The organism is Mesorhizobium sp. B3-1-7 (assembly GCF_006439385.1).
In the GTDB taxonomy this organism is placed as follows: domain Bacteria; phylum Pseudomonadota; class Alphaproteobacteria; order Rhizobiales; family Rhizobiaceae; genus Mesorhizobium.
In genome coordinates, this window is record NZ_VFTL01000001.1 from 287,873 (window position 1) to 386,573 (window position 98,701).

The 98,701-nt window shown below is 63.9% G+C and carries 96 protein-coding genes, 1 other RNA gene and 3 pseudogenes (1 of these 100 only partly in view); 34 read left to right on the forward strand and 66 right to left on the reverse strand.

What is annotated here, in order from left to right:
• The 4 genes from FJ417_RS01300 to FJ417_RS01315 all read right to left on the reverse strand — a co-directional run.
• Positions 1-373 carry the beginning of a ligase-associated DNA damage response DEXH box helicase gene (locus FJ417_RS01300; RefSeq protein ID WP_140782263.1) on the reverse strand. It extends 2,159 nt beyond the left edge of the window, so only the first 373 of its 2,532 coding nucleotides appear in the window; the start codon lies at positions 371-373; the stop codon falls past the left edge of the window.
• A gap of 221 nt (positions 374-594) precedes the next feature.
• A complete protein-coding gene (locus tag FJ417_RS01305; protein WP_140782195.1) occupies positions 595-1,455 on the reverse strand; it encodes an NlpC/P60 family protein in 861 nt (286 codons plus the stop codon).
• A 29-nt stretch (positions 1,456-1,484) separates the two neighbouring features.
• Complete coding sequence (locus FJ417_RS01310; protein WP_140782196.1) at positions 1,485-1,835, reverse strand: MarR family winged helix-turn-helix transcriptional regulator; 351 nt, start codon at positions 1,833-1,835, stop codon at positions 1,485-1,487.
• 127 nt (positions 1,836-1,962) lie between these two features.
• A complete protein-coding gene (locus FJ417_RS01315) occupies positions 1,963-3,321 on the reverse strand; it encodes a leucyl aminopeptidase family protein (protein WP_140782197.1) in 1,359 nt (452 codons plus the stop codon).
• A 124-nt stretch (positions 3,322-3,445) separates the two neighbouring features.
• Here FJ417_RS01315 and FJ417_RS01320 point away from each other — a divergent pair, with 124 nt between their 5' ends.
• On the forward strand, positions 3,446-4,273 hold the full coding sequence (locus FJ417_RS01320) for a tetratricopeptide repeat protein (protein ID WP_140645300.1): 828 nt from the start codon (positions 3,446-3,448) through the stop codon (positions 4,271-4,273).
• An 88-nt stretch (positions 4,274-4,361) separates the two neighbouring features.
• Here FJ417_RS01320 and FJ417_RS01325 read toward each other — a convergent pair whose 3' ends face one another.
• From FJ417_RS01325 to FJ417_RS01365, 9 genes are all read right to left on the reverse strand, one after another.
• Positions 4,362-5,378 carry a type II secretion system F family protein gene (locus tag FJ417_RS01325; protein WP_140645301.1) on the reverse strand — a complete coding sequence of 339 codons (1,017 nt, stop codon included), beginning with the start codon at positions 5,376-5,378 and terminating at the stop codon, positions 4,362-4,364.
• Between the two features lie 13 nt (positions 5,379-5,391).
• Positions 5,392-6,405, reverse strand: a complete 1,014-nt coding sequence (locus FJ417_RS01330) for a type II secretion system F family protein (RefSeq protein ID WP_140782198.1) — start codon at positions 6,403-6,405, stop codon at positions 5,392-5,394.
• A gap of 131 nt (positions 6,406-6,536) precedes the next feature.
• A complete protein-coding gene (locus tag FJ417_RS01335; protein WP_140656283.1) occupies positions 6,537-8,036 on the reverse strand; it encodes a CpaF family protein in 1,500 nt (499 codons plus the stop codon).
• 30 nt (positions 8,037-8,066) lie between these two features.
• Positions 8,067-9,350, reverse strand: a complete 1,284-nt coding sequence (locus tag FJ417_RS01340) for a CpaE family protein (protein WP_181175225.1) — start codon at positions 9,348-9,350, stop codon at positions 8,067-8,069.
• A 45-nt stretch (positions 9,351-9,395) separates the two neighbouring features.
• Positions 9,396-10,133 carry a CpaD family pilus assembly protein gene (locus FJ417_RS01345; RefSeq protein WP_140645305.1) on the reverse strand — a complete coding sequence of 246 codons (738 nt, stop codon included), beginning with the start codon at positions 10,131-10,133 and terminating at the stop codon, positions 9,396-9,398.
• Between the two features lie 14 nt (positions 10,134-10,147).
• Entirely contained in the window at positions 10,148-11,674 is a 1,527-nt protein-coding gene (locus FJ417_RS01350; RefSeq protein WP_140645306.1) for a type II and III secretion system protein family protein, read from the reverse strand.
• Complete coding sequence (gene cpaB / locus FJ417_RS01355) at positions 11,671-12,483, reverse strand: Flp pilus assembly protein CpaB (protein ID WP_140645307.1); 813 nt, start codon at positions 12,481-12,483, stop codon at positions 11,671-11,673. Before cpaB ends, FJ417_RS01350 begins: the two co-directional genes overlap by 4 nt.
• A 197-nt stretch (positions 12,484-12,680) precedes the next feature.
• Complete coding sequence (locus FJ417_RS01360; RefSeq protein ID WP_140656281.1) at positions 12,681-13,199, reverse strand: prepilin peptidase; 519 nt, start codon at positions 13,197-13,199, stop codon at positions 12,681-12,683.
• 195 nt (positions 13,200-13,394) lie between these two features.
• A complete protein-coding gene (locus tag FJ417_RS01365; RefSeq protein WP_140645309.1) occupies positions 13,395-13,589 on the reverse strand; it encodes a Flp family type IVb pilin in 195 nt (64 codons plus the stop codon).
• Positions 13,590-13,937: 348 nt separating this feature from the next.
• On the opposite strand from FJ417_RS01365, the gene FJ417_RS01370 reads away from it, so the two are divergent.
• The 3 genes from FJ417_RS01370 to FJ417_RS01380 all read left to right on the forward strand — a co-directional run bounded on the left by FJ417_RS01370 (position 13,938) and on the right by FJ417_RS01380 (position 15,762).
• A complete protein-coding gene (locus FJ417_RS01370) occupies positions 13,938-14,360 on the forward strand; it encodes a pilus assembly protein N-terminal domain-containing protein (protein ID WP_140656278.1) in 423 nt (140 codons plus the stop codon).
• 171 nt (positions 14,361-14,531) lie between these two features.
• Positions 14,532-15,113, forward strand: a complete 582-nt coding sequence (locus tag FJ417_RS01375) for a TadE/TadG family type IV pilus assembly protein (RefSeq protein ID WP_246687376.1) — start codon at positions 14,532-14,534, stop codon at positions 15,111-15,113.
• Positions 15,114-15,189: 76 nt separating this feature from the next.
• The gene (locus FJ417_RS01380; RefSeq protein WP_246687373.1) at positions 15,190-15,762 is read left to right on the forward strand and encodes a TadE/TadG family type IV pilus assembly protein; all 573 of its coding nucleotides are present in this window, start codon (positions 15,190-15,192) and stop codon (positions 15,760-15,762) included.
• Between the two features lie 4 nt (positions 15,763-15,766).
• Here the strand turns inward: FJ417_RS01380 and FJ417_RS01385 are convergent, their stop codons facing one another.
• Entirely contained in the window at positions 15,767-16,663 is an 897-nt protein-coding gene (locus FJ417_RS01385; RefSeq protein WP_246687374.1) for a PhnD/SsuA/transferrin family substrate-binding protein, read from the reverse strand.
• 174 nt (positions 16,664-16,837) lie between these two features.
• Between FJ417_RS01385 and FJ417_RS01390 the strand changes: the two genes are divergently transcribed.
• The 11 genes from FJ417_RS01390 to FJ417_RS01440 all read left to right on the forward strand — a co-directional run bounded on the left by FJ417_RS01390 (position 16,838) and on the right by FJ417_RS01440 (position 28,135).
• Positions 16,838-18,076, forward strand: coding sequence for a phosphopentomutase (locus tag FJ417_RS01390; RefSeq protein WP_140782202.1), 1,239 nt, complete (start codon positions 16,838-16,840; stop codon positions 18,074-18,076).
• The gene (mutM, locus tag FJ417_RS01395) at positions 18,069-18,959 is read left to right on the forward strand and encodes a bifunctional DNA-formamidopyrimidine glycosylase/DNA-(apurinic or apyrimidinic site) lyase (RefSeq protein ID WP_140782203.1); all 891 of its coding nucleotides are present in this window, start codon (positions 18,069-18,071) and stop codon (positions 18,957-18,959) included. Before FJ417_RS01390 ends, mutM begins: the two co-directional genes overlap by 8 nt.
• A 47-nt stretch (positions 18,960-19,006) precedes the next feature.
• Entirely contained in the window at positions 19,007-19,780 is a 774-nt protein-coding gene (locus FJ417_RS01400; RefSeq protein WP_140782204.1) for an enoyl-CoA hydratase, read from the forward strand.
• Between the two features lie 196 nt (positions 19,781-19,976).
• On the forward strand, positions 19,977-20,243 hold the full coding sequence (rpsT, locus tag FJ417_RS01405; protein ID WP_140645317.1) for a 30S ribosomal protein S20: 267 nt from the start codon (positions 19,977-19,979) through the stop codon (positions 20,241-20,243).
• 840 nt (positions 20,244-21,083) lie between these two features.
• Entirely contained in the window at positions 21,084-22,631 is a 1,548-nt protein-coding gene (dnaA, locus tag FJ417_RS01410) for a chromosomal replication initiator protein DnaA (RefSeq protein ID WP_140782205.1), read from the forward strand.
• Between the two features lie 201 nt (positions 22,632-22,832).
• Positions 22,833-23,951 carry a DNA polymerase III subunit beta gene (gene dnaN, locus FJ417_RS01415; protein WP_140645319.1) on the forward strand — a complete coding sequence of 373 codons (1,119 nt, stop codon included), beginning with the start codon at positions 22,833-22,835 and terminating at the stop codon, positions 23,949-23,951.
• Between the two features lie 25 nt (positions 23,952-23,976).
• The gene (gene recF / locus FJ417_RS01420) at positions 23,977-25,137 is read left to right on the forward strand and encodes a DNA replication/repair protein RecF (RefSeq protein WP_140782206.1); all 1,161 of its coding nucleotides are present in this window, start codon (positions 23,977-23,979) and stop codon (positions 25,135-25,137) included.
• A gap of 94 nt (positions 25,138-25,231) precedes the next feature.
• A complete protein-coding gene (locus FJ417_RS01425) occupies positions 25,232-25,987 on the forward strand; it encodes a molybdopterin-synthase adenylyltransferase MoeB (protein ID WP_140782264.1) in 756 nt (251 codons plus the stop codon).
• Between the two features lie 2 nt (positions 25,988-25,989).
• On the forward strand, positions 25,990-26,478 hold the full coding sequence (locus tag FJ417_RS01430) for a GNAT family N-acetyltransferase (protein WP_140656258.1): 489 nt from the start codon (positions 25,990-25,992) through the stop codon (positions 26,476-26,478).
• Positions 26,475-27,728: an aconitase X catalytic domain-containing protein gene (locus FJ417_RS01435; RefSeq protein WP_140782207.1), complete on the forward strand. Its 1,254-nt coding sequence runs from the start codon at positions 26,475-26,477 to the stop codon at positions 27,726-27,728. The genes FJ417_RS01430 and FJ417_RS01435 overlap by 4 nt, the downstream gene beginning before the upstream one ends.
• Positions 27,725-28,135, forward strand: a complete 411-nt coding sequence (locus FJ417_RS01440; protein WP_140782208.1) for a DUF126 domain-containing protein — start codon at positions 27,725-27,727, stop codon at positions 28,133-28,135. Before FJ417_RS01435 ends, FJ417_RS01440 begins: the two co-directional genes overlap by 4 nt.
• Before the next feature lie 6 nt (positions 28,136-28,141).
• On the opposite strand, the gene FJ417_RS01445 is transcribed toward FJ417_RS01440, so the two are convergent.
• Positions 28,142-29,143, reverse strand: a complete 1,002-nt coding sequence (locus FJ417_RS01445) for a D-glycerate dehydrogenase (RefSeq protein WP_140645325.1) — start codon at positions 29,141-29,143, stop codon at positions 28,142-28,144.
• Positions 29,144-29,312: 169 nt separating this feature from the next.
• On the opposite strand from FJ417_RS01445, the gene FJ417_RS01450 reads away from it, so the two are divergent.
• The gene (locus tag FJ417_RS01450; RefSeq protein WP_140645326.1) at positions 29,313-29,870 is read left to right on the forward strand and encodes an SH3 domain-containing protein; all 558 of its coding nucleotides are present in this window, start codon (positions 29,313-29,315) and stop codon (positions 29,868-29,870) included.
• A 141-nt stretch (positions 29,871-30,011) separates the two neighbouring features.
• Here FJ417_RS01450 and FJ417_RS01455 read toward each other — a convergent pair whose 3' ends face one another.
• Positions 30,012-30,392, reverse strand: coding sequence for a DUF4260 domain-containing protein (locus FJ417_RS01455; RefSeq protein ID WP_140782265.1), 381 nt, complete (start codon positions 30,390-30,392; stop codon positions 30,012-30,014).
• A gap of 10 nt (positions 30,393-30,402) precedes the next feature.
• Positions 30,403-30,834: an iron response transcriptional regulator IrrA gene (gene irrA, locus FJ417_RS01460; RefSeq protein ID WP_140645394.1), complete on the reverse strand. Its 432-nt coding sequence runs from the start codon at positions 30,832-30,834 to the stop codon at positions 30,403-30,405.
• Positions 30,835-31,080: 246 nt separating this feature from the next.
• Here irrA and fabA point away from each other — a divergent pair, with 246 nt between their 5' ends.
• The 4 genes from fabA to FJ417_RS01480 all read left to right on the forward strand — a co-directional run bounded on the left by fabA (position 31,081) and on the right by FJ417_RS01480 (position 35,432).
• Positions 31,081-31,596, forward strand: coding sequence for a 3-hydroxyacyl-[acyl-carrier-protein] dehydratase FabA (gene fabA / locus FJ417_RS01465; RefSeq protein WP_095765952.1), 516 nt, complete (start codon positions 31,081-31,083; stop codon positions 31,594-31,596).
• Between the two features lie 115 nt (positions 31,597-31,711).
• Complete coding sequence (fabB, locus tag FJ417_RS01470) at positions 31,712-32,932, forward strand: beta-ketoacyl-ACP synthase I (protein ID WP_140656249.1); 1,221 nt, start codon at positions 31,712-31,714, stop codon at positions 32,930-32,932.
• A gap of 31 nt (positions 32,933-32,963) precedes the next feature.
• Complete coding sequence (gene fabI, locus FJ417_RS01475; RefSeq protein WP_095765954.1) at positions 32,964-33,776, forward strand: enoyl-ACP reductase FabI; 813 nt, start codon at positions 32,964-32,966, stop codon at positions 33,774-33,776.
• Positions 33,777-33,878: 102 nt separating this feature from the next.
• Positions 33,879-35,432 carry a bifunctional diguanylate cyclase/phosphodiesterase gene (locus FJ417_RS01480; protein WP_140782209.1) on the forward strand — a complete coding sequence of 518 codons (1,554 nt, stop codon included), beginning with the start codon at positions 33,879-33,881 and terminating at the stop codon, positions 35,430-35,432.
• A 67-nt stretch (positions 35,433-35,499) separates the two neighbouring features.
• On the opposite strand, the gene FJ417_RS01485 is transcribed toward FJ417_RS01480, so the two are convergent.
• The 32 genes and pseudogenes from FJ417_RS01485 to FJ417_RS01645 form a co-directional block, all read right to left on the reverse strand.
• Complete coding sequence (locus FJ417_RS01485) at positions 35,500-36,510, reverse strand: class I SAM-dependent methyltransferase (RefSeq protein WP_140782210.1); 1,011 nt, start codon at positions 36,508-36,510, stop codon at positions 35,500-35,502.
• Between the two features lie 137 nt (positions 36,511-36,647).
• On the reverse strand, positions 36,648-38,798 hold the full coding sequence (gene pnp / locus FJ417_RS01490; RefSeq protein WP_140645332.1) for a polyribonucleotide nucleotidyltransferase: 2,151 nt from the start codon (positions 38,796-38,798) through the stop codon (positions 36,648-36,650).
• A 379-nt stretch (positions 38,799-39,177) separates the two neighbouring features.
• Positions 39,178-39,552: a 30S ribosomal protein S15 gene (gene rpsO, locus FJ417_RS01495; protein ID WP_281405916.1), complete on the reverse strand. Its 375-nt coding sequence runs from the start codon at positions 39,550-39,552 to the stop codon at positions 39,178-39,180.
• 84 nt (positions 39,553-39,636) lie between these two features.
• Positions 39,637-40,731, reverse strand: a complete 1,095-nt coding sequence (corA, locus tag FJ417_RS01500; RefSeq protein WP_140782211.1) for a magnesium/cobalt transporter CorA — start codon at positions 40,729-40,731, stop codon at positions 39,637-39,639.
• Between the two features lie 212 nt (positions 40,732-40,943).
• Positions 40,944-41,903: a tRNA pseudouridine(55) synthase TruB gene (gene truB, locus FJ417_RS01505; protein WP_140656235.1), complete on the reverse strand. Its 960-nt coding sequence runs from the start codon at positions 41,901-41,903 to the stop codon at positions 40,944-40,946.
• Positions 41,904-42,320, reverse strand: coding sequence for a 30S ribosome-binding factor RbfA (gene rbfA / locus FJ417_RS01510; RefSeq protein ID WP_140782212.1), 417 nt, complete (start codon positions 42,318-42,320; stop codon positions 41,904-41,906).
• Positions 42,321-42,443: 123 nt separating this feature from the next.
• Positions 42,444-45,023, reverse strand: a complete 2,580-nt coding sequence (gene infB, locus FJ417_RS01515; protein ID WP_140782213.1) for a translation initiation factor IF-2 — start codon at positions 45,021-45,023, stop codon at positions 42,444-42,446.
• Entirely contained in the window at positions 45,020-45,670 is a 651-nt protein-coding gene (locus FJ417_RS01520) for an RNA-binding protein (protein WP_140702755.1), read from the reverse strand. Before FJ417_RS01520 ends, infB begins: the two co-directional genes overlap by 4 nt.
• Before the next feature lie 38 nt (positions 45,671-45,708).
• On the reverse strand, positions 45,709-47,304 hold the full coding sequence (gene nusA / locus FJ417_RS01525; RefSeq protein ID WP_140645339.1) for a transcription termination factor NusA: 1,596 nt from the start codon (positions 47,302-47,304) through the stop codon (positions 45,709-45,711).
• Positions 47,305-47,350: 46 nt separating this feature from the next.
• Positions 47,351-47,983 carry a ribosome maturation factor RimP gene (rimP, locus tag FJ417_RS01530; protein ID WP_140782214.1) on the reverse strand — a complete coding sequence of 211 codons (633 nt, stop codon included), beginning with the start codon at positions 47,981-47,983 and terminating at the stop codon, positions 47,351-47,353.
• 155 nt (positions 47,984-48,138) lie between these two features.
• Positions 48,139-48,426, reverse strand: a complete 288-nt coding sequence (locus FJ417_RS01535) for a type II toxin-antitoxin system RelE/ParE family toxin (protein ID WP_140782215.1) — start codon at positions 48,424-48,426, stop codon at positions 48,139-48,141.
• Positions 48,423-48,665 (reverse strand): CopG family ribbon-helix-helix protein, encoded by a 243-nt coding sequence (locus FJ417_RS01540; RefSeq protein ID WP_181183129.1) that lies wholly within the window; start codon positions 48,663-48,665, stop codon positions 48,423-48,425. The genes FJ417_RS01535 and FJ417_RS01540 overlap by 4 nt, the downstream gene beginning before the upstream one ends.
• Before the next feature lie 369 nt (positions 48,666-49,034).
• Entirely contained in the window at positions 49,035-49,559 is a 525-nt protein-coding gene (locus FJ417_RS01545) for a GNAT family N-acetyltransferase (RefSeq protein ID WP_140782217.1), read from the reverse strand.
• Positions 49,560-49,562: 3 nt separating this feature from the next.
• Positions 49,563-49,864, reverse strand: a pseudogene (locus FJ417_RS33010) (DUF1778 domain-containing protein).
• A 60-nt stretch (positions 49,865-49,924) separates the two neighbouring features.
• Positions 49,925-50,635 (reverse strand): tRNA (guanine(46)-N(7))-methyltransferase TrmB, encoded by a 711-nt coding sequence (locus FJ417_RS01560; RefSeq protein ID WP_140782220.1) that lies wholly within the window; start codon positions 50,633-50,635, stop codon positions 49,925-49,927.
• Positions 50,632-51,897 (reverse strand): methionine adenosyltransferase, encoded by a 1,266-nt coding sequence (gene metK, locus FJ417_RS01565; RefSeq protein WP_140645344.1) that lies wholly within the window; start codon positions 51,895-51,897, stop codon positions 50,632-50,634. The genes FJ417_RS01560 and metK overlap by 4 nt, the downstream gene beginning before the upstream one ends.
• Before the next feature lie 164 nt (positions 51,898-52,061).
• A complete protein-coding gene (locus FJ417_RS01570; protein WP_140645345.1) occupies positions 52,062-52,484 on the reverse strand; it encodes a helix-turn-helix transcriptional regulator in 423 nt (140 codons plus the stop codon).
• Between the two features lie 140 nt (positions 52,485-52,624).
• Positions 52,625-54,214, reverse strand: coding sequence for an apolipoprotein N-acyltransferase (lnt, locus tag FJ417_RS01575; protein ID WP_140782221.1), 1,590 nt, complete (start codon positions 54,212-54,214; stop codon positions 52,625-52,627).
• 176 nt (positions 54,215-54,390) lie between these two features.
• On the reverse strand, positions 54,391-54,861 hold the full coding sequence (locus tag FJ417_RS01580) for a VOC family protein (RefSeq protein ID WP_140782222.1): 471 nt from the start codon (positions 54,859-54,861) through the stop codon (positions 54,391-54,393).
• Between the two features lie 12 nt (positions 54,862-54,873).
• The gene (locus tag FJ417_RS01585) at positions 54,874-55,950 is read right to left on the reverse strand and encodes a hemolysin family protein (RefSeq protein WP_140656203.1); all 1,077 of its coding nucleotides are present in this window, start codon (positions 55,948-55,950) and stop codon (positions 54,874-54,876) included.
• 27 nt (positions 55,951-55,977) lie between these two features.
• Positions 55,978-56,475 carry an rRNA maturation RNase YbeY gene (gene ybeY, locus FJ417_RS01590; protein ID WP_140782223.1) on the reverse strand — a complete coding sequence of 166 codons (498 nt, stop codon included), beginning with the start codon at positions 56,473-56,475 and terminating at the stop codon, positions 55,978-55,980.
• 11 nt (positions 56,476-56,486) lie between these two features.
• Complete coding sequence (locus tag FJ417_RS01595; RefSeq protein ID WP_226892268.1) at positions 56,487-57,479, reverse strand: PhoH family protein; 993 nt, start codon at positions 57,477-57,479, stop codon at positions 56,487-56,489.
• 53 nt (positions 57,480-57,532) lie between these two features.
• Positions 57,533-58,972, reverse strand: a complete 1,440-nt coding sequence (gene miaB, locus FJ417_RS01600; protein WP_140782224.1) for a tRNA (N6-isopentenyl adenosine(37)-C2)-methylthiotransferase MiaB — start codon at positions 58,970-58,972, stop codon at positions 57,533-57,535.
• Positions 58,973-59,079: 107 nt separating this feature from the next.
• Positions 59,080-59,880, reverse strand: a complete 801-nt coding sequence (locus FJ417_RS01605) for a lysophospholipid acyltransferase family protein (protein WP_140782225.1) — start codon at positions 59,878-59,880, stop codon at positions 59,080-59,082.
• 27 nt (positions 59,881-59,907) lie between these two features.
• Positions 59,908-60,402, reverse strand: coding sequence for an N-acetyltransferase (locus FJ417_RS01610; protein WP_140645353.1), 495 nt, complete (start codon positions 60,400-60,402; stop codon positions 59,908-59,910).
• Entirely contained in the window at positions 60,402-61,091 is a 690-nt protein-coding gene (tsaB, locus tag FJ417_RS01615) for a tRNA (adenosine(37)-N6)-threonylcarbamoyltransferase complex dimerization subunit type 1 TsaB (protein WP_140782226.1), read from the reverse strand. Before tsaB ends, FJ417_RS01610 begins: the two co-directional genes overlap by 1 nt.
• A 136-nt stretch (positions 61,092-61,227) precedes the next feature.
• Complete coding sequence (locus FJ417_RS01620; RefSeq protein ID WP_140782227.1) at positions 61,228-62,343, reverse strand: DUF1513 domain-containing protein; 1,116 nt, start codon at positions 62,341-62,343, stop codon at positions 61,228-61,230.
• 3 nt (positions 62,344-62,346) lie between these two features.
• Entirely contained in the window at positions 62,347-63,423 is a 1,077-nt protein-coding gene (locus FJ417_RS01625) for an imelysin family protein (RefSeq protein WP_140782228.1), read from the reverse strand.
• The gene (locus FJ417_RS01630; RefSeq protein ID WP_140782229.1) at positions 63,423-65,021 is read right to left on the reverse strand and encodes a di-heme oxidoredictase family protein; all 1,599 of its coding nucleotides are present in this window, start codon (positions 65,019-65,021) and stop codon (positions 63,423-63,425) included. The genes FJ417_RS01625 and FJ417_RS01630 overlap by 1 nt, the downstream gene beginning before the upstream one ends.
• A gap of 12 nt (positions 65,022-65,033) precedes the next feature.
• A complete protein-coding gene (gene bfr, locus FJ417_RS01635; protein ID WP_140645358.1) occupies positions 65,034-65,519 on the reverse strand; it encodes a bacterioferritin in 486 nt (161 codons plus the stop codon).
• A complete protein-coding gene (locus FJ417_RS01640; protein ID WP_140645359.1) occupies positions 65,485-65,796 on the reverse strand; it encodes a (2Fe-2S)-binding protein in 312 nt (103 codons plus the stop codon). The genes bfr and FJ417_RS01640 overlap by 35 nt, the downstream gene beginning before the upstream one ends.
• A gap of 173 nt (positions 65,797-65,969) precedes the next feature.
• On the reverse strand, positions 65,970-67,259 hold the full coding sequence (locus tag FJ417_RS01645) for an imelysin family protein (RefSeq protein WP_140782230.1): 1,290 nt from the start codon (positions 67,257-67,259) through the stop codon (positions 65,970-65,972).
• Between the two features lie 420 nt (positions 67,260-67,679).
• Here FJ417_RS01645 and FJ417_RS01650 point away from each other — a divergent pair, with 420 nt between their 5' ends.
• The 3 genes from FJ417_RS01650 to FJ417_RS01660 all read left to right on the forward strand — a co-directional run bounded on the left by FJ417_RS01650 (position 67,680) and on the right by FJ417_RS01660 (position 69,630).
• The gene (locus FJ417_RS01650) at positions 67,680-68,933 is read left to right on the forward strand and encodes an FAD-dependent oxidoreductase (RefSeq protein WP_140782231.1); all 1,254 of its coding nucleotides are present in this window, start codon (positions 67,680-67,682) and stop codon (positions 68,931-68,933) included.
• A 128-nt stretch (positions 68,934-69,061) separates the two neighbouring features.
• A complete protein-coding gene (locus tag FJ417_RS01655) occupies positions 69,062-69,319 on the forward strand; it encodes a type II toxin-antitoxin system ParD family antitoxin (RefSeq protein WP_140645362.1) in 258 nt (85 codons plus the stop codon).
• Positions 69,319-69,630, forward strand: coding sequence for a type II toxin-antitoxin system RelE/ParE family toxin (locus FJ417_RS01660; protein ID WP_140645363.1), 312 nt, complete (start codon positions 69,319-69,321; stop codon positions 69,628-69,630). Before FJ417_RS01655 ends, FJ417_RS01660 begins: the two co-directional genes overlap by 1 nt.
• A gap of 23 nt (positions 69,631-69,653) precedes the next feature.
• On the opposite strand, the gene FJ417_RS01665 is transcribed toward FJ417_RS01660, so the two are convergent.
• From FJ417_RS01665 to ffs, 12 genes are all read right to left on the reverse strand, one after another.
• On the reverse strand, positions 69,654-70,931 hold the full coding sequence (locus FJ417_RS01665; RefSeq protein ID WP_140782232.1) for a 4-aminobutyrate--2-oxoglutarate transaminase: 1,278 nt from the start codon (positions 70,929-70,931) through the stop codon (positions 69,654-69,656).
• 174 nt (positions 70,932-71,105) lie between these two features.
• A complete protein-coding gene (locus FJ417_RS01670; RefSeq protein ID WP_140782233.1) occupies positions 71,106-71,852 on the reverse strand; it encodes an ABC transporter ATP-binding protein in 747 nt (248 codons plus the stop codon).
• On the reverse strand, positions 71,849-72,688 hold the full coding sequence (locus FJ417_RS01675) for an ABC transporter ATP-binding protein (RefSeq protein ID WP_140656164.1): 840 nt from the start codon (positions 72,686-72,688) through the stop codon (positions 71,849-71,851). Before FJ417_RS01675 ends, FJ417_RS01670 begins: the two co-directional genes overlap by 4 nt.
• Positions 72,685-73,605 (reverse strand): nickel transporter permease, encoded by a 921-nt coding sequence (nikC, locus tag FJ417_RS01680; protein ID WP_140656161.1) that lies wholly within the window; start codon positions 73,603-73,605, stop codon positions 72,685-72,687. The genes FJ417_RS01675 and nikC overlap by 4 nt, the downstream gene beginning before the upstream one ends.
• Positions 73,602-74,663 carry an ABC transporter permease gene (locus tag FJ417_RS01685; protein WP_140782234.1) on the reverse strand — a complete coding sequence of 354 codons (1,062 nt, stop codon included), beginning with the start codon at positions 74,661-74,663 and terminating at the stop codon, positions 73,602-73,604. The genes nikC and FJ417_RS01685 overlap by 4 nt, the downstream gene beginning before the upstream one ends.
• A gap of 18 nt (positions 74,664-74,681) precedes the next feature.
• Positions 74,682-76,316: an ABC transporter substrate-binding protein gene (locus tag FJ417_RS01690; protein WP_181181632.1), complete on the reverse strand. Its 1,635-nt coding sequence runs from the start codon at positions 76,314-76,316 to the stop codon at positions 74,682-74,684.
• 272 nt (positions 76,317-76,588) lie between these two features.
• Positions 76,589-77,866 carry a lytic murein transglycosylase gene (locus FJ417_RS01695; RefSeq protein WP_140782235.1) on the reverse strand — a complete coding sequence of 426 codons (1,278 nt, stop codon included), beginning with the start codon at positions 77,864-77,866 and terminating at the stop codon, positions 76,589-76,591.
• A gap of 190 nt (positions 77,867-78,056) precedes the next feature.
• On the reverse strand, positions 78,057-78,662 hold the full coding sequence (gene recR, locus FJ417_RS01705) for a recombination mediator RecR (protein WP_040985994.1): 606 nt from the start codon (positions 78,660-78,662) through the stop codon (positions 78,057-78,059).
• Between the two features lie 90 nt (positions 78,663-78,752).
• Entirely contained in the window at positions 78,753-79,739 is a 987-nt protein-coding gene (locus FJ417_RS01710) for a cell wall hydrolase (RefSeq protein WP_140782236.1), read from the reverse strand.
• Positions 79,740-79,956: 217 nt separating this feature from the next.
• Complete coding sequence (locus FJ417_RS01715; RefSeq protein ID WP_140702714.1) at positions 79,957-80,280, reverse strand: YbaB/EbfC family nucleoid-associated protein; 324 nt, start codon at positions 80,278-80,280, stop codon at positions 79,957-79,959.
• Between the two features lie 22 nt (positions 80,281-80,302).
• Positions 80,303-82,117 carry a DNA polymerase III subunit gamma/tau gene (locus FJ417_RS01720; RefSeq protein WP_140782237.1) on the reverse strand — a complete coding sequence of 605 codons (1,815 nt, stop codon included), beginning with the start codon at positions 82,115-82,117 and terminating at the stop codon, positions 80,303-80,305.
• 105 nt (positions 82,118-82,222) lie between these two features.
• Positions 82,223-82,319, reverse strand: an RNA gene (gene ffs, locus FJ417_RS01725) — signal recognition particle sRNA small type.
• 188 nt (positions 82,320-82,507) lie between these two features.
• Between ffs and FJ417_RS01730 the strand changes: the two genes are divergently transcribed.
• The 3 genes from FJ417_RS01730 to FJ417_RS01740 are packed head-to-tail and all read left to right on the forward strand — an operon-like array spanning position 82,508 to position 84,234.
• Complete coding sequence (locus FJ417_RS01730) at positions 82,508-82,927, forward strand: HIT family protein (RefSeq protein ID WP_140782238.1); 420 nt, start codon at positions 82,508-82,510, stop codon at positions 82,925-82,927.
• A 52-nt stretch (positions 82,928-82,979) separates the two neighbouring features.
• The gene (gene nudC / locus FJ417_RS01735; RefSeq protein ID WP_140782239.1) at positions 82,980-83,921 is read left to right on the forward strand and encodes an NAD(+) diphosphatase; all 942 of its coding nucleotides are present in this window, start codon (positions 82,980-82,982) and stop codon (positions 83,919-83,921) included.
• A gap of 10 nt (positions 83,922-83,931) precedes the next feature.
• Positions 83,932-84,234, forward strand: coding sequence for a Dabb family protein (locus tag FJ417_RS01740; RefSeq protein WP_140645377.1), 303 nt, complete (start codon positions 83,932-83,934; stop codon positions 84,232-84,234).
• 276 nt (positions 84,235-84,510) lie between these two features.
• On the opposite strand, the gene FJ417_RS01745 is transcribed toward FJ417_RS01740, so the two are convergent.
• On the reverse strand, positions 84,511-85,374 hold the full coding sequence (locus tag FJ417_RS01745; RefSeq protein ID WP_140782240.1) for a prephenate dehydratase: 864 nt from the start codon (positions 85,372-85,374) through the stop codon (positions 84,511-84,513).
• Positions 85,375-85,384: 10 nt separating this feature from the next.
• The gene (locus FJ417_RS01750) at positions 85,385-86,113 is read right to left on the reverse strand and encodes a 3-deoxy-manno-octulosonate cytidylyltransferase (RefSeq protein ID WP_140782241.1); all 729 of its coding nucleotides are present in this window, start codon (positions 86,111-86,113) and stop codon (positions 85,385-85,387) included.
• Between the two features lie 192 nt (positions 86,114-86,305).
• Between FJ417_RS01750 and FJ417_RS01755 the strand changes: the two genes are divergently transcribed.
• The 7 genes and pseudogenes from FJ417_RS01755 to FJ417_RS01785 all read left to right on the forward strand — a co-directional run bounded on the left by FJ417_RS01755 (position 86,306) and on the right by FJ417_RS01785 (position 95,782).
• Positions 86,306-86,995 (forward strand): cytochrome c family protein, encoded by a 690-nt coding sequence (locus FJ417_RS01755; protein ID WP_140782242.1) that lies wholly within the window; start codon positions 86,306-86,308, stop codon positions 86,993-86,995.
• A 157-nt stretch (positions 86,996-87,152) separates the two neighbouring features.
• Entirely contained in the window at positions 87,153-89,033 is a 1,881-nt protein-coding gene (locus FJ417_RS01760; protein ID WP_140782243.1) for an extracellular solute-binding protein, read from the forward strand.
• Positions 89,033-90,910, forward strand: a complete 1,878-nt coding sequence (locus FJ417_RS01765) for an extracellular solute-binding protein (protein WP_140782244.1) — start codon at positions 89,033-89,035, stop codon at positions 90,908-90,910. Before FJ417_RS01760 ends, FJ417_RS01765 begins: the two co-directional genes overlap by 1 nt.
• 30 nt (positions 90,911-90,940) lie before the next feature.
• Positions 90,941-92,035: a microcin C ABC transporter permease YejB gene (locus FJ417_RS01770; RefSeq protein ID WP_140782245.1), complete on the forward strand. Its 1,095-nt coding sequence runs from the start codon at positions 90,941-90,943 to the stop codon at positions 92,033-92,035.
• Entirely contained in the window at positions 92,035-93,174 is a 1,140-nt protein-coding gene (locus tag FJ417_RS01775; RefSeq protein ID WP_140702696.1) for an ABC transporter permease, read from the forward strand. The genes FJ417_RS01770 and FJ417_RS01775 overlap by 1 nt, the downstream gene beginning before the upstream one ends.
• Entirely contained in the window at positions 93,171-94,799 is a 1,629-nt protein-coding gene (locus FJ417_RS01780; RefSeq protein ID WP_140782246.1) for an ABC transporter ATP-binding protein, read from the forward strand. The genes FJ417_RS01775 and FJ417_RS01780 overlap by 4 nt, the downstream gene beginning before the upstream one ends.
• Before the next feature lie 40 nt (positions 94,800-94,839).
• A pseudogene (locus FJ417_RS01785) lies at positions 94,840-95,782 on the forward strand (glyoxylate/hydroxypyruvate reductase A).
• A gap of 46 nt (positions 95,783-95,828) precedes the next feature.
• Here FJ417_RS01785 and FJ417_RS33435 read toward each other — a convergent pair.
• From FJ417_RS33435 to FJ417_RS01800, 3 genes and pseudogenes are all read right to left on the reverse strand, one after another.
• Positions 95,829-95,930, reverse strand: a pseudogene (locus FJ417_RS33435) (AAA family ATPase); the annotation flags it as partial.
• Positions 95,931-95,990: 60 nt separating this feature from the next.
• Positions 95,991-96,365: a hypothetical protein gene (locus FJ417_RS01795; RefSeq protein ID WP_140782247.1), complete on the reverse strand. Its 375-nt coding sequence runs from the start codon at positions 96,363-96,365 to the stop codon at positions 95,991-95,993.
• A gap of 73 nt (positions 96,366-96,438) precedes the next feature.
• The gene (locus tag FJ417_RS01800) at positions 96,439-97,383 is read right to left on the reverse strand and encodes a methyltransferase domain-containing protein (protein ID WP_140782248.1); all 945 of its coding nucleotides are present in this window, start codon (positions 97,381-97,383) and stop codon (positions 96,439-96,441) included.
• 229 nt (positions 97,384-97,612) lie between these two features.
• Between FJ417_RS01800 and FJ417_RS01805 the strand changes: the two genes are divergently transcribed.
• A complete protein-coding gene (locus tag FJ417_RS01805) occupies positions 97,613-98,623 on the forward strand; it encodes a ligase-associated DNA damage response exonuclease (protein ID WP_140782266.1) in 1,011 nt (336 codons plus the stop codon).
• Positions 98,624-98,701: the final 78 nt, after the last annotated feature.

Consider the following 98,701-nt stretch of genomic DNA (forward strand, 5'->3'; position numbering starts at 1 on the left):
GCGTGTCGCCGGTGCGCGTTTCGATGGTGACGGGCAGTCCGATCTCCGCGACCGGCTTGCCGAGATTGCGCTCGATGTCGATGGCCAAAGCCTTGAGCGGCGAGATGTAGAGCGTGTGGATGCCGCGATGCGCCTGGCCTGGTTTTCGCTTGGGACGGTTGGCGAGCTCGGTCAGCGACGGCAGGAAGCCGGCCAATGTCTTGCCGGCGCCGGTCGGTGCGATCAGCAGCACCGATTGGCCGCTTTGAGCCTTCGCCAGCAACTCGAGCTGATGGACGCGCGGCGACCAGCCCTTTTCGCCGAACCATCTGACGAATGGCTCAGGCAGCAGGACAGCGGCATTCTGCTCGGCAAGGCGCGGCTGCTCGGTCACGCGCAAGAGGTAGCGCGGCGGCGCGCAATCGCCAAGGAAAATCGGAACAAAAAGGGATCATGGTTCCTCGCCCCGTTTACGGGGAGAGGATGCCGGCAGGCAGGTGAGGGGCTGCACCAATGTTCAGAGGTTAGCTTGGTCAGCGCGAGCAATCGCAGGTTCGCGCTGCCCCTCATCCGCCCTTAGGGCACCTTCTCCCCGTGAACGGGGAGAAGGAAAGATCAGGGCCTGCGAAACCCCGTCGGGCCGCCATAGAGATAGCCGATGCGATCGACCGCCTCTTTCAGCCCCTCGCGCGAGACCAGCATGGTGTGGCCATTAGCGTGGATCATGTCGCGAGCGTCGGTCATGATCGCGACGTGGCCTTTCCAGAAGACGAGGTCGCCTCGTCGAAGTCCGGCAAAGTCCGGACCCGGCTCGAACGGCGTGCCGATGCTCGCCGCCTGCATGTCGGAATCGCGCAGCACATTCTCGCCGGCCACGCGCATTGCCAACTGCACAAGCCCGGAACAGTCGATGCCGAAGCCGGAGACGCCACCCCAGAGATAGGGGGTCCCCAGGAAGGTTTCTGCGACGGTGACGTAGTCCTCGGCCCGCTCGGCGATCGGCCGCAGATGCCCGGCGATGATCGCCTGGCCGGAGGGCAGCAACGCATAATGCGTGCCGCGCGTTTCGGCCGAACCGGTCACGGCCACGGTCGAGCCCATCGACAGCTGTCCACTGATCGGAAAGCGCAGATCCGGTCCCGGATAGAGGAAGGTGCGCGGCACGCAGACGATGTGGGTGGGCGCATGGTCGCGCGCGCCAATCAGATTATCGGCCACATAGCCGACATAGCCGTCGCGTTCGGCCTGCACCCAAGCCCAGCCTTCGGCATCCTCGAACACCAGCACGTCGTCGCCGAACAGCGCCTGTGTGTTCACGCCCGCATCCGGGCGCGGCGCCTTGCGCAGATCGGCGACCGACACCGTGACCCGCGCCGGGCGGCCGGTGACGAAGCGGTCGGCGGCGACCTCCCCCTTCAGCCTCGCATCGGCAAGGTCGGAGCGGAAGGCATGAAGGCGGGCATCCCTGGCGGTCAAATCGATAAATCCAGTGGTCGGCAGTGAGGTCAGATGGGCAGTTCGTGCGCCCTGGCGACGATACCATCGCCGAAGCGCTCGACAAAGAGCGCGCCTTCCACCGTGCGCCGGATCAGCACGTTGCGCTTGTCAAGCTCATCGCGATGGCGCGAAACCAGCTTCAGCGCTCCCATCGTATCCAGCGCGCGGGTGATGACCGGCTTGGTGACGTTGAGTTTGGCGGCCAGCCCGCGCACCGTATGGGGCGGCGGATCGAGGTAGATGGTGAACAGTATCGCCGTCTGGCGCATGGTGAGATCCGGCGCGCCGTCGCGCACCTGGGCCAGCATCACCTGCTGCCACAGTCGCAAGGCCTGGCTCGGGCGCATCGAGATCGACATAGCCCAAGCATGCCGGCAAATTGTTTCGGTTCCGTTTCAGTGACGATTTGTTTTTGTTTGGCCATGATCTTATCCGAAAACCGGTCGCTATTTTTTGCCGCGCTGACCTCCGGTTCGGGATCATGGTCTAGCCAAAGCGATTGGCGATGACGCGCTCAAGAGCGCGAATGCCTTGCGCCTCGCCGCCGGTCAGGCCGTAGGGGCGGTCGGCCGGGTTCCAGGCGAAGATGTCGAAATGCGCCCAGCTGTGGGTCTTCTCGACGAAGCGCTTGAGAAAAAGGGCCGCGGTGATCGATCCGGCAAAACCGTCCGTCGTCACATTGTTGATATCGGCGATCCTCGAGGAAAGCTTTGCATCATAGGGGCGCCACAAAGGCATGCGCCACAGCGGATCCTCGACCGCGACCGATGCCTGGGCCAGATCGGCGGCAAGCGTCTCGTCAGCGGTGTAGAAAGGCGGCAAATCGGGCCCCAGCGCGACGCGGGCGGCACCGGTCAGCGTCGCCATGTCGATCAGCAAAGCGGGCTGTTCCTCATCGGCCAGCGCCAGCGCGTCGGCCAGGATCAGCCTGCCTTCGGCGTCCGTGTTGCCGATCTCGACCGTGATGCCCTTGCGGCTGCGCAACACGTCGCCGGGCCGGAAGGCATTGCCGGCGATCGAATTCTCGACGGCGGGGATCAGCACGCGCAGCCGGACATTGAGTTTCGCCGCCATGATCATGGAGGCGAGGCCCAGCACGTTGGCGGCGCCGCCCATGTCCTTCTTCATCAGAAGCATGCCCGACGACGGCTTGATGTCGAGGCCGCCGGTATCGAAGCAGACGCCCTTGCCGACCAGCGTCACCTTCGGCGCATCGCCCGGCCCCCAGCTCATGTCGATCAGCCGCGGCGCGCCGGTCGAGGCACGGCCCACGGCGTGGATCATCGGGAAGTTCCGCGCCAGGAGATCGTCGCCATGGATCACGGCGATATCGGCGCCATGGGCGGCCGCCAGCTTCCGGGCGGCTTCTTCCAGCTCGACCGGACCGAGGTCGCTGGTCGGCGTGTTGACGAGGTCGCGCGCCAGGAACACGCTGTCGGCGACGCGGCGGACATGCGCGGCGTCGACGCCCTCGGGAAGCGCAAAGCGCAGAGCCTTGCCGGGCTTCTTGCCGTAACGTGTAAAGACATAGCCGCCCAGGACAAGCGCGAGCGCCGCGAGTTCTGGCTGCGCCGGACCCGACGCGAAATGCCAGTCGCCTTCCGGCAGCGTCCTTGCGAGTGCGCCGAGGGCAAGGGCGCTGTCGCCGATACCGAACAGCGCGCCGGCAAGGCCGCCGCCCTCGCCCGGCAGGACCAGCGTGCGCCCTGCCTCGCCGGAAAAACCGTTGGCCCTCGCCCAGGCGATAGCGGGCGGCGGCAACGCCGCGGCTTCAAGGGCGTCCTTTGCCACCAGATAGACAGGCAAGGCGGCTTCCGGCTTCTGCTCGACGAGTTCGACAGGCATGCAATGATCTCCGGCCGAACTGCTGAGTCGGCGCTTCTTAACGGTCCGTTAGGGTTAACAGAATATTTCTGCGGGAGGGAAGACGGCCAGCCAATGGCCGCACAGGAATGGAGACCGGGCGCCGATGCCTACCAAAGCGTTGAACCTTACAGCCAAGCGTCTGATCACCACGGCTTTCATGGCGGCGCTTGCGGCCAGCGTGGCCGGTTGCGGCAGCACCGGCAAATTCACCACGGGTTCCATCTCCCGCTCCGACAGCAGGCCGCTGGAAACGATGTCGTCCAGCGAATTGCGTACCGCCACGTCCAGGCTCGGCCAATCCTACGCCCGCAGTCCGAACGACAAGCGCATCGCGATGAACTTCGCGGCGGCGCTGCAGATGGACGGCGACGCCGACCAGTCGCTGGCGGTGATGCGCAAGCTGGCGATCGCCTATCCCAAGGATCGCGAAGTTCTTGCGGCCTATGGCAAAGCGCTTGCCGCCAACGGCCAGTTCGAGCCGGCCCTCGATGCCGTGCGGCGCGCGCAGACGCCCGAATATCCGGACTGGAAGCTGGTCTCGGCGGAAGCCGCCATTCTCGACCAGATGGGACAGAAAGACGAAGCGCGGCAGGACTATCGCAAGGCGCTGGAACTGAAGCCGAACGAGCCCTCGGTGCTGTCCAATCTCGGCATGTCCTATGTGCTCGAAGGCGACCTGCGCACGGCGGAAACCTATATGCGCTCGGCCGCGCAGCAGCCTGGTGCCGACAGCAGGGTGCGGCAGAACCTCGCGCTGGTCGTCGGACTGCAGGGCCGCTTCGACGAGGCCGAGAAGATCGCCTCGCAGGAACTGTCGCCCGAACAGGCGCAGGCCAACGTCGCCTATCTGCGCCAGATGCTCGCCCAGCAGAATGCCTGGAGCCAGCTGAAGGATCAGGACAAGGACAAGGCGAAAGTCGCCACGAACTGACGGACGCTGCCAAGCGCCGACTGCTTCGACAATGAAAAAAGCCGCGCGGGGGTCCGCGCGGCTTTTTTCATTGATGCGAACGGCCCGCCTACTGGCTGGAGGAGCTGTGCTGGTCGCCGAAGATGCCGCGCTGGCTGACCTGGATGCCGGCCGGACCCAGGATGATGGCGAACAGAACCGGCAGGAAGAACAGGATCATCGGCACGGTGAGCTTTGGCGGAAGTGCGGCGGCCTTCTTCTCGGCGGCGTTCATGCGCATGTCGCGGCTTTCCGAGGCGAGCACGCGCAGCGCGTGCGCCACCGGCGTGCCGTAGCGTTCGGCCTGGACCAGGGCCTGCGACACCGACTTCACCGATTCCAGGCCGGTGCGGCTTGCCAGGTTCTCATAGGCGATCTTGCGATCCTGCAGATAGGACAGCTCTGCATTGGTGAGCACGAATTCCTCGGCGAGCGCCACCGACTGCGTGCCGATTTCGTCGGCAACCCTGCGCAAGGCCGCTTCCACCGACATGCCGGATTCCACGCAGATCAGCATCAGGTCGAGCGCGTCCGGCCAGGCCAGCTGGATCGACTGCTTGCGCTTGGTCGCGCGGTTGTTGACGTAGAGGATCGGCGTGTAGAAGCCGCCATAGGCGACAACGACACAGACGAACAGCTTGATGAAAGCCGGTTGCTGCGGCAGGCCGCCGAGCACGAACAGATAGATGGCCGCCAAGGCAAAACCGACGAATGGCAGGACCAGGCGAAAGAAGAGAAAACGCGTCAGCGGGTTCTGGCCGCGGAAGCCCGCGACCTTGAGCTTCTGGATCGTGCTTTCATCGGCAAGCGCGCGCCTCAGATCCAGGCGGTCGACGATGTTGCGCATCCCGATGGACTGTTCCTCGCGCAGGCCCTTGCGGCGGCGGTCGGCCTCGTTGGCCAGTCGCGTACGCTGCTCGGCGCGCAATTTGTCGCGTTCGAGCGCCACGCTCTTCATGCGCGACTTGAGCGACGTGCCGCCGAACGCCGGCATGAGCGTGAAGACGGTCGCGAACACGGCAATGCCGACCAGCATCGCGATCAGGAAGGAAGGGTCTGTGAGTGTTTTGACGACCTGCTCTGTCACTGGATCCGCGCCCCTAGACTTCGAAGTTCATCATCTTGCGCATCACCAGGATGCCGATCGACATCCACACACCCGAGCAGCCGAGGATCAGGTTGCCGACGTTGGTGGTGAACAGCGGCATGATGTAGTTCGGGCTCGACAGATAGACGAGGAAGGCGACGACGAAGGGCAAGGCGCCGATGATGACGGCCGATGCCTTGGCTTCCATCGACAGCGCCTGGACCTTGGCCTTCATCTTCTTGCGGTCGCGCAGGACGCGCGAAAGGTTGCCCAGCGCCTCGGACAGATTGCCGCCGGCCTGTGACTGAATCTGGATGACGATGCCGAAGAAGCCGGCCTCGCTGCACGGCATCGTCTCCGTCATGCGCATGGCGGCGTCGGGCACCGACATGCCCATCTGCTGGGAATCGACGATGCGGCGGAATTCGGACCGGACCGGTTCGGGCGATTCGTTGGCGATCAGGCGGATCGCATCGTTGAGCGGCAGGCCGGACTTGACCGCGCGCACGATGATGTCGAGCGCGTTCGGAAATTCTTCCAGGAAGGCCTTGACGCGACGTGTGCGGCGAAACGACACGAACCAGCGCGGCAGGCCGAGGCCGCCCACCAGCAGGGCACCGGGCAGAGCCCATAGAGGCGCGCCGAGGAAAAAGAGAACGGTCGTCAGGATGATCCCGCAGACAGCGGAATAGATATAGAAACGCTCGATCGGAACCTGCATGCCGGCTTGGCGGATCTGAGTCTTCAGCGGCGGTTTCTTGACGTTGCGATCGTTGGTCTTCTGTTTCTCGTCGAGCTGCTTCAGCGAGTCCTGGACGTTTTTTCGCCGCTTGACCGCTTCCGCTGCGCGGTCGCGCGTCGCTTTCACCACCGACCGGTCGGTTTCGGCTGTCTTGACGGTCTGAAGCCGCTTGCCGGCCTGCTTCTCGTTGTCGATGCGCGTGAACAGAAAAGCATAGGCCACCGCACCGGCGCTGAAGCCGGCAAGCACGATGAAAGCCAGTACGGTGGTGTCAATTCCGAACATCGACCTGGATCCCCAGGGCATTTCGCCGTTCCAATGAAACGGCGAACCGACCTATGTCTTCGTTTAGACGCAATTCCGGGCGGAAAACCGCTTCACACTTTTCCTGGAATTGCTTCAGACCTCCAGCTGCATCAGTCAGCGCGTTTCTCCATCGCCTCGAGCGCGTTGGCGAGGCGCTGTTCCTCGCCATAATAGCGGGCGCGGTCCCAGAAATGCGGACGGCCGATGCCTGTCGACACGTGCTCGCCGACCAGCCGGCCGCCGGCGTCTTCACCCTTGATGTTGTAGAGCACAAGATCCTGGGTGATGATGACGTCGCCTTCCATGCCGACCACCTCGGTGATGTGGGTGATGCGGCGCGAGCCGTCGCGCAGGCGGGCCGCCTGGATGATCACGTCGATCGAGCCGACGATGATCTCGCGCACCGTGCGCTGCGGCAGTGAATAACCGCCCATGGCGATCATCGATTCCATACGGTTGAGGCATTCGCGCGGGCTGTTCGAGTGGATCGTTCCCATCGAGCCGTCGTGACCGGTGTTCATCGCCTGCAGCAGGTCGAACACTTCCGGTCCGCGCACCTCGCCGACGATGATCCGCTCCGGCCGCATGCGCAGGCAGTTCTTGACCAGATCGCGCATGGTCACCTCGCCCTCGCCCTCGAGATTGGGCGGCCGGGTTTCGAGACGGACCACATGCGGCTGCTGCAGCTGCAGTTCCGCCGAATCCTCGCAGGTGATGACGCGCTCCTCGCGGTCGATATAGTTGGTCAGGCAGTTGAGCAGCGTCGTCTTGCCGGAGCCTGTGCCGCCCGAGATGACGATGTTGCAGCGGACACGCCCGATAATCTTGAGAACCTCCGCGCCTTGCGGCGAGATGGCGCCGAACTTGACCAACTGGTCCAGCGTCAGCTTGTCCTTCTTGAATTTGCGGATGGTGAGCGCAGTGCCGTCGATCGAGAGCGGCGGCGCGATGACGTTGACACGCGAGCCGTCGGGAAGGCGCGCGTCGCAGATCGGGCTCGATTCATCGACGCGGCGGCCGACCTGGCTGACGATGCGCTGGCAGATGTTGAGCAGCTGCTGGTTGTCGCGGAAGCGGACGCCGGTCTGCTCGACCCTGCCGTTGACTTCGATGTAGACGTTCTTGGAGCCGTTGACCATGATGTCGGCGATGTCGTCGCGGGCAAGCAGCGGCTCCAGCGGTCCATAGCCCAGAACGTCGTTGCAGATGTCCTCGAGCAGCTCTTCCTGCTCGGAAATCGACATTGCGAAGTTCTTGATCGCGATGATGTCGTTGACGATGTCGCGGATTTCCTCGCGTGCGCTCTCGGGATCGAGCTTGGCGAGCTGCGACAGGTCGATCGTGTCGATGAGCGCGGAGAAAACCTGGCTCTTGGTGTCGTAATAGGTTTCCGAGCGCTCGCGCTGGACCTTTCTTGGCGGCTCCGGCGCCATAGGCGGCGGCTCGACAGGACGGCGCGCCGGCGGGGCGACGGGCGGGCTGGAGGTCGGCGCAGCCGGCCGCTCGGCCGTCATCGTCCCCGTCGAAGCGGGCGCGGCGGGAGCAGCTGCCGGCGGACGGAATTCGGGCGTTGCCCGGCTGCCGTCGTCTTTGCCTCTTTTACCAAACATGATCGACTACCCGATGCCGCTCAATCAGCGTCACTTCTTGTTGCGCGAGAGCTTGCCGAGGATCGAGCCCAGGCCTGCCTTCTTCTTTGCCTTGATTTCGCTGCGTCCGGTCAGCACATGCGCTATTTCATTGATGGTGGTGACGACCGGGCTCTTTGCGTCCATCTCGCTCAGCATACGGCCGTTGTTGGCGGCATTGCCGAATAGCAGCGGTTCGAAGTTGATCACGGCCATCGGCGTGATGCCGAGCGGTTCGGCGAAATCGGACGCCGCGATCTCGGGCCGTTTCGGTACCCCCGCCTGGTTGATGATCAGCTTCGGCGGCGGATCGTTCGGACGCAACCGCTTCAGCATGTCAACCATGTTCTTGGTGTTGCGAAGATTTGCGAGCTCGGGCGTGGCCGTGATGACGATCTCGTCCGCCTTGATCAGCGTGCTCTTCGTCCACCCGCTCCAGACGTGAGGGACATCGAGGACCAGCAGGGGCGCGCTGCGCTGCGCTGTCTCTATGATCTGCGAGAAGGCCTCGGAGTCGAAATCATAGACGCGCTCGAGCGTGGAGGGGGCCGCGAGCAGCGACAGATGCTCGGCGCATTGCGCAAGCAGACGGTCGAGATAGACCTCGTCGACCCGCTCGGGCGAAAACACCGCCTCGGCGATGCCTTGCGCCGGATCCTGGTCGAAATTGATGTTGGCGGTGCCGAAGGCGAGATCGAGATCGGCGATGACGACTTCGGACTTGAACAGCGAAGACATAGCCCAGGCGACATTGTGAGCGATGGTCGACGAGCCGACGCCGCCCTTGGCGCCGATGAACGCGATCGACCGGCCGATCGGCTCCGATTCCGGATCGACGAAGATCGACGACACGACGCTGACGATGTCGGTCATCGAGACCGGCGCGATGACATATTCGGAAATGCCGGACCGGATAAGCTCGCGATAGAGCCCGACATCATTGTAGTGGCCGATGACCACGACCTTGGAGGACGGATCGCAATATTCCGCGAGCTGGCCGAGTTGTTCGAGCAACTGCTGCGGTTCGCTGCGCGATTCCAGCAGGATGAGGTTCGGTGTCGGCGCGGACTGGTAGAACTCGATCGCGGTCGGGATGCCGCCCATATGGACCTTGAGATGGGCCTTGGCCATCCGGCGATCCTCGCCGGCGCGCTCGACGGGATTGGCGACCCCCTCGGTCTCGCAGAAGGCCTGGATCGAAATGCGCGGCACGGGACGCAGCGCCTGCATGGCGGCGATGTCCTGCTGCGAAAGGTCGCCGGTTTCCGCGGGCGTGTCGTAGGCAAGATTGCTCATCGTCATGCTCTTTCCGTGACTGCTCTCTTCGTCGTCCGGCGCGGCTCAGTAGGTTACTTCCGAATTGCTGAGGAATTCGTTCGAAATGCCTCTCGAGCGATAAAGGTCGATTACTGCGCCCCGGTTCTCGGCATCGATATCGGACTGCTTGCGCGGCCCGAGCAGATCGTTGGGATTAGCCACCTGGGCGGCGATGTTGTTCTGGTACGAGCAGCCGAAGTCGGCATAGTGCTTGTTCTCCGACGTCTCGGTCAGGTCGTCGGGCCAACGGCCGCATTTGTCGGTCTGGGCCCGCACCGCGACAAAGGCGACGCGCACTGGCGCCGACGCCTCGGGCACAGCCGACTGATAGGACGTCATGACGATACGATTGCGCTTGACGCCCGCCGCCATGGCGACCCGTGCGAAGTCGCGTCCCGCCACCAATGCCGCCACCTCGTTGGCCGAGCCTCGCGGGATTGCGATGGTCAGCGACGGGGCGGCTCCCTTGTCGTAGCCGTCGAGAAAACCGAGCAGCGTGTCGCGCTGCGCGCCGGTCATGCCGCGATCGCCGGCGCCGACCGGCAGGTCGATCTTCTGGTTCTTCTCGGCGATGACGATCGGATGGGTCGTGCGGTAATCGTCCGGTATCGACCCGACCGTAACGCTGTCGCGGTGCCAGTTGGCGCAGCCTGTGAGCGACGCTGCAAGCATGACCGCCAGTGCCGGGACCACCTGCCGACGGATCCTTGCGATACCGGATGCTGTCCGGACCGTCATGACCTTCGATGCTGACTTGGACATATCCGCATTCCCACTCATTTGTAGATGAAGCCCACGACACCGTGATAGCGGCCGGCTGGCCGGTCGGTCTGCATGGTGCCGTAGACGCGGTTGACGCGGCCGAGGAACATGGCGGCGCCATCGCTTGCCGCGTTGAAGTTGTCGTCCGGCTTGGCCAGGTCGTTGCGCGCCACCGGCCGCGTCAGATAGGGCGTGATGATGATGACGAGCTCGCTTTCGTTGCGCACGAAATCGCGGCTGCGAAACAGCGTGCCGAGGACGGGGATCTTTGCCAGGCCAGGCAAGCCGTTGACGGCCTGCCTGACGTCGTCGCGAACCAAGCCGGCGATCATCATGGACCCGCCCGAGGGCAGCTCGACTGTCGTATCCGCCAGGCGCTTTCGCAGCGACAGGACGTTCGTGCCGGGACTCGTCACGCCAGACGAGAGCGACACGGATCCTTCGGTCGTCGGCTCGGAAACCGCGGTTCTGACCTTCAGGCTGATGCGGCCGGGAGACAGCACCACCGGCTGGAATTCCAGCCCGATACCGTACTCGATCTTATCGATCGAATAGTTCCTCAAACCAGTCTGATTGTCGGAGGACACGTTGGCGGAAACACCCGACACCATATTGTATTCGCCGCCCACCTTGAAGGTGGCCTTTTCGCCGGACACAGCCGTCAAGGTCGGTTCAGCCAGTGTCTTCATGACCCCCGACTGTTCCATGGCGTTGATGTAGGCCATCAGTGACGAGTTGCCGATGCTTAGGCCCGAATTCGACAGTTGCTTGCCCAAGCCCATGAAATTGTCGCTGATCGCGCCGTAGCTGATGCCGTTGCTGCCTCCGTTGCCCACCATATTGACGCCGAGCTGCTTCATCACCGAGCGGCTGACCTCGGCGACGGTCACCTTGAGCGTTACCTGATCGTCGCCGATGATCTGCAGGAGGTTGACGATCTTGGAGGTCCGGCGCTCCTGGTCGGGATTGTTGATGTCGACGCCGCCATTGACGGAGCCGCCGGCGGCAGTCTGCGAATATTGACCCGTCGTCGCTTCACCGCCGGACACGAAAATGGTTGCGAGGTCGACGGCGCGCTTGGCATCGAGCGGCGTGTCGACCATGCCAGTCAGGACGACGTTGTCGTTGAGAAGCTCGACCTTGATCTGCGAGGACGGGAGGAAGCGCTTGAGATAGTCTTCCAGCCCCGCGACGTCGCGCTCGACGGCCAGATCCAGGCTGACGATCTGCTCGCCATTGGGGCCGAAAACAAAGATGTTGGTTTCACCGACCGCCTTGCCGAACAGGTAGATGCGCCGCGCCGTGCGGGTCACGGCATCGGCAACCGCCGGATTGGCGACGAGGATATCATAGGCGTCGCTCGGCAGGTCGATGACCACGGATTTGTTGAGGCCGAGCTTGACGCGCTGCGTGGCGACGGAAGCCGAGACGCCGGCGCCCGCGGCTTTGGCTTCGACCAGTCCCGGGGCGCCGGTGCCGAGCAGGAGAAAACCGATCGCCGCGGCGGCCAGGAAGGGCAGCAGTTTACCGTTTGGCCTCATTTCCTTGCTCCCACCTCGGAAACCTCGCCGGACTTGATCAGCCGCACGGTTCCGCGTCGGCCGTTGCCACTGACCAGATAGTCGGCTTCGTCCGTATTCTTTTCATGGATGTCGGTGATCGGGCGCAGCGCCAGCGTCAGGCGGTCCGCCATCTGCTGCGCCACGGTGATGATCTCGGCCTGCTGCGGCGTCAGCTCCAGCGTCGCGGTCTGGCCGACCCTGGTCTTCTTGCCTTCCTCGTCTTCTTGGATGGTCTGGTCGATGGCCAGCACGCGGATGTTCTTGAGGATCGTCTCGGTGTTGAAGCCGCTGCCGCCGTTGCCGGTGTCGGCGCGGCGGGTCATGATGACGTCGACGAAGTCGTTGGGCAGGATGAAGCCGCCGGCGGACGTGTCGGCCGATATCGCGGTCGCGACAGCGCGCGTGCCGGAAGGCAGGATCGACGACATGAAGCTCTGTCCCTCGCCGACCAGCTTGGAGCGCCGCAACGGCTCGCCGGTATACATGGCTACGCGGGCGACCGAGCCCTTGAGCTTTTCGACCGCGTCAGGCTCGGCGGCGCGCGTGATGAAGTTGGCGTTGACGCCATCGGCCGGCCATTCTTCCCAGCTGATGTTGGTGCCGAGCTGGCTGCCCATCGACACGTCACCGGAAAGCACCAGCACATCCTGCAATGCGATCGCCGGCTGCTTGGGCGCATCGACAACGACCTGGGGCGGCGGCGCCACGACCATGTTCTTCGCCACATAGCCCGCGCCACCCGCCGCGACCGCAGCCACGCCCAGAATAATCAATCGGGATGCTGGCATTCGTCCGAAACCCTTCGCCTCAAGGCAAACCACCTCGCCAGGCCGGACTTTGCAGCCGCAATCGTCAAAACAAGGTTAATGTAATGCTTACGATCGTGATTAATTTAAGGTTTACTCAAATTCGACTGAACGGCCTGTCCTTAACGAATAAAGGCGGCAGTGCCGCCTTCAAGGAGCGATGCCAAGGGGCGCGGGACTCAAGTCGTGAGCCTGTCCAGCGCCCAGACCATCAGCGATGAATCCGGAAAGGTGATCAGTCCGCCGAGTCCGAGCGCGATGCCATATGGGACGCCGACGCTCTCATCGGCGAAATAGCGCAAGAAGCGGCTGTGGCCGGTATACGCCGCCAGCGGCGATTTCCTGTAAACCAAGATGGCAACGGTCAGCAGGCCGCCGATGAAAGCCGACGTCACCAGATATCCGACAAGATTGATGTCGAGGCCCATCCAGACGGCCGTCGCGGCCAGAAGCTTGGCATCGCCGCCGCCCATGCCGCCGAGCGCAAAGAGGCCAAATGTCACCGCGAGCACCAGGGCGCCCGCCGCGAAATGCCAAGCGTAGCTTGTCCAATCCATGCCGGTGAGAGGAGCGACCAGCGCGAAAGTCGCCAGCAAAATAACGGGTACACGGTTGGCGATCGTCATCGAAAGCGTGTCCGATATGGCTGCATACAACATGCAGAAGGGGAAGACGACGAAGATGGCAGCTTCGATCATGGACGCGAGGCCTGCGGTGAAAATCTTGCCGCCAGTCTAGGCGGGTTCGATTAATGATTGATGTGGGTTGGACGTTCAAATCGCCGGTGACGGCGGGCCGGAAAGCTTCTCGCATTTTTCCCGGGATCGCTCTAACGCAGAAGGGCCGCCGGAGGGCGGCCCTTCATTTGTCGAAAGGCGACGCTGCCTAGCCTATTACGGCGTAGCCGGGGCAGCCGCGCCAGCACCGTTGAGGGTGGCGGCGATGTTGGCGAACTTGGCGTTCAGCGCGCCGCCGAGCTGGGTAGCGCCAACCATGATGGCGAGCGCGATGAGAGCGGCGATCAGACCGTATTCGATGGCGGTCGCGCCGGATTCGTCCTTCACGAAACGTGCAATGAGGTTAGACATTCGAGAGCTCCTACTCCACGTGTTACAGCACTTCCGTCAACTTTTCTCTTGCGGTTGATCGGATGCTGCAAATCTATGGAGAAGCCGTTTCGATCGGCTTAATAAACAGCCTTACCGATTCCTTTCCGGTGGCGAACGCGCTGTGTGGTTAACCGTGGCCTAAACATCGCCAGCCAGCTCGGCCTCCCGGAAACCGGCGCTTGTGCAATATTCCTAAAACAGTAAGCACCACCGACGCATGACGCGCCACGCGAGCCGATCCTTAATCACAGCCGGGCCCGGCTTAACCGTTGGTTCACCAATCTCGTTCATGTTCCGTTGAAGAATCTGCCCGCCGGGAGCGCTTCAATGACGTTGTCGAGATCGCTGTTTCCAGTCGCCGCGCTGCTGGCAACTGCCGCCTTGGTCATGCCGGCCAGGGCCGGGGCGGGTATAGAAGTCACCATGAACCAGGCCAAGATCGTCAAATTGTCACGCGCGGCCGACACCGTCGTCATCGGCAATCCGGCGATCGCCGACGCCGCCGTGCAGGACGCCTCGACCATCGTCCTCACCGGCAAGGGCTTCGGTGTCACCAATATGGTCGTGCTCGATTCGGACGGCAGCCCGATCATCGATGAACAGGTGACCGTCGTGCGACAAGCCGCCTCCTCGGTGCGCATCTACAGACGCGCCGAAGTCCAGACCATGTCCTGCACGCCCTATTGCGAGAGCGCGTTCAAGAGCGAGGCCGAGAAGGCTTCCGAAGCCGAAATGAGCGCCGGTCACTGAGCCCTGGGAGCGCGAACCCACGGGCATTAAAGACAGCTTAAAGCTTGCCCGACGAATTTAACGATCATCCAAACCGGAACTCAATGGGTTTTCGCTAACCTTGCCGCCGGTACCGCAAAGGCGATCGGCAGGAACTTTGATATGAGCAAGGATGCCTCATCCGGCAACGGCATGGACAGCAAGGCGCGCGCCAAAGCCCACCCCGGCTTCTTCAGCGACAGGCGCGGCAGCACGGCGATGGAATTCGCGATGCTTGCCATCCCGTTCGCGCTTCTCGTCTTCGCCATCCTCGAGAGCTGCATCTCGTTCGCCGGCCAGGAGGTGATGGCCAACGTCACCGACGATGTCGCCCGCCAGTTGCGCACCGGGCAGCTTCAGCAGAACAACATCACCGAAGCCTCGATCAAGCAACTGATCTGCAATCGCCTGCAGATCATGGTTTCCAACAACTGCACCGATACCGGGCCAAATGCTCCACTGCTGGTCGATCTGCGCGAATATTCGAGCTTCGCGGACGCCGCGACGGCGGGTTTCAAGATCGTGAGCGGCGATATCGTGCTGACGCAGGGCGCGAACACGATGTCTCCTACAGTCTCGCCCGGACTGGCGGAATCCATCAACATGCTGCGGGTGTTCTACAAATGGCCGGTGATGACCGATTTCCTGGCCAAGTCGATGGCAAATCTGAAGGACAGCAAAACGCTGCATTTCGCGTCCGTGACCTGGCAGAACGAACCGTTCGACGACAATTGAGACTGCTCGACGGCTAAGCCGCGGCGTGGAGGACGATATGCATAGTGCGGGGGCACTCCGGGGGATTTTGGCGAGGATGGAGCGGTTTTGCCGCGATCGCCGCGGCGTCGCGGCGATCGAGTTCGCGTTCATCGTGCCGGTGCTCCTCATCATGTATTTCATCACGATGGAGGCTTCGCAGGCCATCGAGACCAGCAAGAAGGTCAGCCGCATCGGCAGCATGGTCGCGGACCTCGTCACCCAGCAGCAGACCGTCGTGAAGGCGAATCTCGATGCAATGATGAAGATCGGCACATCGACGCTGCAGCCTTACAACCGTTCATTGCCGACGATCATCATCACAGGCATACAGATCACGGACGAAGCATCACCGAGGGTGCAGGTTGCATGGTCGCGCAAGGTGGTGGGCACCACCTACAGCGCCGATGCGGCCGTCAACGCGACCACCACGGTGCCGGCGACGCTGATAATCCGCAACACCTTCCTGGTCCGCGTGGAGAGCGACCTCGGCTACAAGCCGATCATCACCTGGTCCGCCAGCAATTCGCAGACGCCCGGGCTGACCTCCGCCTTCAACAACATATCGATGAGCGAAACCTATTATCTAAGGCCGCGCCGGAGTCCGACGATTCCCTGCAGCGACTGCTGACACGCTATTCCTGCCCTGCCGTTTCCTGCCGCACGATCGCCACGGCCATCGCATAGTCCTTCCGCGCGGCCGGCCTGAAGCCCCCGGAATGCGCGCCCTCCAGCAGATCGTACACATCGGGCGTCTGGGACCTGAGATTGGTCAGGAAGACCGTCAGTCGCCGCTTTGCCTCCGGATCGAGATCGCTGCGGACGGCGTGCGGGCCATAGCGCAACAGGCCCGAGGTCCACAACACCCGAAGCGACGTCTCGGGGATGCCGGCAGCCTCCAGCCGCGCGACGGTGCCCTCGGAACGGGCGGACCGGCCATCGGCATCGGCCGGTTCCCAGCCGAACAGCGCGTCCGCTTCGCCGCCGCTCAGCATCGTTTCGGCCGCGGTGGCCGAAGCCGCGCGCGCCAGGAAGGGCGAATCCCGCGCGATCTTGACGCCTTCGGCCGACAGCGCCGCCATCGGCAGCAGCGCGCCGCCGACATTCTCGACCGGCGCAATCGCGATCCGGTGCGAAGCGATCGCCGCAAGGTCCGGAAGCCTGCCGTCGCGCGTCACCAGGACGGAACGGATGCCGACGGCGCCGTCGGCATCGACCGGCGCCACCAGCGGTTCGACGCAGCCGCAGCGCTCCGAGGCCGTGGCATAGGCAAGAGCCGAATAGACCGCATATTGCACGCGCCCGCTCGCCTGCGCCTCGATCAGCGCCGCATAGTCGCGCGCAACGACGAACTCGACCTTCATGCCGAGCGCATTGGCATAGGCGTCGGTCAGGCGCGCGAGCCCGGGGACGGTGTTGCCGCCGCCCGGTTCGGCAACGACGCCGATGCGGAACGTGCCGATGTCGTCACGCCAGTCGGCGCGTGCCGGCCCGGCGGCGGCGGCGAACGCCGCGAGAGCGGCCGCGCACATTTTCACGGCCTGCCTTGCCGCGGTTCTGCCGCGCCTTGCCATACCTGCTTCGCTCCCGCCGCATCCGCGTCTCGCCGCAACTATGGCGCCAAGCCGTTGCGGTTTGGTTTCCGATTTGCCAAGGCCGCCGGGGAACCTTATGTCTGGCAGCCAGGACTGACAACAAAGATACCCATGGCGCGCGCGTTCCTGTTCGTTCTCGATTCTTTCGGCATCGGCGGCGCGGCCGACGCAGAACGCTATGGCGATGCCGGAGCCGACACGTTCGGACATATTTTTCAGACCTGCGCCGACGGTCGCGCCGATCGGGAAGATTTGCGCAACGGGCCGCTGGCCGTGCCCAACATGATGTCGCTCGGTCTTGGCCGAGCGGCGCAGACGGCGACCGGGCTCACGTTCGACGTCGATACGCCGTTGCTTGCCTCGTCCTTCCACGGGGCCGCCCAGGAAGTGTCGAGCGGCAAGGATACGCCCTCCGGCCACTGGGAAATCGCCGGCCTGCCGGTGCGCTTCGACTGGGGCTATTTCCCCGACACCGTGCCTGCCTTCCCGGCCGAACTGACCGAAGCGATCATCCGCGAAGGCAAGGTGCCGGGAATCCTCGGCAATTGCCATGCACCCGGAACCGAGATCATCGAACGGCTCGGCGAAGAGCATATCCGCACCGGCAAACCGATCTGCTACACGTCGGTCGATTCCGTGCTGCAGATCGCCGCGCATGAAACGTATTTCGGCCTGGAGCGGCTTTATGAGCTTTGCCTCACGGTGCGTCGGCTGGTGGATCCGCTCAAGATCGGGCGCGTGATCGCGCGACCTTTCGTGGGCGAGACGCCCGTCACCTTCCAGCGCACCCACAACCGCCGCGACTATGCGGTGCCGCCGCCGGAGCCGACCCTGCTCGACCGGCTGACCGGGCGCGGCAGCAAGGTCATCGCCGTCGGCAAGATCGGCGACATCTTCGCCCATCGCGGCATTTCGGAAGTGCGCAAGGCCGGCGGCAACATGGCGATGTTCGACAAGGCGCTCGGCGCGATGGACGACGCTGGCGACGGCGACCTGGTCTTTGCCAATTTCGTCGATTTCGACACCGAGTTCGGTCACCGGCGCGACGTCGCCGGCTATGCCGGCGCGCTCGAGGCGTTCGACCGTCGGCTGCCGGAGGCGCTGTCGCGGATCGGGCCGGGCGACCTCCTGATCCTCACCGCCGACCATGGCAACGATCCGACCTGGCGCGGCACCGACCATACGCGCGAACGCGTTCCGGTGATCGGCACGGGGCCAGGGCTGACGGGCGGCGACATCGGGCTCAGGCCGACCTTCGCCGATATAGGCGAAACCGTCGCGGACCACCTCGGCCTGGCGGCCGGTCGCCACGGAACATCCTTCCTCGCAACGATAGGCGGCCATGCCTGAGCTGCCCGAAGTCGAAACCGTCCGGCGCGGGCTGCAGCCGGTCTTGGAAGGGGCGCGGCTCGTCAAGGTCGAGGCGCGCAGGCCCGACCTTCGCTTTCCTTTTCCCGAACGCTTTTCGGAGCGGCTTACCGGCAAGACCGTGACGGCGCTTGGCCGGCGCGCCAAATACCTGACGATGCATATCGAGAACGGCCCGGTTCTGATCTGTCATCTCGGCATGTCGGGATCGTTCCGCGTCGAAGCCGCCGCGGGCAGCGACATCCCCGGCGCCTTCCACCACGAGCGCTCGAAAAGCGCCGCGCACGACCATGTCGTGTTCGATGTCGTCTCGCCGAAGCACGAGCGCTCCCGCGTCGTCTTCAACGACCCGCGCCGCTTCGGATTCATGCTGTTTGCCGAAGGGGCGCCGGACACGCATCCGATGCTGGCTGGGCTCGGCATCGAGCCGACCGGCAACGCGCTCGACGGTCCCCTGCTCGCCTCGCTGCTGAAGGATCGCAGATCGCCGCTCAAGACGGCACTGCTCGATCAGCGTCTGATCGCCGGACTCGGCAATATATATGTGGCGGAGGCCTTGTGGCGCGCCGGCCTCTCGCCGCTGCGCGAAGCCGGCACCATCGCCGGGTCGGCCAAGAAGGCGAAAGAGCAAAGCGCGCGCCTTGCCGAGGCGATCCGCTCGGTCATCGCCGACGCGATCGCCGCCGGCGGCTCCTCGCTGCGCGACTATGTCCAGGCCGACGGATCGCTCGGCTATTTCCAGCATTCCTTCGCGGTCTACGATCGCGAGGGCGAGCCATGTCCGAAGCCAGGCTGCCGCGGCCACATCGAGCGCATCGTGCAAAGCGGCCGCTCGACCTTCTATTGCCGGACCTGTCAGCGGTGAGCTAGGAACGGTATCGATCATCCCACTGCCGCGGAAGGAAGCGAACCATGGCCTATGAAACCATTATCGTCGAGACACGCGGCAAGGTCGGGCTGATCACGCTGAACCGGTCCAAGGCGCTCAATGCGCTGAATTCGCAAGTCCTTGCAGAGGTCGTGGCGGCGGCGAGCGCGTTCAATGCCGATCCCGGGATCGGCGCGATGGTGCTTACCGGCTCGGAAAAGGCGTTTGCCGCCGGCGCCGACATCAAGGAAATGCAGGCGATATCCTTCGCCGACGCCTACACGCAGGACTTCTTCGTCGGCTGGGAGGAATTCACGCGCACGCGCAAGCCAATCATCGCGGCGGTTGCGGGCTATGCGCTCGGCGGCGGCTGCGAATTGGCCATGATGTGCGACTTCATCATCGCCGGCGACAACGCCAAGTTCGGCCAGCCCGAAATCACGCTCGGCGTCATGCCGGGCATGGGCGGATCGCAGCGGCTGACCCGCTTCGTCGGCAAGTCGAAGGCGATGGACATGTGCCTGACCGGGCGGATGATGGACGCGGCCGAAGCCGAGCGCAGCGGGCTGGTATCGCGCGTGGTGCCGGTCGCCGAACTGCTCGACGAGGCGCTGAAGGCGGCGGCCAAGATCGCCGAGTTCTCGCTGCCGTCGGTCATGATGACCAAGGAGGCCGTCAACCGCGCCTACGAGACGACACTTGCCGAAGGGCTGCGCTTCGAGCGGCGCCTGTTCCATTCGCTGTTCGCGCTCGATGATCAGAAGGAGGGCATGGCCGCCTTCGTCGAGAAGCGGAAGCCGAATTTCACCAACCGCTAGGGCACGTTGCCGAATGACTGAAGTCGGGTCATGGCGTGATGCGCTTTCAGTCTCCAAAAAGACCGCCAAGTGGCGTTGACGCGCCGGAAAAGCTGAACTATAAGCCGCACCAACCGAGGCGGCCCTGTGGCTGCCCGTTTGTTTTTTGCGCCCTGCGGCACCCCGCTGGCGCCCACCAGATCGGAAGAGAGGCATCATGGCCAATACGTCTTCGGCCAAAAAGGCAACGCGCAAGATCGCCCGCCGCGCGGCGGTCAACAAGAACCGTCGCTCGCGTGTCCGCACCTATGTGCGCCAGGTCGAAGAGGCGCTGGCCGCCGGCGACAAGGCCGCGGCGGTGGCAGCCTTCAAGGCGGCGGAGCCGGAATTGATGCGCGCCGCCACCAAGGGCGTCGTCCATAAGAACACAGCTTCCCGCAAGGTTTCGCGGCTTGCCCAGCGGGTCAAGACGCTGTCGGCCTGACCGACTTAATCCTTAATCAATCGATGTTGAACCCGGTCGCACAGGCCGGGTTTTTTCGTTTGCCGGCAAGTACTTAAAAAAATTGCTCGCAAGCAACGCTTGCGACGCGATTCCAATGCCAGTAATGTTTTGCCGGCATATTCAACGCCGCTGATACCGGCACGCCCTCCCCGCGGCAACTGCCCAAATTTGCCTGGCAAAAAATCTGTAGTTTTTTCAAAGGCTTACAGCCGGTCATCCACAGCTTGTTCAACTCAAGATCGAGCGGCGGGGGAGAAGTAGCTGTCAAGAGAATTATTTCAGAATATTTCGTTTCGGGCGGCCTTTTTCATATTCGCCGGAAAAGGGTTTGAATCACAATGGCTTTGTCAAAATGTGCCGTCGCAGCACCCGATTTCAAGCCCCGTCTGGTAACCAGATTCGTTAAAAAACCGTTAGATGTGGCCTTGCCCTATCCACAGCGATTTCGGTAATGTCCATCCATCGAAGGGACGGGCTGTAGCCCCTGACCCAGCCTGAATCGGCCAGCACAAAATGGCAGAATTCATGACGTGGAGCAATTCCGCGTGCGGCTTGGTTTGTCTCTTCGGTGCGGGTAGGGGACTGGCGTAATTGTACATGGCAGTCGATGTCTCGCCGGCGTTTTCGCCGGAGGGTGATGTATTGCCTTGTCGTTGTCGGAGGCCGGCGTGCGGAGCCGGCAGCTGGTTCCTTGCGCGAGTTGCGACGATCGTTGCCTGCGGCGGCAGCGGCATCGCGGCGAAATGAGGTCGCCGGACCAAGGATGCAGGAGGCGCATCCCCGGTGGAAAAGGGTACGAGAAGACAAGGAACTTTGATCATGCAAAGCGGCATCGAGAGGGAGCTAGCGGGCGAGCTTCCATTTCCAGCAACTTTTGTCGGAGGAGGCGACGTGGCGGCATCCAGCGACGCGGAACAGAAGTTCGAACGGGTCAAGACCCAGCTGAAGGCGCGTCTTGGGGCCGAGGTCTATTCGAGCTGGTTCGGTCGCATGAAGGTCGCCGAGGCCTCCCGCGGCATTATCCGCATCTCGGTGCCTACGGCCTTCCTGAGGTCCTGGATCAACGGCCATTATCTCGAGCTTATCGCGGAGCTGTGGCGGCATGAGGATCCGGACATCCTCAAGATCGAGATCGTCGTGCGCACCGCGACGCGGCAGGGGCGCAACCCTGTCGAGCCGGAAATCGCGCCGGCGCGCAAGATGACCAAGCAAACGCATACCGCGCTCGCCAACGGCACCGCGAGCGCCGGGCGCGTGGAACAACGGGCGCCGGCGCCCCGCCAGGGCGCGTCCGCGGAACCGGAGTTCCGCCACAATGTGCTGGGGTCGCCGCTTGACCCGCGTTACACGTTTGCCTCCTTCATCGAAGGGCCGTCGAACAGGGTGGCCTTCGCCGCGGCCAGGGCGGTGGCGGAATCGCAGTCGAGCGCGGTGCGCTTCAACCCGCTTTTCCTGCATGCGACCGTCGGGCTCGGCAAGACGCACCTCCTGCAAGCGATCGCCGCTGAATCGCTGCGGCACAACCCGAAGTCGCGCGTCGTCTATCTGACGGCGGAATATTTCATGTGGCGCTTCGCCACCGCGATCCGCGACAACAACGCGCTGACCCTGAAGGAGCAACTGCGCGACATCGATCTCTTGATCATCGACGACATGCAGTTCCTGCAGGGCAAGTCGATCCAGCACGAATTCTGCCACCTCATCAACATGCTGCTCGACAGCGCCAAGCAGGTGGTGGTCGCGGCCGACCGGCCGCCCTCGGAACTGGAATCGCTGGAGCCGCGCGTGCGTTCGCGCCTCAATGGCGGCGTGGCGCTGGAAATGTCGGCGCCGGATTTCGCGATGCGGCTCGGCATGCTGAAACTGCGCCGCGCCACCACCAAGACCGACGACACCTCGCTCGACATCTCGGACGAGATCCTGGAGCATGTCGCGCGCACGGTGACCGGCAGCGGGCGCGAGCTCGAAGGCGCCTTCAACCAGCTTCTGTTCCGCCAGTCCTTCGAGCCGCAGATCACCATCGACCGCATCGACGAGATTCTCGGCCACATCTACCGCTCCGGCGAGCCGAAGCGGGTGCGCATCGAGGACATCCAGCGCATCGTGGCGCGCCACTACAACGTGTCGAAGACGGAGCTTCTGTCCAGCCGGCGCACGCGCACCATCGTCAAGCCGAGGCAGGTGGCGATGTATCTGTCGAAAGTGATGACGCCGCGCTCATTGCCGGAGATCGGGCGCCGCTTCGGCGGCCGCGACCACACGACCGTGCTGCATGCCGTGCGCAAGATCGAGGACCTTTCGGGCGGGGACAACACGTTGGCGCAGGAACTCGAACTGCTCAGAAGGCTGATCAACGACCAGGCCTGAAGGGGCTCAGAAATAATCGGCGACGCGCTTCGCCGGCTTTATCCCCAGAAAGCCCGCGCTGCCGGCCGGAACCGGTGCCGCGGGCTTGCGTTCGCAGGCTTTTTACTGTCAGCTTACACAGATTCTGAAAGCCTTTCAGGGCTTTCGCGGGATGCCGCCTGCCGGTGACCCGTTCATTCATTGAAGCGAGCCTGTTTCGTCATGCGTGTTATCCTGGAACGGTCAAATCTCTTGAAGTCCCTCAACCACGTCCACCGCGTGGTCGAGCGGCGCAACACCATACCGATCCTGTCCAACGTGCTGCTCAGCGCCGAGGGCGCCAGCCTCGAGATGAAGGCCACCGACCTCGACCTTGAGGTGACGGAAGCGACGCCCGCCAAGGTCGAGCGCGGCGGCGCAACGACGGTGCCGGCGCATCTGCTCTACGACATCGTGCGCAAGCTTTCCGACGGCGCCGAGGTGATGCTGAAGACGGACGAGGACGGCAACGCGATGACCGTCACCTCCGGTCGTTCGAGCTTCCGTCTGCAGTGCCTGCCGCAATCCGATTTCCCGGAGCTTTCGGCCGGTTCATTCTCGCATATCTTCCGGCTGGAATCGGCGGCGCTCAAGGGCCTGATCGACAAGACCCAATTCGCCATCTCCACCGAAGAGACGCGCTATTATCTCAACGGCATCTTCCTGCACACGCATGAGGTGGGCGGCAAATTGAAACTGCGCTCGGTGGCGACCGATGGGCATCGCCTGGCGCGGGCCGAGATCGACGCGCCCGCAGGCTCCGAAGGCATGCCCGGCATCATCATTCCGCGCAAGACGGTGAGCGAGCTGCAGAAGCTGGTCGACGACCCCGACGTGGCTGTGACCACGGAGCTGTCGGACACCAAGATCCGCTTCACCATCGGCAGCGTCGTTTTGACCTCGAAGCTGATCGACGGCACCTTCCCCGACTATCAGCGAGTCATTCCGACCGGCAACGACAAGAAGCTGATCATCGACCGGCAGAGCTTCGCCGCGGCGGTAGACCGCGTTTCGACCATTTCCTCCGAACGCGGCCGGGCGGTGAAGCTTTCGATCAACGAGGGCCAGGTGACGCTCGCGGTCAACAATCCGGATTCGGGCAGCGCCACCGAGGAACTGGCGGCCGACTATTCGTCGGACCCGATCGAGATCGGCTTCAACGCTAAATACCTGCTCGACGTCGCGGCCCAGCTCACCGGCTCGGAAGCCAAGTTCATGCTGGCCGATGCCGGTTCGCCGACGCTGATCCACGACATGGCCGACGAAACGGCGCTCTACGTGCTGATGCCGATGCGGGTCTAGGTTCGGCACGGACATATATGTCGTCGTGACCGCGGATGCGAAACAGCTTCGGCAACAGAGCTATTTAAGTAAGCTATCACTTACAAATTTCCGTAACTACGCAGCGCTCTCGCTTGAACTTGCGCCCGGCGCGGTGGTGCTGTCGGGCGACAATGGCGCCGGCAAGACCAATCTCCTGGAAGCGATCTCGTTCCTGACGCCGGGCCGCGGCCTGCGTCGCGCGCCCTATGGCGATGTGGCGCGCGAAGGCGGCGACGGCGGCTTCGCCTTGCATGCTCGCATCGAGGGACCCGAGGGACAGGTGGAGATCGGCACCGGAATTTCCGGCGGCGACGCCGCCGGTGAAGGCGGCAGGAAGGTGCGGATCAATGGCGCGCCGGCGCGATCGGCCGAGGATATGCTGGAATGGCTGCGGGTCGTGTGGCTGACGCCGGCGATGGACGGGCTGTTCCCTGGACCGGCGGCGGACCGCCGCCGCTTCCTCGACCGGTTGGTGCTGGCGATCGACCCAGGCCACGGCCAGCGCGCGCTCGACTATGAAAAGGCCATGCGCAGCCGTAACCGCTTGCTTACCGAAGGTTCCCGCGATGGTGCCTGGTTCGACGCGATCGAGACGCAGATGGCCGAGACGGGGGTGGCGATCGCCGCGGCGCGGGCCGAGCTGGTGCGTCTGCTTGCCGCCATGATCGACAGGTTGCCTGGCAGCGGGCCGTTTCCACAGGCCGACATCAGCCTTGCCGGTGATCTGGAGAGCGAGGTCGCCGTCGCGCCGGCCGTCGATGTCGAGGAGCACTTCCGCCGCGCGCTTGCCAATGGCCGGGAGCGCGACCGCGCCGCCGGCCGCACGCTGGACGGCCCGCATCGTTCCGATCTCGTGGTCCGGCATCGGCCGAAATCGATGCCGGCAGAGCTCTGTTCGACCGGCGAGCAGAAGGCGCTGCTGGTCGGCATCGTGCTGTCGCATGCCAGGCTGACCGGCGAGATGTCAGGCTTGACGCCAATCCTTCTCCTGGACGAGATCGCCGCGCATCTCGACGCGGGCCGGCGCGCGGCGCTGTTCTCCATCCTGGAGGAGTTGAATTGCCAGACCTTCATGACAGGCACGGATGCCGCTCTGTTTTCCAGCCTTGAGGGCAGAGCGCAGTTCCTGACGGTCGATCACGGCAGCGTCGGCGTGACCGGGTGATCTCTTGAAGAACCCGGCTTCGGCTTGCGCTGCGGGACAAGGCTTCGCCTTGCCCGTACATGACAAGGCTCTGCGCCGGCGATATGGTTCGACGATGACCAATGCCGCGCTGACCGACGAAGAGCTCGAACGCTACGCCCGCCACATCGTGCTGCCCGAGATCGGCGGCCCCGGCCAGCAGAAGCTGAAACGGGCCCGGGTGCTGGTGATCGGCGCCGGCGGGCTCGGCGCGCCGGTGCTCGAATATCTTGCCGCCGCCGGTGTCGGCACGCTCGGCATCGTCGATGACGACACGGTCTCCTTGTCCAACCTGCAACGGCAGGTGATCCATGGAAGCGACATGATCGGCATGGCCAAGACCGACAGCGCGCGGGAAGCGATCATGCGCATCAACCCCAACGTCACGGTGGAATCGCATCGCCTGAGGCTGACGGAGGAGAATGCCCCTGCTCTCGTCGCCCGCTACGATGTCGTCGTCGACGGCTCCGACAATTTCGAAACGCGCTACGCGGTCGCCGATGCCTGCGCCAGCGAGAAGAAGCCCCTCGTCACCGCGGCCGTCGGCCGCTTCGACGGCTCGGTGACGGTGCTGAAGCCGTTCGAGGCCGGCGCCGACGGCAAGCGCAATCCGAGCTATCGCGACCTGTTCCCGGAAGCGCCGCCCGAAGGACTGGTGCCATCCTGCGCCGTCGCCGGCATCGTCGGCGCGCTGACGGGCGTCATCGGCACGCTGGAGGCGATGGAGGCGATCAAGCTGATCACCGGCATAGGCGAGCCGCTCATCGGCCGGCTGCTGCTCTATGACGGCCTCACGGCCCGCTTCGACACCATCCGCTACAAGGCCGCGTAAGCATGGACCAGATCGTCGGCATCTCCATAATTCGCCTTGCCGCGGATTTCGACCAATGGGGCGACTTGCTCGCGCTGATCCGGCGCGCTTTTGCCTATATGGACGGCGTCATCGACCCGCCGTCATCGGCGTATCTTTTGACCGCCAAGGCGCTTGGCGAGAAGGCGAAGCGGGAGACGGGGTTCCTGGCCGTCGAGAACGGCCGCATCCTCGGGTGCGTCTTCGCGCTGGAACGGCCGCAAGATTTCTATGTCGGCAAGCTCGCCGTCGAGCCACGGCTTCAGGGCCAAGGCATCGGAACCCGGCTGATGCGGGCGGTCGAGGATCTTGCCCGCAAGCGCGGCAAGGACGCGATCGAGCTTCAGACCCGTATCGAATTGACCGCAAACCATGCGGCCTTCGCCCGGCTCGGCTTTGGCGAGACCGCGCGCACGGCGCATGCGGGCTATGACAGGCCAACCTCCGTCACCATGCGCAAGGTGCTGTCTTGAGCCTCGCACTTAGCCCGCAAGAACAGGCGATCGCCGCCGGCCAGGATGGCGCGGCAATTGCGATGCGCATCGTCGCCGAAAGCGCCCGCCTGCTCGGCGCGCCGCGGCTCATCCCGATCGCTTCCACCCATATCGACGGGGCGCTTTACCACGGCGATTCCGGTACCTTGTTCGCCGAGCGGCTGGTCGAAGGCGGCGCGAAGGTCGCGGTACGCTCGACGCTCAATGTCGGGGCGCTCGACCTGATGGGTTGCTCGCGCATCCGCCTCGAAGAGCCGCGGCGTGGCATGGCGCGGCGGATGATGGAGGCCTATCGCAAGCTCGGCTGCGAGCAGAGCTGGACCTGCGCCCCCTACCAGGCCGGACACAGGCCCGCGCTCGGCAGCGACGTCGCCTGGGGTGAGTCCAACGCGGTCGTCTTCTGCAATTCGGTGCTGGGCGCGCGCACCAACCGCTACGGCGATTTTCTGGATATCGCCTGCGCCATTGTCGGCCGCGCGCCGGATTATGGCCTGCACCGGCCTGATAACCGCCGGGCGCGGCTTGTCTTCGATGTCTCGAGCCTGTCGCCATCCTTCCTCGCCTCGGAGATCGCATGGCCGGTGCTGGGCAGCCTCTATGGCCGCGAAGTGGGCAATGCGATCGGTGTCGTCAGAGGCGTGACCGGTCATCCCGACGAGGACGCGTTGAAGGCCTTCGGCGCGGCGGCAGCCTCGTCCGGCGCGGTCGGCCTGTTCCACATTGCCGGCGTGACGCCCGAGGCACCCGACGTCGAAACCATCCTGGCCGGGCCGGAACCGGAAGCGGTGATCCGCGTGACGCCCGACATGGTGGCGCAGGCGCGCGCCGGCCTGTCGACCGTGGCAGCGCCAAAAACCATCGACGCGGTGGCGATCGGCAGCCCGCATCTGTCGCACGCCGAGTTCGACAGCCTGGAGCGACTGATCGCAGGACGCAAGCTTGCCGTGCCGATCTATGCCTGCACCGGCCGCCATGCGCTTGCCCTGCTGGAGCAGAATGGCTGGCGGAAGCAGCTTGAAGCCAGCGGCGTCGTCATCGTCGCCGACACCTGCGTGGTGGTGACGCCGATCATGCCGGAGCTCGGCAACGGCGTTTTGATGACCAATTCGGGCAAGTTCGCGCATTACGCGCCGGGCAACACCGGCTACGCGGTGCTCTACGCCTCGCTTGCCGACTGCGTCGAAAGCGCGGTCCTGGGCAAGCCGGTCTTCACGGAGATCGCCGCATGAGCACAGCAGCCGAAATCCTCGTACCGGGCAAGGCGGGCGAAGGCGACGCGCTGGTGCTGACGGCGCCGATCAGCTTTTGGGGCGGCGTCGATCCGAAGACAGGCCGCATCGCCGATGTCCGCCACCCGCAGCATGGCGAAGTCATTGCCGGCCGGGTGCTGTTCCTGCCGGGCACGATCGGCTCGTCATCCGCTTCGGCGGTGCTGATGGAGCTCGTCCACAACGGCCGAGCGCCGGCCGCCCTGGTGCTGCAGGAGCCGGACGCCATCCTGCTGCTCGGCCTGATCGTCGCCCGGGAAATGGGCTGGGCAACGCCGATGGCGGTGCGCCTCGAACGCGGCACGTTCGACAGCTACCGCGGAGCCACCGTCACGGTCGCTTCGGACGGCGCAGTGACCGCCGTTTAAACCTTTTCAGGTCCTCAGCGGCAGGACACGATCCGGCGGACGGTGGCCGTCGAAGAAGGCGCGGATGTTGATGATCACCTTCTCGCCCATGTCGATGCGGCCCTCGAGCGTGGCCGAGCCCATGTGCGGCAAAAGCACCACCTTGCCCTTGGCGGCAAGCTTCATGAGCTTGGTGTTCAGCGCCGGCTCGTGCTCGTAGACGTCGAGGCCGGCACCGGCGATCTTGCCGTCATGGATGAGCTTGACCAGCGATTCCTCGTCGATGATATCGCCGCGCGCGGTGTTGACGAGGTAGGCCGAAGGCTGCATCAGCGCGAGGCGACGACCCGACAGCAGGTGGAACGTCGCCGGCGTAGACGGGCAATTGACGGAGATGATGTCCATGCGGGCCAGCATCTGGTCGAGGCTTTCCCAGTAGGTCGCCTCCAGTTCCTCCTCGACCGCCGGCAGCACGCGGTGCCGGTTGTGGTAGTGGATCGAGAGGCCGAAGGCCTTGGCCCGCCTGGCGACGGCCGTACCGATGCGGCCCATGCCGACGATGCCGAGACGTTTGCCCCAGATGCGCCGGCCGAGCATCCAGGTCGGCGACCAGCCGGCCCATTTCTTCTCGCCGGTCAGTACATTGGCGCCCTCGGCCAGCCTGCGTGGCACGGCGAGCATCAGGGCCATGGTCATGTCGGCGGTGTCTTCGGTCAGCACGTTCGGCGTGTTGGTGACGGTGATGCCTTTCTTGGCCGCCGCCGCGACGTCGATCTTGTCGACGCCATTGCCGAAATTCGCGATCAGCTTGAGGTTTTCGCCGGCCTGGGCGATCAGCGCGGCATCGATATGGTCGGTGATGGTGGGGACCAGCACATCGGCTTCCTTGACCGCCGCGACCAGCTCCGGCTGCGTCATCGGCCGGTCCTCGACATTCAAGCGCGCGTCGAACAGCTCGCGCATGCGCGTTTCGACCGGGTCGGGCAGCTTGCGCGTGATGACGACGAGGGGCCGTTTTTTGCCTGCCATTTTATCCCCGAAGCTTCCTCGAAACCGATCTCGTTGAGACCTCTTTAACCAAGACCGGCGAAACTTGCAGCCAATCGCGGCACCAGCCCACTCCTGTAACAAGCGGTGCCGCCGAAGACAAAGAAAAAGGGGCGCCCGTCCCGACGGGCCGGCGCCGAAAGGAACGAAAGTGTCTGGTTTCGCGTCGCTTCGCCTGGCCTTCAGCGCAGCCCTTCTTGGCGCCCTGCTTTGCGCGCCGCAGGCGTTCGCCCAGAGTGCCGCCGCTCCCGCGCAGACCATAACGCTCGGCCCAAGCGGCCTGCCGCTGCCGCGCTTCGTCAGCCTGAAGCCGGCCCGCGTCAACTCGCGCGTCGGGCCCGGCGCCAATTATTCCGTCAACTGGATGTATCTGAAGGCCGGCCTGCCGATGGAAGTCATCCAGGAATTCGACACCTGGCGCCGCGTGCGCGATGCCGACGGCTCGGAAGGCTGGATCAACCAGTCGCTGCTCTCGGGCCGCCGCACCGCCATCGTCGCGCCCTGGCAGCGCGGCAAGGGCGGGCGAATCAACCTGCTCAACGAGCCCGACAAGGATGCCGGTGTCGTCGCCATCATCGAGCCGGGCGTGATCGGCTCGATCAAGAAATGCGACGGCCAATGGTGCGAGATGACCTTCGACGGCCATACCGGCTGGATGGCCCAGTCGCAGGTGTGGGGCGCTTATCCGGGCGAGAAGGTCAAGAACTAGGGCGTGCCGATATTCAGGTGATGCCGGCCTGCGAACGGCGGTCTCCTGCGCTTCCGGTGCTCACGTACTTTTAGTACGCTCCGCTCCGGTTCTCGGAGCCCACCGTTCTCGGCTCGGCCTGACCTGAATCTCGGCACTCCCCTATTGGGCCGCGCCAGGGCGCTCGCGGCCGATGCGGCCGAGATGCGTATCCTGAAAACCGGTAGGCAGCTTGAGGCCGTAGCCGAGGGCACGGTCGATGGCGACGTGCGCGATCCAGATGAGCGCCACGGCGGTCGTGATCGGGCCGGCGAGCAACGCGCCCGCAAGCAGAAGGGCGAGCGGGGCAATCAGGATATGCAAGGCGTTGTAGATGACGGCGCCGACGCTTGGCCCGGCGAGGTAGCCCAGCATCGACAGGTCCGGCGCAAGGATGAGCAGCGCAAACAGCCACCAGGAAAAGCCGGACATTGCGTAGCAAACGATAGCCAACGCGGCGACGGCGACCCATTCAAACCGGACAATCAGGTCGACGGGCCGCATCGCCACGGGATCAATCGCAGCGTTTGGGACGCAGTCTCACCACGATGTCGACATTGGCGATCTCCATGCCTTCCGGCGGCGCCGGCAGGTTGGAGACGGTGACCGGTCCGCTCTCGATGTCGAAAATCCGGTTCTCGCCCTCGACGTAGAAGTGATGATGGTCGGAGGTGTTGGTGTCGAAATAGGTTTTCGAGCCTTCGACCGCCAGGATGCGCAACAGGCCGGCCTGGGTGAATTGGTGGAGCGCGTTGTAAACCGTCGCCAGTGAAACCGGCACGCCGGCGGCAATCGCCTCTTCGTGCAGTTCCTCGGCGGAAAGGTGGCGGTCGCCCTTGGCGAACAGCAGGTCGGCCAGCGCAATGCGCTGACGCGTCGGCCTCAGGCCGGCTTCGCGAACCCGCTTGTCCACAGCGACATTTTCCTTCCGATAGCCCGAATCCATCTTCACGTCGAAGCTTTGTTGCCCAGCCCATCAACAGGTCCAGCATGGCAAAAAGACGTCAAAAGCCAAAACCGGACATCAGCCGACATATATTCTGTAGTCCGAATGCGATCAATAGCGCGCATTGACCCGGGCAGGCGCACGGGTTAAGCGCAAACGCCGGTTTCCGGCCGCAAACAGAGTGTGTTAGGAAACCAACGACAAGGGCGCCCTGCCGCCCGCGAAGAACACGGGGACAGAAACTTGATGGCGGGTCAAAAGTCCAGCTACGATTACGAAGAACTGCTCGCCTGCGCCCGCGGCGACCTGTTCGGGCCGGGCAATGCCCAGCTGCCCTACCCACCGATGCTGATGTTCGACCGCATAACCGAGATCAGCGAGACCGGCGGCGCTTTCGACAAGGGCTTCATCCGGGCCGAGTTCGACATCAAGCCGGATCTGTGGTTCTTCGCCTGCCATTTCATCGGCAACCCGATCATGCCGGGCTGCCTCGGCCTCGACGCCATGTGGCAGTTGACCGGCTTCTATCTCGGCTGGCTGGGCGAACCGGGCAAGGGCATGGCGCTTTCGACCGGCGAGGTGAAGTTCAAGGGCATGGTGACGCCGTCGGTGAAGAAGGTCGAATATGGCATCGACTTCAAGCGCGTGATGCGCGGCCGCCTGGTGCTCGGCATCGCCGATGGCTGGCTCAAGGCGGATGGCGAACCCATATATGCGGCTACGGATCTGAAGGTCGGCCTGTCCAAGCAGCCGGCCGCCTGACCGTTTTCCGCCACGGCGCCCGCATAGCCAATGGACGCCACGTCAGTTTATTTGCGTATGATCAAGGGGAAAACCGGCTAGGTCTTTCGCCCGAATACGCGGGAAGGAGTTGCGAATGAGACGGGTCGTAGTGACAGGGCTCGGCATTGTGTCGTCGATCGGTAACAATGCCAATGAGGTGCAGAGCTCGCTTTACGATGCCAAATCAGGCATCAGCTTTTCCAATTCCTTCGCCGAACACGGCTTCCGCTGCCAGGTCTGGGGCGCGCCGACGCTCGATCCCACTCCGATGATCGACCGCCGCGCCATGCGCTTCCTGAGCCAAGGCGCTGCCTGGAACCACGTCGCCATGGACCAGGCGATCGCTGATGCCGGCTTAAGCGAAGGCGACGTCACCAATGAGCGGACCGGCATCGTGATGGGTTCCGGCGGGCCGTCGACCCGCACCATCGTCGAAGCGGCCGAAACCACGCTCAAGAACAACAGCCCCAAGCGCATCGGCCCGTTCGCCGTGCCGAAGGCCATGTCGTCGACGGCGTCGGCCACCCTGGCCACATGGTTCAAGATCCACGGCGTCAATTATTCGATCTCGTCGGCCTGCTCGACCTCGGCGCACTGCATCGGCAATGCGTATGAGCTGATCCAGTGGGGCAAGCAGGACGTGATGTTCGCCGGCGGCCATGAGGATCTCGACTGGACCATGTCGGACCTGTTCGACGCCATGGGCGCCATGTCGTCGAAGTTCAACGACAACGCATCGACCGCTTCCCGCGCCTATGACGTCAACCGCGACGGCTTCGTCATTGCCGGCGGCGCCGGCGTGCTGGTGCTGGAAGAGCTGGAACATGCCAGGGCGCGCGGCGCCAAGATCTATGCCGAGATCGTCGGCTACGGCGCGACTTCCGACGGCTACGACATGGTTGCCCCTTCGGGGGAAGGCGCCATGCGCTGCATGCGCCAGGCGCTTGCCACGGTGTCTTCGCCGGTCGACTACATCAACACCCACGGCACCTCGACGCCGGTCGGCGATTCCAAGGAAATGGGCGCCATTCGCGAGGTGTTCGGCGACAAGATGCCTTACATCACCTCGACCAAGTCGCTCACCGGCCATTCGCTGGGGGCGGCCGGCGTGCAGGAATCGATCTATTCGATCCTGATGATGCAGGGCGGTTTCATCGGCGAGAGCGCCCATATCGAGGAGCTCGATCCGGAATTCGAGGGGATGCCGATCGTGCGCAAGCGTATCGACGACGCGAGGATCGACACCGTCCTGTCCAACTCATTCGGTTTCGGCGGCACCAACGCAACGCTGATTTTCCAGCGCTATTCCGCATAAGACCAGCGTTTTTCATAAGGATTGCCAAGGCATGGAAGGGTTGATGAAGGGCAAGCGCGGGCTTGTCATGGGTGTCGCCAACGACCATTCGATTGCCTGGGGCATCGCCAAGAAGCTGTCGGAACACGGGGCGGAACTCGCTTTCACCTACCAGGGCGACGCCTTCGGGCGGCGGGTCAAGCCGCTCGCCGAGAAGGTAGGGGCCTCGCTGATCGTGCCTTGCGATGTCGAGGACAGCGCCTCGGTCACCGCGACCTTCGAGACCCTCGGCAAGGCCTGGGGCGGGCTGGATTTCGTGGTGCACGCCATCGGTTTTTCCGACAAGAACGAGCTGAAGGGCCTTTACGCCGACACCAGCCGCGACAATTTCGTGCGCACAATGGTGATCTCCTGCTATTCCTTCACCGAGATCGCCCGCAACGCCGCCGCGCTGATGGGCAATGGCGGCTCGATGATCACGCTCACCTATGCCGGCTCGGTCAGGGTGATGCCGAACTACAATGTCATGGGCGTCGCCAAGGCCGGGCTGGAGGCCAGCGTGCGCTACCTTGCCAACGACTACGGCCCACGCGGTATCAGGGTGAACGGCATCTCGGCCGGGCCGGTGCGGACACTGGCCGGCTCCGGCGTGTCCGATGCCCGCCACATGTTCTCCTACCAGCAGCGCAACTCGCCTTTGCGGCGCACCGTGACCATCGACGAAGTCGGCGGCTCGGCGCTCTACCTGCTCTCCGACCTGTCGTCGGGCGTCACCGGTGAAATCCACTATGTCGATTCCGGCTATCACATCGTTTCGATGCCGGCACTGGAGGAACTGAAGCAGAACGACGGCACGCGCGAATAGTTTGCAGTGGCGACAGTAGCGTTCCAGTAAAATTGAACGCATTGGCGGAAACTCATTTTAAGGAGATATCCGCTATAAGGTCCCCTAATCTAGGGACAATGCATGCCTGCAGTCAGCAATCCGAAACGGACTCCGCTGTTCCGGCTGATCACCATCGCCAGCTCGGGCATGGGCAGTTTCATCCTTGGATTATGGGGCCTGCGGTTCGGCTTCGGCGACGGCATGGCCGGCATGCCGGCCGAAATGATGGCCGGCGTCATCGCCGCGCTCTGCGCTTTGGCCGCCGGCGGTGCCGCGCTGTCGTTCTTCGCGGGCGTCGATGAATCGGCGGCCTATGTCTTCAAGGAAACCCATTTCGACAAGCTGACCGGCCTTTTGTCGCGCCAGGCCATGGTCGGCAAGATAGCCGAGGCCGCCTCCGGGACGATCCGAACCGGCGAGCCGGTGTTCCTCATCGACATCGATATCGACCGCTTCAAGCAGATCAACGACGCCATCGGCTACAGCCAGGGCGACGAACTGATCCGCGCCTTCACCAGCAGGCTGAAGGACAACATGCCGAAGAACGCGGTGATCGGACGCCTCGGCGCCGGCGAATTCGGCGTGCTGCTGCCGGATCGCGACATCAGGGGTTCGATCGAGCGGCTCATCGAGAAGCTCATCAACGAGATGATGGAACCCTATCAGCTGCAGAGCCATCTGCAGTCGGTCAGCCTGTCGGTCGGCATCGTGGCGATGCCGAAGGACGGCGTCGACCCAGTGCTCATCCTGCGCCGCTCGAACCTGGCGCTGCAGAACGCGCGCGCCAGCGGCGTCGGCAACTGGTCTGTCTTCCACGCCGACATGGGCCGGGTGGCGGACTACCGGCAGTGGATCGAGTCGGAGTTGAAGACCGCCTTCGACCGCGGCGACTTCAGCCTTCACTATCAGCCGCAGCTCAACCTGCCGAGCGGCCGCATCGTCGGCTATGAGGCGCTGATCCGCTGGAAGCATCCGGAGCGCGGCATGATCCCGCCGATGGAATTCATTCCGATCGCCGAGGAAACCGGCATGATCAATCCGATCGGCGAGTGGGTGCTGCGCAAGGCCTGCAGCGACGCCCGCTACCTGCCGGAGGACTGCTTCGTCGCCGTCAACATCTCGCCGGCCCAGTTCATGACCAGGGATTTCGTCGGCATCGTGCGGGAGGTGATGGAATCGACCGGCATCAAGCCGTCGCGGCTGGAGCTCGAGGTCACCGAGACCGCGATGATGCAGGACCGCGACCGCGCCGCGGCGATCCTAGAGCAGCTTGCCGAGATGGGCATCTCCGTGGCCGTCGACGATTTCGGAACGGGCTATTCCAATTTGAGCTACCTGATCGATTTCTCCTTCGGCAAGCTGAAGATCGACCGTTCGTTCGTCAGCCGCATCGACACCGACTCCAGCTCCGGCGCGATCGTTTCGACCATTGTCGGCCTGTCGCGGGCGCTGGGCGTCGGCATCATCGCCGAAGGCGTGGAGACCGAGAACCAGGCCACCCTGCTCCGAGCGGCCGGCTGCGAGGTCGTGCAGGGCTATCTGTTCGGCCGGCCGGCGCCGCTCAAGGTCGAGCTTGGCGAAGCGCGGCCCGCCTTCGGCACGCACGAACCCGCCCGCATCGTCAGCGTGCAATAAAGCACCTAGCTCTTTTCCTGACGCAATTCCGGACGGAAAACCGCTCCACACTTTCCCTGGAATTGCTTCAGCGGCGCGCCGAAAACACCTTGAACATCCCGTCGCGGGCAATCTCGGCATGGCTGGCAAAGGCCGCCGAAAGCACCTGCTCGTAAGGAAGCTGGCGGTTGGCGACCATGAACAGGCGCCCGCCCGGCCTCAAGGCTTTCGACGCGGCGCGGATCATGCCGGCGCCGATGCCGGATTCAGCCGCACGCCCACTGTGGAAGGGCGGGTTCATGACGATCGCGTCGTAGCGCCGCTCGACCGTCTCGGTGAGCAGATCGGTCCAGAAGAAACGGGGCTCGACCGCTGCCGCATGAACATTGAGCCTGGCAGCCTCCAGGGCCTCGAAGTCCGCCTCATAGAGATCCAGACCAGAGATGCCAGGCGAACGTTCTGTCACCTCGGCCGCCAAATAACCCCAGCCGGCGCAGAAATCGGCGACATTGCCCTTGAGATCGCCAGGCAGGTGCGCGGCCAGCAATTTCGATCCCGCATCGACACGGTCGAAAGAGAACATGCCAGGCGCGGTCTTGAAGCCGCCGTCAACGACAAGGTCGGGGTTGCCGGCGCGCAGGGTCGCGGCCGCCTCCGTACCGGTTCGCCTGAACCAGAAGGCGACGCCGTGGTGCTTCGGCAGATGGCCTTCCAGCGACGCCAGCGCGTTGATCCGCTTGCGCAGGCTGTCGATGCCGTCCTCCTTGCCACCCGCGACCGCGATCAGCCCGCCCGGCACGGTGCGTTCGATGGCGTCGGCGATGCGCAACTCATTTTGCCCACGATGACGGCCCGCAAGCACCAGCGCCAGCTCGAAGCCGGTACCCTCGGCGCGCGGCGCGACCGCATAGCCAGACGCCTGCAGCGTTCGAAAATGTGGCCGAAAGCCCTGCACGAGATGCAGCGCCGCCTCGAAGCCGGCGGGCAAGCGGAAGCCGGGCTCGGCGCCGAGAAACAGGACGCGGGCATCCTTTCGCGGCAGGGGCAGCGCTTCGGCCTCGAACGGGTAGAACAACGTCTTAAGCGGCTCCGCGGCCATTCACCTAGCTCCGTAGAACTTTTTGCTTGGACGCAATTCCGGACGGAGAACCGGTTCCCGCTTTTCCTGGAGTTGCCCCGAAACAAAACGGGCGCGACCTCGCGGCGCGCCCGTCTTGGATTATACGGTAAAACCGATCAGGCGGCGTCTTCCTCGCCGTCCGACTTCTTCTTTTCCTGGACGATTTCCTTGCCGGTCGCCTGGTCGACGACCTTCATCGACAGGCGGACCTTGCCGCGCTCGTCGAAGCCCATCAGCTTGACCCAGACCTTGTCGCCTTCCTTGACGACGTCGGAGGTCTTGGCGACGCGCTCATTGGCGAGCTGCGAGATGTGGACGAGACCGTCGCGCGGGCCGAAGAAGTTGACGAACGCGCCGAAGTCGGCCGTCTTGACGACGGTGCCTTCGTAGATCTCGCCGACTTCCGGCTCGGCGACAATGGTGTGGATCCACTTCTTCGCCGCCTCGATCTCCTTGGCGTTCGCCGAAGCGATCTTGACCGTGCCGTCGTCCTCGATGTTGATCTTGGCGCCGGTCTTCTCGACGATCTCGCGGATCACCTTGCCGCCGGAGCCGATGACGTCGCGTATCTTGTCGGTCGGGATATGCATGACCTCGATGCGCGGCGCGAATTCGCCGAGCTCGGCGCGGGCGCCGGACAGCGCATGCGCCATCTCGCCGAGGATATGCAGGCGGCCATCCTTGGCCTGGGCCAGAGCGATGCCCATGATCTCCTCGGTGATGCCATCGATCTTGATGTCCATCTGCAGCGAGGTGACGCCATTGGCGGTGCCGGCGACCTTGAAGTCCATGTCGCCGAGGTGGTCCTCGTCGCCGAGGATGTCGGAGAGCACCGCGAAGCGCTCGCCTTCCTTGATCAGGCCCATGGCGATGCCGGCGACCGGCTTTGCCAGCGGCACGCCGGCATCCATCAGCGCCAGCGAGGTGCCGCACACGGTCGCCATCGAGGACGAGCCGTTGGACTCGGTGATCTCCGAAACGACGCGCAGCGTGTAGGGGAACTGGTCCGCGCTCGGCAGCATCGGGCGGATGGCGCGCCAGGCGAGCTTGCCGTGGCCGATTTCGCGGCGACCCGGCGAACCCATGCGGCCGGTCTCGCCGACGGAATAGGGCGGGAAGTTGTAGTGAAGGAGGAACTTCTCCTTGTACATGCCGGTCAGCGAATCGACATACTGCTCGTCCTCGCCGGTGCCCAGCGTGGCAACGACCAGCGCCTGGGTCTCACCGCGGGTGAACAGCGCCGAACCATGGGTGCGCGCCAGGACGCCGACTTCCGAAACGATCTTGCGAACGGTCTTGAGATCACGGCCATCAATGCGCGAGCCGGTGTCGAGGATATTCCAGCGCACGACCTTGGCCTGAAGCTCCTTGAACACCGAGCCGATCTGCTCTGAGGTGTGTTTGGCCTCTTCGCCTTCGGCCGGCGCAAACGCGGCCTTGACCTTCGCCTTGACGGCGTCGACGGCGGCATAGCGCTTCTGCTTGTCGGTGATCTTGTAGGCTTCGCGAAGCTCGTCGCCGACGATCTTCAGCATCTCGGCTTCGAGCGCGGAATGATCCGGCGCGGTGAAGTCGCGCGGCTCCTTGGCGGCGACCTCGGCCAGCTTGATGATCGCGTCGATCACAGGCTGGAAGCCCTTGTGGCCGAACACGACGGCGCCGAGCATCAGGTCCTCGGAGAGTTCCTTGGCCTCGGATTCGACCATAAGCACAGCGTCGCCGGTGCCGGCAACGACGAGGTCGAGCTTGGATTCCTGCATTTCGTCGATATGCGGGTTGAGCACATATTCGCCGTTGATGTAGCCGACGCGGGCGCCGCCGATCGGGCCCATGAAGGGCACGCCGGAAAGGGTCAGCGCGGCGGAGGTGGCGACGATCGACAGGATGTCCGGATCGTTCTCGAGATCATGCTGGACGACGGTGACGACGATCTGGGTGTCGTTCTTGTAGCCGTCGGCGAAAAGCGGGCGGATCGGGCGGTCGATCAGGCGAGAAACCAGCGTTTCCTTTTCGCTCGGACGGCCCTCACGCTTGAAGTAGCCGCCCGGGATCTTGCCGGCGGCATAGGTCTTTTCCTGGTAGTTGACGGTAAGCGGGAAGAAATCGAGGCCGGGCTTCGGCTCCTTCATCGAAACGACGGTGGCGAGAACGACCGTCTCGCCATAGGTGGCGAGCACCGCGCCGTCAGCCTGGCGTGCGATCTTGCCGGTTTCCAGGATGAGCGGACGGCCGCCCCATTCGATTTCCACTTTGTGTTGATTGAACATGTCTTGTCCTTCATATGCGGAAAGGGCCGCGCCGTCCTAACGGTCACGGGTTCTCCCTTTCCTGGCTTCTTTCGGGCAGCCACGGGCAAGACAACGGGAGGCTCGTAGGTTCGGCTCATAAGCCAAGCGAGCATCCTGCAATCCTGCCCCATGACCGTCCATGGGGCGGTTCCGAATGGCCCTCTGCGCGTCCGGAACCGTGTTTGGCCGACCGATCGGCCGGCTTGCGCATGACGCCGGAAACCACTGTTTCCAGAACGCGTCCTGCGCGAATGCGAATTTCAAGAGCGCGTCGCGCTCCGCCATTATCGCACCGTATCGACCGATGCGCCAATGCGCGACCGGCGGGCCCTCCGGGGAGGGCCCGCCGGTCAATTCGTCAGCGACGGAGACCGAGCTTGTCGATCAGCGTCTGATAGCGCGCGTCATCCTTGCGCTTGAGGTAGTCAAGCAGGCTGCGGCGCTGGGAGACCAGAGCAAGCAGGCCACGGCGGGAATGGTTATCCTTCTTGTGGTCCTTGAAGTGCTCGGTCAGGTTCTTGATGCGCTCGGAAAGAATGGCAACCTGGACTTCCGGAGATCCGGTGTCGCCCTTGGTGGTTGCGAATTCGGTCATCAATTCGTTCTTGCGGTCGGCAGTAATCGACATCGTGCTTTTCCTTATCTGTTGGAGGAAACGGGACGCCCACAGCCGGGATGTCGTCCAGCAGGGGCCAGTGCAAGCGACGCGTCGGGGCGCGAAGCTGCGGCGCATATAGTGCAATTCCGGAAAAAACACCAGCCCAAATGTCAAGCCGGCTTGTCGCAGGTCTTGCCATGAAAACAAAGGGTTCAGCGGCTATAGCCACTTCTTCCATTTGAAGAAGAAGATCAGTCCGGCAGCGACAAGCGCCATGAACAGAATTGCCGCCGGATAACCGTAATAGGTTTTCAGCTCCGGCATGTTCCAGGGCGAGCTTTCCGGATCGAAATTCATTCCCCAGACGCCGACCAGGAAGGTCAGCGGCATGAAGATCACCGAGACGATCGTCAGATAGGAGATGACGTCGTTGGTGTGGGCCTGGGTCAGCGAGACATGCATTTCGATCAGGCCGGTCAGCATGTCGCGCTGGTTCTCGACCAGTTCGATCAGCCGCAGCGAATGGTCGAGCGTGTCGTTGAAGAAGATCTTGGTCTCCGCCTTCACGAAAGCCACGTCGTTGCGTATCAGCGTCGCCAGCGCGTCGCGCATCGGCCACAGCACTCCTTTGAGCACGTTGGCGTCGCGCCTGAGTTCATGCAGCTGCTGCATCTGGTGCTTGTGCGGTTTGTTCAGCATCTCGTCCTCGATGCCGTCGACCGCTTCGCTCGCCGCTTCGATCGGGGGAAAATAGCTGTCGACGATAGCATCGATCAGCGCATAGGCGAGATAGTCGGCGCCGCGCGAGCGCAGTCGGTTGGGCATCGCACCCGCAATGCGCTTGCGCACCGGATCGAACGGGTCGCCCTCGCGCTCCTGGAAGGTGACGACGAAATTCCCGCCGAAGAACAGCGACATCTGCTCGTAACGATGCGAGGTGATATCGTCGATCATGCGCATGACGACGAAGGCGTGGTCCTCGAAGAAATCCACCTTGGGCCGCTGTCCGGTGTTGACGACATCTTCCAGCGCCAGCGGGTGCAAATTGAAGATGCGGCCGATCTCCTCGATCAGCGGGATATTGGCAAGTCCGGTGCAATCCAGCCAGACGACGGGCCATTTCCCGCAATGGGCGTTGAGATCGTCGATCGAGGCATTGTCGATGGTTTTGTACTTTTCCGGCGAGATCAGCGTCAGCCGAAGCTCGCTGCGCCGCGCCGCCGGATCGGCGATAAGCGTGCCGGGCGACGCCCCGACCGGTGGCCGGCGGGTTTTCAGCGATGCCCGCTTCTTGCCTGCATCAGCCTTGGCCATGAGATATCCTCGGGACTCAGCATTCGGCCGAGATTAGAGCAATTCCAGGAAAACTGCGCAGCGGTTTTCTGTCCGGAATTGCGTAAATAACAAACACTTAATGCATGTCGCCCAGAAGTGTGCAGCGGTTCTGGGACGACGACATGCAGCAAAACAAAGGCTTAAAGCGCGTCGCCTGAATCCGTTTCAGCGCGTCGCGCTTTAGACCGGATTCACCCGACAAAGACCCGCTTGGGCTTGAACATGCCCTGCTCGATGGCGCCGATGGCGACGAGCTTGCCGCGCGCTGTGGCGCAGGCCTCCTCGGCCTCGACCGGTGCGTCGCGGCCGCGAATGATGACGGGATTGCCGAGGCGGATCTTCGTCGCCGCATCGTCGCTGACCGCGACCTGCGGCAGGCAGTCGAGCGCCACCGCCGTTTCGACAAGCAGCGCATCGATGGCGCTGAAATCGATCGGGGCGTCCATTTCGTCCGATTTGTCGTCATTCTTTTCGCCAAAGCGGGCCGCTTCCAGCTCGGCGACCGTGACGAAATCATCCGGCGTGAACGGCTCGACCTCGACGCGGCGCAATTCGGCGATATGGCCGAAGCAGCCGAGGTCGCGGCCCATGTCGCGGGCCAGCGAGCGCACATAGGTGCCCTTGCCGCACTCGACTTCGAAGACGGTCTTGCCGGCATCATGCTCGACGATGTCGAGGCGGCCGATCTCGATTTCGCGCGCCGGGATGTCGACCGTCTCGCCTTCACGGGCAAGGTCATAGGCGCGTTCGCCGGCGATCTTGATGGCCGAGAATTGCGGCGGTGTCTGCATGATGACGCCGGTGTATTTCGGCAGCAGCGCCCTCACCTCCGCCTCGTCCGGCCGACGGTCGGAACTGTTGGTCACCGGGCCTTCGAGGTCGTCGGTCGAGCGCTCCTGCCCCCAAGCGACGGTGAAGCGATAGACCTTGGCGCCGTCCTGCACGTAAGGAACGGTCTTGGTCGCCTCGCCCAAGGCGATCGGCAGCATGCCGGAGGCCAGCGGATCGAGCGTGCCGGCATGGCCGGCCTTCTCGGCCTGGAACAGCCATTTGATCTTGGAGACCGCTTCGGTCGAACCCATGCCGACGGGCTTGTCCAGCACCACCCAGCCGGAGACCGGCCGCCCCTTCTTCTTGCCGCGACGCGCCACCTATTCCTCGTCCTTATCGTTGTTCTTGCCGTCACCGAGATCGCGCGCGACTTCGGGCGATTTCAGCAGCTCATTGATCTTCGCGAAATTGTCGAAGGAGGTATCAAGCCTGAAACGAAACTCCGGCATGTACTTCATCTGCCTGAGCGAGCCGGAAACACGGCCGCGGATGAACTTCGCGTGCCTGTTGAGCGCCTCGATCACGGCGCCGTCGTCGCCTGCGCCAAGCGGCGAGACGAAGGCGGTGGCGATCTTGAGATCGGGCGACATGCGCACCTCGGAGACCGAGACGACGCTGTTCTCGATCACCGGATCGATGATTTCACCGCGCTGCAAGGTCTCGGAAAGGGCATGGCGCACCTGCTCGCCGACGCGCAGCATGCGCTGGGAGGGGCCTGACGGTGTCGAACGGGGCATTTTTCTCTGGTCCTGAAATCGTGAAGCGCGGGATGGGACCGCGCCACATGTCTCAACATGCATAGGGGTCTGGGCGGCAGCCTTTCGGCCGCCGCCTGTTATTATTCGGCAAGTATACCTGAATTAGAGCGTTCTGGTTACCATCTCGATGCGGAAGCACTCGATGACGTCGCCGACACGCATGTCCTCGTAGTTCTGGAAGGCCATGCCGCACTCCTGGCCGCCCGGCACTTCCGAAACCTCGTCCTTGAAGCGCTTCAGCGTCTTCAGCGTGCCTTCGTGGATCACGACGTTGTCGCGGATCAGGCGAACACCCGCGCCACGCTCGACCTTGCCTTCGGTGACACGGCAGCCGGCGATCTTGCCGACCTTGGAGATGTCGAAGATCTCGAGGATCTCGGCATTGCCGATGAAGGTCTCGCGCCGCTCCGGCGAAAGCATACCGGAAAGCGCTGCCTTCACGTCATCGACGAGGTTGTAGATGATCGAGTAGTAGCGGATCTCGATGCCGGCCGCGACTGCGGCCACACGCGCCTGCGCATTGGCGCGGACGTTGAAGCCGATGATCGCCGCTCCGGACGTCTCGGCGAGCGAGACGTCGCTTTCGGTGATGCCGCCGGCACCGGCATGGACGATGCGCGCGCGCACCTCGTCATTGCCGAGCTTTTCAAGTGCGGCATTGATCGCCTCGATCGAACCCTGCACGTCGCCCTTGATGACCAGCGGGAATTCCTTCAATCCGCTCGTCTGCAGCTGCGACATCATCTGCTCGAGCGAGCCGCGCTGGCCGGCATGCCTGGCCACCGCCTTGTCGCGCGCCAGGCGCTGGCGGTATTCGGTGATCTCACGGGCGCGCGCCTCGTTGTTGACGACGGCGAAGCGGTCGCCCGCCTGCGGCGTGCCCTGGAGGCCAAGCACCTCGACCGGCATCGCCGGCGGCGCTTCCGGAACGTGCTCGCCGCGATCGTTGACGAGCGCGCGCACACGGCCCCACTCGTTGCCGGCGACGATGATGTCGCCCGGCATCAGCGTGCCGGTCTGCACCAGCACGGTGGCGACAGGCCCGCGTCCCTTGTCCAGCTGCGCCTCGATAACCGCGCCTTCGGCGGTGCGGTCGGGGTTGGCCTTGAGGTCGAGCACTTCGGCCTGCAGCAGGATCGCTTCCAGCAGCTTGTCGAGATTGGTGCCCTTGGTCGCCGAAACCTCGACGTCCAACACCTCGCCGCCCATCGATTCCACGAACACTTCATGGCGCAGCAGTTCGGTCCGCACCTTCTGCGGGTCGGCGTCATGCTTGTCGATCTTGTTGATCGCCACGATGATCGGCACGCCGGCCGCCTTGGCGTGATTGATCGATTCGATCGTCTGCGGCATCACGCTGTCGTCGGCCGCCACCACCAGCACGGCGATGTCGGTGACCTGCGCGCCGCGGGCGCGCATCGCTGTAAAGGCGGCGTGGCCGGGCGTGTCGATGAAGGTGATCTTCTGACCGTTCTTCTCGATCTGGTAGGCACCGATATGCTGGGTGATGCCGCCGGCCTCGCCCGAGACGACATTGGCGTTACGGATCGCGTCGAGCAGCGAGGTCTTGCCGTGGTCGACATGGCCCATGATGGTCACGACCGGCGGACGCGACACCAGGTCTTCCGGGCGATCGGCGATGTTGAACAGGCCTTCCTCGATGTCGGACTCGGCGACGCGGCGGACCGTGTGGCCGAATTCGGAGGCGACCAGCTCGGCCGTGTCGGCGTCGATGACGTCGCCCGGCTTGAGGATCTGGCCCTGCTTCATGAAGAACTTGACCACGTCCACGGCGCGCTCGGACATGCGCTGCGCCAATTCCTGGATGGTAATGGTTTCGGGCAGGATCACTTCGCGCATGACTTTCTCGCGCGGCTCGTTATGCATCGCGCGTTTGAATTTCTCCTGGCGGCGACGCATCGACGACAGCGAGCGGGCGCGCGCGTCGTCATCCGACAGCGCCGAGTTCAGCGTCAGCTTGCCACGGCGGCGATCTTCCTCGCCCTTTGTCGGCTTGGCCGGCCGCGCCACTTCCGGCGTCGCAAGACGGCGCGGCGGCGCACTCGCCCCGGCGCCGGCGCCGGTACGCCTCGGCTTGGCCTCTTCCTCGTCGTCAGCCGTGACGACATCCGCCGCCAGCGGCGCGCGGCGGCGAGCCTCTTCCTCGGCGCGCCGGCGGGCCTCGGCCTCAGTCTGCAGGCGTGCCTCCTCCTCGGCCTGACGGCGCGCGGATTCGTCACGCTCGCGCTTGCGGCGTTCTTCTTCCTCGGTGCGGCGCTTGGCATCTTCCTGAGCGCGCTGGCGATCCTCGGCCTCGCGGACCTTGGAACCTTCCAGCGCCTTGCGACGCGCTTCCATCTCGCCGCGCGAGAGTTCGTTCAGAACCATGCCGGAACGCTCCGGCGGCGGAGGCGGCGCCTTCGGTGCTTCCTGCACGACAGGGGCGGCGGCAACAGGGGCAGGGGCGGGCTTCGGCGTGAAGACGGACGCAGCCACCGGCTCCGGCTTGTCGCCGGGCAGCGAGAACTTGCGCTTCTTGGTCTCGACCACGACCGACTTGGTGCGGCCATGCGAGAAATTCTGGCGCACGGTGCCCTGCTCGAGGCCGGGGCGCTTCAGCGTCAAGGTCTTCTTCGGCGTAACGCTCAACGTCTTGTCGTCGCCCGATTTCGTATCGTTCATTCCATATCCTCTGCGGCATCATCTTCGTCAGCAACGGCCGCAAGCATTGCCAGATCGTTCGGGGTACCGCCCCGATATCGGTCGAGCGCAACAACGCGCTTCTCAACCGCCTGTCCCGCGTCCTGCGCGAGGACGGCAGCATGTATCACATTTGTACCCCCCAATGCCAAGCTCAACTCGGCTTCAGGGAAAAGTTTGTAGGCAAGGATGGCCGGGCCGCCGAGATGGACGGTTGCCCGCCGTGCCTGACTGATCTTGCGGACACCGTCGTCCGAAGCCTCGGTCGCATGCAGTACCAGAAGCGCTTGGCCGTCGCGCACCGCACCCTCGACCTTGGCGGCGCCAAGAACGACAGCGCCAGCCTTGCGGGCAAGGCCAAGCATACCCAGAGCGGATCTGGAGAGCAGCCCGTCAACCATGCCGCCAAGATCGGTCGGCACGATCACCTGCGCCTTGAAGGCGCGGGCAAACAGGTTCTTCGCCGCTGCCTTCTCGATATGTAGGCGGTCAGCGCTCACCCAACAACCACGGCCGGGCAGGTTTCTCTTGATATCCGGAACGACGGCCGAATCCGGGCCGACGACGAAACGGATCAGTTCATCCGGTTCGGCCTGCCTGCGCGTAACGATGCAAGTGCGATCGTTCATCTCGTCCTGGGGCGGGTTGTGTGCGATGCGGGTTCACCTCACGCACCAACGGCTTCGTCAGCCGCGACTTGTTCGGCTGCAAGCTCGTCTTCGGTGATCCAGCCGGCCTGCTTGCGGGCGGCGAGCACCATCTGCTCGGCATCGGCGCGCGAGACACCGTGGCTGGCAAGCACGCCCGGATAGACCTTGGTCTCGCCGTCCTTGCGCTCTTTCCAGCCGGTCAGATCGTCGGCGGCATAGCCGGCGAAGTCCTCGATCGTCTTCACGCCGTCCTCGCCGAGCGTCACCATCATGGCGGTGGTAACGCCGGGGATCTCGCGCAGCTCGTCCTGGACGCCCAGCGCCTTGCGCTTTTCGTCGTGCTCGGCCTCGATCTTTTCCAGATATTCGCGGGCGCGGGTCTGGATTTCCGAAGCGGTGTCCTCGTCGAAGCCGTCGATCGAGGCGATTTCGCCCGAGTCGACATAAGCGACTTCCTCGACGCTGGTGAAACCTTCGGAGGCGAGCACCTGGCCGACCATCTCGTCGACGTCGAGAGCTTCCATGAAGAGTGCGGAACGCTCGACGAATTCCTTCTGGCGACGCTCGCTCTCTTCCTGCTCGGTCAGGATGTCGATATCCCAGCCGGTCAGCTGCGAGGCAAGCCGCACGTTCTGGCCGCGACGGCCGATGGCCAGCGACAATTGATCGTCCGGCACCACCACCTCGATGCGCTCGGCATCCTCGTCGAGCACCACCTTGGCGACCTCGGCCGGCTGCAGCGCGTTGACGATGAAGGACGCGGCCGATGGCGACCACGGAATGATGTCGATCTTCTCGCCCTGCAATTCGCCGACCACCGCCTGGACGCGGCTGCCGCGCATACCGACGCAGGCGCCGACCGGATCGATCGAGCTGTCGCGCGAGATGACGGCGATCTTGGCGCGCGAGCCTGGATCGCGGGCGACCGACTTGATCTCGATGATACCGTCGTAGATTTCCGGCACTTCCATGGTGAAGAGCTTGGCCATGAACTGCGGATGCGTGCGCGACAGGAAGATCTGCGGCCCGCGCTGCTCGCGGCGCACGTCATAGACATAGGCGCGCACGCGGTCGCCATACTTGTAGTTCTCGCGCGGGATCAGCTCGTCGCGGCGGATGATCGCCTCGCCCCGGCCGAGATCGACGATGACATTGCCGTACTCGACGCGCTTGACGGTGCCGTTGACGATCTCGCCGATGCGATCCTTGTATTCGTCATACTGGCGATCGCGCTCGGCCTCACGCACCTTCTGCACGATGACCTGCTTGGCCGACTGGGCGGCGATGCGGCCGAAATCCATCGGCGGCAGCTGCTCGGCGATGAAGTCGCCGACCTGGGCATCGGGATTGCGCTCGCGGGCCGTGGAAAGCGCGATCTGCGTCGCGTAGTCCTCGACCGCCTCGACCACCTCCATCAGCCGCTGCAGCTTCATCTCGCCGGTGTTCGGGTTGATGTCGGCGCGGATGTTGGTCTCCTGGCCGTAACGAGAGCGCGCCGCCTTCTGGATCGCATCGGCCATGGCGGCGATGACGATCTGCTTGTCGATCGACTTTTCACGCGCGACCGCATCGGCGATCTGCAGCAGTTCAAGCCTGTTGGCGCTTACAACCATTGTCTTTCTCCCGATTTCGCGCCGGGCATACAGCCCGGCTACTCAATCAACTTTCCTGTTCGGTTTCATTTTCCTCGCCGGCGGCGGCGTCTTCCGCTTCGCCTCGGCGCTTCCTGGCTTCCTTGCGCGCCCGGTTGTCCTTCGACAGGGCATCGCGGATGAGATCGTCGGTCAGCACCAGCCGGGCCTCTGCGATCGCGTCGTAAGGCACGCGCACCGTCGGCTCTTCGCCATAGGCCGCCTTGTCGCGCTCGATCAGGATGCCGTCGGCATCCGCCTCGGCGATCTTGCCCTTGAAGCGCTTGCGATCACTGACAAGAACCGATGTCTCCAGCTTGACCAGATGTCCGGTCCAGGCGGCGAAATCCGATTTGCGCACCAGCGGCCGGTCGATGCCTGGCGACGAAACTTCCAGATGATACGCTTTTTCGATCGGATCATCGACATCGAGCGCCGGCGACACGGCGCGGCTGACCTCTTCGCAATCCTCGACGGTCATGGTGCCGTCTTCGCGTTCGGCCATGATCTGCAGCGTCAGCCCGTTCTGGCCGGTCAGTTGCACCCGCACGAGCCGGAAGCCGATGGCCTTGAGCACCGGCTGCACGATCAGCGCAATGCGCGCATCGATGCCGCTTTCGCGGATGATACGGTCGTCGGCCTCGCTTGCCGCTGCAGTCATCAGATCCCTGTCGCTTTTCACTTCCGGCCGGCAGGTAATAAAAAAGAGCGGGACCGGGTGGACCCACTCTTCGTCATACCGACCAAGAATTTGAGGTTGATATAGACGATCCCGAATTGTGTTTCAAGCCTGCAGGCAAAGGCTGGCGGCGGTGTCTACAACTGGCGCGGCCATCGCTGGGCCGCATGCATCACGGTGAGTATCTCGATCTCGCCGCCGACCACGCGGTAGGGAATTATGTATGGCATGTCAGCCAGGACCAGCTCTCGTGTCCCTTTCACCCGCCCGAGCCGCCCCATGGCGGGTTGCTCGGCGAGATTGTCCGCGGAGGAAACGATGCGGGCAACAACCCTCGCCGCGGCTGTTGGATTGTCCTTTTCGATGAAAGCGCCAATCTGGTCGAGACGGCGCACGGCGCGCTGGGTCCAGCGGATCCGCTTCATCGTTCGGACTTGACGTATTTCGCTATGACGCCGGCCAAATCCTTCTCACTTGCAAATTCTCCTCGATCGGCTTCATCAAGGCCGGCCTCGATCTCGGCAAGCTGCCATTCTTCCCTGGCGAGATAGTCTTCGATCGCTTGAGCAGCGACGTAGGAACGGGAGCGATCCACCTTTTCGGCCAATTGGTCGAGCTTGGCCACGGTCTCATCAGGAAGCCGCACGGTAAAGGCACTCATCATCCTGTCTCCATTCTGGTTCACTCTGAATGTTATGGAACCAAAGTGGTTCGTCAAGAACCCGCCTGGACTGCCTGCGTTGCGCGCCGCGCATGGCGGCCATGCAGCCCTTTGTGAACCGACTGTCGTCACCATCTAGGTTGCAGTGCAAAAGAAAGGACGCGCGCGGTGGCGCGTGAAGCTGATCATATGGACCGTGGATTGTTTTTCGTCATCGGCGATTTCTTCAACACATTCGGCAGCGCGGCAACGGCGGCGCGAGCCGTCGAAGGCCGGGCGCAAGCCGCGCCGCAGCGCCCTGAAGCTCGGCATCGATCCGGCCGCTTTCGATCGGATAGGCCACTTCTAGCCTCATAAACGGAAGCCCGACCGTCAACATCTCGCTGAATGGCGGTGGGCGTCCACCAGCGACGCGGCGATTGCCGCGATCGAACGAAATAAGATGAGCGGATCGTCTCTCGTCGGGAGAAATCCCCCGCGCTGCCAGAACTGCGCCGCTTCCGCATCGACTGCATTGATCATCAGCGCACGCCCTCCGATCAGTTCCGCCGCCTGAACGCAGCGCTGAAGGGCATGCTTTACCAAGCCGGTGCCGATGCCGCGCCCAGCCCAACCGGTATCGGTCGCAAGCTGGCCGAGGAGCAGGGCACGGCACCGGGTCGGGCGGTTGCCCGTGCGGACTGACCGGGGCAGGATCGAAGGCACGACGGCCGTCGGCGCCAAACCGTAATATCCAATCACGCCGCCGGCTTCGTGGACGACGAGAACGGCCGTGAAGCCCTTCTCCTGATTGGAAAACGCGTGAGTTTTCAGCCAGTGATCAAGCGCAGGCTTCCCACAGGAGAATCCGGACACGCCGTGAGCTGCCGTAAGCGGTTCGGGCGCCGATAAGACCACCAGTCAGCGCTTCGTCGCATAACCAGCTTCCCAAGGCGCTGACCGCTTTGCCAATTCCACCATGTCGGGGACCGGCGCGGCCGGGGCCGACAGAACCTCCATGAACTCCGCGAACCCTTCCGGGCTCATGCGGACAGGACGGTTATCCATCAGCACATCCTCGGCCGCGCGCGCACGGCGGCATCGCGCACGAAATCCGTGCGGGACCGGCCGCGCAGAGTGGCGGCACGATCGATCATCGCCACGTCCGCTTCCGGCAGGCGCATCGAGATCGGGTATTCCCTGCATTCAACCGAGGCGGCCATAGCTATCTCCAGCCTGCAATGCAGCGATCTGTAGCTCTATATGCAATACAGATCGCCCGATTACTTCCGGATGAACGTCAGATAGGCGGGCCGCCGCCCCTCGCGGATGGCCTTGGCCTCATAGCGCGTGCCGGGCCAACCTTCATAGGGCCGGTGCCAATCGGCGGCATCCCGCACCTGCCATTCAAAGGCGCCACTGGCGCGGCAGGCAAGCAGCGTCCAGTTCACATAGCTGTCGATGTCGGAGGCGAAGCGGAACCTGCCGCCGGATTTCAGCACCCGGGCGAAGCGGCCGAGATTGGCGGCGCCGACGAAGCGTCGCTTCCAATGCTTCTTCTTGGGCCATGGATCGGGATAGAGCAGATCAATGCCGTCGAGCGAGGCTTCCGGCAGCCAGTCGAGCAGGCGCGTGGCGTCGTCGTCATAGACTCTCAGATTGGCAAGCGGCGTCTTGCCAAGCGCCGTCATCATCTTGGCCATGCCGTTGACGAAGGGTTCGACGCCGATGAAGCCGGTTGCCGGCGCTTCCGCGGCGCGATGCAACAGATGCTCACCGCCGCCGAAGCCGATTTCCAGTTGGAGCGCCGAAACCTGTGCCTTGAACAAGGTCCTGAGATCAGCCCGCGCTTGCGCCGTCAGGTCGACCCGGTATTCGCGCAGGCCGCCTTCGAGGGCGATCGCCTGCTGAGGGCGTATAGTCTTGCCGTGCCGGCGACCGAAGAAGCCTTCGGTCGCCCGGCTTGGCCTGTCCCTTGCGTCCGCTGGCGTCAGGCGGCGACGGCGTCCTTGAGCGCCTTGGCGAGATCGGTCTTTTCCCAGGAGAAGGAGCCGTCGCGACCGGCCTTGCGGCCGAAATGGCCGTAGGACGAGGTTTTTGCATAGATCGGCTTGTTGAGGTCGAGATGACGGCGGATGCCCGACGGCGACAGGTCCATGACCTTGCGCAGCGCATCCTCGAGCTTCGATTCGTCCACCTTTCCGGTGCCGTGCAGGTCGACATAGACCGACAGCGGCTGGGCGACGCCGATGGCGTAGGAGAGCTGGATGGTGCAGCGGTCGGCAAGCTTGGCCGCCACCACGTTCTTGGCAAGGTAGCGCGCCGCATAGGCGGCCGAGCGGTCGACCTTGGTGGTGTCCTTTCCCGAGAAGGCGCCGCCGCCATGGGGCGCCGCGCCACCATAGGTGTCGACGATGATCTTGCGGCCGGTGAGGCCGGCATCGCCGTCAGGCCCGCCGATGACGAACTTGCCGGTCGGGTTGATGTACCAGTTGCAGTCCTCGGCGATCTTCAGGTCGCCAAGCGCCTCGCGGATATAGGGCTCGACCACTTTGCGGACCTTCTTGGAGTCCCAGCTCGTATCGAGATGCTGGGTGGAGAGCACGATCTGCGTGACTTCCGCCGCCTTGCCGTCGGCATAGCGCACGGTGACCTGGCTCTTGGCGTCCGGGCCGAGCTTGCCGGCCTCGCCATTGCCTTCATGGCGTGCCGCCGCCAGCAGTTCGAGAATCTTGTGGCTGTAATAGATCGGCGCCGGCATGAGGTCGGGCGTCTCGCGGCAGGCGTAGCCGAACATGATGCCCTGGTCGCCCGCGCCTTCCTCGCCCTGGCGGTCGGCGGCATTGTCGACGCCCTGGCCGATGTCGGGCGACTGGCCATGCAGCAGCACGTCGATCTTGGCGGTCTTCCAGTGGAAGCCGGATTGCTCGTAGCCGATCTCGCGGATCGCCTTGCGGGCAACCGACTTGAACTTGGCCGGGTTGACCACAGGGTGGCCGGACGCATCCTTGAGGACGTTGCCCGCCTTGTCCTTCTTCAAAAGCGTGTCGGGGACGCGGACCTCGCCGGCGATGACGACACGGTTGGTGGTGGCCAGTGTCTCGCAGGCGACGCGCACCTTCCACGGATCCATGCCCGTCTTCTTGGCTTCGCGATAGACCAGATCGACGATCTCGTCGGAGATGCGGTCACAAACTTTGTCGGGATGACCCTCGGAGACGGATTCCGAGGTGAAGAGATAATTCTGCCGCGTCACGGGTGTCCCCTCTTGAAAAAAGATCGGCAGGCTGCCGATTTTGGCGCGCCACGTGTTAGCGGTGCCGGGCGCCGCTCGTCAAGCGGCGCGACGGATCTGGCATGAATGTAGGTAAGGCCGGCTATGCCACCGGCGGCAGAGCGCCGCCGGTGGCATCGGTAAAATCAATCGGCGTCTTCCGCGGAGAGCGCCTTGACCAGATCGATGATCCGGCGGCGCACCTTGACGTCGCCGATCTTGACGAAAGCCCGGTTGAGCTGAAGTCCCTCGGGACTGCCGCAGAATTCGATGGCGAACGCCATCGAGGAGTCTTCCGCAAATCCTCGATTGCCGCCGCCGGCCTCCTCGCCCGGGGCATCCTCGAAGAAGAAGGCGACAGGAACGCTCAGGATGGACGCGATCGCCTGCAGACGGCTGGCGCCAACCCTGTTCGTGCCCTTTTCGTACTTCTGGATCTGCTGAAAGGTGATGCCGAGATTTTCACCCAGCTTTTCCTGGCTCATTCCAAGCATATTGCGACGCAGCCGGATGCGACTCCCGACATGGATGTCGATCGGATTCGGCTTCTTCTTGTTCTCTTCTGTCATTTTTTCCTCGCCGAATTTTTCCGGCTTTTTCTATTTTGTTCCGCCCATATGAAGCCGGAGCCACCTGCCCCAACAGAACCCTCCAACCGACTTCGAGAAAATTTTAGGCGTTACAGTATGAGTTTCTAATGTGCCGACTGTCAATTCACCCGTAGCCGCTGCCTTACATTCAATGTGAGGGCAATCAGCGCTAACAGCAACATGATCAGCAATCCGTTAATGCGCCGCTGTTTCGCAGACAGGAGGGCGCGCCCAGAAACCGGCACATGCGCGTCGATGGCGCCGCGCGCGTCGACGGCAAGCGCGTCGATAATGCGCCCGCGCGAATCGACCACTGCGGAGATGCCATTGTTGGCCGCGCGCAGCAGCGGCAATCCATTCTCCACTGCCCGAACCTGCGCCTGCCTGAAGTGCTGATACGGGCCTGGCGTGTCGCCAAACCAGGCGTCGTTGGTGACGTTCACGATTACGTCAGATGACGCAGAGTCGGCGGCGACGAGATCGGGAAAGATAACCTCGTAGCAGATGAACGGCGCGGCACGCAGGCCGCCCGGCACGGCGATCGGATGGCGCTCGTTGCCAGCGGCGAAATTCATCGGTCCGGCGACGAGCTGGCCTATGCCGAAGCGTTCGAACAGGTCGGCGAAGGGCAGATATTCGCCGAAGGGCACCAGATGCACCTTGTCGACGGCATCGACGATCTCGCCCTTGTCGTTGATCGCCACCACGGAATTGTAATAACGGCTGCCGGCATTCGCCGATCCGCCCTCCTCGCGCACGACACCGGCAATCAGCATCTGGCCGTCGGTCAGCATGTCGCCCAGTGCTGTCAGCGCGTCCGGACGTTCGGTGAAGAGAAACGGCACCGATGTCTCCGGCCACAGAATGAGCTGGGGCTTGGCGTGACTTTCTTCGGGTGCTTTCCCCGATATCCCCAGCAAAGTCGCGAAGATGCGGTCGCGCACCGAGGCGTCCCATTTTTCGCTGAGGTCGACCGCGGGCTGGACGATGCGGACGTCGATGGATCGTGTCGCCGGCTCGGCGGGCATGGCGAGCCTGAAATAGCCGAAGCCGACATGGGCGGCGGCGAGGACGACGAACAGGGCAACGCCCAGCCTCAGATGCCGGCGCGCCGCGACCAGCGCCGGCAGCGAAAACAGGAAGACCGCGAGCGCGTTCATGCCGATCATGCCGGTCACCGACACGCTCTGCATCAGGAGCGGCACAGGCATCGCCGCGTAGCCGACGGCGTTCCAGGGAAAGCCGGTGAAGAGGAAGTCGCGCAACCATTCGGCAAGGCCGAACCCGAAGGCAAGGGCGGCGATGCGGCCGATATCGCTGCTCCAGAACAGCCGCGCCACCACGGTGGCAAAGCCATAGAAAAAGGCCAGCGCGAAGGGGATGCCGACGACGGCGAAGGGCAAGGCCCAGGCGAAATTGTCGGCCTCGACCAGCAAGGCCTGGCCGATCCACCAGAGACCGGCGAGGAAGTAGCCGAAGCCGAACCACCAGCCTGTTGCGAAAGCCGGCCGCAGGCGCCGGAACCAGCCATCGGAAGCCTCGCCGGTGGCGCCGTCGAGCAGCCAGACCAGGACCGGGAACGAAACGAAGCAGACGGCGAAGAAATCGTAAGGCGCCTGGGCAAGCACCGCCAGCGCTCCGGCGGCAAACGCCACCAGCGCCCGCCGCCATCCCCACAGCAGAATTATCCGGCCGGTAAAGCGCTGCATCCAGCTTCCCAAGTCGCGCGAATCAGGAAGCTAGAGGTTTAACAGGCTAGGCCCGGCGTTCCAAACCCAGATAAGCGCGGCCTGACACACGGTCGCGCTATCGCGGGAATCCCGCCATAGCCCTTTGTTTAGCGGCATTTCTGCAACGCCAAGCGGTTCCGCTTGGTTGCAAAGGCTCAGCGGTGCCAGCCCTGGATGCGCAGGCCACTCAGTCGCTCAGCCTCGTCCTTGGGGACAACGCGCACGGTGCGGGTGAATGTCCAGACATGGCCTTCGAGGTCACGAGCGCGGTATTGGCGCTCGCCGTAGAAATGGTCGGCGGGCTCCTCGACGATCTGCGCGCCCGCCGCGCGCGCTTGCTCGCAATGCGCGTCGATATCTTGCTGCAGGCGCACATAGACGGCCTGCGTGTTCTTGCCGCCGACGGAGGCCGGGCTGGCGATATGCTCATCCCATTCGGAATCGACGATGATATAGCCGTCGCCAAAACGCATTTCGGCATGCACCAGCCGACCGTCGGTATCGCTGACCAGCATGCTCGGCTCGAAGCCGAAAGCCGCCTGCAGCCAGATCAATGCCGCGCGTGGATCCTTGTAGAAAACACCCGAACCCAAAACCGCGTGCTTGAACGGATCGTCCATCGCCATCGGACGGCGATATCAGGCCTGTTCGGTGCGGGCCGCGCGGCGGCGCTGGCGCTCGCCCTTCTGGCTCTGCACGATGCGCACGCGCTTGACGCGGCGCGGGTCGGCGTCGAGCACGTGGAACTCGAAGCCGGGAATGGCCTGCACGACTTCGCCCCTGGCCGGGACGCGGCCGAGCGTGTTGAAGATCATCCCGCCGATCGTATCGACATATTCGCCATGCTCGCCGGCGGCGAAATCCTCGCCGATCATCTTGGCGACCTCGTCGATCTCGGCCTTGCCGTCGACGACGAAGACGCCGTCGCCGGTCTGCGTGACCATCGGCTCGTCGTCGTCATGCTCGTCCTCGATGTCGCCGACCACCATCTCGACGATATCCTCCAGCGAGGCGAGACCGTCGGTGCCGCCATATTCGTCGATGACCAGCGCCATCTGCGTGCGGTTCGTCTGCATGCGCCCCATCAGGTCGGAGGCAAGCATCGAGGGTGGCACGAACAGCACCGGGCGGATCAGGCTGAGATCGCCGATGGTACGCGCAAGGTCGACCTGGGCAAGGTCGAGCGCGGTCGACGCCGGCGTCTTCGCTCTGCTGCGGCCCTTCTTGACGCGGGCGAGCTTGGTGATGTGGGCGAGCACGTCGCGGATGTGGACCATGCCGCGCGGATCGTCCAGCGTCTCGGAATAGACCGGCATGCGCGAATGGCCGGATTGCTCGAAAAGGCCGAGCAGATCGCCAAGCGTCGTGTTGATCTCGACCGCCTCGATATCGGCGCGCGGCACCATAACATCCTCGACCCGGACTTCGCGCAGGCGAAGGATGTTGTTGAGCATGGCGCGTTCGCCGGGCGAGAAGGCGCCGGCATCGGTCGCCGTTTCCGCGAGCGCGCCGGCAATCTCTTCGCGCAGGCTGGTGCCGTTGCGGTGCCGGAACAGGCCGAGCACGCGGTCGAAGAGCGAAGGACCGGCATGCGTCGGCTCTGCGGCCGCGCTGCCGGCGGGAATACTCGGACTGGAGCCCTCTTCCGTCTTCTCGGAAGGCTTGGCAGCACTGCCGGCGTCCGGACGGGCGGCAGTTTCTGGTGTGTCGTTCATCGCCATCGGGTCAATTGAGCTTTTTTGTTACGCGTAGGGATCGGGAATGGCAAGCCTCGCAAGCGCCGCGCGCTCGATCGCTTCCATCTCCTCCGCCTCAGCGTCGGTCTCGTGATCATGGCCCAAAAGATGCAGCAGGCCATGGATAACGAGATGGGTGATATGGTTTTCAATCGGCTTGTCTTCCAGAGCGGCCTCGCGCGCAACCGTCCCGGAAGCCAGCACGATATCGCCCAGCATCGGCGGCAGCTCGCCGCCTTTCGGAAAGGAAAAAGCCGGGAAAGACAAGACGTTGGTGGGCTTGTCCTTGCCGCGCCACTCGGCATTGAGCGTCCGGATATGGGCATCGTCGGAAAAGACGACGCTGAGCTCGGAGGCGCCGCCCGCGCCGGTCTCGGCAAAAGCGGCCGCAACGGCGCGATCGACGAGGCGTGTCAATTCGGCTTCCGCGGGCCAAGCGCCTGCCTCGACGAAAATATCGATATCGACCGGCGCTTCGCCGCCAAATTCCGGATTTTGAGCCATAGGGCCTATAGTCAGCTTTCGGCGCCCAAGCCTCGCGCCAGCTTGCCGTCGCGGTCATAAGCCTTGACGATCTCGGCAACCAGCGGGTGGCGCACCACATCGCCTTCGTTGAAGCGGACGGTGACGATGCCGGGCACGCCGTCGAGGACGCGCAGCGCCTCGACTAGGCCAGACTTGGTGTTGGGCGGAAGGTCGATCTGGGTCGGATCGCCGGTGACGATCATGCGGGAGTTCTCGCCGAGACGGGTCAGGAACATCTTCATCTGCATCGGCGTGGTGTTCTGCGCCTCGTCGAGGATCACCGCCGCATGCGCCAGCGTGCGGCCGCGCATGAAGGCCAAGGGCGCGATCTCGATCACTTCGGCGGCGATCGCCCGCTCGACCTTGTCGGCCGGCATCATGTCGTAAAGCGCGTCGTACAGGGGCCTGAGATACGGGTCCACCTTCTCCTTCATGTCGCCGGGCAGGAAGCCCAGCCGCTCGCCGGCCTCGACGGCCGGACGCGACAGGATGATGCGCTCGACCATGCCGCGTTCTAGCAGCATCGCCGCATGCGCCACCGCCAGATAGGTCTTGCCGGTGCCAGCGGGACCGATGCCGAACACCATTTCGGAGCGTTCCAGCGCCCGCATATAGGCATCCTGGTTGAGCGAGCGGGCATAGATCGTCTTCTTGCGTGTCGCGATCTGGGCGGCCGAAACCTTGCCCTTGCGCTCCATCGTCGGCAGGGTCAGCTGGTCGTCGGCGGCAATCGCCATGCGTACGGCGCCGTCGACATCCGACTGGCCAATGTCGACGCCCTTCTGCAGGATGCCGTAGAGGGTGTCCAGCGCGCGGCGCGCCTGTTCGGCGGCGGCGGCCGAGCCCTTGATCGTCAGCTGATTGCCGCGCGAGCGGATGTCGACGCCGAGCTTCTGCTCGAGCCTGGCGAGGTTCTCATCGAACTGGCCGTAAAGGGCGCTGGCTAGCTTGTTGTTGTCGAAGGTCAGTACGATGTGCGCCATGTCGGAGGCCCCGGACGCCTGGTTCTGGGGCGGATTCTTCAGTTCAGCAGCGCTCAACCGTCTCTCCTCATCTGCCGAGGTCGCCAGACCAATTCGGCGAACAGGCTGTTGTAGCCCGTCCTTGTGATTCGTACGTCGATAATGTCACCGATTCCGCCGGCCTTGTCGTCAACAATAACCGGCTGCAGCCACGGTGAACGGCCTACTTTCTGGCCGGCCTGTCGGCCAGGCTTCTCGATCAGCGTGCCGATGGTCTTGCCGACCAGGCTCAAGCCGAAATCCTGCTGCTGCCTCAGGAGCAGCGCCTGAAGGCGTTGCAGCCGTTCGTCCTTCACCGCCTCGGCCACGTGGTCGCTCATCTCAGCGCCCGGCGTGCCGGGGCGAGGCGAATATTTGAACGAGAAAGCCGAGGCATAGTTCACTTCGCGCACCAGCTGCAGCGTCGCTTCGAAGTCGGCATCGGTCTCGCCGGGGAAACCGACGATGAAGTCGCCGGACATGGCGATGTCGGTTCGGGCGGCGCGGATGCGCTCGATAAGCGCGAGATAGTCGCGCGCCGTATGCCGGCGGTTCATCGCCTTGAGAATGCGATCCGAGCCGGACTGCACGGGCAGATGCAGATAGGGCATCAGCGCCGGCAGATCGCGGTGCGCGGCGACCAGTTCGTCGTCCATGTCGCGCGGATGGCTGGTGGTGTAGCGCAGCCGCGCCAGGCCGGGGATTTCCGCCAGGCGGAACAGCAGGCGGCCGAGCCCCCATTCCTTGCCATTTTCGCCGACACCATGCCAGGCGTTGACGTTCTGGCCGAGCAAGGTCACCTCGCGCACGCCCGCCTCGGCCAGGCGCTCGGCCTCGGCGACGATCTGCGCCACCGGGCGCGAAACCTCGGAGCCGCGCGTATAAGGCACGACGCAGAAGGTGCAGAACTTGTCGCACCCCTCCTGCACCGTCAGGAAGGCGGTGACGCCGCGCTTTGCCAATTCGGCGCGCTTGGGCTGCGGCAGATGCTCGAACTTGTCCTCGATGGCGTATTCGGTCTCGACGATCTTTTCGCCGCCGCGGACCCGGGCCAGCACGTCGGGCAGCCGGTGATAGGTCTGCGGGCCGATGACCAGATCGACCGCCGGCGCACGGCGGATGATCTCGGCGCCTTCGGCCTGCGCCACGCAGCCGGCGACGCCGATCAAGAGCTCGCGGCCGGCCACGGCGCGTTCGGCTTTCATGTCGCGGATGCGGCCAAGCTCGGAATAGACCTTTTCCGCCGCCTTTTCGCGGATATGGCATGTGTTGAGCAGCACCAGATCGGCGTCTTCGACGACGTCGGTGGCGACATAGCCGTCGGCGGCCAGCGCATCGGTCATGCGCTGGGAATCGTAGACATTCATCTGGCAGCCATAGGTCTTGACGAAGACCTTTTTCGCCGTGCGGTCAGTGCCGGCCGAGCGCTCGGCCGCAGTGCCGATGCCGTGGCTTTCAATCGTGTTCAATTCCATCGGGCGGCTTCTAGCGCCTTTCCGTGACAAAAAACAGACGATTCTGCCCGCGGCGCGTCGCGCCGCCTTGTTCCAAAACCGTTACAGGCCTTTGGGCGACATACCAATCAGCGGCTCTTTGCCGGGTCGGCGAGGATGGCCTGCATCATCTCGCGCACCTTGGCTTCCATCAACCTTGCCGTCTCCTTGCGGTTCGAACCCTTGGAGAACGGCACCGGCTCGCCGAAATGCACCTCGGCATCGATCGCCCCTTCGGCAAGCAAGGTTTTCAGGTGCGGCATCAGATCCTGGTCGCCGATCCAGGCGGTCATCGGCCGATGGCGGCGTCCCATAGGCATGCCGTGCAGGCGCGTGTAGGCGATCGCCACGGGCTGGATGAAGACCTGTTCGGCCGCCCCTTCCGAAATCGCCATGGAGGCCGCGCCGAACAGCGTGCTCTTGAACGGCAGCACGAGGTTGCCGTCGCCGGTCGAGCCTTCGGCGAACAGCACCATGGCATCGCCCTTGGCCATGCGCCTGGCAATCTGGCTTGCTTGGTCGCCGGAAGTGCGCTTGCGCTCGCGCTCGATGTAGACGGTGCGCTGCAGCTTGGACAGCATGCCGATCAGCGGCCAGCCCTCCATGTCGGCCCTGGCGATGAATTTCACATCGACAAAGGAGGCGAGCACCATGATGTCGGTCCAGGAAATGTGGTTGGCCGCGACAAGCAGCGGACGTTCCCTGGCCAGCGCGCCCTTCACATGCACCCGCATGCCGAGCGCCCGCAGGATCATGCTGTGCCAGATTTTGAGAATGAAGGTTTCGGGCCACAGCCCCGTCTTCATCGACAGCATCTGCAGCGGCACCAGCACCAGCGAACAGCCGACGACATAGGCGAGCGCCAGGAAAATCCGCAATTTCTTGATCATTCGCTCCGGCCCTATCGCGCGGACTGGCTAGCGAAGATCGCGGCGCATGACAAGCGCGCCGGTCGGGCCGTGCTCGGTCGAGCGATAATAGTTCGGCCGATGGCCGACCTGGCGGAAGCCGAGCCTGCGGTAAAGCCCGATCGCCGGCGTGTTGGTCTCGTCGACCTCGAGGAAGAGCGCCGCGGCGCGCTGCGTATGCAATTCGCGCAGCACCGCGTCCATCAATTGCCAGCCGAGCCCCTGGCGGCGATGCGTGCGGGCGACGGCCAAGGTCAGGATCTCGCCCTCGCCGGCCGCCAGCCGCGCGAGCACGAAGCCAACCGGCGGCTTGGAGCCTTGGCCGGTCTCACGCGCGGCATAGCCGAAGACCGTGTCCTGCTCGAGAAGTGCTGCGAATTCGCCGTCGGTCCAGGGCCGCACGAAATCCTCGCGATGCAGCACCGAAACAGCGGCGCTGTCGGCGACCGTCAACGGTTCCAGCGCATAGTCCCTGCGGCGCGGCTGAAAGAACGGTATGCGCATCAGGAATCGTTTCCCCTGTCCTGCCTTGGCAGAATGAAACCCGCCTGCGGCTTGGCGTCGGCGCCGCGCAGATAAAGCGGCTTCGGCTTTTCGCCCGGTTCCCTGGCCAAGGCCAGCTTGGCATAGGTCGCGATGTCGGCTGTGGCAGCCACAGGACCAGTTTCGAAGGCACGACCCGCCGCCTTGGCAATCTGCGGCGCGGCGGTCCCGACCAGGACCGCGTCGGCGCCGATGGCCATGGTCACTGCCTCGGAAAGCGCAGCTACGGAAGGTCCGTAAGTCTCGACTAACGCTTTATCATAGAGCGCCGCATGGATTTCCTCGCGGCTGGCATCGAGCGCGGCAAGCACCGCGCGCCCGGGAAACGCATTCGCAGCCTCCGCCGCCAGGGCTTCCAGCGTCGTCACGCCGATCGCCGGGATTTTCAGCGCCAGCGCCAGGCCGCGCGCTGCCGAGACGCCGACGCGCAGGCCGGTGAAGGAGCCGGGTCCGATCGAGACGGCAACAGCGTTGAGGTCAGGGTAACCGACCCCGCCGGCTTGCAGGGCTGTCTCGATGACGGCCATCAGATGCTCCGCATGCCCCTTGCCGAGGTCGCGCACCTCACGGCCAAGCTCCTTCCCCGCGCCTGCATCATAGACGCAGGCAGCGCAGAGACTGGCGGCGCAGTCGATGGCGAGCAGCTTCATATAGGCAACTTCATATGGCCATTAATGAACTGGATCGAAACACAATTCCCTCTGCCCGGCATAGGCCGCCGCCGCAAGAGCCAGGGCGGAGAAATGTTAAGCGGCTTTGCTTTCCGGCAGCGCCAGGACCTTGTTGTCAGGCAGAGGCCGCGATGCGCAGCATGTGGTTGTCCCAGACATAGTCCGGCTCGGAACGGGTCGAGCCGGCGCCGCCGACGATCTCGCCGGCGCCGGTCGTTGCCATGAAGCCAGCGCCGTCGGGCGCGAGGCCGCAGACCTCGACCAGTGATCTGGTCGCGACCACGCGTCCGCTGGCGGCGTCGAGGACGGCCAGCGAATTGCCTTCCGGCGAAGTGATGGCGACCGTACCTGTGGCGGCATTGGCGGCGACCGAGCCGATATAATTGCGGAAGCCGGAGAGCACGTCCTGCGGCATCTCCAAGAGCTCGAGGTCCTTGCCGCGCGCGGCGCGGCCGACCAGCGCGGGGCGGTCGGTCGCCGGCCCGCGATACTGGCAGCCGAACCAGACCGTGCCCGCCTGGTCGCGATCCATGTGGCGGATCGACAGCTGATGCAACGCCGGCGGCAATTCGTGCTTTTCGATGAGGTCGCCGGTGACGCGGTCGACCAGCGTATAGGACGGCTTCATCGTCGCGATGTTGAGCTCGGCCCGGCCATAGTCGGGATGGGTTTCGATGCCGCCATTGGCGATGGCTAAAGTGCGGCCATCGCCGAGCAGGAGCAGCTCATGCGGCCCCATGCCATAGGTCGGGAATTCGCCGATGCGATTGAATTGCTCCCGCGCATCGTAGACACCGACGACACCTGCCGCATTGTCGAAATCGTTCTCGGTCGCATAGAGCAAGGCGCCGTCGGGCGAGAACACGCCATGGCCGAAGAAATGCCGGCCGGCGATGCTGGCGATGGTCAAGGGCTTGTCGCGGCCGGCTTGGTCGAAGACGACGGCGAAGGTGCCGGGCTGACGGGCGAAGACCACCGAACGCTTCGACACCGGATCGAAGGCGACGTCATGGCCGCGATCCGGCAGATCGACCGTGTGCAGGATTTTTCCCGCCTCGGAGAGCACGGCGGCGCCGAAGCTGCCGTCGCGCTTGACGAAGGCCGTGGCAAACACCGCGTCCGCGGCCAACGTGTCGGCCCAGGCGCGCGGCGCCATGGCAGCGGCAAAGCCGGCGCCCGCGGCGCGCAGGAAATCGCGGCGATCGATGAGCTTTGTACCTGTCCACGCCATCGATCAGTCTCCGTCCAGCGACGAGAAGCCCGCGGTCAGGCCGAATTCGGCGGTCATCCTGGTGCCGATCAAGGTCGACAGGCTCGAGGTTATCAGCGCGAAATGCTCGAGCTTGCTGCGCAGCGCGGGGTCCGCGAGCGCCTTGTCGATCGGACCGGCGATCGACTTCGCCGTCGCCACGCCATTAGTGAGCTGGATGTGGATGGATTCGGCCATCCATTGCGCATCGGCGGGCAGCGCATCGCCGAGCTTGGAAGCCTGGAACAGTTGGTCGATGCCGGACAGGTTTGCGGCCAGCGAAGCCGTCGTGTTCCGCGAGCGCCAGTAGATCGCCTGCTTCGGCTTGTCGGCATCGGGCCTGGCGCCGAGAAAACCTTTCAGCCGCACGTCGCGGATCATGTCCAGCTCGTTGATAAAGACACCGACCAGTTCCGTCACCGCTTCGTTGCCGTCTCGGTAGAGCGGGTTTTTCGGCCCCGGGTTGGCCCAGAGCGACGCAAAGCCATCGGGCTTTTGCCAGGCATCACGCACCTCGCCGGCCATCGTTTCGACGTTGCCGGCGACAGCCGAGCCATAGGCGCAGCGATAGGGATCGTCCTTCCCGGCAAGCGTTTCGGCGCCGTCGCCGTAAAGCACATATTCGAGCGCGCCGAGGCCCTGCATGGCGACACTCTTTTGCGCCAGTTGCGCCGGATCGGTGGCTGACGGATCCTTGGATGCCAGCGTGGCCTGCACTTGCCTCAGGCCGATGCTCTTGCGGTCCGGCCAATAGAGCATGCGCTCCAGTCGGTTGTTCTCCTTGATCGGCCCGAAGGCGATGATCTCGGCCACCGACCAGGCCTCGACCGTGCCTGAAAACGCCACGCGCGCCGCTTCGAGATTCTTTTCGGACGGCGTTTCGCAAAGCTGGTTCATTGCCTTGGTCAGGCCCGCCGCATGCTCGTCGAGGCTGGCATAGGCCGGGCGGACGAAACCATCGATCGCGCGGCCGATGACATCGGAGGCTTTCACCGCGGCCGATGCCGGCAGGGAGATCGCCAGAAAAAGCGGAAGGGCAAGCGCGGCCAGGCGTTTCGACATCAAAGCGACTCCAGGAATTTGATCAGCGCGTCACGATCGGCCGCGGCGGCCCCGGCAAAGCGATCGCGCGCCTTCTGGCCCTCGCCGCCATGCCACAGGATCGCCTCGGCAAGCGTGCGGGCGCGGCCGTCGTGCAGATAGAAGCTGTTGCCGTTGACTGTCGCGGTGAGCCCAATACCCCAGAGCGGCGGGGTGCGCCACTCGCTGCCGCTCGCTTCGCCTACCCGTTGCCCGTCGGCAAGGCCATCGCCCATGTCGTGCAGCAGGAAGTCGGAATAAGGCCAGATCAGCTGGAAGGCCTGCGCCTTGTTGGGCGTGCCGCGCATGGTGACGAATTTCGGCGTGTGGCAGGAAATGCAGCCCATCTCGTAGAACTGCTTCTTGCCGGCGAGCACGTCAGGTTTGTCGAGATCGCGCCGCGCCGGCACGGCCAGATTCTGCGAATAGAAGGTGACGAGGTCCATGACGGGGGACGGCGCCTCGGCCGTGCCGAGGCGTTGCTGCACGCCGTTCGGCATTGCAAGGCAACCCGTCTGCGCCTTGGTGCAATCGCCCCAATGCTTCGGCATTTCCGGCGTGGAGATGCCGATATCGCCGGCAAAGGCATCGGCCGCCTGCTGGCGGATCGAGGCGGTCTGCGCCTTCCAGCCGAAGCGGCCCAAGGTCACCGCGCCGCTCAGTTCGTCGCGCACGATGTTCGGCCGGCCCGAAATGCCGTCGCGGTCGTCAGCATCGGCATGGGCAAGAATATCGGCAGGCGCGATCTGCTCGATCAGGCCGAGCCCGATCATCGGCGGCGTCAGCCGAGGCGAGAGCGTGGTGCGCGGATCGAGCGGGCCATAGCCGAGATTTTCGACCGAATAGCGCGGCTTGCGCAGCGCAACAACGGCGCCGTCGCCGAGCGTCACTTTTTGCTCCTGGTAATCGACGCGCATCCGGCCTTCGCCTTTGAGGCCCGGAACCGCAAGATCCTGCAGTTGCGTGCCATAGACCGGATCGGGAAAGTTCAGCACCTTGTGGTCGGCAAGTGCGGTCTTTTCCTCGGCGCTGGCGGCGTCGCGGGCCAGCCGCAGGAACATCGACGTCGATCCGGCATCGCCTTCCGGCGAACGGCCGCGGCCATCCTTCAAATGGCAATTCTGGCAGGCGCGCTCGTTGAACAGCGGGCCGAGCCCGTCCGAAGCCTGGGTCGAGGATGGCGACGACACCCAGTTCTTGCGGAACAGCGCATTGCCGAGCTTGAAGCTGCCCTCTTCCTCGAAAGTGATGTTGGCGGAGGATTGCGAGAAGGCATCGCGGTTGACGTCCTTGCGCGACGTGCCGGCGCCGCCCTGCATCAGCTCGAACGGCTCGGGCCTAGTGAAATCCATCGTTGGCCTGGTGACCGCCAGAACCCGCGCCTGATCCTTCGGCGTCAGGTCGGTGCGGCTCGTCGGCATAGCGGCTGGCTCACCGGCCATGGCGGGCGTGGAAAGCATGACCGCCAGCAAAAGCGACGCCCCGCTGCCGATCCGGTATCGCGGGATCTTCTGAAGCGGCAGGCCGTCGATCGCGGCCCGCAGCGCGCGGCGCGAAAAATGATCTACGGGGCGCCGCATTCCCGCATGTCCTTACTCCGCCTCGTTGGCCGAGTCGGCGTTGAGCTGGCCGTACTTTTCCTCGCCGATCGAGGCAAGCAGGTCGAGCTGAGTTTCCAGGAAGTCGATATGTCCTTCCTCGTCGGTCAAAAGGTCCTCGAACAGCTTCATCGAGACGAAATCGCCTTCCTCGTGGCAGATCTCGCGCGAGCGTTTGTAAGCGGTGCGCGCGTCATATTCGCCGGCCAGATCGGATTCGAGCACTTCCTTGACGTTCTGGCCGATGCGCAACGGCGCGACGGACTGCAGATTGGGATGGCCTTCGAGGAAGATGATGCGCGCGATCAGCCTGTCGGCGTGATGCATTTCCTCGATCGATTCCGCCCGCTCCTTCTTTGCCAGCTTGGTGTAGCCCCAATCCTCGAGCAGACGATAATGCACCCAGTACTGGTTGACGGCTCCAAGCTCCAGAAACAGAGCTTCATTAAGCCGCCCGATGACCTGCGGTTCGCCTTTCATGGGGTCTGCTCCCGTATTGGACGCGCAAGCCTCTCACGCGGTCCAGGTGTGAAACGATGTCCACGCCGCCCACCTCTGAGCGGGCGTGGTAGTTCTCGGTGACCCGAATGATCGTTTCCACCACATTTGGGAAACAGCCGCAACAGCGACCGCGCTTACGCATCGCATGATAGACCTTCGCGGGCACGATCAGCTGCCAGGGATCCTCATCCAGCAGGCCGACGATCGTCTGCTCGATCTCCTTCTCGGTGATGATGTTGCAATGGCAGATCAGCATTCACTTGCTCTGGCTGACCGCGCCGGCCACGGCGCCGCTTGGCTTATTTGTTAGTCGGGCATGATCTTGTCCAAAAACCGGTATCCCACTTTTTGGGATCATGCCTGTTTCCTAGTCGGGCATGATCTCGTCCAAAAAACCGGTATCCACTTTTTGGGATCATGCCCTGGACCTTACTTGAACACCTTGTCGGGAGCGTCCAGGCTGTCGGAGCCCTCGAAGGCGATCTGGTTCAGCTTGAGCGAGCCGACGGCGCGCTCGATCGACTTGGTCTGGTCGATCAAGGCGTCGATTGCCGCCTGGACAGTAGCGTTGCCTTCGGTGTTGCCTTCGGCGATCTGCTGGTCATAGGCCTCGCCGGCCAGCGCGCGCGCCTGGATGGCCTCCATCTTGGCGACGGTGGTGTCGAGCTTGCCCGACAGTTCCTTGTCGATCGCCGGATCGGCGGCCTTCACCATGTCGGACACCGACGGACCCGAAACCACGGAGCCGTCGAGCCGCTTGTAGCCGGCATGGTAGGCGTCGCGGATGCCGACCGCGTCATAGAGATGCGAGATGTAGGTGTTGTCGGAGAAGCAGTCGTGCTCCTCTTCCGGATCGTGCAGCAAAAGGCCGAGCTTCATGCGCTCGCCGGCAAGCTCGCCATAGGAGAGCGAGCCCATGCCGGTGAAGATGGTGGAGATGCCGGCATTCGCGTCGCCGTCGGTGAGGTTCTTGCGCGCGGCGCCGTCCTCCTTCCAGTTGCCGACCATTTCCTGCAGGTCGGACACCAGAAGATCGCTCGCCGACTTCAGATATTCGGCGCGACGGTCGCAATTGCCGCCCGTGCAGTTCTTGAGATCGTAGTCGGTAAAGGGCCGCTCGCCGGCGCCCGGGCCTGTGCCGTGCAGGTCCTGGCCCCAGAGCAGGAATTCGATAGCATGATAGCCGGTCGCGACATTGGCCTCGACGCCGCCGGCCTCCTGCAGCGTGCCGGAAAGGAACTCCGGCGTCAGCTTCGAGGCGTCGACCTTCTTGCCGTTGATCTCGATTTCCTTGTTGGCGATGACGTCGGCCGTATAGAGCGCGTTTTCGTCCGACTCGCTGCCATAGCTCTTGGCGACATAGTCGATCAGGCCCTCATCCAGCGGCCACGAATTCACCTTGCCTTCCCAGTCGTCGACGATCTTGTTGCCAAAGCGGTAGACCTCGGTCTGCTGGTAAGGAATGCGCGCGGCCTTCCAGGCTTCGCGCGCGGCGTTCAACGTGTCGGCCGAGGGGCTGGCGATGAGTGCGTCCACCGCCTTGTCCAGCGCCTGCGCGGTGGTCAGCGAATCCTCGTATTTGGCCAAAGCGATGTCGGCATAGGTCTTGATCACCGCCTTCGCGTCTGTCTCGGCCTTCGCCGGCAACACGAAAACCGCCGCCGTCAGTGCAGCCGTGGCGCAGATCGCAGCCAGCCTGCCGCCATTACGTGCCGTCATTATCCTTCTCCAGTTCCTTGGAAATTCAACAATAGGCGCATGTGTCCACCCGCGCCGAGGCATGAGCATGCCGGGAAAAATGGTGGCCGCGTCGATGCGCGGTTCGCGATAAAAAGACACCCACTTGCCTCCAATCGAAAGGGTTCAAGGCCCAGCCATCAAAGGGATACGCTTTGCGCGCAGCTCTCCATAAAGCGATGGAGAGGCTGGGAGTCAACTGGTGAGATAGAAAATATTCAATTGAAACAACAGTTTAGAATTATTCTAAACTACAAATGTCAACTTTAAGCCCGGGACTGCCTCGCTGGACCGATTGACAGACAGCCATTCTGGGTGCGACCCGATGCGCGGCTCTTGCGGCGGCGGCAGACAATCGCCACCTGGCGCAAGAGCCTAGATTTGCTGACCAAAAGGATTGCGATGACGAGCGGGGTTGTGATTGTCGGTGCGGGCCATGCCGGCGTGCAGGCCGCCGCCAGCCTGCGCGAAGAGGGCTATGAAGGGCCGGTCGTGCTGCTCGGCGACGAGCAGGACCTGCCCTATCACAAGCCGCCGCTCTCCAAGACCTTCATCAAGGACACCGAGGCCAAGCCGCAGCCCCTGCGCGGCGAAGCCTTCTACACCGGCAACAACATTGACTACCGGCCGGGCATGCGCATCGACAGCATCGATGCCCGCGCGAGCCGGTTGAATATCGCAGGCGGTGGAACGCTCGGCTTCGACCGGCTGGTGCTTGCAACCGGCTCGCGGCCGCGCCTGCTTAAGCTCGACGGCACGGGCCTTGCCGGCGTGGTCTCGCTGCGCTCGCTGGCGGACGCGCGGGCGATCCGCGAGCTCAGCGCGCAAACCGAGGACGTGGTCATTCTCGGCGGCGGCTTCATCGGCCTGGAGATCGCGGCGACGCTGAGAGCCGCCGGCCGCAACGTCACCGTCGTCGAGGCCGTCGACCGGCTGCTTGGCCGCGCCGTGGCGCCTGTCATCGCCGCGCATGTGCGTCAGCGCCTGGAAGCGATCGGCGTGCGCATCCTGACCGGCACCACCATCGTCCGCCTGGAGGGCGAAAACGGCCGCGTCTCGGCCGCGATCACGTCCGGCGGCGAGCGCCTGCCGGCGCAGATGGTCATCATCGGCATCGGCGTGGTGCCCAATGTCGAACTGGCGGAAGCCGCCGGCCTGGCCATCGGCAACGGCATCCGCGTCGACCAGCATATGCAAAGCTCCGTTCCCGAAATCCTCGCCATCGGCGACGCGGCCTCCTATCGGCATTGGTTCACCGGCGGCGACGTGCGGCTGGAATCGGTGCAGAACGCCACCGACCAGGCCAGGCTTGCAGCCCGCACCATCCTCGGCCATGCCGAGCCGTTCTCGGCCGTGCCGTGGTTCTGGTCGGATATCGGCGACATGAAGCTGCAGATGGTGGGGCTGACGCAAGGCGGGGACAGCCACGTTGTGCTCGGCGATCTCGCCGACAACAAGTTCTCGATCTACCATTATGCCGGCGACCGGCTGCTCGGCATCGAATCCGTCAACCGTCCGGCCGACCATATGCTTGGCCGCAAGATGCTCGGCGCCGGCTTCTCGCCGGCGCCGCAGACGGTGGCAGGCGGGCCAGATGCGCTGAAGGCGGCGCTCGCGGACTTCAGTCAGGACGAACCGACCAGGGCGGCGGGCTGATTGTTCAATCCAATATGATGATAACAACGCTCGGGGGCGCGAAAGGACGCACCCACCAAGCCTTGGCAAAAGGCCATCGCCGAATTATCATAAATTGATAATTTCGGATAAAGCGAAAGATTTGCTCCGTGCCTGCAAGCTACAGCATTGGCTCCCGCTACGAGGCATTCGTGCGCGAGCTTGTCGAGAGTGGCCGCTACGCCAGTGCAAGCGAAGTCGTGCGCGATAGTCTGCGCCTGCTGGAGGAGCGTGAAGAGCACCGGCAGGCGAAGCTTGCTGCACTGCGTGAAGACATCCGCAAGGGTGTAGAGAGCGGACCAGCTATAACAGCCGACGACGTTTTCGATCGGCTGGAGAAAAGATACGCGGCGGAAAGCCGCAAATAATGGCTCTCAGTTTCGCGCCTGCCGCCGTGCAGGACATCGAAGAGATTGGCGATTACATCCAAGCTGAAAATCCGGCGGCCGCCCGCCGCTTGATAGCGGCACTTCGAGTGCGATGCGACACCATCTTGGATGCACCACGTGGTGGCGCTCCCCGTTCCGAACTTTGGCGCGGCCTGCGTTCCGTCGCGTTCCAGAGATATGTCATCTTCTATACCGTCGAGCGTAACAATGTGCGCGTTGAGCGCATCCTGCATGGCTCGCGCGACATCCAGGGCATTTTCGATGAAAGGAAAATGCCCAAGGATAGTTGAAGCCGACACTCTGACAACTTCGATCAGGCGGCCCGCGCGTCGCGGATCGAGGTCTCCAGGATATCCAGCGCCTCGGTCATGACTCCGTCCTGGATGGTGATCGGCGACAGGAAGCGGATGACATTGCCGTAGACGCCGCAGGTGAGCAGGATGAGGCCCTTGTCCAGCGCCTTCAGCCTGACCGCGTTGGCGAACTCCGCCGAGGGCAGGCCCTTCTTCACGTCGTTGAACTCGACGGCGTTCATGAAGCCCGGACCGCGGATGTCGACGATCTCCGGCACTTCGTCACGGATCGAGTCCAGCCGCTGCTTCAGCCTGGCGCCAAGGGCATTGGCGCGGTCGCAGAGCTTTTCCTCGTCGATGACGTCGAGCACGGCGTGCGCCGCGGCGACGCCGATCGGGCTGCCGCCATAGGTGCCGCCGAGCCCGCCGGGGCCGGGCGCGTCCATGATCTCGGCGCGGCCGGTGACGGCCGAGAGCGGAAAGCCGCCGGCGAGGCTCTTGGCCATGGTGGTGAGATCGGGCGCCACATCATGATGATCCATGGCAAACATCTTGCCGGTGCGGGCAAAGCCGGTCTGCACTTCGTCGGCGACAAGCAGGATGCCATGCTGGTCGCAGATCTTGCGCAGCGCTGCCATGAAATCGCGCGGCGCCTCGTAGAAGCCGCCCTCGCCCTGCACCGGCTCGACGATGATGGCCGCGACACGGCCCGGATCGACATCGGCCTTGAACAGCTTGTCGAGCGCGGCGAGCGAATCGGCGACCGAAACGCCGTGCAGCGCGACCGGGAACGGCGCGTGGAAGACATCGGCAGGCATGGCGCCGAAGCCGACCTTGTAGGGCACGACCTTGCCGGTCAGCGCCATGCCCATGAAGGTGCGGCCATGGAAGCCGCCGGAAAAGGCGATGACCGCCTGACGGCCGGTGGCGCTGCGGGCGATCTTGATGGCGTTCTCGACCGCCTCGGCGCCGGTGGTGACGAAGATGGTCTTCTTGTCGAACTTGCCGGGCAGCATGCCATTCAGCCGCTCGGCGAGATGCACGTAGCTCTCATAGGGCACGACCTGGTGGCAGGTGTGGGTGAAGCGGTCGAGCTGCGCCTTGACGGCCTCGATCACCTTCGGATGGCGATGGCCGGTGTTGACCACGGCGATGCCGGAAGAGAAATCGATGTAGCGGCGGCCCTCGACGTCCCAGATTTCCGAATTCTCGGCGCGATCGGCATAGATCTGCGTCGTCATGCCGACGCCGCGCGAGATCGACTGGTTCTTGCGTTCGGAAATGGCTGAATTCTTCATCTCATCCCTCAATCGGGCCATCCTTCATCGACTGGCCCGTTCTTGTTGGTGCCGCTGCAGGCCTCTTCTGACCTTATTTCACGTTTTGCTCAAGTCGGCACCATGGCCCAGTCGATTGGGCCTGCCCCAGACCCCGATAACACCTGGGCAGGAACGCGGCTTGGCAATTGAGAGCTAGACCCTTACAAACCCCTCGCTCGCCCTGAGCAGATTGCGCGTATAGTCCTCGCTGACGCGGTGGCCGATCAGCTGGCTCGCGGTCAGCGTCTCCACCGCCTCGCCATTCTGCATCACCATCAGCCGCTCGCACATATGGGTGATGATGGCGAGGTCGTGGCTGACCATCAGGAAGGTGAGCTTGCGACGGCGGCGCACCTCTTCCAGAAGATTCAGCACCTCCGCCTGCACGGACGCATCGAGCGCCGAGGTCGGCTCGTCGAGCAAAAGGATCGAGGGTTCGAGGATCAGCGCCCGGGCAATGGCGACGCGCTGGCGCTGGCCGCCGGAGAGCTGGTGCGCGTAGCGGAAGCGGAAGCCAGTGCCCAGACCGACCTCGTCCAGCGCGCGCTCGATGCGCTTCTCGCCGTCGGCAATGCCATGGATGGCGAGGGGCTCCTGCAGCAGGCGGTCGACCGTCTGGCGCGGATGCAGCGAGCCATAGGGATCCTGGAACACCATCTGCACATCGCGGTAAAAAGCCTTGTCGCGGGTCTTGCCAAGGGGCTTGCCGTTGACAGAGATGGCGCCCGACGCGACCGGCGCCAGGCCGGTGATGGCCCTCAGCAGCGTCGACTTGCCGGAACCGCTCTCCCCGACGAGACCGTAGGATTCGCCTTCCCTCACTTCGAGGCTTACGCCCTTCAGCGCGCGAAAACGGTCGAAGACCACTTCCAGCCCTTCGACAGCGATGGAGGCCGTCATGCCGCCCACTCCGGCTTGCGGTCGAGCACCGGCAGCGGATGTCGCTCGAAGCCGATCCTCGGCATGCAGTTGAGCAGGCCGCGCGTGTAGGGGTGCCGGGCATCGCGCAGTTCGGAAGCCTTGATCTGCTCGACCACCTTGCCGGCATACATGACGACGACGCGGTCGCAAAAGGAGGAGACCAGGCGCAGATCGTGCGAGATGAAGATCAGGCCCATGCCGCGCTCGGCGACGAGCTTGTCGAGGATCTTGAGCACGTCGAGCTGCACTGTGACGTCGAGCGCCGAGGTCGGCTCATCGGCTATCATCAACTCCGGCCCGGCGATCAGCATCATGGCGATCATGGCGCGCTGGCCCATGCCGCCGGAGACCTCGTGCGGGTAAAGGTCGAAGACGCGGGCCGGATCGCGGATCTGCACCGCCCGCAGCATCTCCAGCGCGCGCTCGCGCGCCTCGGCCTTGGAGACCTTTTCATGCGTGCGCAGCGTCTCGACGATCTGTCGGCCGATGGTCATCACCGGATCGAGCGAATATTTGGGATCCTGCAGGATCATGGCGATGCGGTTTCCCCGCAGCGCGCGGCGCTGGCGGGGCGATATGGAGAGCAGATCGATGCCGTCGAAGGCAAGCTTCTTCGCCGAAACCTCGGCCTGCGGCGGGGTGAGGCCCATGATGGCGCGACCGGTCTGCGATTTCCCGGAACCACTCTCGCCGACGATGCCGAGACGCTCGCGGCCAAGCGAGAACGAGACGCCGCGCACGGCCTGCACGAGGCCGGTGCGGGTCGGGAAGGTGACGCGCAGGTCGTCGACTTCGAGGAGCGTGTCGCCGCTCATTGGTCACCGCTCCGGGGGTCGAGCGCGTCGCGAAGGCCGTCGCCCAGCAGGTTGAAGCCGAGGCTGACGACAAGGATCGCGGCACCAGGTGCGGCGGCAACCCACCACTGATCGAGGATGAAGCGGCGGCCGGACGCGATCATCGCGCCCCATTCCGGCAGCGGCGGCTGCGCGCCGAGGCCGAGGAAGCCGAGACCCGCGGCGGTCAGGATGATGCCGGCCATGTCGAGCGTCACGCGGATGATCAGCGAGGAGATGCAGAGCGGCATGATGTGGCGCAGCACGATGCGGAAGGGCGAAGCGCCCATCAGCTGCACCGCCTTGATGTAGTCGGAGTTGCGCACCGTCAGCGTTTCCGCACGGGCAATACGCGCGTAAGGCGGCCAGGAGGTGATGGCGATCGCGATTACCGCGTTCTCGATGCCGGGTCCGAGCGCAGCGACGAAGGCGAGCGCCAGCACCAGCTTCGGAAAGGCGAGGAAAATATCGGTGATGCGCATCAGGATCGTGTCGGTCCAGCCGCCGGCATAACCGGCGATCGTGCCGACCAGCAGGCCGATGGGCGCGGCGATGATGGCGACGAGGATCACCACATAAAGCGTCCAGCGCGAGCCATAGACGATGCGCGAATAGATGTCGCGGCCGAGGTCGTCGGTGCCGAACCAATGCTCGGCGCCGGGCGGCAGCAGGCGGGCGTTCTTCAGATCGCCGATGGTGGGCGAATAGGGCGCCAGCACATCGGCAAAGGCGGCGACCACCAGCAACGCGATGATGATCAGCATGCCGACCAGCGCCAGCCGATTGGCGGAGAAGCGACGCCAGGCGACATAGGCGCGGCCGAGCCTTGCCTGCAGGCGCGAGGCCGGCCGGTCGCTGAGCAGCCACGCGCGCCTGGATTGGATGGCTTCAGCGCTCATCCGGCCTTCGTCCTTGGATCGAGCAGCCGGTAGAGCAGATCGGACAGAAGGTTGATGGCGATAAAGACCGAGCCGATGGCGATGGTGCCGCCGAGCACGGCGTTCATGTCGGCGTTCTGCAGCGAATTGGTGATGTAGAGGCCGATGCCCGGCCAGGAAAAGACGGTCTCGGTCAATACCGAGCCTTCGAGCAGGTTGGCGTAGGAAAGCGCGATCACCGTCACCATCGGCACGGCAGCGTTGCGCAGCGCGTGGCCCCAGATGATACGACCTTCCGACAGGCCCTTGGCGCGCGCCGCGACGATGTATTCCTGCGCCAGCTCGTTCAGCATGAAGGAGCGGGTCATGCGGCTGATATAGGCGAGTGACAGATAGCCAAGCAGCGCGGCCGGCAGGACGATGTGGCGCCAGGCGTCGTAGAAGACGTCCCACTGCCCCTGGATCGCGGCATCGAGCAGGTAGAAGCCGGTAATCGGCGTGAATGTGTATTCGTGGACGACGTCGAGCCGCGCCGGAAAGGCGATCCATTGCAGCTTGGCGTAGAACAGCACCAGCCCGAGCAGGCCAAGCCAGAAGATCGGTACCGAATAGCCTATGAGACCGACGACGCGCGCGACCTGGTCGATCAGGCTGCCGCGCTTGACCGCGGCCAGCACGCCGAGCGGCACGCCGATGACGGCGCCGATGATCGTGCCCAGCGTCGCCAACTCGATGGTCGCCGGGAAGACGCGGCGGATATCGGACATCACCGGATTGGTGGTCAGCACCGAAGTGCCGAAGTCGCCGCTCAGCGCATTTTTGACATAGATGTAGAACTGTTCGATCCAGGGCAGGTCGAGGCCCATTTCGCGGCGCGTGCGCTCGACCACGGCCGTGGGCGCACGGTCGCCGAGGACGGCCAGAACCGGATCGATTGGGATGACGCGGCCGATGAAGAAGGTCACCGCGAGAAGACCGAGATAGGTCGTCACCGCGATGACCAGGAAGCGGCCGAGCGACGATAGGACGGCGCGGGCGCTGCCGCGCCCCGCCGCCACCTGATTGTCAGCTACGCTCACGCGGCGGATCCGCCGGCGCTATTCCTTGGAAACCGCGCCGACAAAATTGGTGTCGAAGCTCGGGCCGAGCGCAAAGCCCTTGAGGTTCTTGCGCAGCCCGGCCACTTCCAGCTGCTGATGGATGATGACGAACGGGCTGGTGTCGAGGATCTTCTGCTGCAGGTCCTTGTACATATCGGCGCGCTTGCCCGAATCCTTCTCCAGCAGCGCCGCCTCGGTTTCCTTGGTCAGGTCCGGAATGTCCCAGGCATTGCGCCAGGCCAGCGTCTTGATCTTGGCGTCGTCGGAATTGTCCGGGTTCGAGGCGAATGTCTGGGCGTTGGAGTTCGGATCGAAATAGTCCTGGCCCCATTGGCCGATATAGATGTCGTGGTTGCGGGCGCGGTATTTGGTCAGCGTCTGCTTACCATCGCCGGGAATAATCTCCAATTGGATGCCGCCCTGGCCGAGCGTCTGCTGGATCGATTCCGCCATGCCCGTGGTCGGCTGTCCGGTGCGCACGTCCATGGTCACCTTGAAGCCATCCGGCACGCCCGCCTTGGCGAGCAATTCCTTGGCCTTGGCGACATCGAACTTGAAGGGATTGTCATCCATGGCGCCGAGGTCGCCCTTGGGCAGGAAGGATTGGTGGATTTCGCCGATTCCCTTGAGGATGGTCGAGCCCAGCGCATCGTAGTCGACCAGATATTTGAACGCCTGCCGCACCTCCGGCTTGGCAAGTGTCGGGTTCTTCTGGTTGAGGCTGATGTAATAGACCGTACCCTTCGGCGCACTGGTGGTGGTGAGATCGGCGTTCTTGGCGATGGCGTCGAGATCGTTCGGCTCGAGGTTGCGGGCGACGTCGATATCGCCGGCCTCGAGCGCCAGGCGCTGCGCCGAGCTTTCCTTCATGTTGCGGTAGATGATGCGGGCAAGCTTGGCCTTCTCGCCGTTGTAATTGTCGTTGCGCTCCATGACGACGGCCTCGTTGGCGCGCCACTCACGCAGCTTGTACTGGCCCGAACCCGCATAGCCGGTCTTCAGCCAGGCATTGCCGAAGTCGTTGTCCCATTTGTAGTCGGCGCTCGGCGTGACGGCGGCGACATGTTCCTTGACCAGCTTGGCGTCGACGACCGAGGCGACCGTGGCCGACAGGCAGTTCAGCACGAAGCTCGGTGCGTAGGGTTTGTCGACGACGAACTGGAAGGTGGTGTCGTCGACGGCCTTGGCTTTTTCGGTGACATTGTCGCCGGTGATGCCGAACTGGTTGATGATGAAAGCCGGGCTCTTGTCGAGCTTGATGGCGCGTTCGAAGGAATAGGCGACATCGGCCGCGGTGATCGGGTTGCCGGACGCGAACTTCATGCCGGGCTTGAGCTTGAATGTGTAGGTCAGGCCGTCGTCGGAAACGGTCCAGCTCTCGGCAAGGTCGCCCTTGACCTTGGACGTGTCGCTGAGGTCGAGACGGACCAGGAGATCATAGGTGTTGCCGGTGACCTCGGCCGTCGACAGCTCGAACGCTTCGCCTGGGTCCATCGAGATGATGTCGTCGATGGCAAAGCCCTCGACCAGCGTATCGGCGGGCGTGACCGCGAAGGCGGGCGCGACGAGCAGCGCGGACAGAGCGGCGCCCGCAAGCAAGGCGCGAGAGCGGAGAGCAAACTTTTCCAGCATCATGGTGATCGTTCCCTGTCTTGTTGACCTGAGTTCCCGGCTCAGGGGCTGTATTGTTCTTTGCAAGGCCAGCAGCGGCTTTGACCGCTTACCGTCGTGTTTTTTGTCCAGTTGGTCAACTCCCTATTCGACGGCGCACGAAGCGGCAACGCGCGCTCTGCGAGACACCGTATCGGACCAGACGAGCCGCCATGAGTCGACCCATGCGCCAGCCGATTGAAGCCGCCGATCCGCAAAAATTTGCCAGGGGTCATGCTTTTGGGAGACAGCCGCTATTTCAGTTGCGCGACCAGTGCGGCATCGGGAAAGCAGGTGGCGGGCCTGCCGTTCTTTGCCTGCCAGATGCCGATCGAGCGGCGGGTCTTGAAGCCGGGCAGACCGTCGGCGCTGCCGACATCGTAGCCCTTGGCCTCCAGCGCCCGCTGCAGGGTGGCGATATCGGAGCGATGGAGATCGCCGACCGCGCCCCAGGTGCCGGCAAAGGTGGCGTCGCCTTTGGCGATGCGGTCGGCGGCATGGCCGATGAACAGGCCATAGAGATCGCTGTTGTTGTATTGCTTGATCACATAGAAGTTCGGCGTGACGACGAAGGCCGGGCCGCTGCGCCCGGCCGGCATCAGCAGGAAACCCTCCGCCTTCAATTCGCTCGCCGGAAACGCCTTGCCGTCGACGCGCCTGATGCCCATCGTCACCCAGTCGGAGATCTTCTTGCCCTGGTCGGGTCCTTCGAGCGAGCAAGAGACATTTGCCGGAACCGTCACCTCGGTCCCCCAGCCGCGCCCCCTCACCCAGCCATAATGGACGAGGTAGTTGGCGATCGAGGCGAGCACGTCGGGCGTCGAGTTCCAGATGTCGGGCCGGCCGTCGCCGTCGAAGTCGACGGCGTGCTTCAAGAACGAGGTCGGCATGAATTGCGGCTGGCCGAGCGCGCCGGCCCAGGACGACTTCATCGCATTGACCGGCGCCAGCCCGCGCTCGACGATTTCGAGCGCCGCCAGCACCTCGGTGCGGAAGAAGTCCTTCTTGGTCGACATGAACGCCTTGGTGCCCAGCACCTCGAACGCGTCGTACGGCATCTTGGCCGCGCCGAAGCCGGTCTCGCGGCCCCAGATCGCCAGCACGATCTCGCCCGGAACGCCGTAGCGCTTCTCGATCAGCCCGAGCGTTCGGGCGTTGGCGCTCTCGCGCGTCCTTCCGCCTGACGTGACGGCCCGAATGATCTTCTCGGCGAAGTAGTTGGCCGGCGGGCCGAACTCGGCCTGATGCTGCTTCTCAGGTGTCGTCGGCTTCTCGCCGGGCAGGACGAGATCGGGCAGCTTGAGGTTCGGCTTCACGCCGAGGAAGGCAGCGTCGAAGGTTTTTTTCGAGATGCCTTTGGACTTGGCTTCGGGCCAGAGGTCGGTTTGGAGCCAAGCCTGGAACTGGTCGTCGATGGGGGTGGCATGGGTGGGGATGGTAATGAAGAGAGCGAGAAGCGTCGCTAGGAAGGAAAGAATAGCCAACCTGAAATGCTGGCGTTCCTTCACACCCCCCTCTGTCCTGCCGGACATCTCCCCCGCAAGGGGGGAGATCAGATGTCGCGCTGGCTTTCGCCAATCGCCGACGTGGGGATAAAAGCGCCGGCAAAGAAACTGCCAATCTCCCCCCTTGCGGGGGAGATGCCCGGCAGGGCAGAGGGGGGCGTGACGGAGCGCGGAATCTCGAGGAATAACATCTGTCACGCGCGCCCTCCCAGTCCCCTCAAAACGCCGTCCTCGATCGCAGCGCGGCGGCCAGCGTGCCTTCGTCGAGGTAATCGAGCTCGCCGCCGACCGGCACGCCATGCGCGAGCCGCGTCACCTTGACCTCGAAGCCAGACAGCTGGTCGGTCAGATAATGCGCAGTCGTCTGCCCCTCGACGGTGGCATTGACGGCGAGGATGACTTCCTTCACCTCGCCGCCGGCGACACGGTCGACCAGCGAGCGGATGTTGAGCTGGTCCGGACCGATGCCGTCGAGCGGCGACAGCGTGCCGCCAAGCACGTGGTAGCGCACGTTCATGGCCGCGGCGCGCTCCAGCGCCCAGAGGTCCGAGACGTCCTCGACGACGATCAGCGTGCCGGCGTCGCGGCGCGGGTCGGTGCAGATCATGCAAGGGTCGGATGTATCGACATTGCCGCAGGTCGAGCAGATGCGCACCTTGTCGACCGCTTCGCCCATGGCGGCGGCCAGAGGCTCGAGCAGCTGCTCCTTCTTCTTGATGAGATGAAGCGCGGCGCGCCTGGCCGAGCGCGGCCCAAGCCCCGGCACCTTGGCCAGGAGCTGGATCAGGCGTTCGATTTCCGGACCGGCGATTCTCTTCGACATCGCCTTGATCTAGGATTTTTCAGGACAGCCAGCAACGGCACAAGCCCCGCCATGCTGCCATGGCGGGCCTTGCGTTGGATGCAATCGGGTTCAGTTGGCTTCGAGCGGCCGGTTCTGGCTGACGATCATCGCGCCGATGGCGTCGGTGTTCTCAGGCGTCGACTGGAAGCCCATCGCCGCTTCCTGCGGCGCATTGGGCACCGAAGTGATGTAGCGGCCCTTGAGGGTGCCGCCGAAACGCGAGGCGTCCGGTTCGGCCATCGGCTCCTGCATCGCCACGACCATCTGCTTCTGCGCCAGACGGCCGGACTTGGCAGAGGGCGCAACAGAAGCCGTCACATAGGTCTGATCGGCGGAAGCGTCTTCGGTCCGCGCGGCTGCGGCCAATGCGGCCTGCTTTGCCGGGTCCGGACGGACGATCGTCTTGACGATCGGCTCGGCGGAAGCCACGAGCATCGGAGCGTCGGCCGCGGGTTTCTGCCGGTCAGACCTCTGCTGGTCGCCCACGTTCATGGCGATCATCGGCTCGTCCGGCAGCGGTTGCCAGTTGCGGCCGCGCTTCTCATAGAAGGCGTTGCCGCCGGCAACCATGGTGTAATGCATGTTCTTGTAGGGGAAGCGCAGGCCGGCGGTGTGGAAATACATCGTGTTCTTGAGCTTGGCCTTGCGTTCGCCTCTCAGCACCGCATTGGCTGCCTCCTCGACATCCGGCAGGGCCTTCGAGTTCATCGGCCGAGTCATGACGCCCGGAGCAAACTGGCCCGGCTCGCCGACAACTTGACAGATGGTGTTGCCGTGCTGGCCCGAGCGAAGCCGGTTCATGACGACCGTGCCGACCGCGATCATGCCGTCGCGGCTCGACCGGTTGGACTCGAAGAACATAGCCCTTTGCAAGCATTCCTTGTCCTTCAGCGAATGGCTGGAGGAACGCGTGAGGAAGCTCGGCGTAAGGGCATCGGTCAGACCCGACACCGACATGCCATGCGAGGAAGTGGTCTGGCTGCAGCCGGCCAGGAGCAAGGGGGAAGTGACGATGCCGATAAGCAGCAGCGGCGTCTTCCATCGCGTCGCGATCACCAAAAAAGCCTCATGTCCAGATGCCAGCCCGCCCCGAGATGTGGCAAGAATGAGACTCTTTCGGGCAAAAAGATGGCTAGAAGGTTAGCAACTTCTGGACTTGGGTAAAACTTTATGAATGTCGCGAAATGTGCCCGTGAGCATTGCCGGCAAAATAGTTAATATTGCAGCCCGGACTCAATTTCCGTTCATAATCAATTAACTGGCGGACACGGCCTCAGAACGGCAATTTCATTCCGGGCGGGATCGGCAAGCCTGCCGTGAGCGCCTTGGTCTTCTCCTGCATGATCTGCTCGACCTTATTTTTGGCGTCATTGTGGGCGGCCAGGATGAGGTCCTCGAGGATCTCGGCTTCGTCCGCCTTGATCAAGGACGGATCGATCTTCAGCGTCTTCATTTCGAACTTGCCGGAAAGCGTGATGCTGACCAGACCGCCGCCGGCCTGGCCGGTGGCTTCAAGCGTGGCGATCTCGTCCTGCATGGCCTGGAACTTGGCCTGCATTTCCTTCGCCTTGCCCATAAGGCCGAGAAGATCTTTCATCGGTTGGTCCTCTAAAAATGTTTCAGGTCTCGTCGTCATCGGCCGCCGGCTCGACCGGCAGGTCGGCCTCGGCTTCTTCCACGTCCGGCACGTCCGGGATGCGTACATCGATGATCTTGGCGCCAGGGAAACGGGCGAGTATGGCCGCGACAGTCGGGTCGCTCTTGGCGTCGGAGAAGGCGTTCTCGCGCTTCGTCGTCTCCATCTCGGCCAATGTCTGGCCGCCCTCTTCCTTCGACAGCGACACCAGCCAGTTGCGGCCGGTCCAGGCGCGCAGCTTGGCGGTGAGGTTGTTGAGCAGCATCTTCGGCGCGTTGTCGGTCAAGGTGACGTCGAGCCGGCCGGGCTCGATGCGTACCGGCCGCACGCAGCGTTTCAGCAGCACCTTGAAGGCCATGTCGCGATTGGCGTCGGCAAGCGCAACGATGTCGGCCAGCGATTTGACCGGAACGACGGGGGCCTCGGCGACCGGCTCCGGCGCCGGAACGAAGGCGGCGGGCGCGGGATGCGTTTCGACCAGGCGCATCGTCTGGGCACCGCCACCGGTGGAAGCAGGCATCCGGGTCTGCGCGACGGGGCTCGCGCCGCCGCCATTGCCGGCCGGCGCTCCGTTGGCGCGCGGCGCACCATTCGGCAGCGGGCCCGCGCCCTCCAGCGATTTCAGCGCCTCGTCCAGCGTCGGCAGGTCGGCGGCGTGCGCCAGCCTGATCAGCACCATTTCGCCGGCACTGACCGGGCGGTTGGAGGACTGCACCTCGGGAATGCCCTTGAGCAGCATCTGCCAGGTCCGCGACAGCACGCGCACCGAAAGCGTGCCGGCGAATTCGGCGCCGCGCCGGCGCTCGTCCTCGGAAAGCGACGCATCGTCGGCGGCTGCCGGCACGAAGCGCAGGCGGGTGACGAGGTGGTTGAACTCGGCAAGATCGGTAAGCACGGCGGCCGGATCGGCGCCGGTGTCGTATTGCGCGCGGAACTCGGCGAGCGCCGCCGCCACGTCGCCCTTCATGACATGCTCGAACAGGTCGATGATGCGGGCGCGGTCGGCAAGGCCGAGCATGGCGCGCACCGCCTCGGCGCTCACCGTGCCGCTGCCGTGGGCGATCGCCTGGTCGAGGATGGAAAGCGAATCGCGCGCCGAGCCTTCGGCGGCCCGCGCGATCATCGCCAGGGCCTCGTCGTCGACGGCAATGCCTTCCTTGGCCGCGATCGAGGACAGATGCCCGACCAGCGCGCTGGCATCGATGCGCCTCAGATCGAAGCGCTGGCAGCGCGACAGCACCGTTATCGGCACCTTGCGGATCTCGGTGGTGGCAAAGATGAATTTGACGTGCGGCGGCGGCTCTTCCAGCGTCTTCAGCAGGCCGTTGAAGGCCTGCGTGGAGAGCATGTGCACTTCGTCGATGATGTAGACCTTGTAGCGTGCCGAGACCGGCGCGTAGCGGACGCGGTCGATGATGTCCCTGATGTCGTCGATGCCGGTGTGAGAGGCGGCATCCATCTCGATGACGTCGACATGGCGGCCTTCCATGATCGCCTGGCAATGCTCGCCGGGGATCGAAAGGTCGACGGAGGGCTGATCGACGGTCGCCGTTTTGTAGTTCAGTGCCCGCGCCAGGATGCGCGCGGTCGTCGTCTTGCCGACACCGCGCACGCCGGTCAGCATCCAGGCCTGGGCGATGCGGCCGGTGGCAAAGGCGTTGGTCAGTGTGCGGACCATCGGCTCCTGGCCGATCAGCTCGGAGAAATTCGAAGGGCGATATTTGCGCGCCAGGACGCGATAAGCGGCGGCCTTACCTGTTTCCAGGCTTTCTGGCCCCAAATTTCCGGCTTCGCTCATTCGCCGCCAAAGCTCCCAGGACCGCGACGGAAGGCGGCCGATTCCTACGCATAGTCTCGCCCGCACGGCTCGGGGCCGTCAATGTCGCGGGAGAAAGGCGAAGAGGTGGGAGGCTGGAACAATGACCCGTTCCGGGCTCGTTAGGGCTGCTTCCTTCCGGACCTGACCCGGTTGGCGAGTGGATCGTCCACCACCAACCTCCCGCGTTCCATATCGGCAATTCGGCGGCGAAATGCAAGGGCCGAGTCGGAACCCATGACCACATCGAAGGCGGAAAGTCCTTCAAATCGATGGCGGCGGTCAATGAATCGCTTGCAGCCACCTTGCCGCCGCTCTAGCGTCCCGGGTTTGGAAAATGCTTACAAAATAACAAAAGTGAAGGAAACGCCGATGCTGCCTGGCCTCGAGGCCGGATTCACGCTGGACGCCCGGCTGGAGGCGGACAGCGAGCAGCTTATGTGGCTTGGCCTTTGCGAGCTCAGGCTGATGAACGACAGCCGCTGGCCATGGCTGGTGCTGGTGCCGCAGCGGCCGGGCGTGGAAGAAATTCACGACCTGACGCCGCTCGACCAGGCGATGCTGACCTTCGAGACCAATATGGTGGCGCAAGCGCTGAAGCGGGTGACCGGCTGCACCAAGATCAACACTGGCGCTTTGGGCAACATCGTGCGCCAGCTGCATGTCCATGTCGTCGCCCGCTCCGAGGGCGATCCCGGCTGGCCGGGACCGGTCTGGGGGCACGGCATGCGCGAGCCCTACCAGCGCTCCGATATGAGGCGGTTTGCCGAAACGATCAAGGCAGCGCTATAAGCTGACCAGTGTCCATTCCGCACCCCCGAGTCCTCAGCCCACCCGAGTCCCCATGAGCTTTCGCCTGTTCGACGCGCCCTTGCGCGAGCCCAGTCAATTCGTCGGTTTCGCCGGCAACCGGATCGACCGGCAGTCCGAGAACCGCGCCGACGACGCGGTCGAAAAAGCGCTGGCCGACCGGACCGCGCGGCTGATGCTGATGCATGCCGGGCGGCTTTACCTCAAACTTGACGACGGCACGTTCGACCCCTGGTTCAAGGCGGATGAAAGCCAGGCCTTCGAGGTTTCGCTCGGCCAAGGCGTGCTGCTCGGCTTTTCCGAGGAAGGCCCCGTGCTGGCGGCGCCCGCCGGCGTCGAGCCGGAAGAGCTGCCCGAGACGATCAAGGCGATCGACTACCGCTCCGTCTATATGCAGGGGTTGGTCGACGAGGCGGCGGCCGGCGCGCTGGCGCAAGGCGCGGCGCTGCTCGCCTGGCACGCCAGCCATGCCTTCTGCTCGAAATGCGGCAACCGCTCGGAAATGCGGGCCGGCGGCTACAGGCGGCATTGCCCGGCCTGCGGCACCGACCATTTCCCGCGCACCGACCCGGTGGCGATCATGCTAACGGTGACGCATGAAAAATGCCTGCTCGGGCGCGGCAAGCATTTCGCGCCGGGCATGTATTCCGCGCTTGCCGGCTTCATCGAGCCGGGCGAGACGATCGAGGCGGCGGTGCGGCGCGAGACGCTTGAAGAGGCCGGCATCCGGCTCGGCCGCGTGGTCTATCACGCCAGCCAGCCCTGGCCGTTCCCCTATTCGCTGATGATCGGCTGCTTCGGCGAGCCGCTCAACGAGGATATCCAGGCCGACCTCAACGAGCTGGAGGACTGCCGCTGGTTTTTCCGCGACGAGGTGCGCACGATGCTGGACAGGACGCATGCCGCCGGCTTGATTACACCGCCGAAAGGGGCAATCGCCCATCACCTCATCCGCGCCTGGGTCGACAGCGAATAGGAGCAGAAGAATGATCCGTCACACCGTCGTGTTCACGCTGAAGCACCCGCTGCAGTCGCTGGAGACGAAGCGCTTCCTCCACGACGCGAAGAAGATCCTGACCGGGATCAAGGGCGTCGCGCATTTCGAGCAGCTGCGGCAGGTGAGCCCGAAGAACGACTACCAGTTCGGCTTCTCGATGGAGTTCGCCGACCAGGCGGCCTACACGCGCTACAACGAGCACCCGGACCACGTCGCCTTCGTGCGCGACCGCTGGGTGCCGGAGGTCGAGACGTTCATGGAGATCGACTACGTGCCGCTCGGCTGGGGGTGATATCGGGTTGAGTGCAAACGTCGGAGATTGGCGAAGGCCTTCGTGCTTCGTCACCCACGGGCGAAGCAAGGAGCGAAGCGACACGCGCAGACCCGAGGATCCATGCCGTGACTTCGACGCGTTGCGACGGTCCAGAATTCTGCTCCGCCGCGCTCTACGATCAAGGTTACGGAATGGATCCTCGCGTCTGCGCTCCGCTTCGCGTCGCTCCGCCCGTGGATGACGAAGTCGCGAAGGCTCCCCCAATCTCGAAGGTCGTGAGCTCCGACTAACCGGTCAATCCGCCACCTTCCACTCATCGCGCGAGGCGCTGGCCGGATAGACGCCGAGGATGCGCATTTCGCGCGAGAAGAAGCGCAACTCGTCGAGCGCCAGCTTGACCAGCGGATCGTCCGGGTGGCCCTCGATGTCGGCGTAAAACAACGTCGCGGTGAAGGCGCCGAGCTGGTAGCTCTCGAGCTTGGTCATGTTGATGCCGTTGGTGGCGAAGCCGCCCATCGCCTTATAGAGCGCGGCCGGCACGTTGCGGACACGGAAGATGAAGGTGGTCATCATCTTGGCGTCCGGCGCGGGGCGCTCCACCCATTGCTTGTTCTTGGTCAGCACGACGAAGCGGGTGACGTTCGAATCGGTGTCCTCGACATTCTTCTCGATGATATCGAGCCCATAGAACTCCGCAGCCAAAGCCGGCGCCAGCGAGGCCATGGTGCGGTCCCGGACCTCCGAGACCATCTTGGCCGAACCCGCCGTGTCGCCGGCGATCACCGGCCTCCAGCCGTTCTTGCGGATATATTTGCGGCACTGGCCGAGCGCATGGATGTGGCTGTGCACGGTCTTGATCTCTTCGCGCTTCACCCCCGGCAGCACCATCAGCTGGAAATGGATCGGCAGGAAATACTCGCCGGCGATGTGCAACTTCGATTCGGGCAAGAGGTGGTGGATGTCGGCGACGCGCCCGGCGATCGTGTTCTCGATCGGGATCATGGCGAGCTCGGCCTTGCCGGTCTCGACCGCGTTGAAAGCATCCTCGAAGGTCGGGCAAGGCAACGGTTCCATCGACGGGAACATGTTGCGGCAGGCCGTGTCGGAATTGGCGCCTGGCTCGCCCTGGAAGGAAATTCTGTTGGTCTTTTCAGCCATCACGGATGTCTCAGTTTGAGAGGATTTTTCGCGCCCGCTCGAGGTCGTCGGGGGTGTCGACGCCAAGCGGCAGCGATTTGACGATCTCGGCGTCGATGCGCATGCCGGCTTCCAGCGCGCGCAGCTGCTCCAGCCGTTCGCGCCGCTCCAGCGGCGACGGCTTGAGCGCCACGAAGCGTTCCAGCGCCGCACGGCGATAGGCGTAGAGGCCGATGTGGTGGTAGAGCGGCCCCTCGCCCCAGGGCGCGGTGGCGCGGGTGAAATAGAGCGCTCTCAACCGTGTCGCCGAAAGCGGCGAGCCGACGATCTTGACCACGTTCTGGTTGGTCTTCTCCTCGTCGCGCACGATCTCGACGCCCAGCGTGGCGATATCGACCGATTTGTTCTCAAACGGCCGCAGCGACGCGCCGATGATCTCGGGATCGATGGTCGGCAGGTCGCCCTGGACGTTGACGATCGTTTCCACCTGCTTTTCGGGGTCGAGGGCCGTCAGCGCCTCGAAGATGCGGTCGGAGCCCGATTCGTGATCCGCGCGGGTCATGACGGCCTCGAAGCCATGCGCCCGCACGGCTTGCGCGACGGCTTCGGTATCGGTCGCCACCACCACGCGGCCAAGCCCGGCCTCGGCGGACCGGCGGGCGACATGGACGATCATCGGCGCGCCCGCAATGTCGGCCAGCGGCTTGCCCGGCAGACGCGTCGAGGCCATGCGGGCGGGGATCAGGATCAAGGTTGACATCGGATTTCAGGGCGGTCGAAAAAAGCGGATGGAAAGTGGCAAAAGGTCTCACTGGAAGCGCCCTTATAGGTGTTGCAACGCCTGAGCAAAAGACCTAGTTTCCGCCCGATTTGACTGGCCTTTCGAGGCAGTTCGCGATACCGACGGACGGAGTGGACGGGACGGTCCGCCGGAAAAGGGAGCAAGGGGCGTATGGATTCCAACGAAGTCAACAAGCTGCTCGGCGGATTTCTGGGAACCTGCTTCCTCGTCTTTTCCATAGGCCTCGTCTCGGACGGATTGTTTGCCTCGCCGGCGCCCGAAAAGCCCGGCTTCGCCATCGAAGCGCAGGAACCGGCCGAAGGCGGTCCGGCTGCTCCCGCGGCGGAAGCCAAGCCGATCGCCGACCTGCTCGCCACCGCCAATGCCGAGGCTGGCGCCGCGATCTTCAAGAAATGCCAGGCCTGCCATTCCGGCGAAAAGGGCGGTCCGAACAAGGTCGGCCCGGATCTCTGGGATATCGTCGACCGCCCCGTCGCCGAGCATGAAGGCTTCGCCTATTCGGCCGGCATGAAGGATTTTTCGAAAGGCGGCCAGGAGCACTGGACCTACGACAATCTCAACCACTTCATCACCTCGCCGAAGAAGTTCGTGAAGGGCACGGCGATGGGCTTCGCCGGTCTGCCGAAGGATGAAGACCGGGCCAATGTGATCGCCTATCTGCGCACGCTGTCGGACAATCCGAAGCCGCTGCCGCAGCCGGGCGCTTCGGCCGAGGCCAAGCCCGCCGAAGGCGCCAAGCCGGCGGAAGGCGCCGCACCCGCGAAGCCCGCAGAAGGCGCCGCGCCGGCCAAGCCGGCCGAGGGAGCCGCTCCGGCCAAGCCCGCGGCGCCCGCTCAATAAACAATTTGTCGCAGAGACTTCCTTGGAAAAGCCGGGTTCGTCCCGGCTTTTCTGTTGGGAAAGCTGCATGGGCGGCGACAAAGGCGGCACTTGCGGTTCCCACCGGCGTCAAATGATCTAGATTGCGGGTGAGCAAAGTTCGCGACGAGGAGAACGCATGAAGGTTGGCCGCTTCCGCACGCTTTTCGCATCGGCGTTCGCGCTCGCCTTCGCCGCCAGCCTGCAGGCCGGCTTCGCCGATGAGTGGCACACGACGTCGTCGCTGATCGGGCCTTCAAAATACGGCGAGAATTTCCAACGTTACGACTACGTCAATCCCGATGCGCCGAAAGGCGGGACCTACAACTCCGTCGTCACCGGTACGTTCGACAGCTTCAACCCCTATATCGTGCAGGGATCGCCGACCGCGGGGCTGGTCGGCTTCGGCGGCGGGCTGCTCTACGACACGCTGATGGACCAGGCGACCGACGAGGGCAGCGTCAGCCACCCGCTGGTCGCCGATGCCTACAAATACCCTTCCGACTATTCGTCCGCCACCTACCGGCTCGATCCGCGGGCAAAATGGCATGACGGCCAGCCAATCACCGTCGATGACGTGATCTGGTCCTTCCAGGTGCTCAAGGCCAACAGCCCACAATACAGCCGCTATTTCGAGAACGTCACCGACGCTGTGGCGATCTCCGACCATGAGGTCGAATTCCATTTCAACCAGAAGGGCAACCGCGAGCTGCCCAAGATCCTCGGCGATCTCGTCGTTTTGCCGAAGCACTGGTGGGAAGGCACCGATGCCAGCGGCAAGAAGCGCGACATCACCAGGCCGACGCTGGAGCCGCCGCTGGGCTCGGCCGCCTACAAGATCGCCAGCTTCAAGCCGGGCTCGGAGATCGTCTGGCAGCGCGTGCCGGACTATTGGGGCGCCAAGCTGCCGGTGAAGGTCGGCCGCGAGAATTTCGATACCCAACGCTTCACCTACATACTGGACGACAACGCCGCCTGGCAGGCCTTCACCAAGGGCGGGCTGGACGACATCAAGCCGGAAAACAGCTCGAGACGTTGGGCCACGGCTTATAATTTTCCCGCCATCGGCGCCGGCGACGTGATCAAGAAGGAATTCAAGACCACCTCGCCGGAGCCGATGCAGGCTTTCATGCTCAACCAGCGCCGGCCGCTGTTCCAGGATCGCCGCGTGCGCGAAGCGCTGACCTATCCTTACGATTTCGAGACGATGAACCGCACGCTGTTCTTCAATTCCAACACGCGCACCAAAAGTTATTTCCAGGGCACCGAATTGGCGTCGAGCGGGCTGCCGCAAGGCAAGGAGCTCGAGATCCTGGAGAAGTATCGAGACAAGCTGCCGCCTGAATTGTTCACCCAGGAATTCAAGCTGCCGATCTATGACTCGCCGCAGGCGGAACGGAAGTTTCTGAAGCAGGCGGTGGACCTCTTCGCCCAGGCGGGCTGGGTGATCAAGGGCGGCAAGATGGTGAACGCCAAGACCGGCGCGCCGTTCAAATTCGAGATCCTCGGCACGTCCGACACGGACCAGATCCTCTCAGGCAATTATATCGCCAACCTGCGCAAGATCGGCGTCGATGCGACGCTGCGGATCATCGATCCCAGCCAATACGTCAACCGCGTCAATAATTTCGACTACGACGTCATCACCAACCTGCTGCAGCAGTCGGAATCGCCGGGCAACGAACAGCGCGATTTCTGGAGCTCGAAGGCCGCCGACGCGCCCGGATCGCGCAACTATTCCGGCATCAAGGACCCGGTTGTCGACGCATTGGTCGACCGCATCATCTTCGCCACCGATCGCGACGACCTCGTCGCGGCCACCCACGCGCTCGATCGGGTGCTGTTGTGGAACTACTATGTGGTCCCGCAATTCTACCGCGCGGTGGTGTGGCTGGCCTATTGGAACAAGTTCGGCATGCCGGAGAAACAGCCCACCTACCGGGGCGCGGATATCGATTCCTGGTGGATCGACCCGGTGAAGGAAAAGGCGCTGGCCGCCAAGTACAAGGGCCTCAATTGATGGAGCGGCGGACTTTGCTCCCTCGCCGCGACTTCCTGGCGCTCGGCGCCGCAGCCACGGCTGCCGCGTTGCTGCCCGGCCGAGCTTTTGCCGAGACCCCGACCGGCGTCAAATTGCATGGCCTGTCGGCCTTCGGCGACCTGAAATACAAGCCCGACTTCACGCATTTCGACTATGTCGATGTCGATGCGCCGCAAGGCGGCACCTTCAACTTCTCCCCGCCCAACTGGGGCGCCAACCAGAGCCCGCAGACCTTCAACACGCTGAACTCATTCGTCGCCAAGGGCGATTCTCCGCAGCGCATGGAAATGTGCTTCGATTCCTTGATGGTGCGGGCGCTCGACGAGCCGGACGCGGTCTATGGACTGATCGCCGACGGTGTCACAATCTCCGACGACCGCAACGGCTTCACATTCTCGCTGCGCCCGCAGGCGCGCTTCCATGACGGCTCGCCGCTCACCGCCGACGATGTCGCCTTCACCTTCAAGCTGCTGAAAGACAAAGGGCATCCGGACTACGCGCTGTCGCTGACGCATCTGGAAGATGCCGTGGCGAGGGACGCTCACACCGTCGAGCTCAAATTCTCCGGCAAGCAATCGGCCCGCACCATCCTCAACGTGGTCGGTTTTCCGATTCTTTCGAAGGCCTTCTTTACCGCCAACCCGTTCGATTCCTCGCAGCTCAATCCGCCGCTCGGCTCTAGCGCCTATACGGTCGGGCGCTGGTCGGCGGGCGCCTGGATCGAATATGAGCGCGTGGCCGACTATTGGGGTAACGACCTGCCGGTCAATCGCGGCCAGAACAATTTCGGGCGCATCCGCATCGAATTCTACCAGGACCGGACGGCCGGGTTCGAGGCCTTCAAGAAGGGTGAGATCCTCTACCGCGAGGAGTTCACGTCGCGCGTCTGGGCGACGGCCTACGATTTTCCGGCCTTTACCGCCGGCAAGGTGATCAAGCATGAGTTCCCCGCCGAAACCACGCCCTCCATGCAGGCCACCGCGGTCAACCAGCGGCGGGAGCAGTTCAAGGATCCGCGCGTGCGGCAGGCGATCGCGCTCTGCTTCGATTTCGAATGGACACGGCGCAACTTCTTCTATGGTTCCTATGAGCGCTCGCAATCCTGCTTCGAAAAATCCGACTTCCGGGCCGCGGGTATGCCAACGCCGCAGGAGCTGGCGCTGCTGGAACCGCTGCGCGACCAGCTGCCGCCGGAGACCTTCGGCGAAGCGGTGACGCAACCGCCGTCGGACGGTTCAGGGCGGGACCGCAAGCAACTGAGCGCGGCACTGAAATTGCTCGCTCAGGCCGGCTGGAAGCGCTCCGGCGATTTCGTGGTCAATGACAAGGGCGGGCGGCTCTCCGCCGAATTCCTGGTCGACGACGAGACCTTCGTGCAGGTCTATTCGCCCTGGGTAGCCAACATGAAGGCCATCGGCATCGATGCCTCGATCCGCCTGGTGGATTCGGCACAGTACCAGCTCAGGCAATCGACATTCGATTTCGACCTGCTCTCGGCCGCCTTCAATTTCAGCGCCACGCCGACCCGCGACGATCTGGAAATTTTCTTCCACTCGCGCAGCGCCGCCGTATCGGGCTCGCGCAACCTGTCGGGCATTGCAAGCCCGGCCATCGACGCGTTGATCGATGCCGTCGGCGCCGCCAAGGACCGTGAAAGCCTGACCACCGCCATGCGCGCCTTGGACCGGGCCTTGCGCGCCCGGCGCGATTGGATTCCAAGTTGGTATCTGGCGAATCACCGAAGCGCCTATTGGGACATGTTCGGCTTCCCCGAACAGAAACCCGATTTCGGCTTTCCGGTCGAGGCGCTGTGGTGGGTCGACAAGGGCAAGGCGGCAAAGATTGGCAAAGCCTGACATCACTGTTCGCGCGGGGCCCGTCGCCTGATGGGCGCCTATATCCTGCGCCGCATTCTTCTCATGATCCCGACGCTGTTCGGCATCATGGCGATTTCCTTCGCGGTCATCCAGTTCGCGCCGGGCGGCCCGGTCGAGCAGGTGATTGCACGGCTGACCAACCAGGGCGGCAACGATCGCCTCGGCAGCGGTGGCGGCGACGCCGGTGGCGCCAATTTCGACGTTGCCGGCGATGTCGGCTCGAAATATCGCGGCGCGCAGGGGCTCGATCCCGGATTCATCAAGAAACTGGAGAAGCAGTTCGGCTTCGACAAGCCGCCGCTCGAGCGCTTCGGCATGATGCTGTGGAACTATAGCCGCTTCGATTTCGGCGACAGCTATTTCCGCGATATCTCGGTGCTGAACCTGATCCTGGAGAAGATGCCCGTCTCCATCTCCATCGGCCTGTGGATCACGCTTTTATCCTACCTGATCTCGATCCCGCTCGGCATCCGCAAGGCGGTGAAGGACGGCTCGACCTTCGACGTATGGACAAGCGGCGTCGTCATCGTCGGCTATGCCATTCCAGGCTTCCTGTTCGGCATCATGCTCATGGTGCTGTTCGCGGGCGGCTCGTTCTGGGACTGGTTTCCGCTGCGCGGCATCGTTTCGGACAATTGGGACCAGCTGTCGTGGCCGGGCAAGATCGCCGACTATTTCTGGCACATGACGCTGCCGCTGACGGCGCTCGTGCTTTCGGCTTTCGCGACGACCACCCTTCTCACCAAGAACTCCTTCCTTGAAGAAATCCGCAAGCAATATGTGGTGACGGCGCGCGCCAAGGGGCTGTCGGAGCATAAGGTGCTCTACGGCCACGTCTTTCGAAACGCCATGCTGATCGTGATTGCCGGCTTCCCCGGCGCCTTCATCTCGGCCTTCTTCACCGGCTCGCTGCTGATCGAGAACATCTTCTCGCTCGACGGCCTCGGCCTGCTCGGCTTCAAGTCGGTGATCGACCGCGACTATCCGGTGGTGTTCGCCACCCTCTACATCTTCTCGCTGCTTGGCCTGTTCGTCGGCCTTTTGTCAGACCTGATCTACACCTGGGTCGATCCGCGCATCGACTTCGAGCGGAGAGACATCTGATGGCCGAGGCCGCGATCGAAAGCGCGCCGGCGCGGCCTCGCAGGCCATTTCTGTCGCCGCTCAACCAGAGGCGGTTGCAGAATTTCAAGGCCAACCGGCGCGGCTACTGGTCGCTCTGGATCTTCCTTTTGCTGTTCGTGCTGTCGCTGTTTTCCGAGCTGATCGCCAACGACAAGCCGATCGTCGTCTCATACAAGGGCGAGATCCTGTTTCCGGTTCTGGTCGCCTATCCGGAAGAGAAGTTCGGCGGTTTCTACGCCGTCACCGATTATCGCGATCCGGTGATCCAGGACGAGATCAATTCCAATGGCTGGATGATCTGGCCGCCGGTTCGCTACTCCTACCAGACGGTCAACAACGCCATTCCGGAACCGGCACCGGCAAAACCGTCCTGGCTTTACGACAAGAAGACGCGCTGCAGTCAGTACCCGAAGGGAGAGGCCGACGAGAACTGCGTCGTCGGCAACTGGAACTGGCTGGGCACCGACGACCAGGCGCGCGACGTGCTGGCGCGCGTGCTCTACGGCTTCCGCATCTCGGTTCTATTCGGCCTGATCCTGACGCTCGGCTCGTCGCTGATCGGCGTCGCGGCCGGCGCGGTGCAAGGCTATTTCGGCGGCTGGACCGACCTCCTCTTCCAGCGTTTCATCGAAATCTGGTCGGCGATCCCGGTGCTCTACCTCCTGCTGATCGTCTCGGCCATCCTGCCGCCGGGCTTCTTCATCCTGCTCAGCCTGATGCTGCTGTTCTCCTGGGTGGCGCTGGTCGGCGTGGTGCGGGCCGAATTCCTGCGCGCCCGCAACTTCGAATATGTCAACGCGGCGCGGGCGCTCGGCGTGCCGAACCTCACCATCATGTTCCGGCACCTGTTGCCGAACGCCATGGTGGCGACGCTGACCTTCCTGCCCTTCCTGCTCTCGGGCTCCATCTCGACGCTGACCTCGCTCGACTATCTCGGCTTCGGCCTGCCGCCCGGCTCGGCCTCGCTCGGCGAGCTGCTGAAACAGGCGCAGCGCAACCTCAACGCCCCTTGGCTCGGCATCTCCGGCTTCATCGTCATTTCGCTGATGCTGTCGCTGCTGGTCTTCATCGGCGAGGCGACACGCGACGCCTTCGATCCGCGCAAGACGTTCAAATGAGCGAAGCCCTGCTGTCCGTCCAAGATCTGAGCGTCGCCTTCGCGCAGGGCGGCAAGCAATCGATCGCCGTCGACCATATCTCATTCGACATCGCCAAGGGCGAGACGGTTGCCCTGGTCGGCGAATCCGGGTCGGGCAAATCGGTCTCGGCGCTGTCGGTGCTGAAGCTCCTGCCCTATCCCGCCGCCAGCCATCCCTCGGGCAAGATCCTGTTCAGCGGCGCCGACCTGCTCGCCATGAACGAGAAGGCGTTGCGCGGCGTGCGCGGCAACAAGATCACCATGATCTTCCAGGAGCCGATGACCTCGCTCAACCCGCTGCACACGATCGAGCAGCAGATCGTCGAGGTGCTGCACCTGCATCAGGGCATGCGCGATCAAGCCGCCCGCGCCCGCACGCTGGAGCTGCTCAACGAGGTCGGTATTCGCGATCCGCAGAAACGCCTCGACGCCTATCCGCACCAGCTCTCCGGCGGCCAGCGCCAGCGCGTCATGATCGCCATGGCTTTGGCCAACGAGCCGCAGCTTCTGATCGCCGACGAGCCGACGACGGCGCTCGACGTCACCGTGCAGGCGCAGATCCTCGAATTGCTGGCGAAGCTCAAAGCCCGCAAGGGCATGTCGCTGCTGTTCATCACGCACGATCTCGGCATCGTGCGCAGGATCGCCGACCGCGTCTGCGTCATGACCAAGGGCAAGATCGTCGAGAGCGGCCCGACCGGGGAAATCTTCGCCAATCCGCGGCATGACTATACAAAGCATCTGCTGGCGGCTGAGCCGAAGGGCAAGCCGCCCACGGCCGACCCGGGCGCCAAATCCGTCATGACCGGCAAGGACATCAAGGTCTGGTTCCCGATCAAGAAGGGCTTCTTCCGCAAGACCGTCGACCATGTGAAGGCCGTGGACGGCATCGACGTCACGGTGCGCGCCGGCCAGACGCTGGGCGTCGTCGGCGAATCCGGCTCGGGCAAGACGACGCTGGGCTTAGCGCTCGCCCGGATGATCTCCTCGACCGGCACGATCAATTTCAACGGACGCGACATCAACCAGCTCTCCTTCAGCGCCATGCGGCCGCTGCGGCGCGAACTGCAGATCGTCTTCCAGGATCCGTTCGGATCGCTCAGCCCGCGCCTGTCGGTCTCGGAGATCATCGAGGAAGGGCTGAAGATCCACGAGCCGAAGCTCTCGGCCGACCAGCGCGACGACAAGGTGGTCGCCGTGCTGAAGGAGGTCGGCCTCGATCCCGAGACGCGCCACCGCTACCCACACGAGTTTTCCGGGGGCCAGCGCCAGCGCGTCGCCATCGCCCGCGCCATGGTGCTCAACCCGCGCTTCGTCATGCTCGACGAGCCGACCTCGGCGCTCGACATGAGCGTGCAGGCGCAAGTGGTCGACCTTCTGCGCGGCCTTCAGGCCAAGCACAATCTCGCCTATCTCTTCATCAGCCACGACCTTAAGGTGGTCCGCGCCCTTGCCAATGACGTCATCGTCATGCGCAATGGCCAGATCGTCGAGGCGGGACCTTCCGCACAGATTTTCAGCGGCCCGCAAACCGACTATACGCGGGCGCTGATGGCGGCAGCCTTCAAGATCGAGACGGCACCGACCGGCGTGGTCAGCGAGTAATCGGACCCGCACCGGCGAAACAGGGAAGAAAAATCCGCAAATGGAAAAAGGCAAAGTCCTGCTTGCCCTCACGGGCATCCACCCGCAGCGCTGGCATGAGTTGCTCTCGGCCGAGCGCGAGGTCGTGCTGGAGCCAAACGGGGCCAACGATCCGTCGATCACCTATGCGGTGGTGTGGAAGCAGAAGCCCAACCTTCTCAAGTCGCTGCCCAATCTGCGCGTCATCTTTTCGATCGGCGCCGGCGTCGACCATATCTTTGCCGATCCCGGCCTGCCAGACGTGCCTATCGTCAGGATCGTCGCCGACAATCTCACCCAATACATGACCGAATATGTCGTATGGCGAGTGCTCGACCATCACCGCCAGAGCATGCTCTACCGCGGCCAGCAGGCGAAGAAGACCTGGCACGAGCCGCCGCAACGGCCGGCCGGCGACATCGCCGTCGGCATCATGGGCCTCGGCCATCTCGGCCGCGCCGCGGCTTCGGTGCTGCTTTCGCTCGGTTTCGCCGTCAATGGCTGGTCGCGCAGCGAGCGGCCGATGAAGGGCGTTTCGACCTATGCCGGCGAGGCCGGGCTGATCCCGTTCCTCAATGCCACCGACATCCTGGTCGTGCTGTTGCCGCTCACGCCGCAAACCCAAGGCATCGTCAATTACGGGCTGCTCAAGGAACTGCGGCCGGCGCAACGGGCTTGGCGGCGCCGTGCTGATCAATGCCGGGCGCGGACGCCTGCAGAAGGACGCCGACATCGTGCGCGCGCTGGACGACGGCACGCTGAAGGAAGCAAGCCTCGACGTGTTCGAAGTCGAGCCACTGCCGAAGACCAGCCCGTTATGGAGCCACCCGAAAGTGTTCGTCACGCCGCATGCGGCGGCGACCTCGGACCCGGCCCATCTGGTACCGATCATGCTTCGCCAGATGGCCGCCTTCGAGCGCGGCGAAAAGCTGGACAACCTGGTCGACAGAGAGGCCGGATATTAGTTGGGAGACAAATTCCGATCGCGGAAGCAAAGAGCTGATCCAGGCGATCCAAGCCGCGCTTGCGGGCGATCGCATTGGCAAGAGTGGACTTGCCGCTGTTGGACGGTCTCAGGATGCAGATGCGGTTGCCGAGATCCGAGAGATTCATGGCGGCTTTCAAACACGAAAGCTCGACGAACCGACCGATCGCAAAGCGGAATATCGAATATCAGGAAGGCTTCGAGCCCGGCAGCCCGAACGTCTCCTTCTTCTTCGGCTTGCCGCAGTCGCGGCGGTCGATCGAGCGGTTCATGGCGTCGATCTCGCCGCTCGCCTTGTTGCTGTCGCGCGAAGCCTTGGAGCGCAAGTCCGGCGTGAACGGGCCAAAGCCCATCGCCGGATTGGAGAAGCTCGGCTTGGCGGTGACAGGCAAATTGTTCTGCTGCGCCAGTTGATTGCGCTGCGCCAGCAATTGATCGCAAGGCACATCGTCATACTGCAATGAGGATTGGACGTCCTCGTCCTGACGCTCGGCCATCGACGTGCCGCCGACACATCCGGCCACCGCCAGGCAGGACGCCAACGCAATCATGGTCCAGCGCATGGATATCTCCTCGTGGTATCCGCCCCGCGCAACCCGGACCATGCCATTCAGGCTTTTTCGCAGCAAGGTCGACTCATGCCGTTGCCGGATTCCCCGCCTCGGTAGCTGTAGCAGGGAAGCCAGCCACGATGGCCAGGCCCTCGACGGGATCGCGCCGGTCGTGACGGATAACCATGCTTTCCAGCGACAGGACCGAAAGCCCGTTGGCACAAAGCACGTGCCGCGAATAGGCCTCGGAATGGGCATAACGCCGTGACGGCAAAAGGGCGAAATCGCCGCCGCCGACAAGCGTCTCGAGCGAAAAGGCGAATATGCCGCCATCGGCAAGCATGTTCGCAACCGCGCCGACGATACGATCGAGCGCGCCGACATAGATGAACACGTCGGCGGCGACCACGAGGTCGGCTCTGTCGCCGGTGTGGGAGAAATGCTGAAGGTCGGCCTTGGCCAGCCGGTCGTAGATGCCCTTGGCCCTCGCCTTTCTCAGCATGCCGGCCGAGATGTCGTAGCCCTCCAGCCGGTCGACGAAAGGGCGCAGCCTTTCGCCCATCAGGCCGGTGCCGCAGCCAAGGTCGAGGGCCAGCCGGAATCGGCCGGGCCTTGCCTTGCCAATGGCGCGCCCGAGAAAATCCGGCAGCCCGTAGCCAAGCTTGCCGACAAGCGATTGCTCGAAACTGTCGGCGTAGTGGTCGAACAAGGTCTCGACAAAGGCGCTGGGCGGTGCCGCCGCGGCGGACGCCTTGCCGATCAGCTGAAGCTTGAGCGCGGCGCCAAGGCGATCCGCGGGGTCCAGCTTCAGCGCCATGGCCCAGGCTTGCGCGGCCTGGTCGGCCAGGCCGGCTGCTTCCTGCATCTCGCCGAGGCGAAACCAGCCGGCGGCCCAGCGCGGCGCCAGCTCCAGCGCGCCAAGCAAAAGCTCCGCCGCCTGCGCAGGCTCGCCCGAGGCGAGAAGCATCTCGGCGAAATCGGCGCGACGGTCGGCATTCAAATCGCCCGACGAGGCCTGGAGCGGTTTCATTCGTGAAGGATCCCACCGGCGAGGCGGGCCGGCGGCTGGCTCCATAGCATGATCCCGAACCAAAGGTCAGCGAAGCAAAAAGTGGGAACCGGTTTTCGGAGAGAGATCATGCTCCAACAAAGAGCTGGATCGTGATGGCGTTTCAACGAGACGCGATGCGATCCAGGACGAGTCAGCAGTCTCTTGCAACGGGCTTCCCGGCGCAAATTTAGCTACTATGTTCAAAGCCATGCGCGCCAGCGACCTGCTCAAATCCCGGCCGGAGGGCCTCTACTGCCCGCCCGGCGATTTCTTCATCGATCCGGTGCGGCCCGTCGAGCGGGCTCTGATCACGCACGGCCATTCCGACCATGCGCGATCCGGCCACCGCTCGGTGCTTGCGACGCAAGAGACGCTCGACATCATGGGACTGCGCTATGGCGAGGATTTCGCCGGAACGACGCAAGCGGCAACTCCCGGTCAGACGATCGACATCAACGGCGTCGCCGTCACCTTCCATCCGGCCGGGCATGTGCTGGGCTCGGCGCAGATCTGCGTCGAGCACCGGGGCATGCGCATCGTCGCCTCCGGCGACTACAAGCGGCAGAAGGACGCGACCTGCGTGCCGTTCGAGCCTGTCCGCTGCGATGTCTTCATCACCGAAGCGACCTTCGGCCTGCCGGTGTTCCGGCATCCGCCCGACCATGAGGAGATCGCGCGCGTGCTCAAATCGGCGGCGCAGTTTCCCGAGCGCTCGCATTTGATCGGCGCCTACGCGCTCGGCAAGGCGCAGCGCGTGATGCGGCTGTTGCGCGACGCCGGCTATGACAGGCCGATCTATATCCACGGCGCGCTGGCCAAGCTCAGCGAATATTATCAGAGCCAGGGCATCGATCTCGGCAGGCTCGAGCCGGGAACCGTGGAGAGCGGCAACAAGGCCGATTTCGCCGGCGCGATCGTCGTCGGCCCGCCGTCGGCCTTCGCCGACCGCTGGGCGCGGCGTTTTCCGGACCCGATCTCCTGCTTCGCCTCGGGCTGGATGCGCATCCGCCAGCGCGCCAAGCAGGGCGGCGTCGAGCTGCCGCTGATCATTTCCGACCACGCCGACTGGGACGAGCTGATCATCACCATCAAGGAAACCGGCGCGGAGGAAATCTGGGTCACGCATGGCCGCGAGGAGGCGCTGGTGCGCTGGTGCGAGCTGGAGGGCATCGCCGCGCGGCCGCTGCATCTGGTGGGATATGAGGACGAGGGCGATTGATGGCGATTCTTGATGCGGGAATTGGCAACGCCGCGATCCTTCACACCCCCCTCTGGCCTGCCGGCCATCTCCCCCGCA

What these genes read in the sequence shown, in the direction of transcription:
- FJ417_RS01315 (WP_140782197.1), bottom strand. Translation starts at nt 3,321, where the DNA reads ATGCCTGTCGAACTCGTCGAGCAGAAGCCGGAAGCCGCCTTGCCTGTC.
- bfr (WP_140645358.1), bottom strand. Translation starts at nt 65,519, where the DNA reads ATGAAAGGCGAACCGCAGGTCATCGGGCGGCTTAATGAAGCTCTGTTT.
- corA (WP_140782211.1), bottom strand. Translation starts at nt 40,731, where the DNA reads ATGGCCAAGGCTGATGCAGGCAAGAAGCGGGCATCGCTGAAAACCCGC.
- rpsO (WP_281405916.1), bottom strand. Translation starts at nt 39,552, where the DNA reads ATGCGCCGCAGCTTCGCGCCCCGACGCGTCGCTTGCACTGGCCCCTGC.
- FJ417_RS01740 (WP_140645377.1), top strand. Translation starts at nt 83,932, where the DNA reads ATGATCCGTCACACCGTCGTGTTCACGCTGAAGCACCCGCTGCAGTCG.
- ybeY (WP_140782223.1), bottom strand. Translation starts at nt 56,475, where the DNA reads ATGGCTCAAAATCCGGAATTTGGCGGCGAAGCGCCGGTCGATATCGAT.
- FJ417_RS01640 (WP_140645359.1), bottom strand. Translation starts at nt 65,796, where the DNA reads ATGCTGATCTGCCATTGCAACATCATCACCGAGAAGGAGATCGAGCAG.
- dnaN (WP_140645319.1), top strand. Translation starts at nt 22,833, where the DNA reads ATGCGTGTTATCCTGGAACGGTCAAATCTCTTGAAGTCCCTCAACCAC.
- miaB (WP_140782224.1), bottom strand. Translation starts at nt 58,972, where the DNA reads ATGGAATTGAACACGATTGAAAGCCACGGCATCGGCACTGCGGCCGAG.
- FJ417_RS01350 (WP_140645306.1), bottom strand. Translation starts at nt 11,674, where the DNA reads ATGAGGCCAAACGGTAAACTGCTGCCCTTCCTGGCCGCCGCGGCGATC.
- fabA (WP_095765952.1), top strand. Translation starts at nt 31,081, where the DNA reads ATGGCGGGTCAAAAGTCCAGCTACGATTACGAAGAACTGCTCGCCTGC.
- FJ417_RS01425 (WP_140782264.1), top strand. Translation starts at nt 25,232, where the DNA reads ATGACCAATGCCGCGCTGACCGACGAAGAGCTCGAACGCTACGCCCGC.
- FJ417_RS01585 (WP_140656203.1), bottom strand. Translation starts at nt 55,950, where the DNA reads ATGAACGACACACCAGAAACTGCCGCCCGTCCGGACGCCGGCAGTGCT.
- FJ417_RS01455 (WP_140782265.1), bottom strand. Translation starts at nt 30,392, where the DNA reads ATGCGGCCCGTCGACCTGATTGTCCGGTTTGAATGGGTCGCCGTCGCC.
- FJ417_RS01625 (WP_140782228.1), bottom strand. Translation starts at nt 63,423, where the DNA reads ATGTCGAAACGCCTGGCCGCGCTTGCCCTTCCGCTTTTTCTGGCGATC.
- FJ417_RS01610 (WP_140645353.1), bottom strand. Translation starts at nt 60,402, where the DNA reads ATGCGCATACCGTTCTTTCAGCCGCGCCGCAGGGACTATGCGCTGGAA.
- FJ417_RS01795 (WP_140782247.1), bottom strand. Translation starts at nt 96,365, where the DNA reads ATGCGCTGGACCATGATTGCGTTGGCGTCCTGCCTGGCGGTGGCCGGA.
- FJ417_RS01755 (WP_140782242.1), top strand. Translation starts at nt 86,306, where the DNA reads ATGGATTCCAACGAAGTCAACAAGCTGCTCGGCGGATTTCTGGGAACC.
- FJ417_RS01620 (WP_140782227.1), bottom strand. Translation starts at nt 62,343, where the DNA reads ATGGCGTGGACAGGTACAAAGCTCATCGATCGCCGCGATTTCCTGCGC.
- FJ417_RS01760 (WP_140782243.1), top strand. Translation starts at nt 87,153, where the DNA reads ATGAAGGTTGGCCGCTTCCGCACGCTTTTCGCATCGGCGTTCGCGCTC.
- lnt (WP_140782221.1), bottom strand. Translation starts at nt 54,214, where the DNA reads ATGCAGCGCTTTACCGGCCGGATAATTCTGCTGTGGGGATGGCGGCGG.
- pnp (WP_140645332.1), bottom strand. Translation starts at nt 38,798, where the DNA reads ATGTTCAATCAACACAAAGTGGAAATCGAATGGGGCGGCCGTCCGCTC.
- mutM (WP_140782203.1), top strand. Translation starts at nt 18,069, where the DNA reads ATGCCTGAGCTGCCCGAAGTCGAAACCGTCCGGCGCGGGCTGCAGCCG.
- FJ417_RS01580 (WP_140782222.1), bottom strand. Translation starts at nt 54,861, where the DNA reads ATGGCGATGGACGATCCGTTCAAGCACGCGGTTTTGGGTTCGGGTGTT.
- nusA (WP_140645339.1), bottom strand. Translation starts at nt 47,304, where the DNA reads ATGGTTGTAAGCGCCAACAGGCTTGAACTGCTGCAGATCGCCGATGCG.
- FJ417_RS01630 (WP_140782229.1), bottom strand. Translation starts at nt 65,021, where the DNA reads ATGCGGCGCCCCGTAGATCATTTTTCGCGCCGCGCGCTGCGGGCCGCG.
- FJ417_RS01605 (WP_140782225.1), bottom strand. Translation starts at nt 59,880, where the DNA reads ATGATCAAGAAATTGCGGATTTTCCTGGCGCTCGCCTATGTCGTCGGC.
- FJ417_RS01570 (WP_140645345.1), bottom strand. Translation starts at nt 52,484, where the DNA reads ATGACAGAAGAGAACAAGAAGAAGCCGAATCCGATCGACATCCATGTC.
- infB (WP_140782213.1), bottom strand. Translation starts at nt 45,023, where the DNA reads ATGAACGATACGAAATCGGGCGACGACAAGACGTTGAGCGTTACGCCG.
- FJ417_RS01360 (WP_140656281.1), bottom strand. Translation starts at nt 13,199, where the DNA reads ATGATCGAAGCTGCCATCTTCGTCGTCTTCCCCTTCTGCATGTTGTAT.
- FJ417_RS01375 (WP_246687376.1), top strand. Translation starts at nt 14,532, where the DNA reads ATGGACAGCAAGGCGCGCGCCAAAGCCCACCCCGGCTTCTTCAGCGAC.
- FJ417_RS01340 (WP_181175225.1), bottom strand. Translation starts at nt 9,350, where the DNA reads ATGAGCAATCTTGCCTACGACACGCCCGCGGAAACCGGCGACCTTTCG.
- FJ417_RS01750 (WP_140782241.1), bottom strand. Translation starts at nt 86,113, where the DNA reads ATGTCAACCTTGATCCTGATCCCCGCCCGCATGGCCTCGACGCGTCTG.
- fabI (WP_095765954.1), top strand. Translation starts at nt 32,964, where the DNA reads ATGGAAGGGTTGATGAAGGGCAAGCGCGGGCTTGTCATGGGTGTCGCC.
- FJ417_RS01660 (WP_140645363.1), top strand. Translation starts at nt 69,319, where the DNA reads ATGGCTCTCAGTTTCGCGCCTGCCGCCGTGCAGGACATCGAAGAGATT.
- irrA (WP_140645394.1), bottom strand. Translation starts at nt 30,834, where the DNA reads ATGGATTCGGGCTATCGGAAGGAAAATGTCGCTGTGGACAAGCGGGTT.
- FJ417_RS01665 (WP_140782232.1), bottom strand. Translation starts at nt 70,931, where the DNA reads ATGAAGAATTCAGCCATTTCCGAACGCAAGAACCAGTCGATCTCGCGC.
- FJ417_RS01715 (WP_140702714.1), bottom strand. Translation starts at nt 80,280, where the DNA reads ATGAAAGATCTTCTCGGCCTTATGGGCAAGGCGAAGGAAATGCAGGCC.
- FJ417_RS01380 (WP_246687373.1), top strand. Translation starts at nt 15,190, where the DNA reads ATGGAGCGGTTTTGCCGCGATCGCCGCGGCGTCGCGGCGATCGAGTTC.
- FJ417_RS01650 (WP_140782231.1), top strand. Translation starts at nt 67,680, where the DNA reads ATGACGAGCGGGGTTGTGATTGTCGGTGCGGGCCATGCCGGCGTGCAG.
- FJ417_RS01310 (WP_140782196.1), bottom strand. Translation starts at nt 1,835, where the DNA reads ATGTCGATCTCGATGCGCCCGAGCCAGGCCTTGCGACTGTGGCAGCAG.
- FJ417_RS01540 (WP_181183129.1), bottom strand. Translation starts at nt 48,665, where the DNA reads ATGATGAGTGCCTTTACCGTGCGGCTTCCTGATGAGACCGTGGCCAAG.
- FJ417_RS01385 (WP_246687374.1), bottom strand. Translation starts at nt 16,663, where the DNA reads ATGTGCGCGGCCGCTCTCGCGGCGTTCGCCGCCGCCGCCGGGCCGGCA.
- nikC (WP_140656161.1), bottom strand. Translation starts at nt 73,605, where the DNA reads ATGAGCGCTGAAGCCATCCAATCCAGGCGCGCGTGGCTGCTCAGCGAC.
- FJ417_RS01400 (WP_140782204.1), top strand. Translation starts at nt 19,007, where the DNA reads ATGGCCTATGAAACCATTATCGTCGAGACACGCGGCAAGGTCGGGCTG.
- FJ417_RS01445 (WP_140645325.1), bottom strand. Translation starts at nt 29,143, where the DNA reads ATGGCAGGCAAAAAACGGCCCCTCGTCGTCATCACGCGCAAGCTGCCC.
- FJ417_RS01695 (WP_140782235.1), bottom strand. Translation starts at nt 77,866, where the DNA reads ATGTCCGGCAGGACAGAGGGGGGTGTGAAGGAACGCCAGCATTTCAGG.
- nudC (WP_140782239.1), top strand. Translation starts at nt 82,980, where the DNA reads ATGAGCTTTCGCCTGTTCGACGCGCCCTTGCGCGAGCCCAGTCAATTC.
- FJ417_RS01730 (WP_140782238.1), top strand. Translation starts at nt 82,508, where the DNA reads ATGCTGCCTGGCCTCGAGGCCGGATTCACGCTGGACGCCCGGCTGGAG.
- rpsT (WP_140645317.1), top strand. Translation starts at nt 19,977, where the DNA reads ATGGCCAATACGTCTTCGGCCAAAAAGGCAACGCGCAAGATCGCCCGC.
- dnaA (WP_140782205.1), top strand. Translation starts at nt 21,084, where the DNA reads ATGCAAAGCGGCATCGAGAGGGAGCTAGCGGGCGAGCTTCCATTTCCA.
- FJ417_RS01330 (WP_140782198.1), bottom strand. Translation starts at nt 6,405, where the DNA reads ATGTTCGGAATTGACACCACCGTACTGGCTTTCATCGTGCTTGCCGGC.
- recR (WP_040985994.1), bottom strand. Translation starts at nt 78,662, where the DNA reads ATGTCGAAGAGAATCGCCGGTCCGGAAATCGAACGCCTGATCCAGCTC.
- FJ417_RS01320 (WP_140645300.1), top strand. Translation starts at nt 3,446, where the DNA reads ATGCCTACCAAAGCGTTGAACCTTACAGCCAAGCGTCTGATCACCACG.
- FJ417_RS01670 (WP_140782233.1), bottom strand. Translation starts at nt 71,852, where the DNA reads ATGACGGCCTCCATCGCTGTCGAAGGGCTGGAAGTGGTCTTCGACCGT.
- FJ417_RS01780 (WP_140782246.1), top strand. Translation starts at nt 93,171, where the DNA reads ATGAGCGAAGCCCTGCTGTCCGTCCAAGATCTGAGCGTCGCCTTCGCG.
- FJ417_RS01765 (WP_140782244.1), top strand. Translation starts at nt 89,033, where the DNA reads ATGGAGCGGCGGACTTTGCTCCCTCGCCGCGACTTCCTGGCGCTCGGC.
- FJ417_RS01485 (WP_140782210.1), bottom strand. Translation starts at nt 36,510, where the DNA reads ATGGCCGCGGAGCCGCTTAAGACGTTGTTCTACCCGTTCGAGGCCGAA.
- FJ417_RS01335 (WP_140656283.1), bottom strand. Translation starts at nt 8,036, where the DNA reads ATGTTTGGTAAAAGAGGCAAAGACGACGGCAGCCGGGCAACGCCCGAA.
- FJ417_RS01800 (WP_140782248.1), bottom strand. Translation starts at nt 97,383, where the DNA reads ATGAAACCGCTCCAGGCCTCGTCGGGCGATTTGAATGCCGACCGTCGC.
- FJ417_RS01645 (WP_140782230.1), bottom strand. Translation starts at nt 67,259, where the DNA reads ATGACGGCACGTAATGGCGGCAGGCTGGCTGCGATCTGCGCCACGGCT.
- FJ417_RS01775 (WP_140702696.1), top strand. Translation starts at nt 92,035, where the DNA reads ATGGCCGAGGCCGCGATCGAAAGCGCGCCGGCGCGGCCTCGCAGGCCA.
- rbfA (WP_140782212.1), bottom strand. Translation starts at nt 42,320, where the DNA reads ATGCCCCGTTCGACACCGTCAGGCCCCTCCCAGCGCATGCTGCGCGTC.
- fabB (WP_140656249.1), top strand. Translation starts at nt 31,712, where the DNA reads ATGAGACGGGTCGTAGTGACAGGGCTCGGCATTGTGTCGTCGATCGGT.
- FJ417_RS01595 (WP_226892268.1), bottom strand. Translation starts at nt 57,479, where the DNA reads ATGGCGCACATCGTACTGACCTTCGACAACAACAAGCTAGCCAGCGCC.
- FJ417_RS01365 (WP_140645309.1), bottom strand. Translation starts at nt 13,589, where the DNA reads ATGTCTAACCTCATTGCACGTTTCGTGAAGGACGAATCCGGCGCGACC.
- FJ417_RS01370 (WP_140656278.1), top strand. Translation starts at nt 13,938, where the DNA reads ATGACGTTGTCGAGATCGCTGTTTCCAGTCGCCGCGCTGCTGGCAACT.
- FJ417_RS01390 (WP_140782202.1), top strand. Translation starts at nt 16,838, where the DNA reads ATGGCGCGCGCGTTCCTGTTCGTTCTCGATTCTTTCGGCATCGGCGGC.
- rimP (WP_140782214.1), bottom strand. Translation starts at nt 47,983, where the DNA reads ATGACTGCAGCGGCAAGCGAGGCCGACGACCGTATCATCCGCGAAAGC.
- cpaB (WP_140645307.1), bottom strand. Translation starts at nt 12,483, where the DNA reads ATGCCAGCATCCCGATTGATTATTCTGGGCGTGGCTGCGGTCGCGGCG.
- FJ417_RS01535 (WP_140782215.1), bottom strand. Translation starts at nt 48,426, where the DNA reads ATGAAGCGGATCCGCTGGACCCAGCGCGCCGTGCGCCGTCTCGACCAG.
- FJ417_RS01440 (WP_140782208.1), top strand. Translation starts at nt 27,725, where the DNA reads ATGAGCACAGCAGCCGAAATCCTCGTACCGGGCAAGGCGGGCGAAGGC.
- FJ417_RS01480 (WP_140782209.1), top strand. Translation starts at nt 33,879, where the DNA reads ATGCCTGCAGTCAGCAATCCGAAACGGACTCCGCTGTTCCGGCTGATC.
- FJ417_RS01520 (WP_140702755.1), bottom strand. Translation starts at nt 45,670, where the DNA reads ATGAACGATCGCACTTGCATCGTTACGCGCAGGCAGGCCGAACCGGAT.
- FJ417_RS01720 (WP_140782237.1), bottom strand. Translation starts at nt 82,117, where the DNA reads ATGAGCGAAGCCGGAAATTTGGGGCCAGAAAGCCTGGAAACAGGTAAG.
- FJ417_RS01690 (WP_181181632.1), bottom strand. Translation starts at nt 76,316, where the DNA reads ATGCTGGAAAAGTTTGCTCTCCGCTCTCGCGCCTTGCTTGCGGGCGCC.
- FJ417_RS01345 (WP_140645305.1), bottom strand. Translation starts at nt 10,133, where the DNA reads ATGTCCAAGTCAGCATCGAAGGTCATGACGGTCCGGACAGCATCCGGT.
- FJ417_RS01675 (WP_140656164.1), bottom strand. Translation starts at nt 72,688, where the DNA reads ATGAGCGGCGACACGCTCCTCGAAGTCGACGACCTGCGCGTCACCTTC.
- FJ417_RS01770 (WP_140782245.1), top strand. Translation starts at nt 90,941, where the DNA reads ATGGGCGCCTATATCCTGCGCCGCATTCTTCTCATGATCCCGACGCTG.
- FJ417_RS01430 (WP_140656258.1), top strand. Translation starts at nt 25,990, where the DNA reads ATGGACCAGATCGTCGGCATCTCCATAATTCGCCTTGCCGCGGATTTC.
- FJ417_RS01805 (WP_140782266.1), top strand. Translation starts at nt 97,613, where the DNA reads ATGCGCGCCAGCGACCTGCTCAAATCCCGGCCGGAGGGCCTCTACTGC.
- FJ417_RS01745 (WP_140782240.1), bottom strand. Translation starts at nt 85,374, where the DNA reads ATGGCTGAAAAGACCAACAGAATTTCCTTCCAGGGCGAGCCAGGCGCC.
- tsaB (WP_140782226.1), bottom strand. Translation starts at nt 61,091, where the DNA reads ATGAAGCTGCTCGCCATCGACTGCGCCGCCAGTCTCTGCGCTGCCTGC.